Origin of the sequence: Streptomyces sp. L-9-10 (assembly GCF_004151105.1) — a bacterium.
Lineage (GTDB): Bacteria > Actinomycetota > Actinomycetes > Streptomycetales > Streptomycetaceae > Streptomyces.
Window position 1 is genome coordinate 204,026 of record NZ_PHRF01000005.1, and the last position, 115,343, is coordinate 319,368.

Annotated in this window: 96 protein-coding genes (1 of these 96 cut by a window edge); 52 read left to right on the forward strand and 44 right to left on the reverse strand. The window is 71.6% G+C overall.

Features of this window, described 5'->3' with window-relative positions; translation table 11 throughout:
• Positions 1 to 75: 75 nt before the first annotated feature.
• From CU044_RS00950 to CU044_RS00985, 8 genes are all read right to left on the reverse strand, one after another.
• Entirely contained in the window at positions 76 to 1,296 is a 1,221-nt protein-coding gene (locus tag CU044_RS00950) for an exo-alpha-sialidase (RefSeq protein WP_129766418.1), read from the reverse strand.
• Positions 1,293 to 2,090, reverse strand: coding sequence for an aldolase/citrate lyase family protein (locus tag CU044_RS00955; RefSeq protein WP_129766419.1), 798 nt, complete (start codon positions 2,088 to 2,090; stop codon positions 1,293 to 1,295). The genes CU044_RS00950 and CU044_RS00955 overlap by 4 nt, the downstream gene beginning before the upstream one ends.
• 89 nt (positions 2,091 to 2,179) lie before the next feature.
• The gene (locus CU044_RS00960) at positions 2,180 to 3,160 is read right to left on the reverse strand and encodes an aldo/keto reductase (RefSeq protein ID WP_205124040.1); all 981 of its coding nucleotides are present in this window, start codon (positions 3,158 to 3,160) and stop codon (positions 2,180 to 2,182) included.
• Entirely contained in the window at positions 3,157 to 4,035 is an 879-nt protein-coding gene (locus tag CU044_RS00965; RefSeq protein ID WP_129766420.1) for an ABC transporter ATP-binding protein, read from the reverse strand. Before CU044_RS00965 ends, CU044_RS00960 begins: the two co-directional genes overlap by 4 nt.
• Positions 4,032 to 4,931: an ABC transporter ATP-binding protein gene (locus CU044_RS00970; protein ID WP_129766421.1), complete on the reverse strand. Its 900-nt coding sequence runs from the start codon at positions 4,929 to 4,931 to the stop codon at positions 4,032 to 4,034. The genes CU044_RS00965 and CU044_RS00970 overlap by 4 nt, the downstream gene beginning before the upstream one ends.
• 3 nt (positions 4,932 to 4,934) lie before the next feature.
• A complete protein-coding gene (locus CU044_RS00975) occupies positions 4,935 to 5,930 on the reverse strand; it encodes an ABC transporter permease (RefSeq protein ID WP_129766422.1) in 996 nt (331 codons plus the stop codon).
• A gap of 3 nt (positions 5,931 to 5,933) precedes the next feature.
• On the reverse strand, positions 5,934 to 6,863 hold the full coding sequence (locus tag CU044_RS00980; protein WP_129766423.1) for an ABC transporter permease: 930 nt from the start codon (positions 6,861 to 6,863) through the stop codon (positions 5,934 to 5,936).
• A gap of 3 nt (positions 6,864 to 6,866) precedes the next feature.
• The gene (locus CU044_RS00985) at positions 6,867 to 8,489 is read right to left on the reverse strand and encodes an ABC transporter substrate-binding protein (RefSeq protein WP_129766424.1); all 1,623 of its coding nucleotides are present in this window, start codon (positions 8,487 to 8,489) and stop codon (positions 6,867 to 6,869) included.
• A gap of 230 nt (positions 8,490 to 8,719) precedes the next feature.
• Between CU044_RS00985 and CU044_RS00990 the strand changes: the two genes are divergently transcribed.
• From CU044_RS00990 to CU044_RS01050, 13 genes are all read left to right on the forward strand, one after another.
• Positions 8,720 to 10,060 carry a four-carbon acid sugar kinase family protein gene (locus tag CU044_RS00990; RefSeq protein ID WP_240045252.1) on the forward strand — a complete coding sequence of 447 codons (1,341 nt, stop codon included), beginning with the start codon at positions 8,720 to 8,722 and terminating at the stop codon, positions 10,058 to 10,060.
• Positions 10,057 to 11,115, forward strand: coding sequence for a 4-hydroxythreonine-4-phosphate dehydrogenase PdxA (gene pdxA / locus CU044_RS00995; protein WP_240045253.1), 1,059 nt, complete (start codon positions 10,057 to 10,059; stop codon positions 11,113 to 11,115). The genes CU044_RS00990 and pdxA overlap by 4 nt, the downstream gene beginning before the upstream one ends.
• A gap of 35 nt (positions 11,116 to 11,150) precedes the next feature.
• Positions 11,151 to 11,945: a DeoR/GlpR family DNA-binding transcription regulator gene (locus tag CU044_RS01000; protein ID WP_129766425.1), complete on the forward strand. Its 795-nt coding sequence runs from the start codon at positions 11,151 to 11,153 to the stop codon at positions 11,943 to 11,945.
• A 520-nt stretch (positions 11,946 to 12,465) separates the two neighbouring features.
• Positions 12,466 to 14,307, forward strand: a complete 1,842-nt coding sequence (locus tag CU044_RS01005; RefSeq protein ID WP_129766426.1) for an AfsR/SARP family transcriptional regulator — start codon at positions 12,466 to 12,468, stop codon at positions 14,305 to 14,307.
• Positions 14,308 to 14,372: 65 nt separating this feature from the next.
• Positions 14,373 to 16,697, forward strand: coding sequence for a TOMM precursor leader peptide-binding protein (locus CU044_RS01010; protein WP_129766427.1), 2,325 nt, complete (start codon positions 14,373 to 14,375; stop codon positions 16,695 to 16,697).
• On the forward strand, positions 16,687 to 18,666 hold the full coding sequence (locus CU044_RS01015; RefSeq protein ID WP_129766428.1) for a TOMM precursor leader peptide-binding protein: 1,980 nt from the start codon (positions 16,687 to 16,689) through the stop codon (positions 18,664 to 18,666). The genes CU044_RS01010 and CU044_RS01015 overlap by 11 nt, the downstream gene beginning before the upstream one ends.
• Before the next feature lie 120 nt (positions 18,667 to 18,786).
• Positions 18,787 to 20,403, forward strand: coding sequence for a nitroreductase family protein (locus tag CU044_RS01020; RefSeq protein WP_129766429.1), 1,617 nt, complete (start codon positions 18,787 to 18,789; stop codon positions 20,401 to 20,403).
• 146 nt (positions 20,404 to 20,549) lie between these two features.
• Positions 20,550 to 23,327, forward strand: coding sequence for a lantibiotic dehydratase (locus CU044_RS01025; protein WP_129766656.1), 2,778 nt, complete (start codon positions 20,550 to 20,552; stop codon positions 23,325 to 23,327).
• Entirely contained in the window at positions 23,324 to 24,442 is a 1,119-nt protein-coding gene (locus CU044_RS01030; RefSeq protein ID WP_240045273.1) for a lantibiotic dehydratase C-terminal domain-containing protein, read from the forward strand. Before CU044_RS01025 ends, CU044_RS01030 begins: the two co-directional genes overlap by 4 nt.
• Positions 24,439 to 25,551: a peptidase M50 gene (locus tag CU044_RS01035; protein WP_129766431.1), complete on the forward strand. Its 1,113-nt coding sequence runs from the start codon at positions 24,439 to 24,441 to the stop codon at positions 25,549 to 25,551. Before CU044_RS01030 ends, CU044_RS01035 begins: the two co-directional genes overlap by 4 nt.
• A gap of 29 nt (positions 25,552 to 25,580) precedes the next feature.
• Positions 25,581 to 26,573, forward strand: a complete 993-nt coding sequence (locus tag CU044_RS01040) for an ABC transporter ATP-binding protein (protein WP_129766432.1) — start codon at positions 25,581 to 25,583, stop codon at positions 26,571 to 26,573.
• Positions 26,570 to 27,325 carry an ABC transporter permease gene (locus CU044_RS01045; protein ID WP_129766433.1) on the forward strand — a complete coding sequence of 252 codons (756 nt, stop codon included), beginning with the start codon at positions 26,570 to 26,572 and terminating at the stop codon, positions 27,323 to 27,325. The genes CU044_RS01040 and CU044_RS01045 overlap by 4 nt, the downstream gene beginning before the upstream one ends.
• Positions 27,322 to 29,313: a TOMM precursor leader peptide-binding protein gene (locus CU044_RS01050; RefSeq protein ID WP_193563839.1), complete on the forward strand. Its 1,992-nt coding sequence runs from the start codon at positions 27,322 to 27,324 to the stop codon at positions 29,311 to 29,313. The genes CU044_RS01045 and CU044_RS01050 overlap by 4 nt, the downstream gene beginning before the upstream one ends.
• A gap of 101 nt (positions 29,314 to 29,414) precedes the next feature.
• On the opposite strand, the gene CU044_RS01055 is transcribed toward CU044_RS01050, so the two are convergent.
• Positions 29,415 to 29,591 (reverse strand): thiazolylpeptide-type bacteriocin, encoded by a 177-nt coding sequence (locus CU044_RS01055; protein WP_129766434.1) that lies wholly within the window; start codon positions 29,589 to 29,591, stop codon positions 29,415 to 29,417.
• Between the two features lie 211 nt (positions 29,592 to 29,802).
• Between CU044_RS01055 and CU044_RS01060 the strand changes: the two genes are divergently transcribed.
• The gene (locus CU044_RS01060; RefSeq protein WP_240045274.1) at positions 29,803 to 31,050 is read left to right on the forward strand and encodes an amidohydrolase; all 1,248 of its coding nucleotides are present in this window, start codon (positions 29,803 to 29,805) and stop codon (positions 31,048 to 31,050) included.
• A gap of 70 nt (positions 31,051 to 31,120) precedes the next feature.
• On the opposite strand, the gene CU044_RS01065 is transcribed toward CU044_RS01060, so the two are convergent.
• A complete protein-coding gene (locus CU044_RS01065) occupies positions 31,121 to 31,891 on the reverse strand; it encodes a FadR/GntR family transcriptional regulator (RefSeq protein WP_129766436.1) in 771 nt (256 codons plus the stop codon).
• A gap of 267 nt (positions 31,892 to 32,158) precedes the next feature.
• On the opposite strand from CU044_RS01065, the gene CU044_RS01070 reads away from it, so the two are divergent.
• Genes CU044_RS01070 through CU044_RS01095 form a run of 6 tightly spaced genes read left to right on the forward strand, consistent with a single transcriptional unit; the run spans position 32,159 to position 38,241 of the window.
• Positions 32,159 to 33,532 carry an MFS transporter gene (locus tag CU044_RS01070; protein ID WP_129766437.1) on the forward strand — a complete coding sequence of 458 codons (1,374 nt, stop codon included), beginning with the start codon at positions 32,159 to 32,161 and terminating at the stop codon, positions 33,530 to 33,532.
• Position 33,533: 1 nt separating this feature from the next.
• A complete protein-coding gene (locus tag CU044_RS01075; RefSeq protein ID WP_129766438.1) occupies positions 33,534 to 35,270 on the forward strand; it encodes a dihydroxyacetone kinase family protein in 1,737 nt (578 codons plus the stop codon).
• Positions 35,271 to 35,298: 28 nt separating this feature from the next.
• Positions 35,299 to 35,799, forward strand: a complete 501-nt coding sequence (locus CU044_RS01080; protein WP_129766439.1) for a ribose-5-phosphate isomerase — start codon at positions 35,299 to 35,301, stop codon at positions 35,797 to 35,799.
• Complete coding sequence (locus CU044_RS01085) at positions 35,799 to 36,584, forward strand: triose-phosphate isomerase family protein (RefSeq protein WP_129766440.1); 786 nt, start codon at positions 35,799 to 35,801, stop codon at positions 36,582 to 36,584. Before CU044_RS01080 ends, CU044_RS01085 begins: the two co-directional genes overlap by 1 nt.
• A complete protein-coding gene (locus tag CU044_RS01090) occupies positions 36,584 to 37,384 on the forward strand; it encodes a TIM barrel protein (RefSeq protein WP_129766441.1) in 801 nt (266 codons plus the stop codon). Before CU044_RS01085 ends, CU044_RS01090 begins: the two co-directional genes overlap by 1 nt.
• Positions 37,384 to 38,241, forward strand: coding sequence for a phosphogluconate dehydrogenase C-terminal domain-containing protein (locus CU044_RS01095; RefSeq protein ID WP_129766442.1), 858 nt, complete (start codon positions 37,384 to 37,386; stop codon positions 38,239 to 38,241). The genes CU044_RS01090 and CU044_RS01095 overlap by 1 nt, the downstream gene beginning before the upstream one ends.
• An 82-nt stretch (positions 38,242 to 38,323) precedes the next feature.
• On the opposite strand, the gene CU044_RS01100 is transcribed toward CU044_RS01095, so the two are convergent.
• On the reverse strand, positions 38,324 to 41,296 hold the full coding sequence (locus CU044_RS01100) for an FAD-binding and (Fe-S)-binding domain-containing protein (RefSeq protein ID WP_129766443.1): 2,973 nt from the start codon (positions 41,294 to 41,296) through the stop codon (positions 38,324 to 38,326).
• 28 nt (positions 41,297 to 41,324) lie between these two features.
• Positions 41,325 to 42,491, reverse strand: coding sequence for an aminotransferase class V-fold PLP-dependent enzyme (locus tag CU044_RS01105; RefSeq protein WP_129766444.1), 1,167 nt, complete (start codon positions 42,489 to 42,491; stop codon positions 41,325 to 41,327).
• Positions 42,492 to 42,589: 98 nt separating this feature from the next.
• On the opposite strand from CU044_RS01105, the gene CU044_RS01110 reads away from it, so the two are divergent.
• Both CU044_RS01110 and CU044_RS01115 read left to right on the forward strand, forming a co-directional pair.
• Positions 42,590 to 43,375 carry an IclR family transcriptional regulator gene (locus CU044_RS01110; RefSeq protein WP_129766445.1) on the forward strand — a complete coding sequence of 262 codons (786 nt, stop codon included), beginning with the start codon at positions 42,590 to 42,592 and terminating at the stop codon, positions 43,373 to 43,375.
• A gap of 92 nt (positions 43,376 to 43,467) precedes the next feature.
• Complete coding sequence (locus CU044_RS01115; protein WP_129766446.1) at positions 43,468 to 45,027, forward strand: SLC13 family permease; 1,560 nt, start codon at positions 43,468 to 43,470, stop codon at positions 45,025 to 45,027.
• A 51-nt stretch (positions 45,028 to 45,078) separates the two neighbouring features.
• Here the strand turns inward: CU044_RS01115 and CU044_RS01120 are convergent, their stop codons facing one another.
• Complete coding sequence (locus CU044_RS01120; RefSeq protein WP_129766447.1) at positions 45,079 to 45,732, reverse strand: class I SAM-dependent methyltransferase; 654 nt, start codon at positions 45,730 to 45,732, stop codon at positions 45,079 to 45,081.
• A gap of 195 nt (positions 45,733 to 45,927) precedes the next feature.
• Here CU044_RS01120 and CU044_RS01125 point away from each other — a divergent pair, with 195 nt between their 5' ends.
• Positions 45,928 to 46,167, forward strand: coding sequence for a hypothetical protein (locus tag CU044_RS01125; RefSeq protein WP_193563840.1), 240 nt, complete (start codon positions 45,928 to 45,930; stop codon positions 46,165 to 46,167).
• Positions 46,167 to 46,544: a toxin Doc gene (locus tag CU044_RS01130; protein ID WP_129766448.1), complete on the forward strand. Its 378-nt coding sequence runs from the start codon at positions 46,167 to 46,169 to the stop codon at positions 46,542 to 46,544. The genes CU044_RS01125 and CU044_RS01130 overlap by 1 nt, the downstream gene beginning before the upstream one ends.
• Before the next feature lie 31 nt (positions 46,545 to 46,575).
• On the opposite strand, the gene CU044_RS01135 is transcribed toward CU044_RS01130, so the two are convergent.
• Positions 46,576 to 47,235: a TetR family transcriptional regulator gene (locus tag CU044_RS01135; protein ID WP_129766449.1), complete on the reverse strand. Its 660-nt coding sequence runs from the start codon at positions 47,233 to 47,235 to the stop codon at positions 46,576 to 46,578.
• 195 nt (positions 47,236 to 47,430) lie between these two features.
• Between CU044_RS01135 and CU044_RS01140 the strand changes: the two genes are divergently transcribed.
• Both CU044_RS01140 and CU044_RS01145 read left to right on the forward strand, forming a co-directional pair.
• Complete coding sequence (locus tag CU044_RS01140; RefSeq protein WP_129766450.1) at positions 47,431 to 48,630, forward strand: cytochrome P450; 1,200 nt, start codon at positions 47,431 to 47,433, stop codon at positions 48,628 to 48,630.
• 39 nt (positions 48,631 to 48,669) lie between these two features.
• The gene (locus tag CU044_RS01145; RefSeq protein WP_240045254.1) at positions 48,670 to 48,849 is read left to right on the forward strand and encodes a ferredoxin; all 180 of its coding nucleotides are present in this window, start codon (positions 48,670 to 48,672) and stop codon (positions 48,847 to 48,849) included.
• Positions 48,850 to 49,087: 238 nt separating this feature from the next.
• Here the strand turns inward: CU044_RS01145 and CU044_RS01150 are convergent, their stop codons facing one another.
• Positions 49,088 to 50,623 carry a helix-turn-helix domain-containing protein gene (locus tag CU044_RS01150; protein ID WP_129766452.1) on the reverse strand — a complete coding sequence of 512 codons (1,536 nt, stop codon included), beginning with the start codon at positions 50,621 to 50,623 and terminating at the stop codon, positions 49,088 to 49,090.
• A 42-nt stretch (positions 50,624 to 50,665) separates the two neighbouring features.
• Positions 50,666 to 51,340, reverse strand: a complete 675-nt coding sequence (locus CU044_RS01155) for a TetR/AcrR family transcriptional regulator (protein ID WP_240045255.1) — start codon at positions 51,338 to 51,340, stop codon at positions 50,666 to 50,668.
• A gap of 144 nt (positions 51,341 to 51,484) precedes the next feature.
• On the opposite strand from CU044_RS01155, the gene CU044_RS01160 reads away from it, so the two are divergent.
• A complete protein-coding gene (locus tag CU044_RS01160) occupies positions 51,485 to 52,213 on the forward strand; it encodes a glucose 1-dehydrogenase (RefSeq protein ID WP_129766453.1) in 729 nt (242 codons plus the stop codon).
• A 111-nt stretch (positions 52,214 to 52,324) separates the two neighbouring features.
• Here the strand turns inward: CU044_RS01160 and CU044_RS01165 are convergent, their stop codons facing one another.
• Entirely contained in the window at positions 52,325 to 55,567 is a 3,243-nt protein-coding gene (locus tag CU044_RS01165) for an alpha-L-rhamnosidase (RefSeq protein ID WP_129766454.1), read from the reverse strand.
• A 261-nt stretch (positions 55,568 to 55,828) separates the two neighbouring features.
• Here CU044_RS01165 and CU044_RS01170 point away from each other — a divergent pair, with 261 nt between their 5' ends.
• Positions 55,829 to 56,644: an SAM-dependent methyltransferase gene (locus tag CU044_RS01170; protein WP_129766455.1), complete on the forward strand. Its 816-nt coding sequence runs from the start codon at positions 55,829 to 55,831 to the stop codon at positions 56,642 to 56,644.
• Positions 56,645 to 56,743: 99 nt separating this feature from the next.
• Here CU044_RS01170 and CU044_RS01175 read toward each other — a convergent pair whose 3' ends face one another.
• Positions 56,744 to 57,445: a Tat pathway signal sequence domain protein gene (locus CU044_RS01175; protein WP_129766456.1), complete on the reverse strand. Its 702-nt coding sequence runs from the start codon at positions 57,443 to 57,445 to the stop codon at positions 56,744 to 56,746.
• A 652-nt stretch (positions 57,446 to 58,097) separates the two neighbouring features.
• Between CU044_RS01175 and CU044_RS01180 the strand changes: the two genes are divergently transcribed.
• On the forward strand, positions 58,098 to 58,739 hold the full coding sequence (locus CU044_RS01180) for a DUF6230 family protein (protein ID WP_129766457.1): 642 nt from the start codon (positions 58,098 to 58,100) through the stop codon (positions 58,737 to 58,739).
• 65 nt (positions 58,740 to 58,804) lie between these two features.
• The gene (locus CU044_RS01185; protein ID WP_129766660.1) at positions 58,805 to 59,185 is read left to right on the forward strand and encodes a DUF6114 domain-containing protein; all 381 of its coding nucleotides are present in this window, start codon (positions 58,805 to 58,807) and stop codon (positions 59,183 to 59,185) included.
• 25 nt (positions 59,186 to 59,210) lie between these two features.
• On the opposite strand, the gene CU044_RS01190 is transcribed toward CU044_RS01185, so the two are convergent.
• The 3 genes from CU044_RS01190 to CU044_RS01200 all read right to left on the reverse strand — a co-directional run bounded on the left by CU044_RS01190 (position 59,211) and on the right by CU044_RS01200 (position 62,103).
• Positions 59,211 to 60,056, reverse strand: a complete 846-nt coding sequence (locus tag CU044_RS01190; RefSeq protein WP_129766458.1) for a M23 family metallopeptidase — start codon at positions 60,054 to 60,056, stop codon at positions 59,211 to 59,213.
• 60 nt (positions 60,057 to 60,116) lie between these two features.
• Positions 60,117 to 61,367, reverse strand: a complete 1,251-nt coding sequence (locus CU044_RS01195) for a hypothetical protein (RefSeq protein WP_129766459.1) — start codon at positions 61,365 to 61,367, stop codon at positions 60,117 to 60,119.
• A gap of 181 nt (positions 61,368 to 61,548) precedes the next feature.
• Complete coding sequence (locus tag CU044_RS01200) at positions 61,549 to 62,103, reverse strand: MarR family transcriptional regulator (RefSeq protein WP_129766460.1); 555 nt, start codon at positions 62,101 to 62,103, stop codon at positions 61,549 to 61,551.
• Between the two features lie 212 nt (positions 62,104 to 62,315).
• Here CU044_RS01200 and CU044_RS01205 point away from each other — a divergent pair, with 212 nt between their 5' ends.
• The 4 genes from CU044_RS01205 (at position 62,316) to CU044_RS01220 (ending at position 66,166) form a co-directional block, all read left to right on the forward strand.
• The gene (locus tag CU044_RS01205) at positions 62,316 to 63,515 is read left to right on the forward strand and encodes a cytochrome P450 (protein WP_129766461.1); all 1,200 of its coding nucleotides are present in this window, start codon (positions 62,316 to 62,318) and stop codon (positions 63,513 to 63,515) included.
• Between the two features lie 23 nt (positions 63,516 to 63,538).
• Positions 63,539 to 63,733 carry a ferredoxin gene (locus CU044_RS01210; protein ID WP_129766462.1) on the forward strand — a complete coding sequence of 65 codons (195 nt, stop codon included), beginning with the start codon at positions 63,539 to 63,541 and terminating at the stop codon, positions 63,731 to 63,733.
• 14 nt (positions 63,734 to 63,747) lie between these two features.
• Positions 63,748 to 64,965: an FAD-dependent oxidoreductase gene (locus CU044_RS01215; RefSeq protein WP_275670163.1), complete on the forward strand. Its 1,218-nt coding sequence runs from the start codon at positions 63,748 to 63,750 to the stop codon at positions 64,963 to 64,965.
• Positions 64,966 to 65,140: 175 nt separating this feature from the next.
• Positions 65,141 to 66,166, forward strand: coding sequence for a LacI family DNA-binding transcriptional regulator (locus tag CU044_RS01220; protein WP_129766463.1), 1,026 nt, complete (start codon positions 65,141 to 65,143; stop codon positions 66,164 to 66,166).
• A 16-nt stretch (positions 66,167 to 66,182) separates the two neighbouring features.
• On the opposite strand, the gene CU044_RS01225 is transcribed toward CU044_RS01220, so the two are convergent.
• The 6 genes from CU044_RS01225 to CU044_RS01250 form a co-directional block, all read right to left on the reverse strand.
• Positions 66,183 to 66,890, reverse strand: a complete 708-nt coding sequence (locus CU044_RS01225) for a hypothetical protein (protein WP_129766464.1) — start codon at positions 66,888 to 66,890, stop codon at positions 66,183 to 66,185.
• Positions 66,891 to 66,966: 76 nt separating this feature from the next.
• Positions 66,967 to 68,955 carry a beta-galactosidase gene (locus CU044_RS01230; RefSeq protein ID WP_129766465.1) on the reverse strand — a complete coding sequence of 663 codons (1,989 nt, stop codon included), beginning with the start codon at positions 68,953 to 68,955 and terminating at the stop codon, positions 66,967 to 66,969.
• On the reverse strand, positions 68,955 to 71,165 hold the full coding sequence (locus tag CU044_RS01235) for a sialidase family protein (RefSeq protein WP_129766466.1): 2,211 nt from the start codon (positions 71,163 to 71,165) through the stop codon (positions 68,955 to 68,957). The genes CU044_RS01230 and CU044_RS01235 overlap by 1 nt, the downstream gene beginning before the upstream one ends.
• Before the next feature lie 79 nt (positions 71,166 to 71,244).
• On the reverse strand, positions 71,245 to 72,216 hold the full coding sequence (locus CU044_RS01240; protein WP_129766467.1) for a carbohydrate ABC transporter permease: 972 nt from the start codon (positions 72,214 to 72,216) through the stop codon (positions 71,245 to 71,247).
• Positions 72,213 to 73,247, reverse strand: coding sequence for an ABC transporter permease subunit (locus CU044_RS01245; RefSeq protein ID WP_129766468.1), 1,035 nt, complete (start codon positions 73,245 to 73,247; stop codon positions 72,213 to 72,215). Before CU044_RS01245 ends, CU044_RS01240 begins: the two co-directional genes overlap by 4 nt.
• Positions 73,248 to 73,276: 29 nt before the next feature.
• On the reverse strand, positions 73,277 to 74,950 hold the full coding sequence (locus tag CU044_RS01250) for an extracellular solute-binding protein (protein ID WP_129766469.1): 1,674 nt from the start codon (positions 74,948 to 74,950) through the stop codon (positions 73,277 to 73,279).
• A 338-nt stretch (positions 74,951 to 75,288) separates the two neighbouring features.
• On the opposite strand from CU044_RS01250, the gene CU044_RS01255 reads away from it, so the two are divergent.
• Positions 75,289 to 78,156: a glycoside hydrolase family 3 C-terminal domain-containing protein gene (locus CU044_RS01255; RefSeq protein WP_129766470.1), complete on the forward strand. Its 2,868-nt coding sequence runs from the start codon at positions 75,289 to 75,291 to the stop codon at positions 78,154 to 78,156.
• Between the two features lie 61 nt (positions 78,157 to 78,217).
• Here CU044_RS01255 and CU044_RS01260 read toward each other — a convergent pair whose 3' ends face one another.
• Complete coding sequence (locus tag CU044_RS01260) at positions 78,218 to 79,909, reverse strand: lysyl oxidase family protein (protein ID WP_129766471.1); 1,692 nt, start codon at positions 79,907 to 79,909, stop codon at positions 78,218 to 78,220.
• A gap of 364 nt (positions 79,910 to 80,273) precedes the next feature.
• On the opposite strand from CU044_RS01260, the gene CU044_RS01265 reads away from it, so the two are divergent.
• From CU044_RS01265 to CU044_RS01275, 3 genes are all read left to right on the forward strand, one after another.
• Positions 80,274 to 80,882 (forward strand): SigE family RNA polymerase sigma factor, encoded by a 609-nt coding sequence (locus CU044_RS01265; protein WP_129766472.1) that lies wholly within the window; start codon positions 80,274 to 80,276, stop codon positions 80,880 to 80,882.
• Positions 80,882 to 81,574 carry a hypothetical protein gene (locus tag CU044_RS01270; protein ID WP_129766473.1) on the forward strand — a complete coding sequence of 231 codons (693 nt, stop codon included), beginning with the start codon at positions 80,882 to 80,884 and terminating at the stop codon, positions 81,572 to 81,574. The genes CU044_RS01265 and CU044_RS01270 overlap by 1 nt, the downstream gene beginning before the upstream one ends.
• Positions 81,575 to 81,756: 182 nt before the next feature.
• The gene (locus CU044_RS01275) at positions 81,757 to 83,103 is read left to right on the forward strand and encodes a 6-phospho-beta-glucosidase (protein WP_165371737.1); all 1,347 of its coding nucleotides are present in this window, start codon (positions 81,757 to 81,759) and stop codon (positions 83,101 to 83,103) included.
• A gap of 121 nt (positions 83,104 to 83,224) precedes the next feature.
• On the opposite strand, the gene CU044_RS01280 is transcribed toward CU044_RS01275, so the two are convergent.
• From CU044_RS01280 to CU044_RS01315, 8 genes are all read right to left on the reverse strand, one after another.
• A complete protein-coding gene (locus CU044_RS01280; protein WP_129766474.1) occupies positions 83,225 to 85,153 on the reverse strand; it encodes a DUF2264 domain-containing protein in 1,929 nt (642 codons plus the stop codon).
• Entirely contained in the window at positions 85,150 to 86,178 is a 1,029-nt protein-coding gene (locus tag CU044_RS01285) for a hydroxyacid dehydrogenase (RefSeq protein ID WP_129766475.1), read from the reverse strand. Before CU044_RS01285 ends, CU044_RS01280 begins: the two co-directional genes overlap by 4 nt.
• A 44-nt stretch (positions 86,179 to 86,222) precedes the next feature.
• A complete protein-coding gene (locus CU044_RS01290; protein WP_129766476.1) occupies positions 86,223 to 87,098 on the reverse strand; it encodes a carbohydrate ABC transporter permease in 876 nt (291 codons plus the stop codon).
• Complete coding sequence (locus tag CU044_RS01295; RefSeq protein WP_240045256.1) at positions 87,095 to 88,144, reverse strand: sugar ABC transporter permease; 1,050 nt, start codon at positions 88,142 to 88,144, stop codon at positions 87,095 to 87,097. Before CU044_RS01295 ends, CU044_RS01290 begins: the two co-directional genes overlap by 4 nt.
• Positions 88,145 to 88,187: 43 nt before the next feature.
• Entirely contained in the window at positions 88,188 to 89,552 is a 1,365-nt protein-coding gene (locus CU044_RS01300) for a sugar ABC transporter substrate-binding protein (RefSeq protein WP_129766477.1), read from the reverse strand.
• A 101-nt stretch (positions 89,553 to 89,653) separates the two neighbouring features.
• A complete protein-coding gene (locus CU044_RS01305; RefSeq protein WP_129766478.1) occupies positions 89,654 to 90,826 on the reverse strand; it encodes a substrate-binding domain-containing protein in 1,173 nt (390 codons plus the stop codon).
• Positions 90,827 to 90,964: 138 nt separating this feature from the next.
• The gene (locus CU044_RS01310; protein ID WP_129766479.1) at positions 90,965 to 91,486 is read right to left on the reverse strand and encodes a hypothetical protein; all 522 of its coding nucleotides are present in this window, start codon (positions 91,484 to 91,486) and stop codon (positions 90,965 to 90,967) included.
• Between the two features lie 110 nt (positions 91,487 to 91,596).
• Entirely contained in the window at positions 91,597 to 92,439 is an 843-nt protein-coding gene (locus tag CU044_RS01315; protein WP_129766663.1) for a sterol desaturase family protein, read from the reverse strand.
• 142 nt (positions 92,440 to 92,581) lie between these two features.
• Here CU044_RS01315 and CU044_RS01320 point away from each other — a divergent pair, with 142 nt between their 5' ends.
• The gene (locus tag CU044_RS01320) at positions 92,582 to 93,232 is read left to right on the forward strand and encodes a TetR/AcrR family transcriptional regulator (RefSeq protein ID WP_205124041.1); all 651 of its coding nucleotides are present in this window, start codon (positions 92,582 to 92,584) and stop codon (positions 93,230 to 93,232) included.
• 82 nt (positions 93,233 to 93,314) lie between these two features.
• Here the strand turns inward: CU044_RS01320 and CU044_RS01325 are convergent, their stop codons facing one another.
• Positions 93,315 to 94,196, reverse strand: coding sequence for a diacylglycerol kinase family protein (locus CU044_RS01325; RefSeq protein WP_129766480.1), 882 nt, complete (start codon positions 94,194 to 94,196; stop codon positions 93,315 to 93,317).
• A 2-nt stretch (positions 94,197 to 94,198) separates the two neighbouring features.
• Positions 94,199 to 95,818 (reverse strand): FAD-binding oxidoreductase, encoded by a 1,620-nt coding sequence (locus tag CU044_RS01330; RefSeq protein WP_129766481.1) that lies wholly within the window; start codon positions 95,816 to 95,818, stop codon positions 94,199 to 94,201.
• Positions 95,819 to 95,914: 96 nt separating this feature from the next.
• On the opposite strand from CU044_RS01330, the gene CU044_RS01335 reads away from it, so the two are divergent.
• Both CU044_RS01335 and CU044_RS01340 read left to right on the forward strand, forming a co-directional pair.
• Entirely contained in the window at positions 95,915 to 96,514 is a 600-nt protein-coding gene (locus tag CU044_RS01335) for a TetR/AcrR family transcriptional regulator (RefSeq protein ID WP_129766482.1), read from the forward strand.
• Complete coding sequence (locus tag CU044_RS01340; RefSeq protein ID WP_129766483.1) at positions 96,511 to 98,094, forward strand: glycerol-3-phosphate dehydrogenase/oxidase; 1,584 nt, start codon at positions 96,511 to 96,513, stop codon at positions 98,092 to 98,094. Before CU044_RS01335 ends, CU044_RS01340 begins: the two co-directional genes overlap by 4 nt.
• 55 nt (positions 98,095 to 98,149) lie before the next feature.
• Here CU044_RS01340 and CU044_RS01345 read toward each other — a convergent pair whose 3' ends face one another.
• Positions 98,150 to 98,806, reverse strand: coding sequence for a GntR family transcriptional regulator (locus CU044_RS01345; protein WP_193563841.1), 657 nt, complete (start codon positions 98,804 to 98,806; stop codon positions 98,150 to 98,152).
• Positions 98,807 to 98,951: 145 nt separating this feature from the next.
• Between CU044_RS01345 and CU044_RS01350 the strand changes: the two genes are divergently transcribed.
• From CU044_RS01350 to CU044_RS01365, 4 genes are all read left to right on the forward strand, one after another.
• On the forward strand, positions 98,952 to 100,421 hold the full coding sequence (locus tag CU044_RS01350) for an NCS1 family nucleobase:cation symporter-1 (protein WP_129766485.1): 1,470 nt from the start codon (positions 98,952 to 98,954) through the stop codon (positions 100,419 to 100,421).
• 5 nt (positions 100,422 to 100,426) lie between these two features.
• A complete protein-coding gene (locus CU044_RS01355) occupies positions 100,427 to 101,170 on the forward strand; it encodes an aspartate/glutamate racemase family protein (protein ID WP_129766486.1) in 744 nt (247 codons plus the stop codon).
• Positions 101,171 to 101,380: 210 nt separating this feature from the next.
• Entirely contained in the window at positions 101,381 to 102,256 is an 876-nt protein-coding gene (locus CU044_RS01360; RefSeq protein ID WP_129766487.1) for an LLM class F420-dependent oxidoreductase, read from the forward strand.
• A 305-nt stretch (positions 102,257 to 102,561) separates the two neighbouring features.
• The gene (locus CU044_RS01365; protein ID WP_129766488.1) at positions 102,562 to 103,905 is read left to right on the forward strand and encodes a DUF3089 domain-containing protein; all 1,344 of its coding nucleotides are present in this window, start codon (positions 102,562 to 102,564) and stop codon (positions 103,903 to 103,905) included.
• Between the two features lie 169 nt (positions 103,906 to 104,074).
• Here the strand turns inward: CU044_RS01365 and CU044_RS01370 are convergent, their stop codons facing one another.
• Positions 104,075 to 104,491, reverse strand: a complete 417-nt coding sequence (locus CU044_RS01370) for an organic hydroperoxide resistance protein (RefSeq protein WP_129766489.1) — start codon at positions 104,489 to 104,491, stop codon at positions 104,075 to 104,077.
• A gap of 123 nt (positions 104,492 to 104,614) precedes the next feature.
• Between CU044_RS01370 and CU044_RS01375 the strand changes: the two genes are divergently transcribed.
• The 3 genes from CU044_RS01375 (at position 104,615) to CU044_RS01385 (ending at position 106,985) form a co-directional block, all read left to right on the forward strand.
• Positions 104,615 to 105,136 carry a MarR family transcriptional regulator gene (locus CU044_RS01375; RefSeq protein ID WP_129766490.1) on the forward strand — a complete coding sequence of 174 codons (522 nt, stop codon included), beginning with the start codon at positions 104,615 to 104,617 and terminating at the stop codon, positions 105,134 to 105,136.
• Between the two features lie 142 nt (positions 105,137 to 105,278).
• Complete coding sequence (locus CU044_RS01380) at positions 105,279 to 106,184, forward strand: NADP-dependent oxidoreductase (protein ID WP_129766491.1); 906 nt, start codon at positions 105,279 to 105,281, stop codon at positions 106,182 to 106,184.
• Positions 106,185 to 106,241: 57 nt separating this feature from the next.
• A complete protein-coding gene (locus tag CU044_RS01385; protein ID WP_129766665.1) occupies positions 106,242 to 106,985 on the forward strand; it encodes a ribonuclease H in 744 nt (247 codons plus the stop codon).
• Positions 106,986 to 107,023: 38 nt separating this feature from the next.
• Here the strand turns inward: CU044_RS01385 and CU044_RS01390 are convergent, their stop codons facing one another.
• The 4 genes from CU044_RS01390 to CU044_RS01405 form a co-directional block, all read right to left on the reverse strand.
• Entirely contained in the window at positions 107,024 to 107,992 is a 969-nt protein-coding gene (locus tag CU044_RS01390; protein ID WP_129766492.1) for a PfkB family carbohydrate kinase, read from the reverse strand.
• Entirely contained in the window at positions 107,989 to 109,467 is a 1,479-nt protein-coding gene (locus CU044_RS01395; protein WP_129766493.1) for a cytosine permease, read from the reverse strand. The genes CU044_RS01390 and CU044_RS01395 overlap by 4 nt, the downstream gene beginning before the upstream one ends.
• A 127-nt stretch (positions 109,468 to 109,594) precedes the next feature.
• A complete protein-coding gene (locus tag CU044_RS01400) occupies positions 109,595 to 110,587 on the reverse strand; it encodes an ADP-ribosylglycohydrolase family protein (protein ID WP_129766494.1) in 993 nt (330 codons plus the stop codon).
• Complete coding sequence (locus CU044_RS01405; protein ID WP_129766495.1) at positions 110,584 to 111,303, reverse strand: GntR family transcriptional regulator; 720 nt, start codon at positions 111,301 to 111,303, stop codon at positions 110,584 to 110,586. The genes CU044_RS01400 and CU044_RS01405 overlap by 4 nt, the downstream gene beginning before the upstream one ends.
• Before the next feature lie 496 nt (positions 111,304 to 111,799).
• On the opposite strand from CU044_RS01405, the gene CU044_RS01410 reads away from it, so the two are divergent.
• The 4 genes in view from CU044_RS01410 to CU044_RS01425 are tightly spaced (each overlapping or abutting the next) and all read left to right on the forward strand, a layout consistent with a single transcriptional unit that may run on beyond the window.
• A complete protein-coding gene (locus CU044_RS01410; RefSeq protein WP_240045257.1) occupies positions 111,800 to 112,813 on the forward strand; it encodes a ketoacyl-ACP synthase III family protein in 1,014 nt (337 codons plus the stop codon).
• Positions 112,810 to 113,079: an acyl carrier protein gene (locus tag CU044_RS01415; RefSeq protein WP_129766497.1), complete on the forward strand. Its 270-nt coding sequence runs from the start codon at positions 112,810 to 112,812 to the stop codon at positions 113,077 to 113,079. Before CU044_RS01410 ends, CU044_RS01415 begins: the two co-directional genes overlap by 4 nt.
• The gene (locus CU044_RS01420) at positions 113,063 to 114,331 is read left to right on the forward strand and encodes an acyl-CoA dehydrogenase family protein (protein ID WP_240045258.1); all 1,269 of its coding nucleotides are present in this window, start codon (positions 113,063 to 113,065) and stop codon (positions 114,329 to 114,331) included. The genes CU044_RS01415 and CU044_RS01420 overlap by 17 nt, the downstream gene beginning before the upstream one ends.
• Positions 114,328 to 115,343 carry the 5' portion of an HAD-IIIC family phosphatase gene (locus CU044_RS01425; RefSeq protein WP_240045259.1) on the forward strand. The gene runs 64 nt beyond the window's last position, so only the first 1,016 of its 1,080 coding nucleotides appear in the window; it begins with the start codon at positions 114,328 to 114,330; its stop codon lies off the right edge, out of view. Before CU044_RS01420 ends, CU044_RS01425 begins: the two co-directional genes overlap by 4 nt.

Consider the following 115,343-nt stretch of genomic DNA (forward strand, 5'->3'; position numbering starts at 1 on the left):
ATCCCAGCCGCACACCCGGCCGCGGTATTCCCGCCCGCCCGCGACCGGTCACAACGGGCCCCGAATGGCCCAGCCTCAGCCGCTCGTGTCCTCCCCGGCTGTCCAGGCGGGACTCAGGCGCAGGTACCTGATGACGCGCCGGTGGTGGGTGAAGGCGACGTGCAGCGTCCCGTCGGAGGACCGGGCGATGGACGGGTAGGACAGTTCGCGGTTGAGGCCGTCCCGGGAGTTGTTGGTGAGGCAGTAGCCGTCGCCCGTCTCCAGATCGTGGCGCACCGGCCAGGAACGGCCGCCGTCCGACGAGAAGGAGAGCGTGAGCGGGGCACGCGGAGCGCCCCAGAAGGCGGCGCTGTCCGGAGGCGGCGGCGCGGTGTCGGTTCTTCCCGTGTCCCCCGGGGGCGCGGCCCCGCTCACACCGTCGTCGTCGATCTCGTCGTACAGCGACACCCGCCGCTCGGTGGCGTCGGCGGCGCTGCTGTGGTTGTGCGCCAGGGCGAGCCGGCCGTCGTCCAGCGGGACGTACTGGAGCGAGGAGTTGTTGTTGGGGACGGACAGCGGCTCCGGCGCCGTCCAGGACTCCCCGCCGTCCTCCGACCGGCAGCGGTACACATGGTCCGCCCGGCGGCTGCGGAACAGCGCGAGCGCCGAACCGTCCGCCAGGACATGGATGTTCATGTGCACCAGCCCGGTGGAGCCGGGCACCGGCCGCTCGTCCCAGGTCGCCCCCGCGTCGTCGCTGATCATGACCGAGCTGGTGTCCCGGCCGCCCGACCACCGCTCGCCCGGCGTGGTGACGCAGCGGAACACGGGCAGCAGCCAGCGCCCCGACGGCAGCACGGCGACCGGCTGGCGTACGAAGACCCCGCCCCCGGCCGTGGCCGGGAACAGGACGCGCGAGGGGCCCCAGGTCACGCCGTTGTCCCGGCTGATCCGTCGCCGCACCTCGGCCGTGTCCTGGTGGCCCGCGCGCTGCGCGGTGTGCAGCAGCCACAGCTCGCCGGAGGGCGCCGGGAACAGTACGGGGTTCTGCTCGGAACGGGTGGCGTCGTCGGAGAGCCGGACCGGTGCGGACCAGCCGGCGGCCTCCGGGGCGAGCCGGGAGAACCAGACGGAGATGTCCGCGACGCCTTCCTGCGTCCCGGCGAACCAGACGCAGCCCAGGTCCCCGCCGGGCAGCACGGTCAGGTTCGCGGCGTGGTTCTGCGCGGCGGGCGCGGCCAGCGAGGCTTCGGTACGGCCCGGTTCGCCGGGATGCGGGCGCAGGACACCGTCGGCGGCCGGGTTCGCCGGGGTCACCGGGCCTCTCCGGTGCCACGAGCGGCGGCGAGATGGCTGCCCGCGATCTGTGCCAGATGCGTCAGGTCACTGGAGACGGTGGCGAAGGTGAAGCCCTCCGCCAGCCGCCGGGCGGCACTGGCGCCGTCCGCGTTGTGGATCCCCGCGGCGATTCCGGCGGCGGCCGCCGTCTCGCGCACGGTGACGAGCGCGGCCTCGAACCGGTCGGCGACGGCGGGGTCGGTGGAGGTGGCGCCGCCGAGGGCGATCCGCAGATCGGACGGGCCGACATAGACGCCGTCGAGCCCCTCGGTCGCACAGATCTCCGCGACGTTGGCGAGGCCGTCCGCCGTCTCGATCATCGCGAGGACGACGGTCTGCTCATGCGCCTCGGCCGGGTCGGGCCCGATCCGCAGCCCGGAGCGCATCGGGCCGTAGGAGCGGCGGCCGAGCGGCGGGTAGCGTACGGCGGCCACCGCGTCGGCGGCGTCCTGGGCGGTGTCGATGAGCGGCACGATGACCCCGGCCGCCCCCGCGTCCAGCGCGCGGCCGATCGGCGCCGGGTCATTGGCCTCGGTGCGCACCAGCCCGACGGCGGTGCTCCCCTTGGTGTCGATGGCGGTGAGGGAGGCGAGCAGCCCCGCGTACTCGATCAGGCCGTGCTGGGCGTCCAGTGCCACATAGTCGTAGCCGAGGCGCGCGATGCGCTCCGTGGAGACGGGGGAGTCGAGGACGGACCAGTAGCCGATGAGCTGTTCGCGGGCGCGCAGGGCGGTGGCGAAGGCGGCGGGCGTACCGGACGGGGGGCGGGTCATGGAAGTCCCTTCGAGTGGGGCGGGATGGGCCGGCCCGGCGACGGGCCGGGTGGTCCGAGGGCCGGGGCGCCGGGGTGCGGCTCCCCGGGTCAGCGGTTGTACGCGGGCATCGGGCCGCGCAGCCCGGCGCCGACCTCGTCACAGGCCGCGGTCACCCCGGCGGGCAGCGGACCGGCCTGCGCGGCGGCGATGTTGGCCCGCAGATGCTCGGTGCGTGAGCCGCCGAGCAGCAGCGCGTCGGTGGAGGGCCGGTCGAGCAGCCAGCGCAGCGCCAGTTCGGTGAGCGGGATACCGGCCTCGTCCGCGATCCCGGTGAGGCGGCCGACCGCGGCGAACAGCCGCTCGTCCCAGTAGCGCTGCCGGTACATCGCGGCGAGCTTGGAGTCCCCGAACCGGCCCGATTCCGGGGTCCGTCCAAAGACGTGACGGCCCGTCAGGAGTCCGCCGCCGAGAGGGTTGTAGACCATGGTGCGCAGCCCCGTGACCGCCGCGTACTCGACGTACTCCTCCTCCAGCCGGCGCGCGAGCAGGTTGTGCAACTGCTGGGCGACCACGGGGCGCGGAGCCCCCGTCTCGCCCGCCGTACGGACGAGTTCGGCGATCTGCCAGGCCGCGTGGTTCGAGACCCCGAGCGCGAGGATCTTCCCCTCGGCGACGAACTCGGCGACGGCCGTGAGGGTTTCCGCGAGCGGTGTGGCGCGGTCGGGCTGGTGCAGATAGAAGAGATCGACATGGTCGGTGCCCAGCCGTCCGAGGCTGCCCTCCAGCGCGGCGCGCATTCCGGCGGCGGAGAGCGGCGCGTGCTCGCCCTGGTCCGGGTGGGGGATACCGGCCTTGGTGGCCAGGACGATCCGGTCGCGACGGCCCGGCAGCAGCCCGGCGAGGATACGTTCGCTCTCGCCGCCCGCGTACCCGTTGGCGGTGTCGACACCGGTGATGCCCGCGTCGAGCGCGGTGTCGAGCATGGCGGCGGCGCCCGCGCGGTCGACGGTGTCGCCGAAGGTCATGGTGCCCAGGACGAGCCGGGACAGCGGGACGGGGAACTGCGGCAGGTGGATGCCGTGGGTCACGAGCGGGTGCCTTCCGGTACGTGGGGGGCGGTGCGCGTCTCGGCCGCGATGCCGAGCAGGTGGCGGGGTTTCACGCCCCGGATCGCCGTGGGATCGAGGGCGGCGCGGCGCAGCGCCCGGGTGTAGGGCTCGGCCGGTGAGGCGAGCACGGCGCCGGTCGGGCCGCGCTCGACGATCCGGCCCGCGTTCATCACCAGTACCTCGTCGCTGATCTCCCGGACCACTCCGAGGTTGTGCGCGATGAAGAGATAGGCGATACCGGTCTCGGCCTGGAGTTCGCGCAGCAGACCGAGCACCTGGGCCTGGACGGAGACGTCGAGCGCGGAGGTCGCCTCGTCGCACACCAGCAGTTCCGGCCGGGAGGCGAGCGCGCGGGCGATCCCGATGCGCTGGCGCTGGCCCCCGGAGAACTCCGACGGCCTGCGGTGCAGGGCGGTGGCGGGCAGCCCCACCCGGTCGATCAGCCCGGCCGCGCGCCGCGCGCGCTCCGCCCTGTCCCCGACGCCCGAGAGGCGCAGTGGCTCGGCCACGATCTGCTGGGCGGTCAGATGCGGGTCGAGCGAACCGTACGGATCCTGGAAGACCATCTGCACGCGCCGCCGCAGCGGGCGCAGCCGCCGCTCGGCCAGCCCGGCGATATCCGTACCGTCGAGCACGATCCGGCCCGAGGTGGGCCTCAGCAGCCGTACGAGGGCGCGGGCGAGGGTGGACTTGCCGCACCCCGACTCGCCGACGACCGCGAGCGAGCCGCCGCGCTCCAGCTGGAAGCTCACCCGGTCGACCGCGCGGAACGGGCCCCGCGCGGTGGGGTATTCGACGACGAGGTCCTCGACGCTCAGGAACGGACCGGCGCCGGTGGTGTGCGTGCCGGTCATGGGCGTGCTTCCCCCGTCGTGGTCCGCGTGAGGGTGTCCTCGTCCCAGGCACCGAGCCGTGGTACGGCGGCCAGCAGGTCGCGGGTGTACGGTGCGGCCGGCCGGTCCACGATCTGTCCGGCGGATCCCGACTCCACGAATCTGCCCTCCCTCATGACATGGATACGGTCGGAGACGACCCGGGCCACCCCCAGATCGTGCGTGATCATCAGCATCCCGAGAGACTCCTGTTCCTGTAGTTCCATCAGCAGATCGAGCACGCTCGCCTGCACCGTGGCGTCCAGCGCCGAGGTGGGCTCGTCGGCGATCAGCAGCTCCGGTTCCCCGGCGAGCGCGACGGCGATCAGCATGCGTTGCAGCATGCCGCCGGAGAACTGGTGCGGATACGCCTTCCAGCGCGTCTCCGGTCTGGGGATACGGACCTGGGCCAGCAGGTCGGTCCCGCGTTCCCTGAGCGCGGCGCGGGACAGCCCCGGGTGCCGCAGCCGCAGTGCGTCGCCGAGCTGCCGGCCGATCGTATGGACCGGGCTGAGGGCCGTCATCGGGTCCTGCGGGATCAGCGACACGGTGCGTCCGCGTACCGCGCGGGCCGCGCCGGGGTCGGCGAGGACGTCCCGCCCGGCGATCCGTACGCTCCCCGACAGCACCGCGAGGCCCTCGGGCAGCAGCCGCAGCACGCCCATGGCGGTGGTGGACTTGCCGGATCCGGACTCGCCGATGAGTGTCACGGTCTCGCCCCTGCCGACGGTGAAACCCACTCCGTCCACGGCGCGGACCACCCCGTGCGCGGTGATGAGTTCGATCCGCAGGTCCTCGACGTCCAGCAAGGGAACATCCTTCGGTGGAGCGCCCTTCGTGCCCGGCGCCGGAGCGTCCTTCGTCGGAACATCCGTCATGGCTCAGGCTCCCTTCCCGACGCGTGCGGCGCGCGTGCCACGCGGCACCCGAGCCCCGCGCGGCGCCTTGGTCGTACCCGTACGGTCGCGCAGCCCGTCACCGAGCAGGTTGACGCCGACCACCAGCAGGGCGATGACCAGACCCGGCAGGGTGACCAGCCACCAGGAGGTGGTGATGTAGTCCTGGCCGTCGGAGATGATCCGGCCCCAGGTCGCGAACGGCCGCTGCGGTCCCGCGCCGAGGAAGCTCAGCGCGCTCTCCAGCAGTACGGCCTGGGCGAGCAGCAGCAGGACCACCAGGCTCGCCGGGCGGATCACATTGGGGATGACATGCCGGCCGAGGACCGACCAGCCGCGCAGCCCCAGGACCCGGGCGGCGGCGACATACGGTTTCTCCCGTTCCACGAGCACGAGCGAGCGGGTGAGCCGCGCCACCTCGGGCCACTGCGCGACCGCGATCACACAGGTGATGACGACGACCGAAGGACCGAACAGGGCGACCACGAGCAGCAGCATCATCAGCAGGGGCAGCGCGAGCTGGGCCTCCAGCAGCCGGGAGACGACCGCGTCGACCCAGCCGCCGAAGAATCCGGCCGCGGAGCCCGCCGCGACACCGATCAGTCCCGAGACGAGTACGGCGAGGATGCCGACCGTCAGTGAGACCTGGCCGCCGTGCAGCACACGGGAGAGCAGATCGCGGCCGAGCTGGTCGGTTCCGAACAGATGCCCCTCACTGAGCGGGGGCAGCCGGCGCCGCGACAGATCCTGCGCGTCGGCGCCCGGCAGCGGCAGCAGACCCGCGAGGGCGACCGGCAGCACGACGAGCGCGGTGCAGACGGCTCCCGCCCACAGTTTGAACCGGGCGCCACGCCGCTGCCGGGTGGCGGTGGCACGGGCGAGATCGCGGGCGGTGACGGCGCTCGGCCGGGCGCCGGAGGAGGCGGTCGCGCCGGCGGGCGGGATGCCCGGGGACGCGGCGGTACGCGGGGCGGTGGTCATGTCTCAGGCCGCCTTTCCGAGGCGCACCCGCGGATCGAGCAGCGGGTAGGCGAGGTCGACGAGGAGTTGGACGAGGATCGCGAGGGTCGCGGTGACCAGCACGGTGGCCTGGATCAGCGGGTAGTCCCGGGTCTCCAGCGCACGGACGACGAGCGAGCCGACGCCGGGCCAGCCGAAGACGACCTCGACCACGACCACGCCGTTGAGCAGCGCCGCGAACCGGGTACCGATGGCCGTGAGCAGCGGCACCCCCGAGTTGGGGAGGGCGTAGCGCCAGGTGAGGGTGCGTTCGGAGAAGCCGCGTGAGCGGGCGACGGTGAGGTACGGGGAGCCGAGCGCCGTGGTCATCTCGCGCCGTACCAGCCGTGAGATCAGGGCCAGTTGCAGGATGGCCACGGTGACCGTCGGCAGGACGAGACCGCTCCAGGAGGTGAATCCGGAGGCGGGCAGCACGGGAAGCAGCACGGCGAAGACGGTCAGCAGCATCACGCCGGTCCAGAAGTCCGGCATGGACTGCCCGGTGATGGTCAGCACATTCGCGCCCAGCTCGCGCTTCGAGTCGGCGCGGCGCGCCATCCACACACCGAGCGGTACGGCCACCACGGCGGTGACGGTGATCGCGGAGACGGCGAGCGTGATGGTGTACGGCATCCGGTCGAGCACCACGTCGAGGGCCGGGGCGTGGAAGGAGTAGCTGGTGCCCAGGTCTCCGGTGAGCAGATCGCGCAGGAAGATGCCGTACTGCGTGAACAGCGGCTGGTCCAGGCCGAACTGGGCACGGATACGGGCGAGATCGGCGGTGGTCGCGGTGGGGCCCGCGTAGGCTGCGGCAGGATCGCCGGGGGCGAGACGTACCAGCAGGAAGACGGTGGTCAGGGTGAGGAAGACGGTGAGCAGGCTCTGGCCGAGCCGTTTGGCGAGATACGTCGGCACGGCTCAGCCCTCCAGCCGTACGGCGGACAGGTCATAGGAGTTGATCGGGAGCAGCGACATGCCCCGGACGCGGGTTCTGCGGGCGAGCAGCGTCTTGGGCGCGAAGGCCCAGAGGCTGGGCCACGTCTCCCAGATGGCTTTCTGCACGGCGGCCAGCCGCTTGTTCCGCTCGGCGTCGTCCACCTCGGTGGAGGCGGCGGTGAGCTGCCGCTCCACGCGCGGGATCACGTACCCCATGAAGGCGTCGCGGGTACGCTCCTTCGCCGCTGTGCCCCCGTACATGCCCTGGAGTGTGGTGAGCGCCTGGCCGGTGGGGCTGCCGTAGCCGTTGCCGATGACATCCCAGTCGCCCGCCCGGCCCTGGCGCCAGGTGAGGATGTCGCCGCCGGGTTCGAACTGCTGGAGCGAGGCGCGTACGCCGACGGCCTTGAGCATGTCCAGGACGGCTTCCATGACGGAGGTGTCGGCGGCGAACTCCCCCGACTCCCAGATGATCCTGATCCGCAGATCCGTCGCGCCCAGCGACCTCAGCAGCGCGCGTGCCCTGCCGGGGTCGTATGTGTACGAGCCGGTGCGCACCGCGCCTTCGAGCGCGAGCGGCACCACCCCGCCGGCCTCTTCCGCCGAGCCGTTGAGCACGTCGTCGACCAGGGCGTCGCCGTCGATGGCGTACGTCAGCGCGCGCCGCACCCGCGGGTCGGCGAGCGGTGTGCCCCCGGGCTTGCGGAAGTTGTAGAACAGCTGGCACATCCGGACGCCGGAGGTCTCCTCGACCTCGACGCCTGGCAGGCCGGTGAGCTGCTCGGCCGAGTCCGGGGTGAGGGTGTCGACGACGTCGAGTTCGCCACTGCGCAGCGCGACGACCCTGCTGGACTCCTCCGGTACGAACCGGACCCGTACGGTCTCGATCCGCGGCCTGGCGCCCCAGTACCCCGGATTGCGGCCGAGGGTGTACTCGCCGGCGCCCGCGTTGGCCCTGAGGACGCGGTACGGCCCGGAGCCGAGTCCGGTCCGCAGTTCCTCGGGCCGGTTGGCTGCGGCGGGGGTGATGTGGATGTTGGCCATCAGCCGGTCCAGCACCGGCACGGGCTCGCGGGTGTGCAGCAGGAAGGTGCGGGGTCCGGTCTTCTCGACGGCGGGCAGCTCGGGGAAGAGACCGAGCAGGAAGGAACCGTTGACCTTCCCGTACATCCCGAGGGCCGTCGCGACGTCCTCGACGGTGACGGGGCTGCCGTCGGAGTAGCACACGCCGTCGCGCAGCCGTACGGTCCAGGCGGTGGGCCCGGCCATCTCGAACCGGTCGGCGAGGACCAGCTGCGGCTTCATCCCGGGACCGATACGGGTGAGCGCCTGCCGTACCGCGCGCTGCACGGTGACGGCGGCGTCGAACTGGTTGAGCTTGTTGTCCAGGCTCACCAGGGAGCGGTTCAGGCCGAGGGTGAGGGTGCCGGGGCCGGGGGCCCCGGTGGGGCCCGCGCAGGCGGCCAGCGGGCCGAGCGCCACGCCCGCGCCACCGGCGGCGCCCCAGCGCAGCAGGGTGCGGCGGCCGAAGCCCTCATGTGCGGGCTTCGGCGAGGGCTCACGCGAGGGAGCGTCGGGAGGAGCGCTCTGAGGAGTAGGGGTCATCGTCGACCTTCTCGGGTGCTGGGAAGCGACCGGCTCAAGCTGTCGCCGTCGGGCCCGGCGGACGCCGGGGCGTGATTCCCGGGGTCCGGTCTGTCCGGCGGCAACAGGTGTCGCGCCGCAAAAGGTGGCACGATTGCGTGTTCCGCGCAAGAGGTCTCGCGCACTTCGCGCAGCATGTGTCATCATCAGGCACCGAGGCAGCCCGCCGGGGCCGCCCGGAGGAGGTATCCGTGGTCATCAAGCCCCGCGGCGGGCGTGAACCGTGCCGCGTACTCGCGCTCGCGGACGATCTGTCCGGTGCGGCCGAGACGGCGGTGGCGCTGCGCCTCCCCGGCCGGATCGTGCTCGGCCCGGCGCCCGCGGCTCCCCCCGCCGAGGGGGAGGCGCTGGTCCTCGATCTCGACACCCGCCAGCTTCCCGCCGAGGAGGCCGCCCGTATCGTGCGCGAGGCCGTGCGCGGCGCCGCCGCCGGTACCGTACTCATCAAGAAGACGGACTCGCTGCTGCGCGGCAACCTCGCCGCCGAGGCCGCCGCGTACGCGGGGGGAGCGGCCGGACTGGTGATCGCCCCCGCCCTGCCGGTGGCCGGGCGCACCGTCCGCGACGGCGTCGTCCACCTGCGCGGCACCCCGCTGCACGCCACCGACGCCTGGCGGGCCGAGTCGCTGCCCGTACCGCCCTCGGTGGCCGCCGCCCTCGGCGACCTGCGGACGGCCGTCGTACCGCTCGCCGCCGTACGCTCCTCGCGAGCGGACCTCACGGGCCGGCTCCGCGACCTCATGGCGGCGGGACTGCGCCCCGTCTGCGACGCCGAGACGGACGCGGACCTGGACGCGGTGATCGCGGCCGCGCTCCCGCTGGGACCCGGCGTACGGCTCATGGGCACCGGCGGACTCGCCGCCGCGCTCGGCCGGGTGCTCGGCCCGGCCGGCGCTGACGTACCGTCACCGCGCGGGCCCCTTCCACCGGATCAGCCGTGTCCCCCCGGCCGGCCGCTGCTCGTCGTGGTCGGTACCGCGGAACCCGCCGCCGTTGCGCAGATCGCGCAACTCACCCGGGCCGGAGCCCGGCACACCGCTCTCCCGGCCGCTCTGCTCGCCGAGGCGGGTCCACCGCTCTCCTTCCCCGTCGACCCGCACGGCATCACCGTCGTCAGTGTCGACAACTCCCGTGGCATCCTCACCGGTTCGGCCCGTCGTGTGGTGGCGGGGCTCGCCCGTGCCGTCGCCGCCGTGCCCCACCCCGCCGATCTCGTCCTCACCGGGGGCGAGACCGCGCGGCGCGTCCTGGACACGCTCGGTGTCACCCGGCTCCATCCGGCGGGAGAGATCCACCACGGAGCCGTGCACTGCCGCACCGACGACGGCCGCTCCGTCGTCACCCGCCCCGGAAGCTACGGCGACACCGGGTCCCTGCTGCGGATCGCCCGCGCCCTGCGGCCGGTTCACCCCGCCGTACCGGGCGATGGCCCCGCCGTACGGGGTGATCGGCCCGCCGTACCGGGCGTGGGGTCCGTCGCGCCCGTCCCCCCACCGTCCGTGTCATCCGCACCGCAAGGAGAAGTCCTGTGAACGCAGCCCCGACGACCGCCCCCGTGGAGGCCCCCGTGCAGACAGAGACGGCCGCAGCGCCGCTCCCGATCATCGCGGTCACCATGGGCGACGGCGCCGGTATCGGCCCCGAGGTGATCGTCCCCGCGCTGCTCCACGCCGACACCGCGCGCCGCTGCCGCCCCGTCGTCATCGGGGACGCGGAACGCCTGCGCCAGGCGGCCCGGATCCTCGGCGTCTCCTGCGAGATCGTCTCCGTCGGGACCCCGGCCGACGCCGTGTTCCGCGCCGGCCGCGTCAATGTCGTCGACCTCGGACTGCTCCCCGCGGACCTGCCGTGGGGACAGCTGTCCGCGGTCGCGGGCGACGCCGCGTACCAGTACGTACGGGTCGCCGCCGAACTCGCCGTGCGCGGCGACGTACAGGGCATCTGCACCGCCCCGCTCAACAAGGAGGCCCTGCACGCGGGCGGCCATCTCTACCCCGGACACACCGAACTCCTCGCTCATCTCACCGGGGTCGAGGAGGTGTCGATGATGCTGTCCACCCCCAAGGTGAAGGTCATTCATGTCACCACCCACATCGGATTGATCGACGCCGTACGCCGGATCGAACCCGGACTCGTCGAGCGGACCGTGCGCCGCGGCCACGAGGCGATGGTGCGGGCCGGGGTCGCGAAGCCCGTCATCGGGGTGTGCGGCATCAACCCGCACGCGGGCGAGAACGGCCTGTTCGGCTACGGCGAGGAGGAGGAGAAGATCGTCCCGGCCATCGAGGTGCTGCGCGCCGACGGCATCGACGCGGTCGGGCCGCTCCCCGCCGACACCGCCTTCTTCCTCGCCGCGCGCGGCGACTACGACCTGATCGTCGCCATGTACCACGACCAGGGCCACGGCCCCGTCAAGGTCATGGGCATCGAAGCCGGCGTCAACCTCACCGTGGGACTGCCGGTGATCCGTACCTCCGTCGACCACGGCACCGCCTTCGACATCGCGGGTACGGGCCGTGCCGAGGCCGGTAGCATGGTCGAGGCCCTGCGCCAGGCCGCCGAGATGTCCACCACTCCGGCCCGTTGACCACCCGATCGTCCGTACCGGAGGACAGAGGACTGATGTCTGCGATCGGATCGAAGGCCCGGCGCGATCGAATCGTCCATCTCGCCACGACCACCGGACTGGCCAGTGTGGAGGAGCTGTCCCAGCTGTTCGGGGTCACGGCCTCCACCATCCGGCGCGATCTCGCGAAGCTGACCTCGGACGGACAGCTCGCCCGTACCTACGGCGGTGCCATGGCGCTGGCCGCCCATCCCGAGGCGTCGCTGCGGCAGCGCACGGGCGAGGCGTTCGAGGCCAAGCAGGCGATCGCGCGCTGGGCGGCGGCGGAGGTACGGCCGGGGGAGTCGCTGCTGCTGGACGCGGGATCGACCGTGGGGGCGCTCGCCCACGAACTGCGCACGGCGAAGGATGTCACCGTCGCGACCACGGGCCTGACGGCCCTTCAGGAGCTGGCGGACGTCGAGTCCGTCCATGTCGAATGCCTCGGCGGAACGCTGCGCCCGCTCAGCCAGGGCTTCGTGGGACCGCTCACCGAAGCGGCCCTGGAGCGCCTCACGTTCGACCGGCTCTTCCTGGGCACGGACGGCGTCTCGGCGGAGTACGGCATCTGCGAGGCCGACCTGCGCCAGACGCGCCTCAAGGAGCTCATGGCCCGGCGCGCCGAGCGCGTGTACGTCCTGGCCCACGCGGCGAAGCTGGGCCGCCGGCCGTTCCACACCTGGACGCCGCTCCGGCCCGACTGGACGCTGGTGACCGACGACGGGGCGGACCCCCGCGTCGTCGAGGGGCTCCGCGCGCGCGGAGTCACGGTCGTCCTGACGGAAGCGGAGCACGCGGACACGGCGGGCTGACCCGCGCGGGGATGGTGCCGGGGAGGTCCCGCGGAGCGCGCTCCGCGGGACCTCCCCCTTTGCGTGTGTGCCCCTTTGTGTGTGTTCGCGGCGGCGGGCCGTATTCACACTCAATAAGTGCTTCTTTCCGGTTGGTTCGCCGTCCGGGAATACCGGCGCGCCGGAGGGTCGACTTTCCATGGGCGAGTTACTAGGATGCCCAACAAGTTCTGGGCTTCGGCATTGTTTTGGAAGCCACCGCACGTGCACCGCCGAGCCTATTCATCTGTTGGTAAAGCAACGTTAATTTCCTTTGGAACAGCGGTACGTATCACTCCGCTGAGCTGGCCCTCGTCGATGGTGGCGGAGCAACTCAGCAGCGTGGCTACGGGGGAGTAGGAAATCAGTGGGGCCTGGCAGAGGTCTGTACCAACGAAAAACGCACACCCTTTCCGTCCATGGATGCCCTGATGTCGTGCGGTGCCCGGGATTCGGCACTTTCATGCGTCACGGACGCTACTGATTCGGGGGCAGAGGTCGCGTGCGTTTTCAGCTTTTGGGTCCTTTGAGTATTGCCGAGGGCCATGACGTTGTTGTTCTTAAACCGTCCAAACCGTCCAGCCTGCTGGCGGCTCTCCTCATTCACCCGGGATCCGTGGTGTCCACCGGCTATCTGCTGCGCGCCCTGTGGGACGAGGACCAGCCGGCCACGGCCAGGGCCGCGCTCCAGAGCTGTGTCCTCAGGCTGCGCCGGATCTTCGTCAAGTACGGAGTCACCCGCAATGTCATCGAGGCGGTACCCGGCGGCTACCGGATGAACACCGACGCCGAGACACTCGACCTGGTGCGGTTCCGTGCGCTGGTACGGGCGGCGGACGCCGCCGACGACGCCGAGGGGGAGCTGTACCGGCTCAAGGAGGCGCTCACGCTCTGGCAGGGGCCCCTGCTGGCGAACGTGCCCTCCCCGATGCTGCACCGCGACGAGGTGCCGGGACTGACCGAGGAGCGGCTGCGTACGCTCGAACGGGCCTGTGACATCGAGCTCGCGCTGGGCCGATGTCGTCAGGTACTGGTCGACCTCTGGGAGGCCGCTCGCCGGCACCCCGGGCGGGAACGGTTCTCCGAACAGCTCATCGAGGCCCTCTACCGCACCGGCCGGCAGTCGGAGGCGCTCTCCGAGTACCGCAGTGTGAAAGGCCGGCTGAAAGAAGAACTGGGCGTCGATCCCGGCCCGTCGCTCCAGCGGCTCGAACTGTCGATCCTCCGCGGAGACGACCTCGGTCCGCCCGCACTCGATCCGGCGCTCGACCGGACGCCGCTCCCCGGCGGCCGTACGGCGGTGGCTCTCGCCCCGCGCACCGAGCCCCTGGCGATCGCCGCCCCCGCTCAGATCCCCGCTCCGGCTCCCGCTCCCGCACCGTCCGCACCGCTCACACCCGCCGTACGGCCGGTGCCGCCGGTGCCGTCCTTCACCGGCCGTACCGCCGAGCGGGCGGCGATCACCGCCCGCCTCACCGCGGGATCCCCGGACACCACCGTCGTGGTCCTCTCCGGAGCCCCGGGCATCGGAAAGACGGCGCTGGCCCAGCAGGCCGCCCATGACACCCAGGACAGCTTCCCCGGCGGTGTGTTCATCCTCGCCATGACGCGTGAGGACGGCTCCCCCGTCACCCCGGCCGAGGCGCTGGCGCACCTGCCGCAGCCCGGAACCGCCGACGGCGCGACGCTGCTCGTCCTCGACGATGTGACCAGCCCCGACCAGGTCCGCCCGCTTCTCCCGGCCGGGCCGGGCAGCGCCGCACTCGTCACCAGCAGACGCGGTCTCGCCGGACTGATGGCCACCCACGGCGGCAGTGTGCACCGGCTGTCCACCCTCGACCCGGCGGAATCCCGGCAACTGCTGGCCGCCGTTCTCGGCCCGGAACGCGTGGCGGCGGAACCGGCCGCCGCGGGCGAACTCGCCCGTATCTGCGGCCACTTCCCGCTCAGCCTGCGGATCGCCGCCGCCCGGCTGCTCACCCGCCCCGGACTGCGCGTCGAGGACTGCGCGGCCTGGCTGGCGGAGGACCTGCCTGCCAGGCTCTCCCTCGCCGACGACCCGCGGCTGTCCGTACCGCAGGTCTTCGGCGGCGCGCTGCGCCGCCTGGAGCCGCGCTGGCGGGAAGCCTTCCACCGGCTCGGCGACCACGAGGGGCTGCTGCTCTCCTCCCACGCGCTCGGTGACTCGCCCGAGGCGGAAGAGGCACTGGAGCGGCTCGCCGACGCGGGTCTGCTCGAAGAAGGGCCTCCCGGCCCCTACCGCATCCATCGACTGCTGAAAATCTACGCGCGTCGGCAGGCGCGCGAGAGGCACAACAGCCAGGCGGCGACAGCACGCCACTGACGGGCGACGCCCGAACTCCACCACGATCAGGCCACCTTGACCAAGCATCCAGGGGTGTCATTCTCATGGGCTCAGCGATCTACGCGACCGTTGCCTCGACCCGCCCGCGCATCCGCCGCGACGTGCTCTTCACCGAAACACCGGAGGGGGTGCTCTTCCACAACGCCGACGGCGGCTTCCAGCTGACGGCCAAGTCCGCCTACCGGTTCGCCACACTGATCGTGCCGCATCTCACCGGCGAACACTCGGTCTCCGAGATCTGCCAGGGCCTCGGCGACCAGCAGCGCTCCATGGTCGGCGAGCTGGTGAACAGCCTGTACGAACGGGACTTCGCCCGGCCGGTCCCGGCGACCGCGAACGAGCCGCACGGCACACCGCCCGACGTGGCCCGGCGCTTCGCCCCGCAGATCGCCTACGTCGACCACTACTCCGATGATGCGGAGCGCCGCTTCGACCGCTTCCGTACGGCGCGGGTGGCCGTGCTCGGCGACGACCTCGTGGCCCGCTGGTGCGTCCTCAGCCTGATCCGCAACGGCTGCGCGACCATCGGCGTGCAGCAGGGACTCGGCGCCGACAGCATCGCGGCCATCGAGTCCGAGGCGCGGGAGGCGGCGTCCGACGGCTGCCCCGTGGACCTGCGGCGGATCGCGGCGGACGACCCCCGGCAGCCCCTGGGCTGGGCGGACCTCGCGTCGTACGACCTCGTGGTGGTCACCGGGGGCCCCGCGGCCCCGCGGCGGCTGTTCCCGCTGCTCCGGGCCGGCGTGCCCGAGGGCCGTACACTCCTGCCGGCCTGGTCCTACGGCCAGTTCGCCGTGGTGGGACCGCTGATGACGCCCGACACGGCCGGCTGCTGGTCCTGCGCGGTGCTGCGGATCGGTTCCCACGACGGGGCAGCGGCGGCGGCGGACATCTGGAGCGGTCTGGCGCTGCCCGGTTCCGTACCGTCCGGTGACCTCCCGAGCCGCCCCCTGGCGGCGATGATCGGCAATCTGCTCGGCTACGAGATCTTCCGTATCACCACCGGCGCACTGCCGGCGGAGACCGCGGGCCAACTCGTCATCCAGGACATGAAGTCCCTCGATGTCACGGCCGAACCCCTGCTGCCCCACCCGCGCTGCCCGTTCTGCGCCGGGACGGCGGAGGCCGGCGCCCCGGCAGGCTCCCTGGATCTGACCGTGGACGTCCCCCTGGATGGTGTGCCGGATCTCCCGGTGGACCTCACGGCGGCCGGCAGCGGCACCCCTCCGATGCCGACGGTCGACACGGCCCGGGAGGCCGACGCACTGGTGGAGGAGCTGAACCGCCGCTCGGTGCTGGTCCGGCCGCTGGCCGGAGTCTTCGGCCGGTTCGCGGACGAGCCGCTCACGCAGATACCGCTCAAGGCGACCCTCATCGAGTTCGGCACCGGCCACGGCGCCTCGCGTCGTATCGCGGCCTTCGACGTGCACCATGTCGCGGGGGCACGACTGCGGGCGCTGAACGCGGCGGCCGGGGTCTACGCGGAGCATGTCGTGCCCACCGCAGGTGTTCTGACGGAAAGTCAGGTCGAGAGTCGGGCCGGGACACTCGGCGCGGGCGTGCGTGCGCTGGAGCCCGCCGCGCTGACGCTCTTCGGCGGTGCGGGCACGGGTACGGGCGCGGCCGCCGGCGGTGAGCGGGTGACCGCCTGGACCCGGGCCGTCTCGCTGCTCACCAAGGAGCGGATCCTCGTACCGGCCGCGGCCGTACGCACCTTCGGCCCCCACAACGCGGACCGGCTGTTCGAGCCGACGCGCGCCGGGACCGGAGCCGGCGCCACGGCGGCGGACGCCGCCGCCGACGGTCTGCTCTCCGCCCTCGCCCATGACGCGCTGTGCCGCACCCTGCGGGGCGGTACGGCCGGCAGGGTGCCGCTGGAGCCGCTCGCGGAAGGCGAGGGGGCGGATGCCGAACTCACCTTCCTCATCCGGTCCGCGGCCGTCCTCGACATCGAGCTCGACCTGCTCGACCTGGGCGAGAGCGACCGCTCGGGGGCGCATGTGCTGCTCGCGCGGGGAGCCGGACACTGGGCCGCCGGCAGCGACCTCCACGCGCGGCGCGCCGCGGTCGCCGCGCTGCGCGATCTGATCGGACAGGTGCAGCTGGGCCGGGAGGAGACGGCCGCGCCGTTCGACCTCGGCGACCCGCTGCTCCGTGACCTCGACGCGACGACCCTGCACGCCACGGACACCGAGGCGACCGGGGCCGTCGCCTCCCGCGCGGTGACCGACTGGTCCGAGGTGCTCGACCGGCTCCGGGCGGCGGGACGCGACGCCCTGATGGTGGACACCGGCTCCGCGGATCTGGCCGGCGCGGGCATCAGAACCGCCCGCGTGCTCCTCACCGCGGAGGCATCCCGTGGCGCCTAGCACACTCGATGTCCGCCCGGCGGAGGACCTGCTGCGTCAGGCCCTCGGGCGGCTCGGCGGGCCCGAGGTGAACGTCGGTGCGCTCGGTACGCGCGACGCGTTCGCCCCCGACCAGGACACCACGGGCCGGGAGGCGGCCGACCGGACGACCGGGCGGGCCGCCGCCGGGCAGCACACCGACACGCCGGTCCCCGTCCGGCTGTACGGCGCGCACGCCGTCATCGGGCCCGTGCCCGGTGCCGACGGCGCGCCGGCCCCGGCCTGCTCCCACTGCCTGGCCCGCCGCTGGCAGGCCGTACGGTCCGTGGCGCTGCGCGACGCCCTCGAACTGGGCGGCGAGACCCGGGCGGCGGGGGAGTGGCCCTACGCCACACCGTTCGCGACGGACGCCGTGGCCGCGCTCGTCACCGCACTGCGCGAACTGCCGCCCGCCCCCGGGGGCCCGTTCCCCGAGATCCGGCTGGTGGACCTGCGGACCCTGACCGTCCGGCACTACCCGCTCGTGCCCGACCCCGAATGCCCGCGCTGCGCCACGCCCCGTACCGATACCGCCGAGGACGCCCGGATCACCCTCCGTCCCGCCCCCAAACACCGTCCCGGCTCCTTCCGGCTGCGGCCCATCGAGGCGTACGACATCGACGTCGCCGCGTTCGCCAACCCGGTGTGCGGCGCGCTCGGGCCGTCCGTGGTCCATGACGTCTCCTCCACCTCCACCTCCGCGACCATCGGCTGCTTCTCGATGCGCTCCGGCGAGTATCTGCGCGAGACGTTCTGGGGCGGCCACGCCGACTCCTTCGGCCACAGCAACCGGATCGGTGTGCTCGAAGGCATGGAGCGCTACGCCGGGATGCGCGCGCGCTCGCGGATCACCAGCGTCACCGGAACGCTCGACCGGTTCGGCGCCGAGGCCGTCGACCCCCGTGAAGTCGGCCTGTACGCACCGGACTTCTACCGGGCCAACCCACGGGTACGCCCGTTCGCGCCCGACCGGGAGATCCCCTGGGTATGGGGCTACTCCCTGCGGGACGAGCAGCCGCGGCTGGTCCCCGAGGTGCTGACGTACTATCACGCCCCCGGCCTGGAGAACCGGTTCGTACAGGAGAGCTCCAACGGCTGTGCCTCCGGCGGCTGTCTGGAAGAGGCGATCTACTTCGGGCTGATGGAGGTCATCGAGCGCGACGCCTTCCTTCTCGCCTGGTACGGGCGGCAGCCGCTGCCCGAGATCGACCCGGCCACCAGCACCCGCGCCTCCACCCGGCACATGGTCGACCGGCTGGCCATGTACGGCTACCGGGCACGGTTCTTCGACACCCGGATCACCTTCCCGGTCCCGGTGGTCACCGCCGTGGCCGAGCGTTTCGACGGCGGGACCGGCCGGATGTGCTTCGGCGCGGGCGCCGGGCTCGACCCCGAGTCCGCGCTCGACTCGGCGCTCTGCGAGATCGCGACCGACGCCGTGAACCTGCGGGACCGTACCGAGCGCGACGGGCCCCGGTTGCGCGCCATGGCCGGAGACTTCGACCGGGTGACGGCGCTGCACGACCATCCCCTGGTGTACGGCGTGCCGGAGATGGGCGAGCACGCCGGCTTCCTGCTGGACCCGGACAGTCCGCACCGGCGCGGAGTCGCCCCCGAACCCCCCTGTGCCGTCCATGAGTTGCGCTGGCCGGACCTCTCCGGCGCCATGGCCGCCGAGGATCTCCGCGAGGATCTGCGGCGCTGTGTCGACGCGGTGACCGGAGCCGGCTTCGACGTGGTGGTGGTCGACCAGACCATGCCCGAACAGCGCACGCTCGGGCTGCACACCGTCAGCGTGCTCGTTCCGGGGCTGCTGCCGATCGACTTCGGCTGGTCGCGGCAGCGCGCCCGCACCATGCCCCGGCTGCGCACCGCCCTGCGTACGGCGGGACTGCGCGACCACGATCTGGGACCGGACGACATCAACCCGGCCCCGCACCCCTTCCCGTGATCCACCGTCCGGCGCCTGAGCCCGTCGAGCACCGAACCGTCGAGCACCGAACCGTCGAGCACCGAACCGTCCAGTACCGAACCGTCCAGCACAGCACCGTCCAGCAGAGAGGAGGGTCCCGTGGGCTACGCCCATGACTATGCGGCCGCGATCATGCAGCGCGGCCGGATCCCGATGGAGCCCGCCGATTTCGTCCCCGACTGGGCGGATCGGCCGAGGAAGGCGAAGTTCTACCCCGGCGTCGAGTCCTTCCCGCTGCCGGACACGGACTTTCCCGAGGGGGCGACCGTGGCGGCCGGCTGTCTGCCTGCCGAAGCGGGCGACGCACAGCGGCCGTTCACCCTGGGCTCGCTCTCCGGGATGCTGCGCGACTCCTACGGTCTGACCGGACGCCGGCTCGGTGTCCAGACCAACACCGACCTCGCCGCGCTGCCGCACTACACCCAGGCCAACTGGTCCCGTGGCACGGCCTCCGGCGGCGGTCTCTACCCGGTCAGCGTCTACTGGGTCTCCGGCCCCAGCGGACCGCGCACCCCGGGCGTTCACTACTACTCGGCCCCGCACCACGCCATGCAGCGGCTGCTCGCGGGCGATGTGACCGGTGAGGTGCGGGCGGCGCTCGGCGAGGGGGCGCCGGGAGCGGACCGCGACCAGTTCCTGGTCCTGGGCATCAAGTACTGGCAGAACGCGTTCAAGTACAACAGTTTCTCCTTCCACGCGGTGAGCATGGATCTCGGGGCGATCGTCGGGACCTGGCGTATCTGGGCCCGCGCGCAGGGGCTGAGTGTCGAACCCGCGCTGTGGTTCGACGAGGAGAGGCTGAGCCACGTGCTGGGTGTGCCCCATGAGGAGGAAGGCATCTTCGCCGTCGTCCCGCTGGCCTGGGAGGGCGCCGAGCCCACCGCCGGGCTCTCCACCGCCGCTCTCCCCGACGTCCCCGCCGTCCGGCACACCGACGTCGAACGCTCCCGTACGGTCCTGCGCTTCGAGACGCTCCAGCGGATCCACGCGGCGACGGCGGAAGCCGCGACCGACCGCCCGGAGCCGGGTGCGCTCGGCCCGGCGGCCGCCATCCCGCCCAGCGGAACGGGCACACCCGTCGTGCTGCCGGAGCCCGAGCTGCCGACGGTGAGTGTGCGCGACGCCCTGCGGGAGCGGCGCAGCAGCTTCGGGCGCTTCGACGCGTCGCGTCCGGTCACGGCCGCGCAGCTGGCGGCCACCCTCGACGCGTGCGTCACGGCTTCGCTCGGCGGCGACACAGAACAGCCCGGCGAGCCGGGCGCCGCCGCGCCGGGCCTGGTCACGCTGTACGCGTTCGTCAACCACGTCGAGGGAGTGGCGCCCGGCGCGTACGCCTACGATCCCGTCGAACACGCCCTGCGCCCGGTGGTGACGGGCCCGCCGGGACCGTTCCTCCAGCGCAACTACTTCCTCTCCAACTACAACCTGGAGCAGGCCGGTGTGGTGATCGTCCCCACCATCCGCACCGCCGCCGTCCTGGACGCGGTGGGGGACCGTGGCTACCGGCTGGTGAACGGCACGATCGGGGCCGTCGCGCAGACCTTCTACACCGTGGCCTCCGCCCTCGGGCTCGGTGCGGGCGTCGCCCTCGGCTTCGACAACATCTCGTACATCGAGGAGCTGGGTCTCGAACGCACCGGCGAGAAGCCCCTGTTGATCATGCTGCTCGGCAATGAGCGGCCACGGCCCGCCGACTTCCGCTACGAGATCGGCTGACCGGGATGGGGGAACGACCGATGAGACCGGACACGCACACCGCACCCGGCACGCACGCCGCACCGGACAGGCACACCACACCGGGCACGCATGCCGCACCGGATCCGGACACGACGGATGCGGGCTGGGAACCGGGCCGCCGCTTCATGCTGCGCGTCGCGGGGCTGCCCGTCGAGTCCGTTCAGGCGCTGCGCTGCGACGACAGCCGCCGATGGGCGGACGACGTCCTCGCGGCCGAGGACCGGCTCCGGGCCCATGCGGCCGGGCTGAGCGATCTGCTGCACGATGTGGTGAGCACCACCGATATCGCGCCGGACGGGACGGGCGCGGCCCAGCGCCGTGAACTGCTTGGCCTGCGCCGCCAGATCTTCAACAACCGGCTGCCCGCGGATCCCGAAGCCGCCGTCCGGCTGGTCGCCGGACTCGCCCCCCGCGCGGCGGAGGCGACCGCCGAGTGGCTGCGGGACCGGCGGCATCTGGAGAAGCTGCTCGCCGAGGGCGCGCCGCTGCTCGCCGCCGACCTCGACAGGACCCGGGCCGCGCTGCGCGGGCTCCTCGCCGAGGACCGGCTGCGCTGCGGCCTCCTGCTGGCCTCCCCGACCCTGGAGGGACAGCTCGACGCCTATATCGGCAAGGCCGAGACGGGCGCCGCGGCGGGCGTGTCCCCCGACAAGCGGATGCGGAAGATCGAGCGGTCGGTGCTGTCGTATCTGTACCGGACTGCCTGCAAGACCAGCCCGTTCAGCACCTTCACCGGTGTCGCCACCGGCGTCTTCCACGACGCCGCGGACGCCACCATCCGTGTCGACGACGTGTGGTCGAGCCATGTGCGGCTCAATGTCGTCGTGCTGGGCCGGTTCGCCGAACTGATCCTCGCCGACCCCGCCCGGCGGGCCGATCTGCCCGTACGGCCGGCCTCCGGCTGGGAGCGGGACGACGACCGGATCCGGTACGTACGTCAGTGGATCAGCACCGGCGACGACTCGGCCGCGGTGACCTTCGACGCGGTGAAGGACCGGCTGTTCTACCTCCGCCGCAGTGGCACGCTGGACCGGCTGCTCGGTGTGTTCGAGGGACGGGACGAACTGCGCTACGGCGAGCTGGTGGAGTGGCTCCGTACCGAGCACGACGCCGAGCCCGCGCAGTGCGAGACGTATGTGGCCGCGCTCCTCCAGCTCGGGCTGGTGCGGGTGCCGTGCCTGGACACCGACGTCCACAGCCCCGATCCACTGCGCTCCTTCCAGAGCGCGCTGCGCACCCTCGGCCGCCCCTGGGCCGACCGGCTGGCCGACGCCTTCGACGGGCCCGTCCGCGCCGTCGGCCGTTTCCCCTCCGCCGGCCGCGCCGAGCGGACGGAACTGCTGCGCGAACTGCGCGCCGGACTGCGCGCGGGCCAGGCCCAGCTGGGCGCGACGGAGGCCGCACTGCCGCAGACCCTCCTCTACGAGGACGTCAGCGCCGGCCGTGAGGTGACCTGCGGGCTGGGCGCCTGGACCGGGACGGCCGGCGGGGCGCTGCGCTCCGTCGAACGGATACTCCCCGCCTTCGACCTGACGCTCCCTCAGCGGGTCACCTTCAAGGGCTTCTTCGTCGCGCGCTACGGCCGTGGCGGCCGGTGCGACGACCTACTGGGCCTCGTCCATGACTTCCACGAGGACTTCTTCGACCAGTACCTGTCGTTCGCGGGCAAACGCCGGCCGTTCGACGACCGGGGTGAGTACGTGCCGGAGGAGAACTGGCTCGGACTTCCGGGCATCCGCGCGATCGACGCGGCGCGGCGCACGTTCATCGACCGGATGCGGCAGCTCTGGCAGGACCACGCGGACGCGGCCGAGATCCGCCTCGGCGAACGGGACCTCGGCCTCGTCGCGGACGAACTCGCCCCGGTCGCGGCCGACTTCGCGCCGCAGTCCCACCATCTCCAGCTCACCGAGAGGGACGGCGCCCCGCTCGTCGTGCTCAACCGCTCCTATGGCGGACTCTCGTTCCCCTTCAGCCGTTTCACCCATGTCTACGACACGGACGACACGGAGGACGCGGACGTCACGGAGGACGCGACCGGCACCGACGTCACGGCCGGCCCGGTGGAGCGGCCGGAGGAGCGGTCCGGGGCCTTCTCGCGCGGGCTGCGCGACACCGCCGCCGCCGTCACCCCCGACGGAGCGGTGCTGGCCGAGATCACCGGAGGCGCGGTCACCAGCAATCTCAATCTGCACAGCCCGCTCACCGACTACGAGATCGTCTGCCCCGGAGAGTCCAGTACCGTCCCCGAGGACCGGCGCATCCACCTCGACGATCTCCATGTCGAGCACGACGCGGAGACGGACCGGCTGGTGCTGCGCTCCACCCGGCTCGGCCGCGAGGTCGTCCCCGTCTATCTCGGCTATCTGGTGCCGCTCGCGCTGCCCGAGATCCCCCGTACGCTCCTGCTGATGTCGCCGACTTCGATGGCGCCCCTGGACGTCTGGGGCGGCGTTCCGGCCGGTGAGGCGCACGGTGGGGTGACCAGGCGGCCCCGGGTGCTGCACGGCGAGGTCGTCCTGAGCCGCCGCAGCTGGACCACGACGGCCGGCACGCTGCCCGTCCGCCGGCCCGGCACGGGCGACGAGGAGTGGTTCCTCGGCTGGCAGCGCTGGCGGCGCGAACACGCCCTGCCCGACCAGGTGTTCGCCACCGTGTCCAGCGGCCCCAGAGGCGGCGCGGGTGCCAAGCCGCAGTACGTGGACTTCGACAGCGTCCTCTCCCTCACCGCCCTCGAAGCACTGCCGGCGCACCCGGACGACCGGGTCGTCCTGCGGGAGATGCTCCCCGGGCGCGATGGACTGCATGTCCGCTCCGCACGCGGCAGCCATGTGGCCGAGCTGGCCGTGGAGACCTTCACCTCGACCCGACGCAGAGAGGGCGCACCGACATGCCAGAGCTGACCCCCGCGCCGAGCCCCACACCGGCCCCCACCCCCGCACCCGCCGGCGTCCTCGCCACCGACCCCGCCCCCGGCGCGGCCGACTGGCAGGCCATCCACATCTTCTACGCGGCCAACCCGCAGCCCCTGCTGGTGAATTGTGTCCGCCCGCTGGTGGCCGGCCTGACCGCCGACGGCCTGCTGGCCGGCCACTTCTTCATCAACTACTGGCTGGAGGGGCCGCACGTCCGCCTCCGGCTCAAGCCCGTCGACGCGACCGCCACCGCCGAGGTACGGCGCCGCGCCGAGGAGGCCATCAGCGGCTTCCTCCGCGCCCGCCCCGCCCTCTACGAAGTGGACTCCGGGTTCCTCAACGAGTTCTACAACACCCTCTTCGAGATCGAGTTCCCGGAGGGCGACCGCGGCGCGTTCATGAGCGAGGACGGCCGGATGAACCTGCGGCCCAACAACTCCTTCTCCTACGAACCGTACGAGCCCGAGTACGGCAAGTACGGCGGCCCGGCCGGGATCGAGCTGGCCGAGTGGCACTTCGCGCACTCCAGTGATCTCGTCACGGACGCCTTCCGCACCATGAACCTGCATCTGCGCACCGTGCTGCTCGGCACGTCCGCCCAGCTGATGATGGTCATGGCCGGCTGCTTCCTGCCCGACCGGGAGGAGCTGGGGGCCTACCTGGACCGCTACTACGAGTTCTGGCACAACGCCTTCCCCGGCACCGGTTTCATCGGGTCGAAGGAGTACGACAAGAACTACGCCGCGATGGCTCCCGGCCTCGGCCGCCGCTTCGAGGGGATCCGGCGGGCCGTCCGCACCGGTGAACTCGGCACGCTGCCCGCCTTCCTGCGCGGCTGGGCCGAGCACTGCCTCGAACTGCGCACCCGCGCCGAGGAATTGACCGTGGGCGGCGAGCTGGTGTTCCGCTCCTGGGACGGTACGCGCGACGAGCGCGTCACCGATCCCGCCGTGGCGCTGCCGCTGCTGCTTTCCCCGTACATGCACATGACCAACAACCGGCTGCATGTGACGATCCGCGACGAGGCGTACCTCTCCCATGTACTCGGCCGGGTCCTGCGCGAGGACACCGTCACCCCGTCCGCCCCGGCGGCGATCCCGTGACCGCCACCCCGGGGGAACTCCTCTCGCACCGCCCGGCACTGCGCCCCGGCACCCTGCTGAGCCCCGCCCTGCTGCACGGACCCGCCACCGTGCATCTGATCAAGGAACCGGAGGGCGGTGCGTCCTTCGAGGTCGGGGCGAAGGAGTACTTCCTGATCTCCCGGCTCGACGGCACCCGCAGCCTGGCGGAGATCGGCGAGGAGTACGCCGACACCTTCGGCAGACGCCTCGCCGCCGCGCACTGGCAGCGACTGCTGCAACTGCTGGGCACCAGAAGCCTGCTGGCCGGCGCACCGCCCCGGCCGGCACCCGCCGCCCCGCCCGGCAGCCCGTTCAGCGGCACCCCGCTGCGGGGCACCCTGCGGCTGGTCGCCGACGCCGACGCCACCACCGCACGCCTGCACCGGCTGCTGCGCCCCGCCCTGCGGACCGCGGTCCTGCTGCCGCTGACCGGGATCCTGGTGGCGATGGAGGTCCTGCTCGCGACGGACCTGCCCGAACTGGCCCGTGACACCTGGTGGCTGTGCCGCCAACCCGTCGCGCTGATCGCGGTCTTCACCCTGCTGTGGCTGAGCACGGCGCTGCACGAACTGGCCCATGGGGTGAGCGCCCGGCACTACGGGGGCACGGTCAGCGAGATCGGGTTGCGCTGGCGGCTGCCCATGGCCGTGATGTACTGCACCGTCGACAACTACCGCTATCTGCACACCCGTTGGCATCAGCTCGCGGTCGCGGGTGCGGGCGCCTACGCCAATCTGCTCTTCCTGCTGCCGTTCCTGGCCTGGTGGGCCGCGCTCCCCGAGGGGGACCCGACCCGCAGGGTGCTGTCCGGACTGCTGCTGCTCGGCAGTCTCCAGGCACTCGTCAACCTGCTTCCCCTGCCTCCGCTCGACGGCTACACGATGCTCGGCCACACGCTGCGCGTCTCCGGTCTCGCGCCCGAGAGCGGGCGCTATCTGCGGCTGTGCCTCAGCGACCGGCCGGCCGCCGCCGCGTACCCGCGCCGGGCCCGCGTCGTCTACCTCTCCTACGGGGTGGGGTCGGCCCTGCTCGTCCTTTTCCTGGTGGCGGCTCTGGCAACAGGCCTCTACTTCCTACTAGTTCACTGACCCACAACCCCCGAGGGGCGCAGAAGCACATGAGCGAGGCCAGGACCAAGGAGTCCGTGCCGCACGAGACGGCCACCGGAGCGGCGATCGTCGTCGAGGAGGTACGCAAACGATACGGGGACCGGCAGGCCGTCGACGGGGTGTCACTCCAGGTCGGCCGCGGGGAGTTCTTCGGACTCCTCGGCCCCAACGGCGCCGGGAAGACCACCCTCGTCGAGATCATGGAGGGCCTGCGGCAGGCGGACTCCGGGACCGTCTCGGTTCTCGGCCAGTCCCCCTGGCCGCGGAATGTGGCGCTGCTGCCACGGCTGGGCGTCCAGACCCAGTCCTCCGCCTTCTTCGTACGCCAGACCGCGCGCGAGCATCTGTGTACCGTCGCCGCCCTGTACGGGGCGAGCCGGGCCGACGCGGACAGCACGCTCGGCACCGTCGGGCTGTCCGATCAGCGCGATGTCATGGTCGAGAACCTCTCCGGCGGCCAGCGCCAGCGCCTGGCCATCGCCTCGGCCCTGGTCCACGGCCCCGAGCTGATCTTCCTGGACGAGCCGACCGCCGCCCTGGACCCGCAGGCCCGCCGCGATCTGTGGAAGGTGCTGCGCGCGCTGAAGAGCGAGGGCCGCACCATCGTCTACACCACCCACCATCTGGACGAGGCCGAGGCACTCTGCGACCGGGTCGCCATCCTCGTGGCCGGTTCGGTCGTGGCGCTGGACTCCCCGCACCATCTGGTCACCGCCGCCGGCGCGCCGACCCGTCTGCTGATCCCGTCGGAACGGATGAGCCAGGAGGACGCGGCGGCCATTCCGGGGGTCGACCGGGTCACCGAGCAGGGCGGCTCCCTCGTACTGGAGACGGCCGAGTCCGGGAAGGTCCTCCAGGCGGTCGACGCGCTCGGTGGTCTGGACGGCGTCCAGACCCGCACCGCCACGCTCGAGGACGTCTACCTCGAACTGACCGGCACCCCCGACCCCACCGGCATCACGGACACCGCGGACACCAACGACACGGAGCAGCAGGGATGAGCGCGTACACAGCACTGACGGGGGCCGGCTACCGGGCGCAGGTCCGGGACAAGGCCACCCTCTTCTTCACCTTCGCCTTCCCGCTGCTCTTCCTGGTCGTCTTCGGACTGATCTTCCGGGGCCAGGAGGTGGAGGAGACCGGCCGTCCCTACATCTCCTACATCGCGCCGGGCGTCATGTCCTGGGGCGTCGCCAACGCCGCCGTCTTCGGTGTCGCCTTCACCCTGATGCAGTGGCGCCGCGACGATCTGCTGCGGCTGATCCGGATGACCCCCACCCGGCTGTCGTCGGTCCTCGGCTCGCGCTACGTGCTCGCTCTCGGAGTGGGGATCTTCCAGGCGGTGGTGTTCATCGCGGTGGCGATGCTGCCCCTGTTCGGACTGGAGCTGAACGCCCGGTGGCCGCTGGCGCTGCCCGTGCTGGTGCTCGGCATCACGGCGTTCCTCACCATCGGCGTGGTCATCGGCTCGTACGCCGACACGCCCGAGGCGGTCGCGGCCATCGCCAACTGCCTGATGGTGCCGATGGCCTTCCTCTCCGGCTCGTTCCTGCCGCTGGACATGATGCCGTCCTGGCTCCAGTCGATCTCGCGGGTGCTGCCGCTGCGCTATCTCAACGACGCCGTGTCCGCGTCCCTTTCTGGCCGCGGCGACCTCGGGGACATCGCCCTCGGATGCGGCGGCCTGGTCGTCTTCACCGTCGTCTTCGGGGCGCTGGCCCTGAAGACGTTCCGCTGGAGCAACTCCACATGACCACGACGACGACCACGACGGACGCGCACGGCGGTACCGGCGCGGTGGTGGCCGGCGCTCAGCCGGAGGGCGTGCCGCTGGAGGCCGCGCGCGAACTGCTGCGGCGGGAACTGGCCCTGCGGCTGGCCCCGGCCGCCGGGCCGGCCGTGGTCCCCCTCGGCGCCGATGACGTACTCGGTCACCGGGGCCAGGACCCCCACGCCGCCCTGCGCCCCGGGGCCACCGTCCATCTCACCTCGGGGGCCGTGCTGGTGGGCCCCTGGGGCGGTGACGACACGACCGCCGCCTGCGGCCAGTGTCTGGCCATGCGCTGGCAGCGGCTGCGCACCCGTACGGAGCGCGACGCCCTGGAGACCGGTTCGCGCACCCGCGCGGCCGGCCACTGGCCGCGGCTCACCGCGTACGCCCTGGACGCGGTGGAGGCGCTGCACCGCGCGGTGTTCCTTCCGGGCGCCGTGCTCCCGCCGGGTCCCGGCGCGGCCGACCGGTCCCTCCCGCAGGTCTCGCGCCTCGACCTCGCCACGCTCGAGGTGCGGACCTTTCCGCTGCTCGCCGATCCGCTCTGCCCGCACTGCGGACCACGCGGCACGGACGGTCCGGCCGACGAGGGCCTCGGTCCGGTGAGCCGGCCCAAGCCCGCCCCGGACACCTACCGGCTGCGCCCGGCGTCCGCGTACCCGATGCCGGCCGCGGCGCTCGCCAATCCCGTCTCCGGCGTCCTCGGCGCGGGCACCTGGATCAATGTCACCTCACCCACCACCGCGCCGGTCGCGGGCAGCGTCTTCATGCGCGGGTACGCGGGGCTGACCGATGTCACCTGGAGCGGCCAGGCCAACGGCTTCGACGCCAGCCGCGATCTGGCCTTCCTGGAGGGCCTGGAGAGGTACGCCGGTACGCACCGGCGCACCGGCACCACCCTGCTCACCGCTGCCTACAGCGATCTCGGGGAGGACGCCCTCGACCCCGCCGCGTGCGGCTTCTACGCGCCCGAGACGTACCGTGACGACCCGATGGTCAGCCCCTTCGACCCCGGCCGTCCCATCCCCTGGGTCTGGGGCCACTCCCTGCGCGACGAGCGCCCGGTCCTGGTCCCGGCCCGGCTCGTCCACTACAGCGCGGGTCTCGCCTCCGACAACTTCGTCTTCGAGTGCTCCAACGGCTGTGCGATCGGCGGCTGTCTGGAGGAGGCGATCCTGGGCGGGCTCCTCGAACTCATCGAGCGGGACGCGTTCCTGGTCGCCTGGTACGGCGCCACCCCGCTCACCGAGATCGATCTCGGCTCGCTCGACGACCGTACCGTCCGCACCATGATCGACCGGGCCGCGCTCCAGGGCTATGACGTCCACGCCTTCGACAACCGGATCGACCTCGGCGTACCGGTCGTCACGGGCCTGGCGGTCCGGCGCGACGGCGGCCCCGGTACCTTCTCGTTCGGCGCCGGCGCGAGCCTGGATCCGGCGGCGGCCCTGGAGGGTGCCCTCTCCGAGGTGCTCACGTACATCCCGCATCTGCCCCGGCAGGTGGCCGAGCGCCGGGCCGAACTGGAGGCCATGGCCGAGGACTTCGGCAAGGTGCTGCATCTCAAGGACCACGCGCAGCTCTACGGTCTGCCGAGGATGGCGGAGCATGTCCGCACCTATCTGGAGCCCTCCGCCGTGCGGCCGATGGCGGAGGTGTACCGCGACTGGGAGGAGCGGGAGCGGCCACGGACGGGCGACCTGCGGGACGATGTGGCCCACTGCCGCGACGCGTTGGTACGGGCGGGACACGATGTCATCGTCGTCGACCAGACCACCCCGGAGCAGCATCGCATCGGGCTGCGGACGGTGGCCACGATCGTCCCCGGCCTGCTGCCGATCGACTTCGGCTGGTCACGTCAGCGCGCGCCGCGTATGCCGCGACTGCGGAGCGCCGCGTTCCGGGCGGGGCTGCGCGACCGGGAGCTGACGGAAGCGGAGATCAGGCTCGTGCCGCATCCGTTCCCCTGACCGTTCCCCTGACCACGGCCGCCGGGCCGGACATGACAGAACGGGCGGTACCCGCGCGGAAGGTCGCGGGTACCGCCCGCCGTCGTGCGGAGCGCGGAGGATCAGGCGCTGCAGGAGGTGGTGCTGGTGGTCGAGGAGCAGGTCGACGTCGAGCTGCAGCTGGTGGAGCCCGCGAGCACGACCTCGCTGGCGTCCGAGTAGTCCGAGATCTCGAAGGTCTCCGACTCCAGCTCCATGATCTCGTCGGCGAGGGAGGCGAGGGGGCTCTTGTCAGCCATGGTGACTCCTAGGGGGAGGCCGGGCCACCGGGCTTGCCCCGGCGGTCCCTTGTCGTGCCATGGGTATTCCAGCCCACCCCACTTCCACATCGGCGGGTCTTCCACTGACCGATCGCGTCAGCGATCTGTAGGCCACCCGCCGTGCCCGTGCCGCACGATGGGCCGGGTGAACCACGTACCCGTCGCGTACCCCGGCGAGAACACCCCCGTCCTGGACGGGGTGCGGGGGATTCTCCGTCCGGCGGTCGCCTTCTATCTGGACCTGCACCGCCACCCCGAACTCTCCGGTGAGGAACGGCGCACGGCCGCCCGGCTGGGGGAGTGGCTGACGGAAGCGGGCTACGAGGTGACGGGAGAGGTCGGCGGCCACGGCGTCGTCGGCGTCCTGCGCAACGGGGACGGACCGCGCGTGCTGATCCGCGCGGAACTGGACGCGCTGCCGGTCGAGGAGCGGACCGGGCTGCCGTACGCGAGCGAGGGCCCGGCCATGCACGCCTGCGGCCACGATCTGCATCTGGCCGCGGCGGCGGGCGCGGCGTCGCTGCTGGCCCGCGCCAGGGACCGGTGGCGCGGGACAGTGGTGATCGTCGGCCAGCCCGCGGAGGAGACCCTCGCGGGGGCGCGGGCCATGCTGGCGGACGGGCTGTACGAGCGCTTCGGCCGGCCCGATGTGGCCCTCGCCCAGCACTCCGCCCCGCTGCCGGGCGGCATGGTTGCCCATGGGTACGGTCCGATGCTCGCCGGAAGCGTCGGTTTCGAGGCCGTCGTCCACGGCCGGGCCGGCCATGCCGGCACCCCGCAGCTGGCGGTGGATCCGGTGGTCACCGCGGCGGCGGCGGTCCTGCGGCTCCAGAGCGTGGTGTCGCGCGAGTCCGCGCCCACCGAACCCGCCGTGCTGAACGTCGGTTCCTTCCACTCCGGATCCGGCGGCAACCTCATCCCCGACCGGGCGACGCTCGGCATCACCGTCCGCGCCATGTCGGAGCGCGCGCTCGACCGGATGGCGGCCTCGGTGGAACGGATCGTACGGGCGGAGTGCGCCGCGTCCGGCTGCCCCCGCGACCCGGAGATCACCATCGTCTCCCGCTCCCCGGTGACCCATCCCGACCCCGGGGCCACGGAGCTCGTACGCGACGCCCATCTGCGGCTCTACGGCCGCGAGCGGGTGGCCCTCTGGCCGCCGGCCATGGCGAGCGAGGACTTCCCGCTGTACGGGGACGCGGGGGTGTCCGTGCACGGAATGCCGGGGATCCCGCTCGCCTACTGGATGTTCGGCACGGTGGGCCCGCGGACCTGGGCGCGGACACCCGGTTCTGCCGAGGAGAAGCTCGCGGCCCTCCCGCCCAATCACTCGCCGGAGTTCGCGCCGGACGTCCGTACCGCGCTGCCCGCCGGGATCACCGCGATGACGTCGGCGGCGCTGTGCTGGCTGACGGGCGGAGCGGGCCCGGGGGAGTGAGCCGCCGGGACGCTCCGGGAACCCGGCGGGACCGGGTGGCCGGTCACCGGCGGAGGACAGTCGGCGGCGGTCAGCCGGCCGGCTGCTCGTCCGCGCCGATGGACTCCCTCAGGCGCGCGTTGGCCATGCGCATGTGCTCCGCCATCGCCTCGTTCGCCGCGTCCGGGTCATGGGCGCGGATCGCGTCCAGCACGGCGTCGTGCTCGCAGAGCGTGCCGCTGACGGTCCCCTCCAGATCGCTGACCCGCTCCATCCACACCTGGAGCAGCGCCCGGATGCTGTGCAGGATGTCGCTGAGCACCGAGTTGCGCGCGATGTTCGCCGTCTCCAGATGGAAGGCGATGTCGGCGTCGATGAACGCCGCGACATCCGTCCCCGCGTCCCGCATCCGCTGAAGGTGCTCTTCGAGCCGCGCCACATCCTCCTCGGTGGCGCGCTCCGCCGCCAGCCGCGCCGACACGCCCTCCATGTGTGTGCGTACCTCGACCAGGTCCCGCGTACGCCGCTGCCCCAGCATCAGGCCCCAGTTGATGGCGCGCGGCAGGAACTCCGAGGTCCCCTCGCGTACATACGAGCCCGAGCCGGGGCGGATCTCGATGATGCCGAGCACATCGAGCGCGGAGAGCGCGCCGCGCACGCTGGAGCGCGCGACTCCCAGCGCCTCGGCGAGCTGGCGTTCCGCGGGCAGCCGGGTGCCGGGCTTGATGTCACCCGCGGACAGATGATCGAGAAGCCGCTTGGCCACCTCGCTGACTGAGGACTCGCGCACCACCGGGCGCAGCAGCTGGGCGAGATCCGGCGAACCGGACGGATGCTGATCGGGCTGACTGGTCACGGTCACCAGTACACCAGACGGGTATTCCCGCTGCTCACGGGTGTCCACCAGAACCCCCACGCTGCGTCGCGAACGGCTCTGTCAAGAGAGATGCAGATCACTCGAAGAGTGACTCTCGCCACATTGGTCAATTGGTGACCAATTTTCTTTCGAGGGTTACGTTGAAGACACATCAGTCGGTCGAGCGGGTGTCGCGCCCTGTTTCAGCCACGATCGCTGCCGACTGAGTCCCGAGTCCGGACAGAGCTGTCCGGCGCAGCCGAGGAGTCCGCCATGGGTACCACCGCGTTGCCGTCCGCGCCGTCCGCCGTCGAGAGATCAGCGATCAGGAAGATCTCGATCCGGCTTGTCCCGTTCGTGGCCCTGATGTTCTTCGTGAACTATCTGGACCGCACCGCCGTCTCGTTCGCCGAGCCGAACGGGATGGGAAAAGACCTGGCGCTCACCGCCGCGCAGTTCGGATTCGCCTCCGGCGTCTTCTTCATCGGGTACATCGTCCTCGAAGTCCCCAGCAACTTGGCGCTCCACCGCTTCGGTGCCCGCCGCTGGCTGGCCAGGATCATGGTGACGTGGGGCATCGTCTCCCTCCTCTTCACCTGGGTGCAGACCACTGACCAGCTGTACGTCCTGCGTTTTCTGCTCGGTGTCGCGGAGGCCGGGTTCTTCCCCGGGGCGATCCTCTTCCTGAGCCAGTGGGTGCCCACCCGGCACCGTACGAAGGTGCTCGCGCTCTTCTATCTCGCGCAGCCGCTCACCACCGTTATCGGAGCCCCGCTGGCCGGCTGGCTGATCGGCCACCACGGGCTGTTCGGTCTCGAGGGCTGGCGCGTGATGTTCCTGTTCGTGTCGATCCCCGCGATCCTGCTCGGCGTCATCGCCTGGTTCTGTCTGGCCGACCGCCCCGCCGACGCCCGGTGGCTGTCCACCGCGGAGAAGGAGTGGCTGACCGCCGAACTGGCCGCGGAGAACGCCGGCAAGACCGGGAACCCGGAGCGCGGCCATGGCCGCGAGGCACTGAAGGAAGCCTTCCGCAGCGGCCGGGTCTGGGTCCTCGCGATGGTCTACTTCGGCTTCATCTACGGCCTGTACGCGCTCGCCTTCTTCCTGCCGACGATCATCGAGGGGTTCCAGGAGAGCTTCGGCACGTCGTTCAGCGTGATGGACAAGGCGCTGATCACCGCCATCCCGTATCTCCCGGCCGCCGTCGTCCTCTTCTGCTGGTCCCGGCACGCCACGCGGCACGGAACCCGCACCTGGCATGTCGCGGGCCCGGCCGTCGTCGGCGGTGTCTCCATCCCGCTCGCGCTCTTCATGGAATCCCCGGCCGCGACCGTCGCCGTCATCACCGTGACGGCCTGCGCGATCTTCGCCGCGCTGCCCGTCTTCTGGTCGATCCCCTCCCGCTTCCTCACCGGCGCGGCAGCGGCGGCGGGCATCGCCCTCATCAACACGGCCGGCAATGTCGCGGGCTTCGCCGCCGGCTACATCACCGGCTGGCTCAAGGACTTCAGCGGCGGCTACACCCTCTCCATGTTCGTCGTGGGCGGCTTCATGCTGCTGTCCGCCGCCCTGATGGCCGCCCTTTCCCGACGCCCGCCCGCCGGCCCCTCCCGCCCCGCGGACCAGCCGCTTCTCGAGGTGCACTGACATGACCCGCCTGTTCAACGCTCCCGCCGCCTTCGCCGACGAGGCGCTCGAAGGCTTCGTCGCGGCCCACCGCCGCTGGGTGCGGCCCGTGTCCGGCGGGGTCGTGCGGAGCGCACCGGCCCCCCGGGGCCAGGTCGCCGTCGTGATCGGCGGCGGCTCGGGCCACTACCCGGCCTTCTCCGGTCTGGTGGGCCCCGGGCTGGCGCACGGCGCCGCGGTCGGCAATGTCTTCGCCTCGCCCTCCGCCCGGCAGATACGAACCGTCGCGGAACACGCCCACACCGGGGGCGGCGTGCTGCTGATGTTCGGCAACTACGCGGGCGACGTGCTGCACTTCGGGCAGGCCGCCGGACAGCTGAACGCGGCGGGCGTCGAGACCCGCTGTGTCTCCGTCACCGACGACATCTCCAGCGCGGACCGGGCCGACCAGGACAAGCGGCGTGGCATCGCCGGTGACCTCCCGGTGTTCAAGGCAGCCGCCGCGGCGGCCGAACAGGGCCGCGATCTGGACGGGGTGGCCGCCGCCGCCCGGCACGCCAACGCCCGTACCCGCTCCTTCGGGATCGCCTTCAGCGGCTGTACGCTCCCCGGCGCCGAGCACCCCCTGTTCACGGTCGACGAGGGCAGGATGGCGGTCGGCCTCGGAATCCACGGTGAGCCGGGCATCGGCGAGCGCGCGGTGCCCAGCGCCGACGGCGCCGCCGAACTGCTGGTCTCCGAGCTGCTCGCCGAACTGCCCGACGGCGTCGCGGAACCACGCGGCGAGCGCGCGGCCGTCATCCTCAACGGGCTCGGCAGCGTCAAATACGAGGAACTCTTCGTCGTCTACCGGCGGGTGGCCCAGCTCCTGGCCGAGGCCGGTGTCGAGGTGGTCGACCCCGAGGTCGGCGAGCTGGTGACCAGCTTCGACATGGCGGGCGTCTCCCTCACCCTGTGCTGGCTCGACGGGGAACTCGAACCGCTGTGGACGGCGGCCGCCGACACCCCGGCCTACCGCAAGGGCGAGGCCACCGCCCCCGCCGTCGGATCCGGTGAGGAGATACGGGAGACACGGACCGACGAGCCGGGCGGCACCGCGCCCGCCGCCACCGAGGCGTCCCGCACCGCCGCGGCCACAGCCGTCGCCGCGCTGCGGGCCATCAGGGACACGGTGGACACGCACGCCGGGGAACTGGGCCGGATCGACGCCGTCGCGGGCGACGGTGACCACGGCATCGGCATGCGCCGGGGCTCCGACGCCGCCCACGCCGCGGCCGTCCGCGCGGCCGAGGCGGGCGCGGGCGCGGGTACGGCGGTCGGCGCCGCCGCCGACGCCTGGGCGGACAGGGCCGGTGGCACCTCCGGCGCCCTGTGGGGCGTACTGCTCCACGCGGTCGGCGCCGCGCTGGGCGACACCGGAGCGCCCACAGCCGGGACCGTCGCCGGCGGTGTGTCCGAGGCATCCGCCGCGGTACGCCGGCTCGGCGGCGCCGAAGTCGGCGACAAGACGATGGTCGACGTCCTCGTACCGTTCGCCGACACCCTCGCCGCGGCCGTCGCCGACGGCGCCGCGCTCACCGCCGCCTGGGACCGGGCCGCGACCGCCGCCGAAGAGGCGGCGAAGGCCACGGCCGGCCTCGTCCCCCGTGTCGGACGGGCCAGGCCGCACGCCGAACGGTCCCTCGGGACGCCCGACGCCGGCGCCCACTCCCTCGCCCTGATCGTCCGCGCCGTGCACGGCGTGCTCGCCGCGCACTGACCACCACCCCAACGAGGAGCAACACCCCATGAGCGACAAGCTGCGGATCGTCGTCGGCTCGGACGACGCCGGCTTCGACTACAAGGAAACACTGAAGGAGGACCTCCGGCGGAGCGCTCTGGTCGCCACTGTCACCGATGTCGGTGTGGACGCCGACGGGCACACCGCGTACCCGACGATCGCCATCGCCGCCGCCGAGATGGTCGCGCGCGGCGAGGCCGACCGCGCGCTGCTCGTCTGCGGCACCGGCCTCGGGGTGGCGATCGCCGCCAACAAGGTCAGGGGCATCCGGGCCGTCACCGCCCACGACTCCTTCTCCGTCGAGCGCGCGGTCCTCTCCAACAACGCGCAGGTCCTCACCTTCGGCCAGCGCGTCGTCGGTCTGGAGCTGGCGCGCAGGCTGGCCGGTGAGTGGCTGGCGTACCGCTTCGACGAGTCCTCCGCCTCCGCCGCCAAGGTCCAGCTGATGAACGACTACGAGACCGATGACGGGACCGACGGCACGACCGACGAGGAAGCCGCCGCCTGATGTCCGCCCCCACCCTTCTCGGGGTGAGTCTGAAGATGTACTTCGGACATCACGAAACCCTCAACTGGGCCCGCCGTATCGGCGACCTCGCCGCCCGGCACCCGGCCGTCACCGGGGGCCGCACCGAGGTGTTCGTCCTGCCGGCCTTCCCGGCGATCGTCCCGCTCCGTTCCCTGCTCGCCGGTACGGGCGTCCGCGTCGGCGCGCAGGATCTCGCCACCCACGACCGGGGCCCCTTCACCGGCGAGGTCTCCGGCCCGTACCTCAAGGAGATCGGCTGCTCCTACGCGGAGGTCGGCCACGCCGAGCGCCGCCGGTTCTTCGGCGAGGACGACACCGTCGTCGCGGCCAAGACCGCCGCCGCCCTGCGCAACCGCCTCACCCCCGTACTCTGCGTCGGTGAACCGGACCCGGCCGGACCCGCCGAGGCGGCCGACCGTACCGTCGCCGAGCTGGCACGGATCCTGGCCACCGCCCAGCACGGCGGCGCTCACGGCGGCGGCATCGTCGTCGCCTACGAACCGCAGTGGGCGATCGGCGCACCGGAGCCCGCCTCGCCGGAACACATCACCACCGTCTGCGCCGCCCTGACCTCCTGGCTGGCGGCGCGCCCCGGCCGCTCCGGCAGCCGGGTGATCTACGGCGGAAGCGCAGGACCCGGACTCCTCGGCCGCCTCGGAGAAGGCGTCGACGGACTGTTCCTCGGGCGTTTCGCCCACGATCCGGACGCCGTCGAGCGGATCCTCGACGAGATGAACGACCGCACCGCGAAGGCGGGAATCTGATGGCGTACGGACTCAGCACCTACGCGTACTTCTGGCGCATCTCGTCCCGCGCGCCGAAGCCCCTCACCGTCGAGCGCATGCTCGTCAACACCCGTGAACTGGGCGGCGAGGTCTTCCAGATCTGCGACTACCCGCTGATCGAGACCTTCGACGACGCCCGCCTCGCGGACATCCGCGGCACCGCCGAGGACCTGGGCATCACCCTGGAACTCGGCACCCGCGGCATCGGACGGGACCATCTCGCGCGCTATCTGCGACTGGCGGACACGCTGGACGTCACGCTCGTCCGCTCGATGATGAACACCGCCGGTCACCGGCCCGGCACCGACGAGGCGACCGCGCTGCTGCGCGCGAGCGTCCCCGCCTACGCGGACCAGGGCGTCACACTCGGCCTGGAGACCTACGAGCAGGTCTCCACCGACGATCTCCTCACCGTCGTCCGCGCGGTCGACGACCCCCACCTCGGGGTGGTGCTCGATCCGGGCAACTGCGTGGCACGGCTGGAACGCCCCCGGGACGTCGTCGAGGCGACGGCTCCCCATGTCGTCAACATCCATGTCAAGGACTTCGCCTTCACCCGGCGGGACGGCTGGGTCGGCTTCACCTACGCGGGCTGCCCGCTGGGCGAGGGGCAGCTCGACTACGCCCATATGACCGCGACCGTACAGCCGGATCAGCGGGGGATCAACCAGATCGTGGAGCACTGGCTTCCGTGGCAGGACGACGGATTCGAGACCACTGCCGGGATCGAGGACCAGTGGACCCGGCACTGCATCAGCACACTTCGGAGGAGCGAGTAATGGCCATCGAGAACAAGACCGTCGCCGTCATCGGTGCCGCCGGAAAGATGGGCCGGCGCGTCTCCGACAACCTCGTCAAGAGCGACTTCCAGGTGCTCTTCGCCGAGAACTCGCCCCAGGGCCAGGAGCTGATCCGCGGCCTCGGCCGCGAACTGACCGGCTCCGCCGAGGCGGCGGCGCGGGCGGACGTGGTCATCCTGGCCGTGCCGGACGTCGTACTGGGCGTCGTCTCCGGGCAGCTGGTGCCGGAGATGAAGCCCGGCTCCGTGCTGCTCACGCTCGACCCGGCCGCGGCCTACGCGGGTCTGCTGACCCGCCGCGACGACGTGCACAACGCCGTCGCCCACCCCTGCCACCCCTCCGTCTTCCTGGAACGCACCACCAAGGAGGAGTACGCGGACACCTTCGGCGGCATCGCCGCGCCGCAGGAGGTCGTCGCTTCCTTCGAGGGCCCCGACCCGTCCGTCCAGGAGCTGGCCGAGTCCGTGATCCGCACCATGTACGCGCCGGTCGTGGACGTGCACTGGGTGACGGTCAAGCAGCTCGCCGTCCTGGAACCGACCCTGGTCGAGACCATCGCCTGCATGGTCGGCGCGCTGCTCACCGAGGCGCTGCACGAGACCGTCCACACCGTCGGTGTGCCCGAGAAGGCCGCCCGCGCGATGCTCCTCGGCCACACCCAGGTGGCGCTGGCCAACACCCTCAAGGGCGACAACCCGTTCTCCGACGCCTGTCTGATCGCCATGGACTACGGCCGTGAGTCGATCGTCAAGGACGACTGGAAGAAGGTCTTCGAGGACGACGAGCTGGACAAGGTCATCACGCGCATGCTGCGGATCAAGGAGATCAGGCGCTGACCGCGCCCGTCACCGGTCGCCCGGTCCCGCGGCCTCCCCGGTGCGCGCCGGGGAGGCCGTCGGTGCGTACCGTCCTCCGGGTTCAGCGCCCGGAGGACGAGGACGGACCGGGGAGTGCCACCGCCTCCCGCAGCAGCTGGACGGGGTGCCACGCGTCGCGGCGCGTGCCGTGGAAGATCTGCTGACGGCAGGAGACCCCGGTCGCCACCACCACGGTCTCCGGCGGCTCCGCCTCGACAGCGGGGAAGAGCCGGTCCTGACCGACGGTCATGGACACCTCGTAGTGCTCGGACTCGAAGCCGAAGGACCCCGCCATCCCACAGCAGCCGGCGTCCAGTTCGGACACCCGCACCCCCGGGATACGGTTCAGCAGATCCATCGTCGCGGCGGTGCCGACCTCCGCCTTCTGGTGGCAGTGCCCGTGGTAGAGCAGCCGGCGTCCGGCGAGCCAGGAGTCCTCGCGCAGCCGCAGCCGGCCGTCGTCGACCGCCTCGACCAGCAGCTCCTCCACCTGGCGCACCCGCCCCGAGACGTCCTTGACGGCCGAGTCGTTCGGCAGCAGCGCCTTGTGCTCGTCGCGCAGCGTCATCAGACAGGACGGCTCGCAGCCCACGATCGGTGAGCCGGGCTCCGTCGTCTCGGTGAGCAGATGGGCGAGTGCGAACGCCTTGTCCTTGGCGTCGTCGACCAGCCCCTTGGAGAGACTGGACCGGCCGCAGCAGCCCCGGCTCTCCAGCCGGACCTGCCAGCCCGCCAGTTCCAGCAGCTCGATCGCGGAGCGGCCGATGTCCGGCTCGGTGAAGGTGGTGAAGGAGTCGGCGAGGAACGTGAGTGTTCCCTGCGTGGCCGCGGGACGGCCCGACGCCGCGGCGCCGCGCGCGTGCTTACGGAACCAGCTCACCAGATTGCGCCGTACGAACACCGGCAACGGTCGCTCCGAGGCGATGCCCAGCCAGCGGTCGAGCAGCCGCCGCAGCGGACGCAGCCGTCCCGGCAGGTTGGACAGCGGCGCCGCCACGGAACCGAGCCGGTTCAGCAGCCGGATCGAGCCGAAGATCCGTGACCGCAGCGGCACCCCGTGCAGATCGTGATGGTGCGACAGCGACTCGGCCTTGAGGGTCGCCATGTCGACACCGAGCGGGCACTCGCTCTTGCACGCCTTGCACATGAGGCACAGATCAAGGATCTCGTGCAGCCGCTCGTCCCCGAGCGCCGTGCGGGGATCGGGTTCGGAGAGCGCTTTGACCAGGGCGTTGGCCCGGCCGCGGGTGGAGTCCTCCTCGTTGCGGGTGGCCATGTACGAGGGGCACATGGCGCCCGAACCGCTCTTGCGGCACAGCCCGATGTTCATGCACCGGTCCGCCGCGCCCCGCATCCCGCCCACCACCTCGAACGAGAGGCGGGTCCGCAGCGGCTCCGCGGGAGGCAGCGCCCGGTCACGGAGGTTGTCCGTCATCGAGGGCGCGTCCACGATCTTGCCCGGATTCATCCGGTTGTCCGGGTCGAAGACCTGCTTGACCTGGCGCATCGCCTCGTACAGGTGCTCGCCGAAGATCTCCCGGTTGAACTCGCTCCTGGCCAGACCGTCGCCGTGCTCACTGGAGTTGACGCCGCCGTACTCCGTGACCAGGTCCTTGATCTCCACCGCCACCGCGCGCATGGTGTCGACCTGTCCCGGGTCGGTCAGGTCCACGAACGGCCGGATGTGCAGACAGCCGACCGAGCAGTGGCCGTAGAAGCCGGCCTCCAGCCCGTGCCGGTCCAGCACCTCCTTGAAACGCTTCGTGTACTGGGGGAGATGGACCGGATCGACGGCCGTGTCCTCCACGAAGGCCAGCGGCCGGCGAGTGCCCTCGCCCGCCGCCATCAGCAGACCGAGACTGGACTTGCGGACCTTCAGCAGGGAGGACTGCTGGTCCGGGGTGATGGCCTGGAGGGTGTGATAGCCGTGGCCGTGCCGGGCCCAGAGCGTGGTCAGCCGCTCCATGCCGGCGAGCAGTTCCCGCTTGTCGTCCCCGGTGAAGCTGACGAAGAGCAGCGCGTCGGGGTCGCCTTCGAGGATGGTGCTCAACGAGGCGTACTCGATCTTCTGCCGGGACAGGTCCAGGATCGTACGGTCCATCAGTTCCACCGCGGCCGGGTCGCAGGCCAGGGCGTCCTCGGTGGCCTCGATGGCCGCGGCCGTGCTGGTGAAGTGGCCGACGGCGATCATGGTGTGGCGCGGTTTGGGCACGAGATCGACCAGCGCCTCCGTGGCGATGACGAGCGTGCCTTCCGAGCCGACGACGAACTTGGCCAGGTCGAACGGGGTGTCCGGGCGCGCCATCCGGTCCAGCCGGTAGCCGCACGCCCGGCGCCAGAACTCCGGGAATCCCTCGGCGATGGCCTCGGAGTTGGCGCGTACGATCTGCGGCAGCCTCTTGTAGAGGCTGCCCTCCAGGGTGGGCTGCGCGGCCCGGCGGGCGCGCTCCACCTCGTCGACCGGCGCCAGCAGCGCCCGGCTCGCGTCGGAGAGGACGACGTCGAGTTCCCGGACATGATCGATGGTCATGCCGTAGCGCAGCGAGCCGCTGCCCGCCGAGTTGTTGCCGATCATCCCCCCGACCGTGGCCCGGTTGCTGGTGGAGGTGTCGGGACCGAACATCAGACCCAGCGGCGCCGCCGCTCTGTTCAGCTGGTCCTGGACGACCCCGGTCTGGACGAGCGCCGTGCGGCGGCCGTCGTCGATCTCCAGGATGCGGTTCATGTACCGCGACAGATCCAGGACAAGACCCGGTCCCACGGTCTGGCCGGCCAGACTGGTGCCGGCTCCGCGTGGCACCAGCGGGATGCCGTACTCCGCGGCCGCCGCCACCGCCGCCCGTACATCGTCGGCGTGGCGCGGGAAGACCACACCCACCGGGGTGATCGCGTACATGCTCGCGTCCCGCGAGAACAGATGCCGGGTGTAGTCGTCGAACCCCACATCACCGTCGAGCTCCCGCCGGAGACGGTGTGCCAGATCCTCTGCCGCCGCACCGCCGATCGCGGGGGCGTCCGAGCTGATCGTTGTCATGTTCACTCGCTCCATAGGGTTCGGACCGTCACCGGGAACGCAGCACGTCGAGGGCGTCCCCCAGACCGCGCCGGTCGATGGGCACGCCGGCGAGTTCGAGGCCCATCTGCACCCCGGCGAGCGTCCCGGCCAGGGTGAGGTCGTTGAAGTGGCCCAGGTGCCCGATCCGGAAGACCCGGCCGCTGAGCTTGCCGAGGCCCGCGCCGAGGGACATGTCGAACCGGTCGAGGATGATCTCGCGCACCTTGTCGGCGTCCTGGCCGGCGGGCATCAGCACCGCCGTCAGCGAGCCCGAGTGCTCGCGTTCGTCGGCGCAGAGCACCTCGAGTCCCCAGCCCCGGACGGCGGCGCGGGTCGCCGCGGCGTGCCGGGCATGCCGGGCGTAGACCGCGTCCAGCCCCTCGTCGTCGAGCATGCGAAGGGCTTCCTCCAGGGCGTAGAGGAGGTTCGTCGCCGGGGTGTACGGGAAGAAGCCGCGCCGGTTGGCCTCGATGACGGGCTGCCAGTCCCAGAAGGATCTGGTCAGCCGGGCGGTGCGCGAGGCGGCGAGTGCCTTGTCGCTGACGGCGTTGAAGCTGAGGCCCGGGGGCAGCATGAGCCCCTTCTGCGATCCCGCCACCGTGACATCGACGCCCCATTCGTCGTGGCGGTAGTCGATCGAGCCGAGGGAGGAGATCGTGTCGACGAGCAGCAGCGCCGGATGCCCCGAGGCGTCGATCGCCCGCCGGATCTCGGCGATACGGCTGGTCACACCGGTGGAGGTCTCGTTGTGGACGACGCAGACGGCCTTGATCGAGTGCGCGTGGTCGGCCGCCAGCCGCTGGGCCACGACCTCGGGGTCGGTGCCGTGGCGCCAGTCCCCGGGCACGAAATCCACCTCAAGACCGAGGCTCAGGGCCATGTCCTGCCACAGCGTGGCGAAGTGGCCGGTCTCGGAACAGAGCACCCGGTCGCCCGGACTCAGGGTGTTGACCAGCGCGGCTTCCCAGGCGCCGGTGCCGGAGGCGGGATAGATCACCACCGGGCCCGCGGTGCCGAACACCGGCTTGATCGCGTCGAGCAGACGCAGGGTCAGGGCGGAGAACTCGGGACCGCGGTGATCGATCGTGGGCGCCGACATGGCGCGGAGCACCTGGTCGGGGACGTTCGTCGGGCCCGGGATCTGGAGGAAGTGGCGGCCGGTACGGGAGGTCATGCGAACGGCTCCCTTCAAGGGTTGTGCCGTATGGCGGCACGGCGTATCGTGTGATGGCACGGCGGAGCATAGGGTTCGGTTGTGGAGGGAGTCAATGGATGCAGAACGTCCTCAACGCGCTCAGGGCGCTGGAGGAGGTGGCCGCGCGTCAGCCGGTCGGGGTCGCGGACCTGGCGCGGGCCATGGAACTTCCGAAGAGTTCCGTCCAGCGCGCGCTGGTCACCCTGCACACCGCGGGGTGGATCCGCCCGGCGGGCGGCGCCCCCACCCGCTGGGTGGTCACCACCAAGGCGCTGCACGTCGGCCGGCATGCCACCGGCGAACTGGGGCTGCGTGATGTCGCCGTGCCGGTGATGGAGGACCTGCGCCGCCGTACCGACGAGACGGTCCATCTGGCGGTGCCCGAGGGCGGCAAGGTCGTGCTCATCGAGCGGCTGGAGACGGCCCAGCCGGTGCGCATCATCCTGCCGTTGGGCCAGAATCTGCCGCTGCACGCCTCGGCCAACGGCAAGGCCGTGCTGGCGGCGAGCCCCGCCGAGGTCATCGACCGGCAGCTCGCCGAAGGACTGTCCGGCTTCACCGCCACCACGATCACCGATCCCGGGCGGCTGCTCGCCGAGCTGGCCGGGATCCGGGAGCGCGGATACGCGACGAACGGCGGCGAATGGCGCACGGATGTCTCGGCGGTCGCGGCGGCCGTCCTCGGCGGCTCGGGGCAGCCGGTCGCGAGCATCAGTGTGAATGTCCCGACCAGCCGTCTGACCAGCGAAGACCAGGCCGCCTACGGCCTCTTGGTGCGGGAGGCCGCGGCGGCGGTCGGTGCCGCGCTGGGGGGCGTACGTACCCCGACGGGAGGTGACGGTGCGTCAGGACACAACTCTTGACGCCTTCTGACGCCACTCCCATACTTCCGACTGCGGAAATTAGATTCCGTATTGCGGAAATATTGGAGTCGGACTGAAGGCGAGGAAGCCTTGTGTCAGATCACGTCATCTCCATCATCGGTCTCGTACTGATATTCACGGTCGCCACCGTTTTCTCGGTGCACATGGGCGCACTGGCCATCGTGGTCGCGTTTGTGGTGGGAACGGTGTTCGTGCACGAATCCGCGGATGACATCTTCGCGGGGTTCCCCGGGGACCTGTTCGTGGTGCTGGTCGGTGTGACCTTCCTCTTCGCGATCGCGAAGAACAATGGAACGGTGAGCTGGCTCGTCCACGGGTCCATGAGAGTGGTGCGTGGCCGGATCGCGCTCATCCCGTGGATCATGTTCCTGGTCACCGCCGTACTGACGGCCGTCGGCGCGGTGGTGCCGGCGGCCGTCGCGCTCGTCGCTCCGATCGGCCTGGGCTTCGCGAAGCGCTACCGGATCAACCCGCTTCTGATGGGCCTGCTCATCATCAACGGCGCCAGCGCCGGAGGCTTCTCACCCATCAGTGTGTTCGGCAGCATCACCAACGGAGTCATGTCACGGAACAACCTGCCCGGAAATCCCGCGCTGTTGTTCCTCTGCTCCTTCCTCTTCAACGTCGTCCTCAGCCTCTTCGTGTTCTTCCTGTTCGGCGGTCGCGCACTGCTCGGGCGGCGGGAGACGGCGGCGGGCCCGGAGGCTCCGGCCGGGGAGCCACGGGCCGGCGACAGCCCGGGTGGCGGGGCCGGCGGGGGCGGTGGCCGGACGGTCACCGCGGCTCTGTCCTCCGCGTCCCCCGGGTCCTCCGGGTCCCCCGGGTCCTCCGCGTCCCCCGGGTCCTCCGGGTCCCCCGGGTCCTCCGGGTCCTCCGGGTCCTCCGGGTCCTCCGGGTCCCCCGGGTCCTTCGTGTCGACCACGACCACGACCACGGCGACGACGACGGCGACGACGACGGCGACGGTGCCGGCGGGCAGCGGCGGGGCGGCCGTCGCGGTCACCGGCGAACCCGCGGAGGAATCACCGCTCACCCTCGACCGCGCCCGTGTGCTCACCCTCCTCGGCCTGCTCAGCCTGGTTGTCGGATCCCTCTTCTTCGACCTCAATGTCGGGCTGATGGCCCTTACCGTGACGGTCGTTCTCTCCCTCGTGTCACCGGAGTCGGCGAAGGGGGCGGTGGACAAGTGCGCGTGGTCGACGGTCCTGCTCGTCTGCGGCATCGTCACGTTCGTCAGCCTGATGGAGCGGATCGGCACCATCGACTACCTCGGCGAGGGTGTCGCCTCGGTCCGTACCCCGCTGCTGGGAGCCCTGCTCATCTGTCTCATCGGCGCGGTCGTCTCCGCCTTCGCCTCCACCACGGGCATCCTGGGCGCGCTGATCCCGCTGGCGGTCCCCTTCCTGCTGGGCGGTGAGGTCGGCGCGGTCGGGCTGATCGTCGCGCTGGCCATCTCGGCGTCGGTGGTGGACTCCTCGCCGTTCTCGACCAGTGGCGCCCTGGTGGTCGCCAACTCGCCCGAGGCGCGGCGGGACACGGTCTTCCGCGGTCTCATGGTGTGGGGCCTCGCGATGGCCGTGGCGGTGCCCGCCGTGACCTGGGGAGTGTTCGTCGTCCCTGGCTGGTTCTGAACGCGGCGGGTGCCGACGGACACGGACGACACCCCGCCGCCTCCGGCTCCGTTACGCGCCGGTGCCGGTCAGCCGCCTGACCCGCAGCAGGTTGTCGGACACCGTTCCGGGCCGGCCGTCGGGGGCGGTCAGGGGCCGTTCCAGCGTCTCCTGGCGGTCGACCCGCCACTGCCCGGCCGGGAGAGCGAGCGCGTCGAGGACCTCCTCGTTCGTGGGGAAGCGGGCGTCGTGCGTGTCGTCGTCCGCCCAGGAGGGCAGCCCGGCGTGTCCGACCACGAGCAGGGTCCCGCCGGGAGCCACGGCGGAGGCGGCCGACCGCAGGATCCGGTCACGGGGGATCTCCAGCGGGGAGTGCAGGAACTGGGCGGAGACGAGGTCGAAGGTGCCGGTGGGGAGGGAGACCCCCAGATCGTGCCGCTGCCAGTCGACGCGGTCGGCGACCCCGGCCGCCGCCGCGTGGCCGGCCGCCCGGTCGAGGGCCGTCGGGGACACGTCGACGGCGGTGACCCGCCAGCCGCCCAGGGCGAGCCAGATCGCGTCGGCTCCTTCCCCGCAGCCGAGGTCCAGGGCTGTACCGGGCGCGAGCCCGGTGATCTCGCGGACCAGGACCGGGTTCGCGTTGCCGCTCCACACGGCGTCCTTCGCCCGGTAGAAGTCCTCCCAGAACTGGTCCACCGGTACGTCCTGGAGCTGTTCGTCGGTCATGGAAGCGCCTTCCGCTGTGCCCTCCGGCCCGTGGCCGGTGGCTGGTGATCGTCGAGGGGTATGGTCCGCCCACAGCGCGCGATGAGCAAGCAATGTTGCCGATCCGGCAAAACGCCGGGGCGGGCCCGGCCGTCACGCCGGAGCCCCATGAATACGCCGCTTCCCTGTTCGGTACCAGTTAGGTACCGTACGGGTATGCCGTCACTCAACATCAGCTTCACCGACGACGAGCTGGAGGCGGTCCGCGCGGCGGCAGCCGCCGAGGGCAAGTCGCTCAAGCAGTACGTCCACGACCTGCCCCTCCGCGAGCAGCAGCGTCTCCAGTTCGTCCGTTACGCCGTCGGCTGGGGCGAACAGCACCGGGGCGAGTTCGACGAGGCCTTCGCCAACGAGGTCCCACCGGCGCGGCACGACAGGCGGGCGGAAGCCGCCTGATGCCGGTGCTGTACATCGACGTGGCCTGGCTCCTGGACGTACAGGAACAGGCCGTCCCGGAAGATGTCTCGGTGGCCGACTACTCGGCGCTGGTCGCCGCCGTCGCCCGCCACAAGACCCGCATCCCGCGCCCGGCGACCAGCGAACCCGATGTGGCCTGGCGCGCGGCGGCGCTCATGCACACCCTGGTGTGCCTGGAGCCGCTGCCGTACCGGAACAGCCTGTACGCCTGCCAGGTCACCGCCGCGTACATGCACGCGTCCGGTGAGGGGATCGATCCGCCGTACGGCGCCCTCGTCGAACTCGTCCGGGCCATCCAGTCCGGCAAGGCCAGCGTGTACCAGGCGGCGGACCAGATCCGCGGCTGGCGCATCTGACGCACGCGACGCCGCGCGCGGAGGTCCCCGCTCAGGTTTCCTGCGGCAGCCGCCCGGACGCCGGAGCGGCGGCCTGCGTGGGGATCGGAGGCGCTGCGGGCGCCGTCCGGGGTGGTGCCGGGGCGCGGTCGACGCGTTCCAGCAGTGTGCTCACCGCGCCCAGTACCAGCGTGCTCACCTCCGTGGAGTCCGCCGTCGACAGCGGCTCCTTGGGCGCCACCACCCGCATCAGACCGATGCCCAGCAGCCAGGCCAGCACGAGATCCGCGCGCAGCGCCGCGTCCGGTCCCGAGGTCAGCGTACGCAGCACCCGCGCGTACTCCTCGCCCAGTTGCTCGCGCACCGCGGAGACCGCCCCGCCGCCGCCTCCCGACCGCAGGAACGCCTCCAGGGACCGGTCCCGGTCGGCGGCGGGCGCCAGGAGATCGCGCAGCACCGCGGAGAGCAGGTGTTCCGCGGGCGTGGTGGCCAGGCGCTCCCGCCCCACCCCCGCCATGACCTCCTCGAAGAGCGCCTCCTTCGAGCCGAAGTAGCGGAAGACCAGCGCCTGGTTCGCCTCGGCCAGGCCGGCGATGTCCCGCACCGTGGTGCTGTCGAAACCGCGCTCGGCGAAAAGCGTGGTGGCGGCGTCGAGCAGTGCCTGTCTCGTCTCCGCGGCGTTCCGCCGTCGCTCGGGCCCCTGGTGGGCCATGTCGCACCTCCCGTACTCCGTGCACCGGACACGGTAATGCCGCGACGGGCCGAATCCAGTGGCGCGAGGCGCCGTTGACGGAACCGGACGACCCTCTTACCGTTTGTAATCGAGCGCTTACATCCTGCGGCTCGCGTACGCGCCGACCCGTGCGCGGAACGAGCCGCGTCACTGACTCGCGATCGGGGCACCTCGATGACCGACGTACAGAACGCATCCGCCGGACCCGTCAGCTACCCCTTCAACCGGACCGACGGGATCGGGCTGTCCGAGGCGTACGCACACGCCCGTGACCTGCCCGGGCTGCTGAAGGTCCAGCTGCCGTACGGGGAACCGGCCTGGCTGGCCACCCGCTACGCCGACGCCCGGCTCGTCCTCGGCGACCGCCGCTTCAGCCGCGCGGAGGAGGAGCGGCACGACGGTCCCCGCCAGTGGGCGGAGCAGCGCGCCGGCGGCATCCTCCGTATGGACCCGCCGGACCACACCCGGCTGCGCACCCTGGTGGCCAAGGCGTTCACCGTCCACCGTGTCGAGAAGATGCGGCCCGACATCAGCAGGCTCGCCGACGAGCTCGTGGACGGTCTGATCGCCATGGGCCCGCCCGTGGATCTCGTCGAGGAGTTCGCGCTGCCGATCCCGGTCGCCGTGATCTGCCAGCTGCTCGGCGTACCGGTGGAGGACCGCCCGCGGTTCCGCGAATGGAGCGACGCCGCGCTGTCCACCAGCGGGCTGACCGCCGAGGAGTTCGCCGCCAAGGACAAGGAGCTGCGCGCGTACATGGCCGGACTGATCGCCCGGCACCGGGAGGAACCCGCCGACGATCTCATGTCCGCGCTGATCCAGGCGCGCGATGTCGGCGACCGGCTCTCCGAGCCGGAGCTCATCGACATGTGCGTCGGCATTCTGATCGCCGGACACGAGACGACGGCGACACAGATCCCGAACTTCGTCTACGCGCTCCTCGAACACCCGGAGCAGCTCAGGCGGTTGAGCGAGGAGCCCGCGCTGATCCCGGGCGCCGTCGAGGAGTTACTGCGCTTCGTGCCACTCGGCGCGGGCGCCGCGTTCCCCCGCTACGCCACCGAGGACATCGAGGTCGGCGGCACGCTCGTACACGCCGGGGAGCCGGTACTGGTCGCGGTGGGCGCGGCCAACCGGGATGCGCTCAGGTTCAGTTCACCGGGCGTGCTGGACATCGAGCGCGAGGGCGTTCAGCACCTGGGCTTCGGTCACGGTGTCCACCACTGCCTCGGCGCGCCGCTGGCCAGGGTGGAGCTTCAGGAGGCACTGCGCGCGCTGCTGACCCGGCTGCCCGGTCTGCGGCTGGCGGGCGACATCGTGTGGAAGCAGCAGATGATCGTCCGCGGCCCGCGCACCATGCCGGTCGGGTGGTGACCGATGGCCTGGCAGCTCCACGTCGACGGAGAACGCTGTATGGGATCGGGCATGTGCGCGGGGATGGCGCCCGATCACTTCACCCTGGACGGCGACCGGGCCCGGCCCCTCGCCGCCGGCGTCGACCCCCATGAGGCCGTGCTGGACGCGGCCGATTCGTGCCCGGCGATGGCGATCACCGTCGTGGACGGAGGACGCGAGATCGCCCCGCGCCCCTGACAGGGCCGAGCGGCTCCTCGCGCCCCGGCCGTCACTCCGTACCCGCCGCGTCGCGGCCGCCCTGTCCCCCGATGCGGGGCGGCCGCGAACTCGACACCGGAATTAGATCGCCTCACCCGGACGGATGACAGGCCCGGCCACTGGTCACGGCGCCCGAACTCCATGGTGGACATGTGCACGATGCACGGGGCGGCGCGCGAGTGGTGCGTCGTGTGAGGTCAGCAGGACGCTGTTCTGTTCACGGCGCATGGTCGGGGGCGAGCGGGATCTCGCCCAGCAGACCGAGGGCGTACACGAGATCGTGGACGCCGGAACCGGTCGTCAGCAGATCCCGGTTGAGCAGACGCTCCGCGGTACGCAGATGGGCCGCGACCGTGGTGCGGCTGTTGCCGAGGCGCCGCGCGGTCCGCTGCGCGTCGGTGTTCGTCTCGATCCAGGTGCGCAGGGTGGTCCGCACCCGGTGATGGCCGGCGCCGTCCAGGGGTTCGAGGAAGCCCTCGGCCCACGCGGCGACGGCCTGGGTGCGGAACAGCGCCTCCACCTCGGGGACGGCCGGACCACCGGCGACGGGTTCGGCGTCCTGATGCAGGGTGGTGATGGCGAGGGCCAGCGCGACGGTGGCGCGGGAACGCACCTCCCGGAGGTCGACACCGAGTGCGTCCTCGGCGCGTTTGAGATGGGCGGTGACGGTGTTGCGGCTGATGCCCAGAAGACCGGCCACACCGGATCGCGGGAAGTGCATCGCCAGCCGGGTCGTCTCGAGGGTGACCCCGGGCAGCGAGCGGAGCGGCCGGAGAAAGGAACGGGCCCAGCCGACGGCCGCGTCGCGCGGCAGCAGCCGCTCCAGCGGCTCCAGGCCCCGGTAACCGGCCACTCTGCCGGGGGCGTTGCCCGCCACGGCCAGGGCGTGCCTGGCCTGTTCGTACGCCTCGGCGGTCGCACGGAGCGGATGCGCGCCGCTGATGCCCAGCGCGTAACGCGGACTCTCCCCGACCAGCTCGCGCAGCGCGGCGCCCAGACCGCCCGGCGCGCCGGGATCGTGTCCCTCGCCGTCCCGCGGTCCGCCGTCGTCGGCGATCAGGCAGATCAGATGCTCGTCATAGACCGGGCAGCGCACCATCAGTCCCCGGCCGTGGTAACCCGAGGAGTCCTGGTGGGCCCGTGCGAGCCGGTCCCGGTCCTCCGGCGGACAGCGCAGCAGATGGACCCGGATACGGTCGCAGTCCAGCAGCGCGGGTACGGCCCCGGTCGTCATCCGGCGCGCCAGCACCGGATCCCCGGCCATGAGCGCCATGAAGAGGGCCACGCGCAGCTGGTGTGCCTTTTCCTGGTACCCGTGGAGCGCCGTGTCGGCGGCGCGGGCGCGGTGCAGGATGCTGATGACGCTTCCGGTGTGCGAGGCGAGGGACGCCGCCCTGCGGCTCAGCCCGGCCGGCCCGGCGAGCACCAGCACCTGCCGGGGCGACTCGGTCCCGACCGCCTCCAGCCGCAGGTGTACGGCACCGATCTCCGTGACGGCCGAGGCCATCCGGCCGGTGGCCAGCCGGGTGAGCATCGGCCCCAGCGGGCCGAGGACCTCCTCGGGGAAGCGCGGGGTGGACAGCTCCACCGCGCCCGCGCTGTCGATGAGTGCGATGTCCGTGTCCAGCTGGCGGTGGAGCCAGTCGACCACGCCCTGCATGCCCGCGTCCGGCCGCCATGCCAACTGCCCGACCACATGAAGGAATTCATCGAGCCGGCCATCGGGTGCCCGTCTCTCCGAGTCCCTCTCCATCAGGTCCTTCCTCCGAACCGCGCCGGAAGATGGTTCACGGCGCTACGCGGCACGGACGCGGCTCTGCAGGTCGGTGCGCGCGCCGGCGAGGATCTCGTCGGCCAGGGCGGGGTCGGCATCGGCGACGGCGCGTGACAGAAGCAGGGCCCCGGCCATCTCGCTGAACAGCGCGATGGCTCGCGCTCGTCGCTCGCCCTCGTCGAGGCCGGGCGCCTGGACGATCTCCGTGAAGCGGTCGAGATTGGCCGCCAGGCCCTTCGTATAGCGTGCGCGGGAGGCCGGATCCAGCCGGCGGGCGTCGCCGACGAACCCCGTGTTCGGGCAGCCGTGTTCGATGTCGGCGCGGTGTCCGGGCGAGAGATACCAGTCGATCCGTTCCGTGAGCGGGTCGCTGCCGCGATCCTCGGAGGCCGTGACGGCTTCGTCGAGGTCGCTGAAACCGTCCGCCATGGCCTTGGCGACGACCGCGTCGACGAGCGCGTCCTTCGAGGCGAAGTGGTTGTAGAAGCCGCCGCGCGTCAACCCGGCCGCGCCCATCAGCTCGACGAGGCCGACGGCATCGACGCCGCGCTCACGGAACAAGCCATCCGCTGCGGCGATGATCGCTTCTCGGTTCTCCGCTGCCTTCTGCTTCGAAACGCCCACTGTCTTCCCCCAAGCCCAGCTCCTGGAAGGACTGTAGCGGGCTGGACCGGAGATCTCAATGTCGATCGTCATTGAGATGGTCGGCCGGTATCTCTTCGCCACGGGGCGTGGGTGAACCGGCTCGGCCCGATCTTTCCGAATAATGATGGCGTTGTCCGGGATGAACCCGGACCGTCCGGCCGAAGCCGCGTCCACCGTGAAACGGGAGCAGTGACTATGGGCAAGCTGCAGGGAAAAGTGGCGGTCATCACCGGTGGCACCACGGGAATCGGGCTGGCCGCGGCGAAGCTCTTCGTCGAAGAGGGCGCCTATGTCTTCATCACCGGCCGTCGCCGGAAAGAACTCGATGAGGCCGTGCGGGCGATCGGTGGCAATGTGTCCGGCGTTCAGGGCGATGTCGCCGAACTGGCCGACCTGGACCGCCTTTACCAGACCGTCAAGGCGAAAGGGCGGATCGATATCGTTCTCGCCAACGCCGGGATCAGTGAGTTCGCTTCGCTGGAGGACATCACGGAAGAGCATTTCGACAAGATTTTCGACATCAACGTGAAAGGGGCGCTCTTCACGGTCCAGAAGGCCCTGCCACTCTTGAACGACGGTGCCTCCGTCATCCTCACGGGCTCCGTCGCGAGCGTCAAAGGGACCCCGGAGTTCTCGGTCTACGGCGCGAGCAAGGCCGCCATCCGGAATTTCGTTCGCGGATGGACCGTGGAACTGAAGGATCGCCGTATCCGGTCCAACGTCCTCAGTCCTGGCCCCGTCGAAACGCCGCTGGTGGCGAGGCAGCCTCACGAAGCGATCGAGAGGATCGCGTCCACCATTCCGATGGGCCGCATGGGCGAGCCCGAGGAAGTCGCCAGAGCGGCGCTGTTCCTGGCCTCGGACGACTCCAGCTTCATCACGGGAATCGAGCTGTTCGTCGACGGCGGCAGAGCGCAGATCTGACGGCTCGGCCGCCCGGCCCGGAGAGCCCACGTCCGGAGGGACCGACGCCGTCGACCTCGTGCGCGGTCCCTCCTCGTGCGCGGGCGCGCACGGCGCCCTCCGCCGGATCGCTCAGCCGGTGAAGTGGTGCCTTCCCGAACCGGCGGCGAACACGGCGCAGCCGTCCTCCCGTCGAAGGAACGTGGCGGTCGGATGCCGTACGTCCCCCCGGCCCTCACCACCCGCACCGGCCGCCGTGCCGCTCTCCGGGATCCACACCTCGGCGGTGGTGTTGGCCGGGAGCGAGACGGTGAGCCGGAAGCCGTCGGAGTCCGTCTTCCACTGTGTGGTGACCGGGCCGTAGAGCGAGTCGTAGCGTCCCTCGGCCTCCGTCACCCCGCCACCGGGCCGCGGCCGGACGACGATCTCCCGGAACCCCGGGCCACCGGGGGCGATGCCGATGATGTTCGCGTACATCCATTCGCCCACCGAGCCGTACGCGTAGTGGTTGAAGGAGTTCATCCCGGCGTCCTGGAAGCTGCCGTCCGGCCTGATCGAGTCCCACCGCTCCCACATCGTCGTGGCGCCCTGGTCGATCTGGTAGCCCCAACTGGGGAACGTCCGCCGCAGCAGCAACCGGTAGGCCACATCGTTGTGACCGGTGGCGGTGAGGACCGGCAGCAGTCGCGGAGTGCCGAGGAAGCCCGTCGACAGATGCCAGTCCTTGGCCCTGATGAGGTCGACGAGCCGGTCGGCGGCGGGTGCGCGGTCGGCGTCGGCCAGCAGGTCCATGGACAGGGCCAGGACATACGCGGTCTGTGTATCGCCCTTCACCCGTCCGCCCGCGGAGACATACGCCGTGCGGAAGGCGTCGCGTACGGCGCGGAACAGCGCGGCGTACGGCGCCGGGTCCTTGCCCAGGACCTCGGCGATCCGGGCGACGAGGTCGGCGCTGTGCGCGAAGTAGGCCGTGCCGATGACGTCCTTGGGCGTCTCGTCCTGGATGTTGAGCCAGTCGCCGAACCCGTCGGCGGGGCGCAGATAGCCGCTGCTGTGCGCCTCCAGATAGTCGAGCCACTTCAGCACGGAGGCCCACGACTGCTCCAGGACGCGGACATCGCCGTACGCCTGGTACAGCGCCCAGGGCACGGTGACCCCCGCGTCGCCCCAGCCGGCCGCGCCACTGCCCACCCCGGCGAGATCCGGGGCGACATGCGTGAGCGCGCCGTCGTCCTCCTGCGCGTCACGCAGATCCCACAGCCACTTGGTCAGGAAGCGCGCCGATTCCATGGTGTACGTGGCGGTGGGCGCGAAGACATTGATGTCGCCCGTCCAGCCGAGCCGTTCGTCGCGGGCGGGCGTGTCGGTGGGTATGGAGAGGAAGTTGCCGCGCTGGCCCCAGGTGATGTTGCTGTGCAGCTGATTGAGCATCGGGACATTCGTCTTGAAGTCCATCGTGAACGGCGCCGAGGTGTGGATGACCCGCCCCACGACCGCGCCGGGCGACGGCTTCCCCGGATAGCCCGTCACCTCGACATAGCGGAAGCCGTGGAAGGTGAAGCGCGGCTCGTAGGTCTCCTGGCCGCCGCCCTTGAGGGTGTAGGTGTCGGTGGCGCGGGCGGTGCGCAGATTGTCGGTGTAGAGCGTGCCGTCGGGGTTGAGCACCTCGGCGTGGCGCAGCCGTACGGTGGTGCCGGCGGCGCCGGAGACGGTCAGCCGCACCGCGCCCACCATGTTCTGGCCGAGATCGAAGACGAAGACACCGGGCCGGGGCTCCGTCACCTTCTTCGCGGGCAGCTCACCCGCCACCCGTGAGGGGCCGTCCACCTCCGCCACGAGCGCGGCGGTGACCTTGTCCACGGCTTCGACGGCCGTCCAGCCGGTCGCGTCGAATCCGGCGCGGGTCCAGCCGTCGGTCTCCAGCCGGGCGTCGTACTCCTCGCCCGCCATCAGATCGGCGCCGGTGACGGGTCCGGTCGCGGCGCGCCAGTCGGTGCCCGACAGCACCCGCTCGGTCGTGCCGTCGGTGTACGTGACCTCCAACTGGGCCAGCAGGGCCGGGCGTTCGCCGTACTGGTGCGGACCGAACCAGGCGATGTTCCCCGCGTACCAGCCGGCCGCGACCGTCGCCCCGAGTGCGTTGACACCGGGTCCGAGCAGCCGGGTCACGTCGTACGTCTGGTACTGGACGCGCTGGTGGTAGTCGGTCCAGCCGGGCGCGAGCCGGTCCTCGCCGATCCGCTCGCCGTTGAGATACGCCTCGTACAGCCCGAGGGCCGTGGAGTAGAGCCGGGCGCGCGCGACCTTCGCCCCGCGCCGCAGCCGGAATTCGTGGCGCAGCTGCGCTGCGGGGAAGTAGGAGACCCGCGCCGCGCCCCAGGGGCCCGAGCCCCAGGCGGCGAGCGTCCTGGCGGCGGGCCACGCGGCGTCGTCGTACGCGGCGCTGAGCCAGTCGCCGGTGGGCTCCCGGTCGGTGGTCCGCCAGCTGCCGTCGGTGCCGAAGACGGTGGTGCCGTCCGCTGTCGTCAGCTCCAGCAGGCCGAGCAGACCCGCGGGACCGACGGTCGCGTTGGTGGCGGAGACGGCGATCACCTGGGCGCCCGGCCGCAGCCGGCCGGTCACATCGACGACGACGGGGCGTTTCCAGTTCTCGGCGGGGCCGTGCGCCTCGGCGTGCGCGACGCGGACGCCGTTCACATAGGCGGTGTAGCCGTCGTCGGCGGTCACGACCAGCCGGGCGCGGGTGACACCGGCCGGGATGTCGGCCCGGCCCCGGAACCAGCGGGTCGCCGCCGGGGCGCTGCTCGCCGGATCCCCCTCGGGGAACCAGATCCAGGAGGCGCCGTCCATCGCGGGAGCGCCGACGAGCGCGGCGGGAGCGGCGATCCAGCGCGCCGACCAGTCCGAGGCGTCGGTGAGTCCGGTCTCCCACCAGGACGGCGCGCTCCATCCCGACACGCTGCCGTCGGTGTTCCACACCCGCACCGACCAGTGGTAGCGGGTACGTGATGTCAGCGCCGGACCCGCGTACGGGACCAGGACCGACTGCGCCGAGGTGATCCGCCCGCTGTCCCAGACGTCGGGCCTGGCGAGGCGTTCCGGAGTGGTGGCGACCCGTATCTGATACGCGCTCTGCCGTTGTTCCGGCCGGTCGGACACGACGGGCCAACTCAGCCTGGGACGTGGCGTGTCGAGGCCGAGCGGATGGCGCACGTACTCGACCGTCGGTTCGGTGACGCGCGCGCCCGCGCCGGCCCCCGGCCCCGCGGCCGGAGCCAGGGACGGATCGGCACCGGCGGCCGGAACGGTCCCGGCGACAAGGGCTGTCCCCAGGGCGGTGGCGGACGTACCGAGCAGTCGTCTTCTGCTGATCACAATGCGACTCCGTTACGACTCGACGATGAATCGTTTCACTTTTGTGAAAGTAGGGAGACGTGTGAGACCTGTCAAGGGTTGTGTGACGACCGGTCGATGGCCCGGAGAAGGGCGAGTTCCGCCTATTGACGGGGTGGTTGGCGTTGCTCTAGCTTCCCTGGAGGGCTGGTTGAAACCTTTCATGTACGTCATCCACGCGATCTTGTGGTGTCTCATTGCCTAGACTCCTGGCCAAGGCTTCGATCGGGACCTGGAGTGAAGATGACGCAGCAGGAGAAACCGGTACGGCGGATCAACACGGGTGAGGCGCATTCTGCCCGCGTCTACGACTACATCCTGGGCGGAAAGGACAACTACCCGGTCGACAAGGAAGCCGGGGACGCGATGTGCCGCGAGTGGCGGGCGCTGCCGGTGCACATGCGCGCCAACCGGGAGTTCATGCACCGCGCGGCCCGGTACCTCGCGCGGGAGGAGGGCATCAGGCAGTTCCTCGACATCGGCACCGGCCTGCCCACCTCGCCCAATGTGCACGAGGTCGTCCAGGAGGTCCGTCCCGACGCCAGCATCGTCTACGTCGACAACGACCCGATCGTGCTCGCCCACGCGCGGGCGCTCCTGACCAGTTCCCCCGAGGGCCACACCGCCTATGTCGACGCCGACATGCGCGACCCCGACGCGATCCTCGGCTCGCCCCAGTTCCAGGAACTCCTCGATCTGCGCGAACCGGTCGGGCTGCTGGTCATCGGCATCCTGCACTTCATACTCGACACCGACGACGACCACGGCCTCGTCCAGCGCCTGCTGGATCCGCTGCCCGCGGGCAGCTTCCTGGCCATGACCATCGGCACCGCCGACTTCGCCCCGCAGGAGGTGGGCCGCGTCGCCGCCGAATACGCACGCCGCGGTATGCCCATGCAGCTGCGCACGCACGCCGAGGCGGAGGCGTTCTTCGACGGTCTGGAACTGGTCGCGCCGGGGGTCACCCAGGTCCACCACTGGCGGCCGGACGCCGGGCAGGAGGACATCGACGACCGCGACATCGCCATGTACGGAGGCGTCGCCCGGAAGAACGCCTGAGCCGCGGACACCCGGGCACCGGCCGATGCCCGTGCGACAGCACTCGCACGGGCATCGGCGCGGCTATCCGTCGGCGTGCCGGCACACCACTCCGGTATGTCAGTTGACGAAGACGGACGGGCTGCCGGACTGGCTCGTGTCCTTGACCGGGCCGTACTTGGCGGAGAAGTAGCTGGAGCCCGGGCAGGTGACCGGTCCGGACGACTTGCTGAACAACTGGTTGGTGAAGGTGATGGAGTTGTCGGTGTTGGATGTGGCGCCGCTCAGCCCCGTGGAGGTGTAGACGCAGGTCGTCAGGCCGAGCAGGGTGTTGAGCTTGACGGTCGTCTGGACCGCGCCGGCCGCCCCGGCGCCCACGGTGAGCGGCCCCCCGGACGTGACCGTCGTGCTGTAGGGGAGCCGGTCGACCGTGATGCTCTGAACCCCGGTCGTCCCCAGGATGTTCGAGGTGCACCCGCCGAAGGTGTGCGCTGTCAGCGACTCCGTGGCGGTGCCCGGCGCGGCCGGATTGCCGGTGACGGTCGCGGTGAACTGCGAAGCCGTGCAGGTGATTCCGGTGGATCCGCCTGCGGTGGTACGGATCGTGACGCTCGCGCCGCTGCTCAGCGACGAGGTGAAGACGTCCCCCACCCCGACGGCGGAGCCGCCCGCGCTGCCGTGGGTGAGGACATTGCCGGCGGCGGTCCCGGCGGCGGACGGCGAACCGGTGGCGGACGCCGTGCCGGTGGTGAGGAGAGCGACGGCGGCGGTGACGCCGGCGGCGGCGAGAACAGTGCGTCGTGAGCCCGTGCGAGTACCCATGCGAAGTCCCTTTCGCGAGTGCGGTGCGGGGTGCGGTGAGGTGGTACGTACGCGCTGTGGCGGCTCGGCCGAGCGCGTCGTCGCGGCCGGCGAGGGATGCGGCCGGCTGTGCGAGAGGGCGGTGCCCGTGGGGCAGCGCCAGGAGCGGGTGAGGGTGAACGGTTGCGGTACGGGACCGGCGCCACGGACCCGCACCGCGCCGCGAACGAGCGCGGCACAGAAGGAAACCCAAGAGGGTTGTAAGCCTGTCCGATGCGCGGAGTCAAGGGTCCGCGGGGGAAGTCGCCGATGATTGTTACCCGCGGTACGCAGACGTCAGCGGCGTGCCGGGGGTGCGCACCCGCCGTGAGTCCGAGCGGCCGGTCCGGCGTATCGCCGCGGACCCGCGGCGCCCGGCACCGCTCGACCCGTCCGGGGGCCGGAGTGGCGGTGGATGGCCCGCGCCGGGCCGGGCTCAGACCTCACACGCGATCAACACCCAATTCTCACAAGGTGGTTGACCGCGTGGATACCTGGGAGTAACTTTCCGGTCGACTCCCATGGCCGCGCCGTCGCCTTGTCCCGGGGGAAACCCCGCCGGCGCCGGGAGCCGTCCGCGCCAGGACATCGCCGCGCAAGCTCGTTCCGGTCATCACACCTTCAGGAGCAGCTCATGGCCACGTCCGACATCACCGGCGGTGAAACGCCAGAGAGAGCCGAACGGCGGGGGAGAGTGCGGTTCCGCCGCGCCGCGCTCATGGGCGTACCGGCGGTCGCCGCGGCCGCCACCCTCGTGATCCTCACGGCGCAGGGCGCCATCGCCGCTCAGTTCGCCATCTCCGGGATGCCCTTCACGGTCACCGCCGACCGCCTGGAGGGCCAGGGTTTCGAGCAGTTCGGCGGCATGGACAACATGGCGGAGGGCAGCCCCAACGCCGGCGACACCGGCGGCCAGGTCCTGGTGGTGGTCTCGGCCATCAAGAAGGCCAAACTCACCAAGCTCTGCCAGAGCGTCGAAATCGGCGGCACCTATCTGCACATCACCGCGGGCGACAAGGGCACACCCGTGTCCGCGACCGATCTGACCACCGACTCCACGGTGCTGACGGGCAATCAGGCGGATTTCGAGAACATCGAGATCGGCGGCGACGCGAGCACCTTCACCAAGGCGGGCGTCAAGGGTCCCCTCGGCGTCTTCGGGCAGCAGGCCGACACCGTCACCATCACCAACCTGCGCCAGACCAACTGGGCGACCACCGCCGCCAAGTTCCGGCTGCCCAACCTCCATCTCAACTTCAGTTCGAAGGGCTGCTGAGCGTGGCTCCCCTCGAAACGAATCCCCCGGCCGGGACCGCCGTCCCGGCCGGGGGCCGCCGTCCACTGCGCGCCTTCACCGCCTGGCGAAGACGCCGGCCCTTCTGGGGCGGCGCGCTCCTGCTGCTCGGCGGAGCGGAGATCCTGCTCACCGAGCAGGCCTCGATCTCGGTCGTCCTGCAAGCGGGAGCGGGAGGCATCGCCGCCTATCTGCTTCCGCTGGTCATGGCCGTATGCGGACTGCTGGTGCTGCTGAACCCGGGGCAGCGGCTGTTCTACTCGGTCATCGGCGTGCTGGTCACGCTCGGCACCTGGGTCACGTCCAACCTGGGCGGGTTCTTCGTCGGCCTGCTGCTCGGCGTCATCGGCAGCTCGCTGGCCTTCGGCTGGCTGCCCGACCAGGAGCCGCGCCGCTGGCGGCGGCGGGCCCCACGCGGGACGGCGTGACGGTGTCGCCCGAGGCGTCGCGGGGTCAGCAGACCGGAACGCCCGGCAACTGCGCCGCGGGATGGTCGATATAGATGCTGGAGATGAAGCCGCCCTGGTCACGGAGCTTGCTCCACCAGTTGTTGGTGTAGCCATCGGCGGTCACGGTGCTGCCCTGCTTCTGGCACACCACCGTGACATCGGTCGGTCCGGCGAGGACGTTGACCACCGCCGAGTCCAGATAGGCGTCCGCGCGCACCCGGATGTCCGAACCCCACGTACGGAAGGCGCTTCCGCCGCCACCGCAGCCGTTGTCACTGGTCAGATACGACTGGTTGTACTGCGAGGGGTAGGGCAGACCGGCACCGTTGACGACGATGTTCTGGCCCACACCGTTGAGCAACTGCTCGTAGTGGATATGTGCGCCGGAGGAGTTGCCGGAGGACCCGGTCACCCCGATCTGCTGTCCCTGGCCGACCGAGGCGCCGCTGGGCACGGAGTACGAGGCCAGATGGAAGTAGTACGTCTTCCAGCCCGCGCCGTGGTCGATCACGATGTAGTTGCCCGCGCCGCTGGGCTGTGACATCCGGGTGGCTGTACCGGCGGCGGAGGCCAGGACCGGTGTGCCGGCCGTCGAACCGCCGTCGGCCCGCACGAAGTCCAGCGCCCGGCGCACCTCGGCGGAGTGGTGGCCGAGCGTCCACCGCTGACCGCAGGGATAGGGGGCCTTGAAGTTCGGGGCGGCGAGCGGGGTGTCCTGGTGGGACCGCGGGGAACGGTCCGGCGCCTGCGGGGAGGCGGCGGCCGGGCCGGTCGTCGCGAGGAGGGCGGCGACGAGAAGGGAAAGCGAGGACAGTGCGGACCGCGCGGACAACGGATGTCTGCGACGCATACGGGCTCCTCTGCCGAAGTGGGGCCGATGGTGCTGAACGGGGTTGCGCGGTAAGGGAGTTCAGCACGTGGGGACGCCGGGCAGCCATGCCTCGGCGACATCGATGAAGATGTTGGAGACATAGCCGCCGTAGTCCGGCAGGTAGGACCACCCGTCGTTGGTGATGCCGTCGACGGTGATCCGCTGGCCGTGGACCTGGCACCTGACATTGACCCGGGTGGGCCCGGCCAGCCGCGCCACCTCGACCGATGTCGTCGTCGCCTGCTGCCGGATCCGTACATCGGTGCCCCAGGTCGGGAACGACGTGCCCGGCTGTCCGCCGGTCCACAGATAGGTGACGGTCACCCAGCCGTTGTCCGTCAGTCCGATATTGGCGAAGGTGCCGTCTGCCAGATCGATTCCCGCCGGATTGAGGACCCGTCGGCCCGAGCCGTCGAGTCCGCCGTTGTAGCCGTTCTCGTATGCCGCCTGCGCCTCCGGTTTCCCCTGCGGCAGATCCTGGAAGCTCTCCCGTACCGAGGAGGGGTTCCAGTGGTCGTCGCGGGTGTTCCAGGGACCGACGTCCCAGACCGGGGCGGTCTCACACCGGGCAGGACCGCAGACCTGGACGGAGTACTGACCACTGCCGTTCGGCGACAGGCCCCGCCTGGAGGGCAGTGCGACGAAGTGGTCGTTCGGCTGGATGACATGGCCGTTGGCGGTCGTTCCGCCGACGAGCCCCTCGCGGGTCGCGAAGACGCGCGCGCTGAAGGCGGCGGCGCCGACGCCGGTCCGCGGCTCGGGGCCCCGGTCGGCCGTCAGCCGCAGTCCCCCGACCCGTGCCAGGCCGGACGCGTCGGTGAGGGTGAGGCGCGCCTGTACGGTGCTGACGGTACGGGGCAGTGCCATCGCAGTCGCCGCCACCTCGCGCCACTCGGTCCAGGAGCCGTCGGCGGAGCGCCCCCTGACCTCGACGGTCACCCGCGCGCCGGCGGGCAGGCGGGCCGTGAGCTCGGCCCGTACGCGGTTGACGGGACGGTCGAGCGTCCGCGGCGCCAGCACCTGCGCGCCGTATCCCCGGTCGCTGTCCGCCGACGCGGTGCGGAACTCCCGGTCCAGGACGCGCAGTCCACCGGGGGAGTGGCGCACGTTCACATCGTCGGAGCCGACCCGGGAGAGATCCTCCGTCCAGGAGATCCCGTCCGGCGCTACGCGCGTGGACACACGCGCGTCGGCCGCCGTCGCGGGCGATGTGGCCACCGCGGGTCCCAGACACGCGAGTGCCGAGACGAGTCCGACCGGCCAGCGGTGCCGCTGCCACCTGTCACGCATCCTGAGTCGCCTTCGTTCCGGGCCGGGTGACGTCCCGTCACCAGTGCGAGGGGACGGCCGGCGCGTCGGGGTGTGCTGAGCGGATCGGGTCCGGGCGACGCGATCCGGGCCACCGTAGCGATTCCGCCATGTCCACGACAAGAGTCGGTTTCTCCCCGGCGCCCGCGGGACATGGCGCGGATCAGCCGGTCTCCTGGGCGCCGGACGGACGCGGGCCGGGGACGCCGCCGGGCGCGCCCGGGGCAGGGGCCTCGCACTCCGGAAGCGCTTGCGCCCGTACCCGGCGTACATAGCCGTCGACGAGCCGCTGGAGTACGTCGACGGTGGTGGCGATGTCGCGTTCCTCCACGTCGTGCAGGGCCTGTTGGAGGCTGGCGCGGTTGGCCTGGTGGAGGCGGGCCAGCAAAGCGGTGCCCTCCGCCGTGATCGCCACCCGGCGCGCACGGCCGTCGAGCGGATCGGGTGTGCGCTCGACGAGCCGCTGGGCCTGCAACCGGGCGATCTGGCGGGTGACATGGGAGGGCTCGACCATGAGCCGGGTGGCGAGATCGCCGACCCGGCTGCCGTCGTTCTTGTCGAGGGCCAGCAGCAGATACACGTCCGAGCGGCGGGCGGTGACGCCTGCCTGCGAGATCTGCTGGTCGTGCGCCTGGGAGCGGGTGAGCAGATACGACAGCAGAGCCAGCATCTTCTCCAGGGCCGCTGTGGGTTCCGGGGCGGTGTCGGCGTCCGGCATGGAGGAACTGTAACGGCAACACCGCGCAAGGGGGCGCAGGTGGCGGCGGTCGGCATTCGGCCAAAGTGGAACGACGGCCTTTCTCCCCTTCCTTCCGCACGCGCAGGCGCGTTAGCGTGACCGAGAGTTAATTGCTTTTGTTAGGTAATTCGCTCGCCTGCTCGGCTCTCTCCCGGAAGCTCACCCGCGTCCCGCGTGAAGGAGAACCCCCCATGACCGTCACCGACCACACGCCGCTCCTCACCGCCCCAGCCGCCCGGGGCGGTTGCCCCTTCGCCCCGCCTCCCGAGTACGAACAGGCACGCGAGGAGGCCCCCGTGACCCGGGTGACGCTCTGGGACGGCTCCCAGTGCTGGCTGATCACCCGTTATGAAGACGTCCGCGCGGTCCTCGGCGACCCGAGGTTCAGCGCCGACGCCACCCGCCCCGGCTACCCCTTCCTCACCCTCGCGCGCAAGAAGGTGACCGCGGGCGAGTCGAGCTTCATCCGGATGGACGACCCGGACCACGCCCGGCTGCGCCGGATGCTCACCGCCGACTTCATGGTCAAGAAGATCGAGGCGATGCGCCCCGAGATCCAGCGCCTCACCGATGAGCTGCTGGACCGGATGACCGCCTCCCGGTCGTCGGCCGACCTGGTCACGGAGTTCGCGCTGCCGCTGCCGTCCCTGGTGATCTGCCGGCTGCTCGGGGTCCCCTACGAGGACCACGACTACTTCCAGGAACGCAGCCGCGTCCTGCTGCACAACGATTCGACGGAGGCCGAGGTCCTGACCGCCAGGGACGAACTGGTCGGCTATCTGACCACACTGGCGAAGACCAAGGAGCACGCGCCGGACGACGGCATCATCAGCCGGCTGATGGCCAGGGGCGAACTCACCGTGCCCCAGACGGCGGCCATGGGGCTGCTGCTGCTGATCGCAGGCCATGAGACGACCGCGAACATGACCGCGCTGTCGGTGCTCGCCCTGCTGCGCGAACCGGACCAGTGGACCCGGCTCCAGGAGGACCCCTCCCTGGTGAAGGGGGCGGTCGAGGAACTGCTGCGCTATCTGACCATCGTGCACAACGGGGTCACCAGGGCGGCCACCGAGGACGTCACCGTCGGCGGCGTGACGATCCGCGCGGGCGAGGGCGTCATCTGCACGCTCAACACCGCCAACCGTGACGGGGACGTCTTCCCGTCCGGCGGGGACCTCGATGTCACCCGGGACGCCCGCCGCCATGTCGCCTTCGGCTTCGGCGTGCACCAGTGCCTGGGCCAGCCGCTGGCCCGGGTGGAACTCCAGATAGCGCTGGAGACCATCATCCGACGGTTGCCCGGCCTGCGGCTCGACGTCCCGTTCGAGGACATCCGTTTCCGGGCCGACATGGGCGTGTACGGCGTGTACGGGCTGCCGGTGGCCTGGTGAGCGCCGGAGTGGAGAGGAAGATCATGGAAGTCAGGCTCGACCAGGACAAGTGCTGCGGAGCGGGACAGTGCGTCGTCGCCGCCCCCGAGGTGTTCGACCAGCGTGACGAGGACGGCATAGCATTCGTACTCGACGCGCGGCCGCCGGCCGCGCTGCACGAGCAGGTACGCGAGGCCGCGCTCATCTGTCCGGCCGCCGCGATCCGACTGGAGCCATAGTGAGCGGAGCGGGAGTGGGCGAAGTCCGGCATGTGACCGTCGTCGGTGCCTCGGCGGCGGGCATGGCCACCGCCGAGGGGCTGCGCCGGGCCGGCTTCGAGGGGCGGATCACCCTCATCGGCGAGGAGGTCCATCTCCCCTACGACAGGCCGCCGTTGTCGAAGCAGCTGCTGTCGGGCGCCTGGGAGCCCGAGCGGCTGCGGCTGCGCGGCGAGGACGTGCTGACGGACCTGCGGCTCGATCTGCGGCTCGGTGTCCGGGCGGAGTCCCTGGACACGGCGGCACGCCAGGTCGTCCTGGCCGACGGCGAACGGATCGGCTACGACGCCCTGGTGGTGGCGACGGGCGCCGCCGCCCGCCGGCTGCCCGGTACCGAAGGCGTCGCCGGGGTGCATGTGCTGCGCACCCTGGAGGACGCCCTCGGCCTGCGGGACGCCCTGTGCGGCCGGCCGAGGCTGGTCATCGTCGGCGCGGGCTTCGTCGGCTGCGAGGCCGCCGCGGTCGCCCGTGAACTGGGCGCCGAGGTCACCCTCGTCAGTGATGTCCCGATGCCGCTGTCCGACGTACTCGGTCCTGAACTGGGCACGATGCTCGCCGAGGTGCACCGCGACCACGGAGTACGGCTGGAGACGGGCGTGCTCGTCGACGGAGTCGACTCCGAGGACGGCCGTGTCACCGGGGTGCGGCTGGCCGACGGCCGTACGCTCCCCGCGGACGTGGTACTGGTCGGTATCGGTGCCCGTCCGTGCACCGGCTGGCTGGAAGGGAGCGGTCTTCCGGTCGGCGACGGCGTGGAGTGCGACCCCACGCTGTACGCCGGGTCGGGGGTCTGGGCGGCCGGCGATGTCGCCTGCTGGCTGCACCCGCGCACCGGCGCCCCGACCAGGATCGAGCATCGCACGAACGCCGCAGAACAGGGACTGGCCGTCGCCAGGAACATCCTGGCCGGGCCCGGTGCCGCCGTTCCCTTCGCTCCCGTTCCGTTCGTCTGGTCCGACCAGTACGAGCTGAAGGTGCAGATCTTCGGCCGTACGCGGGAGGCCGACCGTATCCACGTCGTCGAGGGCGCCGTCGCGGACCGCAAGCTCATCGCGCTCTACGGGCGGGACGGCCGCGTCTGCGGTGCGGTCTCCGTCAATATGGCGCGGGCGGCCCGTCCTTACCGCGCGCTGGTGGCCGAGGGTACCGACTGGGAGACCGCGGTCGGCGCCCGTACGGAGCTGGTGACCTAGAAGGAGCCGGTCTCCTGTGAGCGGGTCCGGCCAAGTCGGCCGGACCCGCTCTTCGTCGTAGGGGGTGTCGAAGCGCTTCGATCCGACTATGGACAGGTCATGGACGTGCCATCTAGTCTCGAAGACGCGTCCGTCGAAGCGCTTCACTCCTCAACCGGCCTGCCTGGAGAGCTGAATGGTCACCCTCGCCGATGTCGCTCAGCATGCCGGAGTGTCCGCCAGCACGGTGAGTTATGTCCTCAGCGGCAAGCGCTCCATCTCGGCCTCCACCCGGGAACGGGTCGAGCACAGCATCGAACAGCTCGGCTACCACCCCAACGCCGGTGCCCGCGCGCTGGCCAGCAGCCGGTCGAACATCATCGCGCTCATGGTGCCGCTGCGGACGGACATGTATGTGCCGGTGATGATGGAGATCGCCATCGCGGTCGCCACCACGGCCCGTACCTTCGGCTACGACGTACTGCTGCTGACCGGCGAGGAGGGGCCGGCGGGGGTGCGGCGGATCGAGGGCAGCGCCCTCGCCGACGCGATGATCCTGATGGATGTGGAGCTGCACGACGACCGGCTGCCGCTGCTGCGGGAGGCGCGGCGCCCCTCGGTGCTCATCGGGCTGCCCGCCGACACCACCGGACTCAGCTGTGTGGACCTCGACTTCGCCGCCGCCGGCGCCGTGTGCGCGGACCATCTGGCCGGTCTCGGCCACCGTGAGATCGCGGTCATCGGTGAGGCCCCCGGGGTGTACGAACGCCTCACCGGCTTCGCCGAACGTACATTGAGCGGTCTGCGCGAGCGGAGCGCGGAGCTGGGGCTCCGGCTGCTGCACCGCCCCTGCGAGGGCAGTTACGCGGCCGTCTCCGCCACCGTCGGACGGATCTTCGACGAACGCCCCGGCACCACCGCGTTCATCGTCCAGAACGAGGCCGCCACCGATCCGCTGCTGGCCCTGCTCCGCCAGCAGCGGCGCGCCGTACCGGAGGACATCTCGGTGGTCGCCATCTGCCCCGATCAGGTCGCCGTCCATGCCTCCGTACCCCTCACCTCGGTCGCCGTCCCGGCGCAGGAGATGGGACGGCACGCGGTCGAGCAGGTGGTCGCGAAGCTCTCGGGCCGGGGATCGGACGAAGTCGTGCTGCTGCGGCCCGAGTTGACCGTACGGGAGAGCACGGGTCCCCGGGCGGCGTCCGGGGACCCGTCGCGATGAGCGGGCCGGCGTACCGTCAGCCGCCCGACACCGAGAAGCTGTTCGTGACGAAGTCGAGCCCGCCGGACGACGAGGTGATCTCGTAGCCGAACTGGACGTCCCCGATGGTCTCGTTGCCCCACCAGCCCTTGGTGTTCTTGATCCACTTGAGGATGGGCAGGATGTCGACCGTGCCGGAGGCGGAGTCCGAGGTGCGCAGGAACGAGAACACCTCGTTGCCGCCGTTGTTCCCCTTGTACACGTTCCAGGTGTGGCCGCCGAGTGTGGCGGAGCCCTGCGAGGTGCCGAGCGGGCCGACCGCGCCGTTGTGGTTCACCCAGAGCATGACCTCGTAGCCGTAGTCGGTGTCCCAGATGTCGTACGACGTGTTGTACGCGCCCGAGGACGGCACGGACACGTTGTAGCCGCTCCGGAGCGAGGACAGCGAGTCCAGGGGTTTGTTGATCACCTTCTTCGCGTTGGGGTACGACTTGATGCCGCCGGTGTTGGGGTGGGAGGCCCAAACCCCCCAGTTCGAGGAGGAGTTTGCCCAGACGGTCTGGGAGCCCGCGCCCGAACCCCAGATGTTGTTGTAGAGCGTGTAGCCGTCGGAAGTGGTGTACGAGCCCCACTGGTCCGACGAGGACCAGATGGCCGCGTGGGCGGGTGCGGCGGCGGAACCGATGAGGGCGGCGAACGCGGCCGCCGGGGCGAGCAGCAGCCTGCCCGGTGTACGGAGGTTCATGGCGTTCCTTCCCTGAGGGGGCGGTGGGTCAGCGGCTCAGTGGACCGGTGGGCCGGTGGTTCGGTGGATGAGTGGTTCACCGACTCGGTGGGCTCATGGCGTCCGCGCGGAGGACCGCCACACCGTGACGGCCCAGCCCGACCGAGCCGTCCACCGCGCGGCCGGTGAGCAGTTCCCGGTGCGGGCCGCCGACCGCGACGGTGACGTCCTTCGCGCCGTGGTTCAGCAGAAACAGCAGCGCGCCGCGGCGTACCGCCTCCACGCCGTCCGGCAGCCCCTCCAGCACGGGCCGGACACCCGCGCTCTCGGCCGCCCCGGCGAGGAGCGCGCGCAGCGCCTCCGGCTCGGGGAGCGTCGAGACGTACCAGGCACGGCCGTTGCGCAGGACGGCCGGAAGTCCGGCCAGTTCCCCGCTCGTGTACGAGGCGACGGTCTCGCCCGTCGACACCTCCAGCTCCTCGGACCACAGCGTGGCCCGGAAGCCGTCGCACTCCACGGTCTCGTCCGCGTCCAGCGGCCACCACTCGTGGACCGTGCCGATGCCGAACAGCTCCCGCAGCCGGACGTCCATCCCGCCCGCCCGTACCCGGTCGTCCTCGTCGGCGACGCCCGTCAGGAAGCCGCACACGAGGGTGCCGCCGTCGCGTACGTACCGGACCAGGTTGTCGATCGCGGCATCGGTCAGCAGATACAAGTGCGGTACGACCACGAGCCGGTACGCGCTCAGGTCGTGGTCGGGACGGGCGAAGCCGGTGCGGAGGTTGGACTCCCACAGGGCGCGGTGCCAGGCGCGCAGCACCTCCGGGTAGTCGAGACGCGCCGAGAGCCGGCCGTCCTGCTGGTCCGCCCACCAGGAGTCCCAGTCGTGCAGCAGGGCGATCTCGTCGGACGTATGTGTGCCCGTCACCTCCGGTCCCAGCCGCTCCAGTTCCGCGCCGATCCGCTTGATCTCCTGGAAGATACGGCCCTGTTCGCCCGCGTGGCCGAGCATCCCGGAGTGGAACTTCTCCGCGCCCTGCCGGGACTGGCGCCACTGGAAGTAGCAGACGGCGTCGGCGCCGCGTGCCACGGACTGCCACGACAGCAGCCGGTTGAGACCGGCCGGCTTGGGATGGTTGACGCCCCTCCAGTTGACCGCTCCCGCCGCCTGTTCCATCAGTACCCAGGGTCCTCGCGCCTCGGAGCGCGTCAGATCGCCCAGCATCGCGTTGTACTGACCGCCGTACGGATCCCTCGGATCGGGATAGATGTCGACGGACACCACATCCTCGCGCTCCGCCCATCCCCAGCCGTCCTGGCCGCTCCACAACGGCATGAAGTTGCTGGTCACCGGTGTGCCCGGGGTGTGCCGTACGACGATGTCGCGTTCCGCCGTGCAACACTCCAGCAGCGCGTCCGAGGTGAAGCGCCGGAAGTCGAGGGTGTGCCCGGGGTTGCGCAGGTACTGGGCGCGCCGGGGCGGGATGATCTCGTCCCAGCTGTCGTAGCGCTGGCTCCAGAAGGCCGTTCCCCAGGCCTCGTTGAGCGCGTCGAGACCGCCGTGCCGGGTGCGCAGCCAGCCGCGGAAGTGGCGTGCCGTCTCGTCGCACCAGCAGTGGGTGCAGTATTCGTTGTTGATGTGCCACATGCGCAGCGCCGGATGGCCGCCGTACCGCGCCGCGAGATCCTCGGTGAGCGCGGCGGCGTACGCGCGGTAGACGGGCGAGCTGGGGCAGAACTGCTGCCGCGAACCCCACCACACGGTCCGGCCGTCCTCATCGCGTGGCAGGGTCTCCGGATGACGCGACCCCATCCACGGCGGCGGAGAGGCGGTCGGGGTGGCCAGGACGACCCCGATGCCGTTCTCCGCCATGAGATCCATCAGCCGGTCGAGCCAGCCGAAGTCCCGTGCACCCGGGCGCGGTTCCAGCCGCGCCCAGGAGAAGACGCCCAGGGTGACGGAGTTGACCCGGGCCTCCTTCATCAGCCGTACGTCCCGCGGCCAGGTCTCCTCGGGCCACTGCTCGGGGTTGTAGTCGCCGCCGAAGAGCACACGGCCCCGTGTGGCGTCGTCCAGGGCGGGCATCAGACCGGGTCCCCGTACTGGACGCCGCGGCCGTTGGTGCCCAGATAGACGCGGCCGTGAACGCGTGGATCACCGGTGATCACCTCACCGGTCCAGCCCCACTGACGGGCGTCGTCGTTGATCCGTATCCAGCCGGCCCCCGCGTCGTCCGAGCGGTACACCCCGACGAAGTCCTCCGTCGCGCCGGTCTGGAAGACGGCGGGATAGACCGCGCCCGGGGCCGCCCTGCCGAAACCGAGGGCGTACGAGGCCCAGCAGCTGGTGATTCTGGTGAAGGAGCCCCCGCCGTCCGTGGAGCGGTACAGCCCGTTCCATTTGGCCGACAGCCAGAGATCACCGGTCCGCCCCGGCGCCGCCGCGATCCGGAACTGGACGTCCCCGGACGGCAGCCCGCCCGCGCCGCGCACGAAGGTCGCGCCCGCGTCCGTGGAGCGGTACACGGCGCCGGCGTCCGTGTCGTACACGGAGAAGCGCCGCGGGTCGACCGGGTCGGCGACCGGCACCGCGCCCCTGGGGAAGGTGGCCACCTCGCTCCAGGTGGTGCCTCCGTCGGTGGAGCGGAAGCCGGGATGCCGCGTACCGTCCCAGTGGACGAAGGACCACAGCAGCGTGGCGCCGTCGGCGCTCACCGCGATGGGCCCGGGAGCCGTCGACGCGATCGCGGGCTGTCCGGCGAAGGGACGCCAGCTCTGGCCGCCGTCCGTCGAGTACGCGCCGTTCCCGTGGTCGCCCCACCCCGTGCGCACCACATACGAGGGTTTCAGCGCGGCCAGCGCCAGACCGGTCGCCGAGCCGAAGACCGGGTTCGTGGCCATGCCCCGGGACGGGGAGACGGTCAGCGACTCGTGGTACATCACCCCGATGTCGCCGAGGCCGCTGAGCAGAGAGGCGGCCCCGGCGGCCGGTGAGAGCAACTGCCGTACCGCGGACTCCTCCAGACCCCGGATCCAGGGCGCCCAGCGCACCAGATCGCGGGTCGCGAACAGGGTGGCGCCCGTGCCGTACACCAGGTGCTTCGAGTCGTACGGATCGATCGCGACGGTCTGGATCCACCAGCCGAACTTGGGCGTGGCGCCCCAGGCGAGATACGGCGTCTCCCGGATGTCGAGCGTGGCGGTGTCCTTGAGCGAGACCCAGCTCCCGCCGCCGTCGGTGGACCGGTAGAGGGTGTCCACCGGGCCCCAGCGGTTGTTGGTGGAGACGACGACCGTACCGGCGACCCGCGCGTCGACGGCCACGCCCCCGTAGCCGAAGGCGTCACTCCCCGAGGGCTTGACGGGCGTCACGTCGCTCCAGACGCCGGTGGCGGTGTCGAGCCGGTGGACGGACCCGTCGGTCTGGTTGTTGGGGCCTGGCGCGTTGGAGTAAGTGACGTACAGGGAGCGGGAGTTCGCGTCGAAGGCGGCGCGGATCGGTACCGCAGCCGAGGCGCCCGTCGGCCGGCCGGGGACGGCCTCCCACGCCACGCCGTCGCCCGTACGGTAGAGCGCGCCGCCGCCGTCGCCCCACCCGGCGTACACCACACGCCCGGCGGCCACCAGAAAGGTGATGCCCTGGCCGGAGGCGCTCGCCGTGGCGGGGAACGGGGCGGCGGCCCAGGTCGCGCCCCGGTCGGCCGACGTGAGCAGCCCGTCGTGACGGGTGCCGAGATAGAGGGTGTCGCCGTCGCGCGGGTCGACGAGCAGCCGTTCGCCCGCGCCCCGGCCGTCCTCGTTGCCGCCGAGCTTCACGGGCAGAGCGGCACGGCTCCAGGTGGCGCCCCGGTCGGTGGAGCGCAGCACGGCGCCGTTGCCGGCCCAGGACTGGGTATAGGCACCGAGAGCGAGATACAGCCGGTCGGGCCGGTTCGGATCGACGGCCATGGCCTCGACGCCGAGCAGATGGTAGTCGTCCCAGCCGAGATGGTCGGTGAGCGGTGTCCAGCGCTGGGCCGCGTCGTCCCAGCGGTAGGCGCCGCCGATGTCGGTACGGGCGTAGGCCAGCCCCTTCACCGCGGGATGGAAGAGCACACCGGTGAGGAAACCGGTGCCACCGATGGCGGCCGTACGCCAGCGGTACGGCTGCTCCGCCGCCGCCCGGCCGGTGGCGGCGACGGGGGCGTGCCGGGGCGTGGCCAGCGCCGGGGCACCGGTCAGCGCGAACGCCGCCGCGGTCCCCGAGGCCGTGGTGAGCACCGTGCGTCTGCGGGGTCCATGCGTCGGATCGGACATGACGTCACCTTCCGTCGTGGGGGAGTGCGCGCCGGGGCGGCACCTGGTGAGGTCGTGCGCGAGCAGGCCCGGGGGCGCTTCAGCCCTTGACAGCGCCGGTGAGCATGCCCTTCCTGAAATGCTTCTGGACAAAGGGCGAGGCGACGGCGACGGGCAGCAGCGCCAGCACCATGACCGCCATCTGCACCGAGAGCGGGGAGAGCCGACCGGTCTTGATCAGCTGGCCGAGTCCCGTCGGCGGCTCCTGCTTCTGCACCAGCTGGATCATGACGTTCTGCAGCGGCATCATGTTCTGGTCCGTCAGATAGATCGACGCGTTGAACCAGGCGCTCCAGTAGCCGACCGCGTAGAAGAGCGCGATCACCGCGATCACGGCGCGGGAGAGCGGTATGACGATCCGCCAGAGGATCCGGAGATCGCCCGCGCCGTCGATCCGCGCGCTGTCGAGCAGCTCCGGGGAGATGTTCATGAAGAACGAGCGCAGGACCAGGACATTGAAGACGCTCACCGCACCCGGCAGGATCAGCGCCAGATAGGTGTCGGTCAGCCCCAGCGCCTGGACCAGCAGATAGGTCGGGATCAGACCGGCCCCGAAGAACATGGTGGCAAGCAGCGTCATCAGGATCCAGCGGTGGCCGGGCGAGTTCGTCCGGGAGAGTCCGTACGCGCACAGGACGGACACCACCATGCTGAACGTGGTGCCCACGACCGTCACCCCCAGGCTGACCAGCGCGGCGCGCTGCACCTGACCGCCGCTCAGCAGTTCCTCGTACGCGATGAGCGTGAGGTCCCCGGGGACGACCACCAGACCGCCGGCCGCGTCGATGGTGCTCCGCGACGACAGGCTGGTGACGATCACGATCCAGAGCGGGAAGAGGATCGCGAGACAGGCGGCCGTGAGCGCGATGCCCTTGCCCGCGAGGCCGGCCCTGGTGGGCTTCTCCTCCCAGACCGGACGCGACGGGGTGGCCCGGCGGCCGCGTCGGTGCCCACGCGCGGGGCCGGTGGTGGTGTCGGAGCCGACGGGGGCGGCGGTGCCGGAGGCGCTCATTTCCTGTACACCCCCTGCTCGCCCATGAGATGGGCGACCTTGTTGGCCGTGAGGACCAGCCCCAGACCGATGACGCCCTTGACCAGACCGGCGGCGGCCGCGTAGCTGAAGTCCTGGTTCCGGATGCCCGTCCACCACACGAACGTGTCCAGCACCTCCGCCGCGTCGCGTCCCACCGCGTCGCGCTGGAGCAGGATCTGTTCGAAGCCGACGGTCAGCGCGTCGCCCACGCGCAGCACCAGCAGCAGGGCGATCACCGGACGCAGCGCGGGCAGGGTGACATGCCACATCCGGCGCCACCGGTTCGCCCCGTCCATCGCGGCGGCCTCGTACAGCTCGTGGTTGACGGAGGCGAGCGCGGCGAGGAAGACGATGATGCCCCACCCGGCGTCCTTCCAGACGCCCTCGGCCGTCAGCAGGAACTTGAAGAGTCCGGGGTCGGTCATCAGGTCGAAACCCTCGACGCCGTGCCGCCGCAGCGTCTGGGCGATGATGCCCGCGCCGCCGAAGATCTGCTGGAAGACGGTGACGACCAGTACCCAGGAGAAGAAGTGCGGCAGATACATCACGGCCTGGGCGACCGCTCGCACCCTGGGCCGTACGACGCTGCTGATCAGCAGCGCGAACAGGATCGGGACGGGGAAGAAGAGCACCAGCTGGAGGAGGAACAGCACGAGGGTGTTCTGTACGGCTGCCCAGAACGCGGAGTCGCCGAAGATCCGCGCGAACTGTTCGAAGCCGACCCAGGGACTCTCCAGCATCGCGACGAAGCCGTTGTCGCTGAGATACGGGTCGTAGTCCTGGAAGGCCACCACATTGCCGAGGATCGGCAGATAGCTGAAGACCAGCACCAGCACCACCGCGGGCAGTGTCATCAGGATCAGCGCCCGGTCCCGGCGCAGCCGGACCCGGAGAGACGGCCCGGGAGCACGCTCACGCGGCGGCGGCTTCCCGTCCTTCCCCGGCCGCGGGCGGGCCGCGCTCCGCGCCCGCCGGCGTACGTCCGCGTCCGGAACCGTGCTCTGCGACACCTGGACTCCCTGCCGTCGTCTGCCGTGGGTCAGTTCGCGGCCGGTCCGGACTCGTCGAGCAGCTTCCTGTACCAGTCACGCAGCTGGTCGCCGCCCCCGCTCCGCCAGTCGGAGACGGCCCGCTGCATGTCGCCGATCTTCTTCCGGCCGCGGACGATGTCGTCCTCCAACTGCTCGAAGCCGTCGGCGAGATTGGTCCAGCGGGTCGGCTCGGTGATGGTCAGCCCGTAGAAGGAGGTCTTCTTGGTGAAGGCCCCCATCCGCTGCTGCCACTCCACCTGCGCCCTGGCGATATCGGGACGGTCGGGGTGGGCGACGTACGCGGCCGGGTCACCGGTGTAGTCGAAGGTGCCCGCGACCTCGATCGTGCCCTTGTCGTTCTTGACGGGCAGCCCCTTCTCCACCGTGTAGTGCGTGCCCTCGACGCCGTAGTCGGTGAGCATGCGCTCCTTCGTGCCGTACGGCGCGGCGGTGAAGTTCGCCAGGGCCAGTACATCCCTGACCAGCTTCTCGGTGGAGCCCTTCCTGACGAACGCCCAGATGCCCGCGGGCTGTACGGCGTAGAGCGTCGGGTCGCCGCCCGCGTGGCCGAAGAGATCCAGGGCGCCCATCGCGAACCCGGGGGTGGCCGCCTGCTCGACGGTCTTCGCGTACCAGTGGGAGAGATCCTGGTTGTAGATCAGGACCTGACCGGCCGTGAACCGGTTGCCGGCGTCGCCCTGCGCGGCCTTCGCGTCCGGGTGGACGACCCCGGCGGCATAGAGCGTGCGCGTCCACTCCAGGGCCTCCAGATACGCCGGGGTCTCGACACGGTGGACCAGCTTGCCGTCGACCAGGTCCCACCCCAGTGCCTTGTCGTTGCCGGAGAGCGCCCCGAACACATTGAAGGCGGTCCACTTCATGTCGTCGCAGGCCCAGACCTTGGACCTGGCGCTGGTGATCTCTTTGGCGAGCGCCAGGAACTCATCGGCCGTGCGGGGAAGTTCGTATCCCCGCTCCTCGAAGAGATCCTTGCGGTAGAAGGGCGCGATGTTCACGACGTACGAGGCGGGCATCGGGATGCCGCGGAGCGCGCCGCCGAAGATCGAGCGCTGCCACGCGTCGGTCGGGACGGCCGCGAGGTTCGGGAAGTCCTTGACCTTGTCGCCGGAGAGATACGGTCCGAGATCCTCGAACTTGGCGTTGACCGCGCCGGGGATCTTGCCGGTCAGATTCCAGCCGGGCACGACCACCACATCGGGGATCCCGCTGGAGGCGAGCACGGCGCCGAGCTTCTCGTCGTACGTGTTGCCGTCCTGGTTCTGCCAGACGGTCCGCACCCCGATCGCGTCGTTCATGGCCGCGTAGTACGGGTTGTCGCCGGCGGGCGGCGTGCCCCAGTACGGCGACATGATCGTGATGCGGCTGCCCGCGCCGAGCTTCTCCCGTACCGAGTCCTTCAGGTCCGCTGCGGCGATCGCCCGGGTGAATCCGGCGGAGGACCCGTTCTCGGGCGGGATGTCCGGCGCTACGACGCTCTGTGCCACGAAGGCCGGAAGGATCTTCCGCGCTTCCTTCCCGGAGGTGGTGCCCTCCTTCTTGGCGCTCCGCGTACCGCCACAGGCGGCGAGCAGCGGTGCGCCGCCGGCCACGGCGGTGGCGGCGACCGCGGTCGAGGCGAGGAAGCTTCTCCTGCTCGGTGCGGAGGAGGAATTCGGCGTCATTGCGTCAAACCCTTCGTGGTGCGCAGGCACATACGGCGAAAGCCCGCCGGACAGCTGCGGAGTCGAAGATTTGTCGAAGCGCTTCGATATTGCTGCGAGGTTAAATGAACCCTTCGGGAGGCACAAGAGTCACCTCCAAGATTCCTTGCTGTCTGGTTATTGCCACCCAACATGCTTGTGAAGAAGTGGAGTTGGCTGGATATTTCGCAGGGGTCCGGCGCATGGGGGTGTCTTGACAGTCGACCGGCTGACTCGGAGCATCGAAGCGCTTCGAAAGTTGATCGGCAGCCTCTTCCGGCGCTTTCGGCCCCACCGACCTTCTCCAGGGAGAACCGCCCGTGACCGAGGAACAGCCGCCCTTCCGTGACCCCCGGGCGACCCGTGCCGCGCGTGTCGAGGATCTGCTCGCGCGGCTGACACTCGAAGAGAAGACCGCCCTGCTGCATCAGTTCGCCCCGGCCGTCGAGCGCCTGGGCGTCGCGGCGTTCCGCACCGGACAGGAAGCGCTGCACGGCGTCGCCTGGATGGGGCCCGCGACCGTGTTCCCGCAGGCCGTCGGGCTCGGCGCGACCTGGAACGAGGAACTGGTGCGCCGGGTCGGCGAGGCCGTCTCCCGCGAGATACGGGCCATGCGCGCGCGGGACGGCCGGGTCGGGCTCAACGTCTGGGCCCCGACGGTGAATCTGCTCCGCAACCCGCTCTGGGGACGCAACGAGGAGGGGTACGCGGAGGACCCCCGGCTGACCTCCGTCCTCGCCACCGCCTACACCCGCGGCCTGCGCGGCGACCACCCCGACTACTGGCGCACGGCGCCCGTGCTCAAGCACTGGCTCGCGCACAACAACGAGACGGACCGGGCGACCACGTCCTCCTCCATCCGCCCCCGCGTGCTGCACGAATACGATCTGCGCGCCTTCAGAGGGGCCGTCGAGGCGGGCGCGGTGGCCGGGGTCATGCCCGCGTACAACCTGGTCAACGGGCGTCCCAACCATCTCTCGCCCGCGCTGCGCGAGCACCTGCGCGGCTGGACCGACCAGGAACTGCTGGTCTGCTCCGACGCGGGCGCGCCCAGCAACCTGGTCGACGCCGAGGCGTACTTCGACACCCACGAGGAGGCCACCGCCGCCGCGCTGCGCGCCGGGGTGGACAGCTTCACCGACCACGGCACCGACGCGTCCGTGCTCACCGGCCGGATCCGCCGTGCGCTGGAACGGGGCCTGATCGACGCTTCCGATGTCGACACGGCGGTACGACGGCAGCTGACGGTGCGGTTCGGGCTCGGGGAGTTCGATCCGGAACGCGATCCGTACCGGGAGACCTCGGCCTTCGACACCCCTGGACACCGCGCGCTCGCCCAGGAGGCGGCCGAGCAGGCCGTCGTTCTGCTGAAGAACGACGGCCTGCTGCCGATCGCGCCGGGCCGCCGTATCGCGCTGGTCGGTCCGCTCGCCGACGAGTGCAAGCTCGACTGGTACAGCGGCACCCTGATCCGCCGGTCCACCCCGCTCGACGGGCTCGCTGAACGCTTCGGCACCGACCGCGTCACCTTCGCCGACGGCGCGGACCGGATCAGGCTCAGGGCCGTGACGGGCGGCTGGGTCCGGGTGCCCGGGGCCGGGACGGCGAAGGCGGCGGCAGAGGAGGCGGCGGGGGAGGCGCGCGGCGCCGGGGGCGCGCTCGACCCGGCGCTGCTGGCGGGGCGCACCGACCTGCCGCCGCTGACCTGCGACGCCGCCCGGTCCGGCGAGGCCACCGAACTGGCCCTGACCGACTGGGGGAACGGGCTGATCACCCTGCGCGCGCCGGACGGCCGCTATCTGTCCGTCGCGGAGGACGGGTATGTACGGGCCTCCGCCGATCAGCCCGGCGGCTGGGTGGTCCAGGAGACCTTCCGGCTCGAAGAGCACGAGGGCGGGCACCTCCTTGTACACGCGGGGACCGGCGGGCACGTATCGGTCGCCGCCGACGGCCTGAAGGTTGCCGGCCCCGGCACACCTTTCGAGATCACCGTCGTCGAGCGCGGCGAGGACACGGTGGCCCGCGCCGCGGCCGACGCCGACGTGGTCGTCGTCGTGGCGGGCAACGACCCGCACATCAACGGCCGCGAGACCGAGGACCGCCGCACCCTCGCCCTGCCACCGCACCAGGACCGGCTGTGGCGGGCCGCCCACGCCGCCAACCCGCGCACCGCGCTCGTACTGGCCTCGGGCTATCCGTACGCGGTGGCCGACGCGCAGGCCCGGCTCCCCGCGCTGCTGTGGACCGCCCACGGCGGCCAGGCGGCGGGCATCGCGCTCGCGCGGGTACTGGCCGGTGATGTCTCACCGGCGGGACGGCTGCCCCAGACCTGGTACGCGGACGACGCGGATCCGGGCGGACTGCTCGACTACGACATCATCGGCTCGCGCCAGACCTATCTCTACTTCGACGGCACCCCGCTCTACGCCTTCGGCCACGGGCTGTCGTACACCTCCTTCCGCTACGACCGGCTGGAGGTCGGCCCGAGCCTGCGGGCACGCGTCACGGTCACCAACACGGGCACCCGCGCCGCCGACGAGGTGGTGCAGCTGTACGCGAGGGAGGCCGCCCCGCGCGTCCCCCGTCCGCACCGCCAACTGGTCGCGCACGCCCGCGTATCGCTGGCGCCGGGAGGCACGCGCACCATCGAACTGGCCGTCAGCGGAGACGAACTGGGCCACTACGACGTGGCGCGCGGCGCGTGGACCGTACCGGGCGGAACGTATGTCTTCGAAGCCGCCGCGTCCAGCGCGGACATCCGCCGCTCCGTCCGGCTCACCGTCCCGGGCGACGCCCCGCGCGCCAGGGACCTGCGGCGCGACGGACTGGCCGCGGCCGACTACGACGAGCAGACCGGCACCGAGATCGTCGACCGGACCAGGGTGTCGGGCGACGCGGTGACCCCGCTCGGCACGGACGGCGAGCGGAAGGCGGGCGAACTGCTCTTCCGGGACTGTGACTTCGGCGACGGCGCCGGCGGCGTGACCCTCGACGCGGCGGGCGAGGGTGAGGTCACACTGACCACGGCCGACGGCGGGGCACTCGCGGTGATCGAGGTCAGGGCGGGCGGCGGACCGTACGACTACCGCACCACCCCGCGCGCCGGACTCCCGCTCTCGGGCGTGCACGACCTCAGGGTCACCCTGCGCGGCCCGCTGCGCCTCGCGCGGATCGATGTCACCGGATGAGCACGCGGACGGGGGTCCGGGCGGCACCGCCCGGACCCCCTGACCCTCAAAGGGCCATGAATCAGGGAGCGTTGATCAGGTCATGCGCGGGCACGGACACCTTGCGGGCACCGGTCGTGCCGCTCAGTACGACCTTGCGCAGCGCGGTGTTGTTGGTCAGGCTGGTCTCGTGGAGCCGGCGCTCGGGGTTGGCGAGCACCTCGATGTAGTACGTACCGTTCGGCAGGTCGGTGATGTCGAACGACTGGCCGGGGCGGTACTGCGTGTAGGTGTCGCCGGAGCCGACGTCCAGCACCTCACGCACGGAGACGGAGCTCTGGACACCGCAGGCGGTGGACAGATCGGTGTTGTTCGGGTGCCAGTTGGCGTTCTTCACCGTGTAGTCGATGGCGTCGGTGTTGGCCAGGCAGAAGGCTTCCTTGCCGCTGCGCACGGCCTCCTTCTTGTCGGCACGCAGCAGGCGGTAGCTGGCGAAGTCGGTGAAGTGCCAGTGCTCGTGGCCCTGCCGCGCGTCCCACTCCATGGTGCCGGCGGGCTGGTAGCCGACCTGCTTGCCCTTGGCGTCGTAGAAGTACTGGTACGCGTCCATCAGGTCCTTGCCGGGACTGCGGAAGCCGTCCACGACCAGCGGCGCGGGACCGGCGTTCCACACATTCGCGCTGAACGCCAGATAGTCCTTGCCGGGGATGTCCCCGTCCTCGCCGTCGGTGACGGAGATGTCCCACGCCGGCAGCGCGCGCAGATCGGGCTTGGGCACGTCGGGCACGCTCGCACGGCCGGCCGGACGCTTCGCGTTGGGCTTGAGCGCGGGCGCGATCCGCGAACCGTCGGTGTGTCCGGGGCCGTCGCCCAGATGGCCCGTCCCCTTGCCGGACGTGAGAGCGTTCGGCAGCGCGGGCGGCGCCGGGGCGTCGGCCCCGCGGCCGTTGCTGCTCGTGTGCGCCGAGGCGCCGGGGTGCCCGGCCGGCGCGCCATGACCGCCGTGGCCACCGCCGTGACCGGCGGCCCTGGCTCCCGAGGGTGCCGCTCCGACCCCGCCTCCGTCTTCCCACTTGCGGTCGCGCACCGTCACCTTGACCGACTTCGATGTGTTGGGCATGCCGAACAGGTCGCGGTACTTCTTGGTGACGGAGACCTTGGCGGTGTACTCCCCGGCCGGCAGATCGACCGGCTCGGAGTAGTAGCCCAGGTTGGTGTTGGTCGCCCAGCCGTTCTGGACGCCCCACACCGAACCGAGCGTGAAGGGGTTCGTGGAGCAGCTCTCGGGATACTTCGAGGTGGACGGCGCGTCCGGACGGATCCGCCCCGAGGCGTTGTTCGGGCAGAACGTCTCGGTCGTCTTCACGACCGCCGCGCCCGCCGCGTTGCTGACGGTCACCTGGAGGAAGCCCGGCAGACCGGAGAAGTCCTTCACGAGACCCTTCGGCAGGGTCTTGGACCGGGTCTTCTTCCCCTCGTGGATGATCTGCTTGGCGACCACGGGGTCCTTGTAGGACTTGCGTGTCACCTGGAACTCCAGGGGCCCGCCATCGGCGGTGACATACGTGCCGAGGTCCAGATAGACGCCCGGTTCGCCCTCGTAGCGGTCGATTATCACGGAGTCGGAGGCGGCGATCAGGGAGAGCTTGGGGCCCGCCGGGGCCGCCGCTCCGGCGACGGGCGCGGCTCCGGCCACGCCCGCGATCACCGCGAGCGCCGCTCCGCCGGCGATCGCCGATCGCTTCGTACGGCTGGGGTGGTGAGGTCTGGTCATCGGTTCCTCGTCTGCGAGTGCCACAACAACAGTGGTACGCACGGATGGCGCGGGAGCCATCGACCGGGAATATCCCGATGTTTCGTGACAGGCCCTATGCGTCATCTATGTGTCACCTGTGAGATCAGGAGAGCGCCACTCCGGGTTGCCCGCGGACCCATAAGTCGCCGATGGTTGGCCGGAATCGTGCGACGAATCGCGGATCAGGCCATCAGGCGTGATTTCTTCCCCATGAACCCCTGGGTTGTGCTAGAGCGGTCACAGGGACAGCCGGGGGAGGAGTCACGCGAATGCTGGGCTCGCGCAGTCCCGCCGCGGCGGGAACGGCCGGTGCGGGAGCGGACAGCGGACAAGGAGCGGTTCCGTGGGCACAGTGGTCGATGACGCCACCGCTGCCGAGTTCCACGCGTTCTTCGAGCGGCACTACGCCGAACTGTCCCGGCTGGCCTATCTGCTGACGGGCGACGCGGACACGGCCGACGATCTGGCCTCGGACGCCCTGCTCGCGATGTGGCGCCGCTGGGACCGGGTACGGGCAGCCGATCACCCTGTCGCGTACGCTCGCGGGGTGGTCGCGAATCTGGCCCGCTCCCGGATCAGGAGCGCCGTACGGGAGCGTCGCCGCGTCTCGCTCTTCTGGTCGCAGCGGGGCGAGCGCTTCGACGATCCGGACGTACCGGCCGTGCTCGACGTCCAGGCGGCGTTACGGCGCCTCCCGTTCCGCAAACGTGCCTGTGTGGTGCTGCGATACGCCCTGGACCTCTCCGAACGCGACACGGCGCTCGCCCTGGGCATCTCGGTGGGCACGGTCAAGAGCCAGTCGTCACGGGGGATGGCCGAGCTGGGGCGGCTGCTCGGGCCGGGCGCCACGGCGGAAGAGGTGCAGGCCACGGTGGCTTCCCAGCGAGCCGCGGCGCCCACCCCGGCCCGCCGTTCCGCGCGCGCCTCGACACGTGCTGAAGGCAGGGGCTGATGGACGAGCTGCACAGGCGGCTGAAGGAGGCGGCGCGGGCCCACCGCCCGGACCGGGAGCGGATGCTCGCGCGCGTCGAGCGGGGCATGGCCGCACCGGCGACACGCCCCGCCGGGGCGCCGGCCCACCGCCCGGCGTCCTGGCTCCGGGTCGCCACGGCGGCGGCAGCGGCCGGTGTCCTCGCCGCCGGCACGTTCGTCCTCGTGGCCGCCATGGACGACGGCACCGATCCGGCGGGGACGGTCGCGACCACTCCCGGCCCGGCGAGCGGCGCCCCCGACAACCCTCCGACGGACGCCCGGGACGGCTATCTCCGGTCGGACGGCGTCGTCGACCCGAACAGCAACGCCTACTGGGCGCAGAGCAACATCACGCTGAAAACGGACCGGCCGCTGATCTCGCTCACCCTCGAACTGCGAGTCGCGCAGACCGGAGGGGTACGGGACACCGGCTCCTGGCGGTCGCTGCCCGAGGAGGACTTCACGGTGTCCGTACGCCCGGAGACCGGCGCGCTGGTCTACCGGTGGACGCTCAGGGACGGGGTGACGGTCCCGGCCGGCGAGCATGTCTTCGCGGCGCAGTACGACCACGCCGAGGGCGCGCGGGACGCCGGGGACGACCGGTACACGGCGGTCGCGACCGGCTCGGGCGGGACCGCCGAAGTCCGGGGGGACTTCACCGGGGCGCGGTAGCGGACCGCCCGCTCCCGCGACAGTGACAAGATTGGCGGGTACGGTCCGCGGCGTGCCGGCCGGGCGACGGCATCGGCCGGTCCCGCCCGAACGCGCCCCGGCGACCCGCGCCGCGCTGGGGGCGGCCGGTGTGAAGGTGGTTCAGGTATGAAGTCGGTTCAGGCACCGGAGGCGGTTCAGGCGTGAGGCTCACCATTCTCGGCGGCGGCGGATTCCGGGTGCCGCTGGTGTACGGGGCACTGCTCGGCGACCACGCGGGGGGCCGCGTCACCGACGTCACCCTCCACGATCTGGACGCCGCGCGGCTCACGGCCGTCGCCCGCGTGCTGGCCGAGCAGGCGGCGTCCGTCCCCGACGCACCGGCCGTCACGGTCACCACCGACCTCGACGAGGCGCTGCGCGGCGCCGACTTCGTCTTCTCGGCCATCCGCGTCGGAGGACTCGAAGGCCGCGCGGCCGACGAGCGCGTCGCCCTGGACCAGGGCGTGCTGGGCCAGGAGACGGTCGGCGCCGGCGGCATCGCGTACGGACTGCGCACCGTCCCCGTCGCCGTGGACATCGCACGACGCGTCGCCCGGCTCGCCCCCGACGCCTGGGTCATCAACTTCACCAACCCCGCCGGCCTGGTCACCGAAGCCATGTCGAGGCATCTCGGCGACCGTGTGATCGGCATCTGCGACTCGCCCGTGGGCCTCGGCCGGCGCGTCGCGCGCGCCCTCGGCGCCGACCCGGACAAGGCGTCGATCGACTACGTCGGCCTCAACCACCTGGGCTGGCTGCGCGGATTGCGCGTCGCCGGACGCGACGAACTGCCGCGCCTGCTCGCCGACACCGAAGCCCTCGGCTCCTTCGAGGAGGGCAGGCTCTTCGGCACCGAATGGCTCCGGTCCCTCGGCGCGATCCCCAACGAATACCTCCACTACTACTACTTCAACCGGGAAGCGGTACGCGCCTACCAGGAGGCCGAGCAGACCCGCGGCGCCTTCCTCCGCGACCAGCAGGCGCGCTTCTACGACGAGATGGAGCGGCCCGGCGCCCCCGCGCTCGCGACCTGGGACCGTACCCGCGCCGAACGCGAGGCCACCTATATGGCGGCGAACCGCGAGGCGGCGGGCGTCGGCGAACGGGACGCCTGCGACCTGGAGTCCGGCGGCTACGAGAAGGTCGCCCTCGCCCTGATGCGCGCCATCGCCCGCGACGAACGCGCCACGCTCATCCTCAACGTCCGCAACCGCACCACCCTGCGCGTGCTGGACGAGGACGCCGTCATCGAAGTGCCCTGCCTCGTGGACGCGAACGGCGCCCACCCACTGGCCGTCTCCCCCCTGCCGCACCACGCGACCGGCCTGGTGTGCGGGGTCAAGGCCGTCGAGCGCGAGGTCCTGGCCGCCGCCGAGAGCGGCTCGCGCGCCACCGCGGCCAAGGCATTCGCCCTCCACCCGCTGGTGGACTCCGTCAGCGTCGCCCGCCGTCTCGTGGACGGCTATACGCGTGCGCACCCCGGACTCGCCTATCTGAACCGGCGGTAGACCCCGGCGGCCGGCCGGGCGACCGGGCCGAGGCACGGCCCGCGTGGCCCGGCCGGGGCGACGCGGACCCGTCCCGCCTGGGGCGACGCGACAAGCGGGCCCCGGCCACGTATCCGGATTCCTATCCGTGCCGGACCGTCAGCGGGTCGAAGGCGATCCGCGTCCATGACCCGTCGTCCGCCCACCTCACCTCGGCCGTTCCCGTGTCCGCGGCCACGGTCACCTCGCTCACCGCCTCGGACAACGGCGCCGCGCCGGGCTCGGCGGTGAGCGAGGCCAGAGCCACGAAGAGCGCCGTGCCCTCCGCTTCCCCGGTCAGCCGGGGGACGATCGCCCAGCGGGTGTACGCCGTGCCCTGCGGGGCGCGGACCTCGTCGCGCGTCTCCCAGCCGTGCAGACCGTGCAGGGTGGAGCGTACGGTCTCCTCGGGGCCGGTCGCCCAGCCCGTCTGCCGCACACGCGCCCCGGGCGGCGCGCCGAGCACACGGTGCGCGCGCAGTTCGTACCGGCCACGGACCACGGTCACGCTCTCCACCCGCAGTCCCGGCACCATGGGCGCGCCCGAGCCGAAGACGGGCAGATGAGCGGAGGCGGCCCAGCCCCAGCCGTCGCCGTCCCCCGCGCCGAGCGGCTGGATCCGGCGGCGCCCGCTGACGGCCCCCGCGATCTCCACCATCACCTGGTTGTCCGCGACATTCGCCGCCGCCGTCGGGCCGGTGCGGGTGGAGTAGGACTGCCGGCTGTAGAGCGGATCGTCCGCCACGCCCGACTCGCCCTCGTGCGGCCGGATGTGGTCGCTGCCGTGATTGTGCAGCCGTACGATCCCGTCCGCCCGGGTGGAATGCGCCAGCAGCCCCGGCGCGGGGAGGGCGAGCACCCGGTCGGGTCCCTCACTGGGCGCGGGTTCCTCCGTGGCCGTCCACAGCGGATGGTCCCGGGGGGCGAGCAGGGCGACGAAGGCCTTGGACGCCCAGTACGGCGAGGCGGGACCCGAGTAGGACTGGAGCGTCGCGTCGTGCGGACCGTGCCAGCCGAGGCTGAGCAGACCGTCCGTACCGGTCGCGCCGCGATCGAGGAAATAGCGCAGCGAACCGTTCACCAGCCGACGCGACACGCCGGGCGCGAGCGGGGTGTGTCCGGTGACGGCGCCCAGGGCGACCGCCGCGCCCGCCGCGAACCGGTAGGTCAGCGAGCGGCCGAAGTGGACCGGCGCCCCGTCGCCGCCGAACAGCAGCGAGAAGCCCTCCAGATGCTCGCGCAGCCGGTCGCCGTACGGCGGGGCCGAAGACGCCCGCACGTCACCGGCCAGCAGCGCGTCCAGCACCGGATACAGGTGCAGGGCCCAGCCGTTGTAGTGGTCGAAGGCCCGGCCGTCCCCGTCGGCGTACCAGCCCTGCCCGCGGTACCACCCCTCCATCAGGTCGCGCGCCCGCTCCCGCGCGCGTGCCGTCTCCGCGTCGCCGCGGCCCACCGACTCCAGGAACCCGGCGACCGTGTAGGGGAACAGATACCAGTTGTTGGGCGCCGGGGTGTGCCGGAGCGCGCCGCGCAGCCACTCCTCGGCACGGTCCCGCACCCCGGAGTCCAGCCGGTCCCAGAGCCAGGCCCTGGTCAGCCGGAGCCCGAGGGCCACGGACGCGGACTCGACCATGGGCTGGCCCTGGACGTGGTGGTCGAGGATCAGCGGCCAGGACTCGGAGTCGTCCCGTCCCGGGGTACGGGTACCGGCCGCGAGCCCGTCCGCGTACCGGTCGAGCCAGCCGTGCGGATCCTCGCCCCGCGCGCCCGCCACCCGGAAGGCGGCGGCGAGGAACGTACGGGCGTAGCCCTCCAGCCCGTCCGAGCGCACGCCCGAACGGGAGGGCCTTCCCGGCAGATCGAGCAGTGCGCGGCCCGGGGTGGCCCATCGCCAGGCGGCCCGCAGCAGACCGTCCGCCGCCGCCTCCCAGTGCGCGCGGGTGTACCCGGTGTACGGGCTGAGCGTCCGGTCCTCGGCGGGGAGTTCGAACACGGGGCCCGGGAACGCGGACGGTACGAGGGGTGAGGTCATGCGAGGAACGCCAGCCTTTCGCGTCGTACGGGATGGGCGAAACCGTCACCCGCGGCCCAGCGTTCGACCTCGCCGACCGCCAGATCGGCGAGACGCCGGGTCTCATTGCCCTGGGAACCCGCGAGATGAGGAGTGATCAGCGCGTTCTCGCAGGTCCACAGCGGATGGTCCGGCGGCAGCGTCTCCGGCTCCGTGACGTCGAGGACGGCCCGGATCCGCTGCTCCCTGAGGACATCGGTGAGGGCGTCCTGGTCGACGACGGCGCCGCGCGAGGTGTTGATGAGCACACCGTCCGGGCGCATGGAGGTGAGCAGTTCGCGGCTGACGAGCCCGCGCGTGGCGGGCAGCAGGGGGGTGTGGACGCTCACCGTGTCACTGTGCGCGAACAGTTCGCCGAGTCCGACCGGCCGGACAGCGAGCGCCACCGCCTCCTCGTCGGAGACATAGGGATCGTGCAGCAGCACCCGGAAGTCGTACGGCCGCAGCAGCTCGATGACGCGCCGGCCGATCAGCGAGGCGGACAGGATGCCCACGGTACGGCCGTAGTTGCCCACGGCGCCGTCCATGCTCAGCCAGTCGTCGCGGTCGCGCGCGCCGCGGTAGTCACGGGCCCGTTCCAGCGCGCGCTTGCCGGAGAGCAGGATCATCGCGACGGTGTACTCCGCCACCGGCAGGGCGTTGGCGGCGGCGGCCGAGGACACCTCGATGCCGCGTTCCCAGCAGGCCTCCGTGATATGGCCGCGGATGGTGCCCGCGGTATGTGCGACGGCGCGCAGCCGGGGCGCCAGGTCCAGTACGGCCTGGTCGAGGGGCGGGCAGCCCCAGCCGGTGACGAGGATCTCCACGTCCGCGAGCGTGGCGCGGGCACGGTCGGTGGTGAAGTCGTCGAGGACGGGCGGTGGTGTCAGCTCGCAGACCGCGCCGAGTGCGGCCAGGGTCTCGGGTCCGAGGACCGCGGCGGCGGCATCCGGTTTCATGGCGAGGGCGGCGCGCGGACGGGCACGTACGGTCGGTGCGGTGGGCATCTCTCTCCTGGTACGGGGGGACGGCGGCCGGTGGGCCCGGCCGGCTACTTGACTGCGCCGGCGGTGAGGCCCGACCGCCAGAAGCGCTGGAGCAGGGCGAAGGCGAGGATCAGCGGCAGGACCGCGAGCAGCGATCCCATGATCACCACGGGGTAGTACTCCGGGGAGACGGAGGCGGAGCTGTTCCATGTGTAGAGACCGAGGCTCACCGGATAGAGGTCCTGGTCGGAGAGCATCACCATCGGCAGGAAGAAATTGTTCCAGATCGCGGTGAGCTGGAAGAGGAAGACCGTGACGAGGCCGGGGCCGAGCATCCGCAGGGCGACCCGTACATAGGTGGTCAGTTCACCGGCGCCGTCCACCCGTGCCGCTTCGAGGACCTCGTTGGGCACATATCCCTGACTGAAGATCCGGCCCAGATACACGCCGAAGGGGTTGAAGAGCACCGGGATGAAGACCGACCAGAAGGTGTTCACCAGGCCCGTGCCCGACGCCATCAGATAGAGCGGCAGCGCGAGCACGGTCTGCGGCACCATCACGGCCGCGAGGACCAGACCGAACAGCTTCTCCTTGTGGCGGAACCGGTACTTGTCGAACGCGTAACCGCAGGCGATGGAGACCAGCGCGCCGAGCGCGGCGCCGACGACCGCGTACAGCAGGCTGTTGCCGTACCACCGGCTGTAGAGCCCGCCGTCCATCGCGAACAGGTCCTTGAGGTTGCGCAGGAAGGCGAAGTCGCTCAGCGACAGCAGATCGCTGCTGAACAGCGCGTCGCGGCTCTTGGAGGCGGCCAGAACCAGCCAGAGCACCGGCAGCAGCGTGTAGAGCACCGAGACGCCCACGACCAGGTTGACGACCGAGCGGCCGAGCAGCCGCGGGCGCAGCGAGGCGGCGGTGCGGGTGGTGCCGGTCGCGCTCATCGGGCGGCCTCCTCTTGGGCGTTGACACGGTTGGTCCAGCGGGTCACGCCGTAGGAGAGGGCGATCGTGCAGAGCAGCAGGACGACGGAGGCGGCGGCGGCCAGACCGTAGTTGTTACGGGTGAAGGCCGCGTCGTAGATGTACATGCTGGGCGAGAAGCGCGAGCTGATCATCGGGGTGGACTGGCTGAGCAGCATCGGCTCGGTGAAGAGCTGGAGAGCGAAGATCAGGGTGAACATCGCGACCATCACGATCGACGAGCGCACCAGCGGCGTCTTGACCTGGAGGGCGGTACGCACCGGCCCCGCTCCGTCGACGACCGACGCCTCGATGACCTCGCGCGGTACGGCCTGGAGCGCGGCGTAGAAGACGACCATGTTGTAGCCGAGGTTGCTCCACAGGGCGATGTTCACGATGGACGGCAGCACGGTGTGCACACCGAGGAAGTCGACGGTGATATCGGCCCTGCCGAGCAGTTCGATCACCGGACTGATACCGGGCGTGTACAGGTAGAGCCAGATGAGGGCGGCGATGATGCCGGGCACGGCGTGCGGCAGGAACAGTCCGAGCTGGGCCCAGGACCGCAGGCGCACCACCCCGGAGTCGAGCAGCAGCGCCAGCACCAGCGCGCCGATCACCAGCAGGGGGATGTAGACCACGCAGTACAGGACGACGGTGCCGAGTCCGCCGAGGAAGGTCGGATCGGTGAGGACCGCGGTGTAGCTGCGCAGTCCGGCGAAGACCGTGCGCTCCGGGCCGAATCCCAGTCCAGGCTGGTCGTCGCTGAAGAAGCTCAGCCAGACGGCTGTCGCGACGGGGATCAGGAAGACTGTCACCAGAAGGACGAAGAAGGGGGTCATCAGGACGCCGGCGGCGCCGAGTTCGCGGCGCCGGGCGGACTTCCGGCCGCCGCGTGCGGGCGCCGCGGTGGTACGGCCCGGTCCGCCGGTCGCGGCGAGGGCCGGTGCTGTCGCGGTGGTCGGTCCGCCGGCCGTCGCACGGGTGGTGAGGGAGCCGGCCAGGCGCTTGCTGACGGGGTTGCTCATGGGGCGTCACCTGCCTTTCTGCTGCTGGAACGGGGGACGCGCGTCAGCTGCTGCGCTCGGTGGTGGCCAGACCCAGTGCCTTCAGATCGGGCATGGTGCCCTCCTGGGCCGCGCGCACCGCGTCGATCAGCGAGCCCTGGCCGCCACTCGCCCGTGCGAAACCGTCCTGCATGACCTTCATGGTGGCCGTCATCCGGGGGCCCCAGATCCAGCCGTCGCGGATCTTGCGCGCCTCTTCCTCGAAGAGGCGGTAGATGTCCTGGCCGCTGTAGTAGGAGCGGTCGAACGCCTCGCGGCCGACGGCGACGAGGCCCGGCGCCGCCGGATACTGGCTGCTGGCGCCGCTGGCGAGCCGGGCGCGCAGCGCGTCGGGGTGCGAGATCTGCCACTCGATGAACTCCATGGCCGCCTCGGGGTGCCGGCTGTCCCTGGTGACCGCGAAGGTGGAGCCGCCATGGGTGCCGACGCCGGGCCTGGCCGGGTCCCACTGAGGGAGCGGCGCGATGGCCCAGTCGCCCTTCTGCCCTGGCCGGGCCTTCATCTGCGCCCCGGCGTCCCAGGCGCCGCTGAGCCGGGCCAGGACCGTGCCGTTGCCGATCTGGGCGTCGCTCTGCCGGCTCTCCACCGGGTTCACGAAGACCAGGTCCTGGTCGATCAGCCGCTGCCAGTACGCCGCGACGCGGCGGGTCGGCGCGTCGGTGAGGGAGACGTTCCACGCGCCGCCCGCTGTGGTGAACCACTGGGCGCCCGCCTGCCAGGCGAACGAGGCGAGCTGCGGGGCGCCGTCGGTGGCGAAGAGCGCGAGACGCCGGTCGCGCGCCTTGCTCCGTACCGTCCGTGCCACGTCCTCGAACTCGTCCCAGGTGCGGGGTACTTCGAGTCCGTACTCACGGAAGAGGTCGGTGCGGTAGTGCATCACCATCGGCTCGATGTCGAGCGGCAGACTGAAGACGCGCTTGTCGAAGGTCGTCAGGCCGAGCGCCTGCGGCAGCAGTCTGGCGCGCAGGCCCGCACTGATCAGGTCTGTGACGTCACGGGCGACCCCGTCGATGGCGAAGCCGGGCACCTGGGGATATTCGATGGTGGCGATGTCCGGCGCGTTGCCCGCGCGGGCGGCGTTGCTGAGCTTCGCGTAACCGCCCTGGCCCCCGGAGGGCACCTGCTGGAAGTCGACCTGGATCCGGTCCTGACCGCGGTTGAACGCGTCCACCACTTCCTGGCTGCCGCGCAGGGCGGACCAGAAGGTGACGCGTGTGGCCCGCTTACTGCTCGTGGAGATGGTGTTCGTACTGCTCGTGCTGCGCGATCCCGAGTCCGCGCCGCCCCCGGTGCAGGCGCTGAGCGCACCTGACAGGGGCAGCGCGGCGATCGTGGCAAGCACGGATCGACGGCTCTGTCGACCAGGCATGGGCGCCTCCCGCGGCTTCGGTATGAGACACGGGGAATCCTGATCGGCTGATCGGAAAGGGTCAATAGATCGCTCAGAAGAAAATGAAAGCGGTCAAACGCTCAGTTTTCTGCGGGGGTTGGAACGGAGGCGGGAAGGGACGCCGCCGGCTGTGTCGATCCGCGCACCTTCAGCGTGGGCAACAGCTCGATCCTGCGTACCGGACCGGCGGCGCCGAGCGGCTGGGCCAGCCGGTACAGCAGCAGTTCGGCGGCGGCCCGCCCCACCTCCGCCTTGGGCGGGGACACCGCCGTCAGGGGGGTGCCGCCCAGCGCGGCCACCACATCGTCGTACGCCACGACCGAGCAGTCGCGCGGCACCCGGATCCCCTGGTCCGCGAGCCGCTGCACCAGCATCAGCGCGTCCACGTCGCCGTGCAGCACGGCGGCCGTGGCCCGGCGCCCGGCCAGCAGCGCGGCGAGGTCCAGGGGGGTGCGGTCACGCGGAGCGTCACCGAGCCGGGTTCCGTCGTCATCCGCCGGACCCGGCACCGCGTCCGGCGAGCTGAGGACCACCGACCAGTCCTCCACCTCGGGCCGGGCGGCGGCGATCTCGGCGAAGGCGCGGCGTACGCTGCGCGCCGTCGGACTGTCGTCGCGGGCGGCCAGCACGATCCGGCGGTGGCCCAGCGCGACCAGATGATCGACCGCGAGATACGTCCCGTACCAGTGATCGGAACACACCGAGTCCAGGGCGTGCAGCGCACTGCCCGGCCGGGGCCGCCGCTCCATCAGCACGACCGGCACCGCCACCTCGGACAGCCAGCCGTAATCCGCCGCCTCCGAGGCGGCGCCGCGCCACCTCGGGGCGATCAGCAGCCCCCGCGCGCCGGCCGCCAGCGCCGCTTCGACCAGGGGACGTTCCGCGCCGGGCGCCTGTGGCGCGATGTGCAGGGCGATACGCAGCCCGGCCTCCTCCAGCACCGGCCGGGCGCCGTACGCCGCCTCGTACAGATACGAATGCCGCTCCGGCACCACCAGCGCGACCGGACCGCCGTCCCGCCCCGGCTCCTCGGCCCGCGCCGCCGGGACCGTGACCTCCTCGACCGTCCCCACCGGGCGGGCCACGCCGTGCCCGCGCCGCAGCCGCCCGGCGCGGGCCAGCTCCTCGACGTCCCGCCGGACCGTGACCACCGAGACATCCAGTTCAGCGGCGAGCACACTCACCTTGACGGCGCCCCGCGACCGCACCACCGCCAGGATCCGCTGACGCCTGAGCTCGACCGGCTCCCGCATACTGTTGGCCCCCTTGCCGCTGCCACCGCGCTCTGTTCGTTTGAATGTTTCGTATGAGCGCTTGGAGCGGCAGCATAGCGACCGCCGCGCCGTGCGTGCGGCGGTCCGCTGGGCAGGGGGGCGCCCCGAAGGGGCAGGTCAGTCCTGGCCCTCCAGCTGGTCGGCGAAGGCGCGCAAGGCGTCGGCCAGCCCCTTCTTCGTGGGCAGTTGGTCGACTTTGCTGTCGAGTTCGTCGATGCGCCTGGTCAGTTCCTCCAGGCTCGCGGGGGCGCTGGCGGAGGGGCTGGGGGCGCCCGTCGGGTCATCTGTCGGATCGGTGCCTCCCGTGCCTCCCGTGCCGCCGCTGACGCCGCCGTCATCCGTGGGAGCCGAGGAAGGCTCGGGGGTGGCCTCGTCCGGGGGTACGGCCGTCGGTTCGGTGCCCCCGGAGCCGCTGACGCCGCCGCTGTCCACGCCGCCGCTGTCCACGCCGCCGCTGTCCGTCCCGCCACCGTCCGTCCCGCCGGTCACGTCCTGCGAGGGCCTCGTGTCCCGGCTGACGGCGCCACTGTCCGGGGCCGCGGCGGCGATCGCTCCGCCAACGCCGAGGATCACCGCGGCCGCGGCCCCCGCGACCGCGAGCGCCATTCTTTTTGTACGCGTATTCGATTTATCTGCCATGTGCCGGACATTAGCCACGGTTTCCACCGGACGGGGGCCTTCCGGGGGACTCCCCACAAGCGAAGTCGGCGACTCCGTGAACAGGTGGAAAGAACCCCGGGGGCGGGTCGTCAGAGTCCCGGGCCGCTGCCCGCTCCCTCGTCGGCGTTCCCGAGCGGCGACGCGGCGGGACTCGGGGCCGGAGGAGGCGTTCCTGGCTGCCAGCCCGGCCGTTTCACCAAGTGCCCGAGCCGGTCCCGCCAGTTGTCCGCCCGTGCGAGATCGCGTCCGAGGGCCGCGTACTCGTGAGTGGCGACCTTGAGGGGGTTGTAGGTGTCGATGTTCTTGGTGAGCCCGTAGACGGGACGCTCCGCCTCCTCGGCGTAGGTGCCGAACATCCGGTCCCAGATCATCAGAATCCCGCCGAAGTTGCGGTCCAGGTAGTCGCCTTGGGAGGCGTGGTGCACCCGGTGGTTGGCGGGCGTGTTGAACACCTTCTCGACCGGCCTCGGAAGTCTGCCGATCCGGTCGGTGTGCAGCCAGAACTGCGAGATCATGTTGATTCCGCTGCAGAGGAGGACCGCCCACGGAGGTACTCCGGCCAGAACGAGCGGGATGAAGAAGAGCTGTGAGGTCAGCCCGGTCCACGGCTGGCGCACGGCCGTGGAGAAGTTGTACTTGAGGCTCGAATGGTGGACCACGTGAGCGGCCCACAGGAGCCGGACGAGATGGTGCTCGCGGTGCATCCAGTAGTAACAGAAGTCCTGTGCGAGCAGGATGAGCGGGAAGGTCACCCAGGTGACCTCGACGCGCAGCGGTGTGAGTTCGTGGAGCAGGACGAATCCCGCCAGCGCGATCGCCTTGTACAGCACGTCGACCATCGCGGCGCCTGATCCGACGGTGAGGCTGGCCGCCGTGTCCCGGACGCTGTAGCCGCTGGCGCTCTCGTCCGGATGCAGGCGGTAGTAGATCATTTCGATGATGATCAGCAGGACGAAGGCCGGAGCCGACCAGATCAGCACATGCTCGTAGTTCAACGCATCCTCCTATCGGAGCGATTCCCTCCGACTTGGAGTATCGGAGCGGATCGCTCCGACAGGCAATAGGCTGGACGCCGTGAATACGCCACCGCCCCTCGGGCGCCGTGCCGGAGGCCGTCATGGCAGGCAGTCCGAGGCCCAGCGCAACGATCTCCTGGTGCTGTCGGCCGCCCGCGCGGTCTTCGCGGAACAGGGGCCCGACGCTCCCGTCTCGGCCGTGGCCGAGCGCGCCGGGGTCGGGGTTGGCACCCTCTACCGCCGTTACGGCAGCAAGGTTCAGCTCGTCCAGCGCCTGTGCGCCGTCGCGATCGCGCTGACCATCGACGCGCTCCGGGAAGCGACGGCGGACGAGAGCGGTGGCTGGGACAGCCTGGCCCGCTACGTCGGCCGCGCGGTCGACGAACGCGCGGGTGCCTTCGCCTCGTTGGCCGGCACCTTTCCCGTGACCCCGGAGGTGGCGAGCCACAACGAGGAGGCCAGGGAACTGCTGGAACGGCTCATGAGGAAGGGATACGACGACGGATCGGTGCGCGAGGACGTCACGGCGCTCGACATCACGCACACCATCGAGCTGTTCAGCCGCTACCCCCGGCGCACCGACGAGGACCGCCTCGCCCAGCGACGGATGCTGGCCATCGCCCTGGACGGGCTGCGGCCCGGGAGCCCCGAACTCCCCGGGCCGCGGCCGGAATGGGACGACTATCACCGAACGTGGGACCACGGCTGACGGACGACCGGTCCCGGCAGAAGCGGCCGGGGAGAGGCCGGACCGGGACGGGCCGGAACGGGTCGGGACAGGCCGGCCCGGGTCAGGACAGCAGGTTCAGGGCTCCGGGCAGCACGCGCGCCGTGACCGGCAGTCCGGCCTCGACCTCGCCGTCCGCGCCGTAGGGGAGGTCCCGGTCGCACTCGATCCGCACCTCGCGCCCGCGCAGGGTCTCGACCTGCCGCCGGTGCACGTGTGCGCCGCTTCCGAGTTCGTTCATCACGGCGAAGAACAGCAGGCGGGACGCCTGGTGGATGATGACGACATCGAGCACGCCGTCGTTCACGGCCGCCGCGGGGGCGATGCGTCGGCCGAAGCCGTAGTAACCGGAGTTGGCCACGACGACGGTGAATCCCCTGCGGTGATGGACGGTGCCGTCGACGGTGACGCGGTAACCGGCCGGGCGCCAGCCCATCACGGCGCGCAGCCCTCCCGCGTAGTAGGAGGCGGCGCCGCGCAGCAGCCGGCTCCGGTTGGCATGGCGGTTGGCCAGCGCGTCGACGCCCGCGTAGACGCTGCCGAGTACGGGCAGGCGGTCGTGAACGGCCGACTCGACCTCGATGACGTCCGTCGCCTTCGGTTCGCCGCGCAGGAGCAGTTCCGCGAGCCGGGCCGGTTCGGTGGGCAGTCCGACCGCGCGGGCGAAGTCGTTGCCCCGGCCGGCGGGCACGATGCCGCCGACCGCGCCGGTCCCCGCGAGAGCGCCGACGACGCGGCCCGTCAGCCCGTCACCGCCGACGCCCAGCACGATCCGGCCCTGTCCGGCGGCCCCCAGGGCCAGTTCGCGCGCGTGACCGAGACTGCGGCTGTACTCGACTTCCAGCTCGGCGCCGGCCGCACGCAGCAGTCCGGCGAGGGGGATGAGAGCCGCCGCCGATCTCGCACCTCCCGCGCTCGGGTTGACGACGGCCGTGAACTGTCGCATGGCTACGCTCCGGTGGGTGGGGACGGCACGGGCGGCAGAAGGATGCCGGGATTGAGGATGCCGGACGGATCGAGCCGGTCCTTGACCGCGTGAAGGACCTCGACGCCCAGAGGACCGATCTCCTGGGCGTACCAGTCGCGGTGGTCCGTCCCGACGCCGTGGTGATGGCTGATGGTGCCGCCCGACGCGAGGATCGCTTCGCCCGCCGCCCGTTTGGCGAGCGCCCAGAGGCCCACCGGATCGTCGCCCTGTGCGCAGAGCACGGTGAAGTACAGCGACGCGCCCGTCGGGTAGACGTGCGAGACATGGCACATGATCACGGGGGGAGCGCCCGCGCCCGCCAGGGTGGTGGAGAGCGCGGTCCGCACGTTCTCGTGGAGCGCGGGAATGCCGGACCAGAACGCGGCGGTCTCCAGTGTCTCGGCGAACGCCCCGATGTCCAGCAGGGCATCGCGCAGATACGGTGCGGAGAAGCGGCCCTCGGTCCACTTCGTACCGGGTGCCTCGCCGAGGAACACCCCACCGCGCTCACGCAGTTCGGCGTGGGTGCGCGTCCTGCGTTCCGGCACCTCCGCCCCGGTGCCCTCGTAGCCGACGACCGCCAGGCAGCCCGTGCCGGGGTCGGGAGCGGTGCCGATGGCGCCGGGGTCGGCCAGGCCGATGGCGGTTTCCGTCTCGTCGGACAGCCGCAGCACGGTGGGCGGCCGCCCCTTCTGGGCGAGCGCCCGCAGCGCGTCCCGGCCCGCCGCGAACGAGCCGAAACTCCAGCCCTCGTAGGCGCGGGTCTCGGGAGCGGGGTGCACGCGTACCGTCACCGACGTGATCACGCCGAACGCGCCCTCGGAGCCCAGCACCAGCTGCCGCAGGTCCGGCCCGGCGGCCGAACGCGGAGCGCGCCCGATGTCCAGGGTCCCTCGGGGGGTGGCCACCCGCAGGGCCGTCACCATGTCGTCGAAGCGGCCGTAGCCCGCCGACGCCTGGCCGCTCGAACGCGCGGCGGCGAATCCGCCGATCGTCGCCCACTCGAAGGACTGGGGGAAGTGGCCGAGGGTGAAGCCCCGTTCGGCGAGGAGCGCCTCGGCCTCGGGCCCCCGCAGCCCGGGTTGCAGGACCGCGGTACCGGAGACGGCGTCCAGGGCGATCAGCCGGTTCATTCTGCGCAGGTCGAGAGCGATGAAACAGCCAGGGGTGGCGGGTGCGAGACCACCGACCACGCTGGTGCCGCCCCCGAAGGGGACGACCGCGACCCGATGCCGGGAGCAGGCCCGCAGAACGGCCACCACCTCGTCGTGGTCGGCCGGCAGGACCACCGCGTCGGGCGCGTCGGCGACCGCGCCGGCACGGATGCGCAGCAGGTCGGTGGTGGACTTGCCGCGCGTGTGGCGGATCCGGCTCTCGGCGTCGGTGAGGACATGTTCCGCTCCCACGATCCGCCTGACCGCTTCCTCGGCGTCGGGAGCCGTCCGGCGGGCGCGCGGCTCCACGGCCGTCAGCTCCACCGGCCGGCCGTCCGCGGGCCGCACGCCGAGCAGTTCGCCCAGTACGTCGGTGATCTGGCGGGGCAGGGGCGCCGCCCTGCCCGGGTCTCCCCATCCGCTCCACAGCATCTGCGCCGGCTCCATCTGTCTCCTCGCTCGTCCTCTGTCCTCGCGGCCGTCGGGCCCGGCTACGGGCGCGCTTCGCTTGCCGTCCCCGTCCCCGTCGTTACACTGTGACATGTGACGCCTAAACGAAACACCCCGCGGGATGACAATCTTGTCCTCGACGCTGCGCGGGACTGCGTCCTCGCGGTCGGTGTGCGACGAACGACCCTGACCGATGTCGCCCGCAGGGCAGGGGTGTCGCGCATGACGCTCTACCGGCGCTGGCCCGACGTCCGCGCACTCGTCGGCGACGTCATGACACGTGAATGGGTGGCGGTCACCCTGGGGGCCGTCCCGCCGGACGACGGCACGCGGCGGACACGGCCCCACCTGGTCGACACTCTCGTGGCCGGACTCCAGGCGCTGCGCGACCACCCCTTGCTGCGCAAGATCCTCGACGTCGACCCCGAACTGCTGCTCCCCTACCTTTTCGACCGGCGCGGCGCGAGCCAGGACAGGGTGCTGGAGTTCATCGAGGACGCCCTGGGGCGTGGGCACGCGGACGGCTCCATCCGCGCGGACCATCCGGTGCGGCAGGCGCGTTGCCTGCTGCTGGTACTCCAGTCGTTCGTGTTCTCGGCGCGGACCATGATCGACGACGCCGACCCCGAGCTCACCGAGGCCGCCTTCCACGGCGAACTCCGGCACCTTCTCGAAAGGACCCTGGCCCCATGAGCCCCGCCGCCCGCCCGGACTTCTCGCTCAACGCGGTACGCCGCTACCGTGAGCTGGCCGAACTGGCGGAGGGGGGAGCGGTCGACGTCCTCGTGGTGGGCCTCGGTGTCACCGGCGCGGGTACGGCGCTGGACGCCGCCTCCCGCGGTCTGTCGGTCGCCGCGATCGACGCGCACGACCTGGCGTTCGGCACCTCTCGCTGGAGTTCCAAGCTCGTCCACGGCGGACTGCGCTATCTGGCGTCGGGCCAGGTGGGCATCGCCCACGAGAGCGCGGTGGAACGCGGGGTGCTGATGGAGCGCACCGCTCCCCATCTCGTGCGCGCCCAGCCCTTCGTCATGCCGCTGACCGCGCTCACCTCACGCCGGAACGCCGCCCTCGCCGAGGCCGGACTGTGGGCGGGCGACCTCCTGCGCGCGGTGGCCGGCACCGCTCGCGGCACGCTGCCGGGCCCGCGTCGCCTGTCCGCCGTCGAGACACTGCGGGCGGCGCCCGGCCTGCGCGGGCACGGTCTGCGCGGCGGACTGTGCTCCTGGGACGGCCGGCTGATCGACGACGCACGGCTCGTCACCGCGATAGCGCGTACCGCCGCCGGTCATGGCGCCCGCGTGCTGACCCGTACGCGCGCGCTGTCCGTCACCGGCACCGGAGCCCTCGTGCGCGACGAACTGACCGGGCAGGAAACCCGGATCCGGGCCCGGATGGTCATCAACGCCACCGGCGTCTGGGCCGGCCGGCTCATCGAGGACATCCGGCTCCGCCCGTCCCGCGGCACCCATCTGGTGCTCCGGGCCGAGAGCCTGGCCGGACTGCACACCGGCCTGCACATCCCCATCCCGGGAGAGACGAGCCGTTTCGTGCTGGTCGTCCCGCAGGACGACGGCAGGGTGTACGTGGGCTTGACCGACGAACCGGTCGACGGCCCCATGCCGGACGTGCCCGAGGTGCCGGAGTCCGACATCGGCTTCCTGCTCGACATCCTGGGGACCGTGCTGGACACGCCGCTTCGCCGCCATGACGTGGTGGGCGCGTTCGCGGGGCTGCGGCCTCTTCTGGACACGTCCCACGGGGTGGAGCCGGCCGGCTCACGGACCTCCGATCTCTCACGCCGGCATGCCGTGGTGACCTCCCGGGAAGGGGTGGTGACCGTCGTCGGCGGCAAGCTCACCACCTACCGCAGGATGGCCCAGGACGCCGTCGACGCCGCACTGGCCGCCTGTCGCCTGAACGCCCCGCCGGGCCGCGGAACCGCCCGCCTTCCCCTGGCCGGCGCCGCTTCACGGGCCACCCTGGCGGCTCTTTCCGCCCCCCGCCGGCTGGTCGAACGCTACGGAACGGAGGCGACCGCGATCCACGCGCTGGGGGAGCGGGAACCACACCTGCGGGCCCCGGTGGCGGACGGCCTGGACGTCACACGGGCCGAACTCGTGTGGGCGGTGCGGCACGAGGGCGCTCTCGACGCCTCCGATCTCCTGGACCGCCGCACGCGCATCGGCCTCGTACCGGCCGACCGCGCCGCCGCGCTGGACGCCGCACACGAGGCTCTGGCAGCGGCTGCGCCTTCCGCCACGGGCAACTGAGCGGGCACCTGCTCCCCCTTGTGGAGCGCGAACCGCTCGCACGCCCGCGGCGACGTCAGCGGTCCTCGGCGTCGCCGAAGAGCAGATCGAGGATGGTGCGGTGATTGGCCCGTACGTGGGCCAGGGCGCGAGCGCGGGCCCGGTCGGGGTCCCCGGAGGCGATGGCCTCGTACAACGCGCGGTGTTCGTCGAGCAGTTCGGGCCACTTCTCGTTCTGCCGGGTGAGCAGGCGCAGCCGTCCGGCGACCGGCTCCATCACGGAGATGAGCAGACTGTTGCCGGCCATGGCCAGTACCCGGTCGTGGAAACGGGTGTTGATGTCGGTGATCCGCTCGGCGTCCCGCACGCGGGTGGCGACGGCGGCCCGGTCGAGCAGTTCCTCCAGCTCCGCGAGGCTGTCGCGGCTCGCGCGTTCCGCCGCGAGGCCGGCGGCATAGACCTCCAGGGCCTCGCGGAGCTCGAAGAGTTCATCGACGTCGGCCGGGGTGAGCCGGCGCACCACCGTACGGCGCGGGGTCTCGAACAGGACGAAACCCTCCGCCACCAGCGCGCGGATGGCCTCCCGCACCGGGACGCGGGAGACCTCGAAGCGCTCGGCGAGTTCGCGTTCGACAAGCCGGTCGCCGGGGCGGAGCCGCCCGGCGATGATGTCCTGCCGCAGCGCGGTCAGTACGCGTTCGCGTACGGCCCCCAGTGGTTCGACGGTGGTCATGGCCCCCATGATCCCCGACTCCACGGGTGTTTTACCGGGCCGTAACGGCCGGGACACGGCCGACGGTGTTCATGGCCGGACCATAACGAGGTGTTTGGTATACCAAAACTCGCCGTTTGTCCCGCTGTCGCCTCAGGGAGGCCCCGTGTCCCTCACCGACCGTGCCGAAACCGCCGGCACCCCCGCGTTCGTCCCTGACCCCCGGCTCACCAACGAGGATCTGGCCCCGGCCGGCGAACGGAAATGGAAGGTCTTCGACCTCTTCGCCCTGTGGATGTCGGATGTCCACAACCTCGGCAACTACACCTTCGCCGCCGGGCTCCTGGTGCTCGGTCTGAACGTCTGGCAGATCTTCACCTCGCTGCTCGTCGGCTTCGTCCTCATCTACCTCGGGATGAATCTGATGGGTCGCATAGGCCAGCGGCACGGCGTGCCGTTCCCGGTGGTCAGCCGCATCAGCTTCGGCATATGGGGAGCCAATGTCCCCGCCCTGATCCGCGCCGTGATCGCCATCATGTGGTACGGCATCCAGACCTATCTGGCCTCCGTCGCGGTCAATGTGATGCTGCTCGCGGCGGTACCGGATCTCGTCTCGTGGACCGAGCACTCCTTCCTCGGGCTCAACGCGCTGGGCTGGGTCTCGTTTCTCGCCCTCTGGGTCGTCCAGGCGCTGATCATCAGCCGCGGCATGGAGTCGGTGCGCAAGTTCCAGGACTTCTGCGGCCCGGCGATCTGGCTGGTGATGATCGTGCTCGCCGTCTGGATCCTCGCCGAGGCCGGCTGGACGATCCCGCTCACCTCCACGCCGAACCCCGTCTCCACCGGGGAGCAGTTCGGCCAGTGGTTCGGCGCGATCGGGCTGATCCTCGCGACCTACGGGACGCTCATGCTCAACTTCTGCGACTTCTCGCGCTTCGCCCCCGACTACCGCACCGTCAAGCGCGGCAACTTCTGGGGGCTGCCCATCAACTCGACGGCGTTCGTCATCGTCTCCGTCATCGTCACGGCCGGATCCATCGAGGTCTTCGGCGAGGCGATCACCGACCCCGCGCTGCTGGTCGCGAAGGTCGGCAACACCTGGGTCCTGGTGCTGGGCGCGCTCACCTTCGCCATCGCCACCATGGGCGTCAATATCGTCGCGAACTTCGTCTCACCCGCGTACGACCTGGCCAATGTCTGGCCACAGAAGATCACCTTCCGTATCGGCGGAATGATCAGCACCGTCGCCGCGCTGCTGGTCACGCCGTGGAACCTCTACTCCAACCCCCATGTCGTGAACTACTTCCTCGGCGGACTCGGCGCCTTTCTCGGGCCGCTGTTCGGTGTGATCATGATCGACTACTACTGGGTCAAGCGCGGCCGCATCGATGTCGGCCAGCTCTTCGACGCGCGGCCGGAGTCCCGCTACTACTACCGCGGGGGCTTCAACCCGAAGGCGCTCTGGGCCTTCCTGCCCTCGGCCGCCGTCGCCGCCGTCCTCGCGCTCGTGCCGTACTTCGGCGACATCGCGCCGTACTCCTGGTTCATCGGCACGGCCGCGGGCGCCGCCCTCTACGCCCTGCTCTGCCGGGCCGAACGCGCCCGGTCCCTCGCCGCAGGGCCGACGGAGGGCTGACCGGCGTGCGGATCCTCGTCACCAACTGCAACACGACCCGGGCGATGACCGAGGAGATCGTGCGCGGAGCCCGCTCCGCCGCCGGACCCGGCACCGCGATCACCGGCCTCACCCCCGCCTGGGGACCGGAGTCCGCCGAGGGCTGGCTCGACAGCTATCTGTCGGCGGCGGCCGTCCTCGACGCGCTGCGCGGGTACGCGGAGGAGCCGTACGACGCCGTCGTCATGGCCGGGTTCGGCGAGCACGGCCGCGAGGGTGCCCGCGAACTCCTCGACGTGCCCGTCGTCGACATCACGGAAGCCGCCGCCCATCTGGCCTGTCTGCTCGGGCGCCGGTACGGCGTCATCACCACACTCGACCGGTCCCGCGGCCAGATCGAGGACAGCCTCCACACGGCCGGAGTCGCCGCGCACTGCGCCGCCGTCGTCGGCACCGGCCTCGGTGTCCTCGATCTCGGCGACGACCGGCGCACCACCGAGGCGTTCCTCGCCGCCGCCGAGCGCGCCGGGGACGCGGGCGCCGAGGTGCTGGTGCTCGGTTGCGCGGGGATGACCGGGCTCCAGCGCACGCTGGGGGACCGGCTGGGGATGCCCGTCGTCGACGGCGTCGGCGCGGCCGTCAGACTCGCCGAGTCGCTGGTGGCACTGGGCCTGCGGACAAGCCGTACGGGAGGGTACGCCCGGCCCCGGCCGAAGCGCCGCACCTGGTCCGCGCCGGGTCCCGGGGGCGGGGGCACGTCGGACCGTTGAGCTGTTGAGCTGTTGAGCTGTTGAGCTGTTGAGCTGTTCGGCGGTGTGGGCGGGGCGGGTGCCGTCCCGGCCGGTGATGATGACGGGGGCGCCACCCCGAAGAGCCGTCCCGTGTGCTCCAGGAGCCACGGGAAGCCTCAGGAATAGGCCGCGCGGGACCCGGGTTGGCACGGTCATCACTGGATCCGAGTCCATGCGGGAGACAACACGATGGTGAATCTGCGGGAATCCGTGGGCCGTTACGGGATCTGGAGCACGGAACTCCGCTCCGAGGACGCCGCCGTGCGCGCGGAAATTCCCGAGGCCGCCGCCGAACTGGAGGAACTCGGCTTCGGCGCCGTCTGGCTGGGCGGCAGCAGCGGTGTCGAGCACGCGGTGCCCCTCATCGAGGCCACCTCCCGGCTCACCGTCGCCACCGGCATCCTCAGCATCTGGCAGTACGAGGCCGACGACGCGGCCGCCCGCTTCCACACGCTGGAATCCGGGCACCCGGGGCGGTTCCTGCTCGGGCTCGGCGCCAGCCACGCCAAGCTCTCCGCGCAGTACCGGCGCCCCTACTCGGCGATGGTCGGCTACCTCGACGCGCTGGACGCGGCAGGAGTGCCGGCCGGGCGGATCGTACTGGCCGCCCTCGGGCCGAAGATGCTCGAACTCTCCCGTGACCGCACGGGCGGCGCGCACCCGTACCTCGTCACCCCCGAACACACCGCCCAGGCCCGTGAACTCCTCGGCCCCGACCCGCTGCTCGCCCCCGAGCTGAAGGTCGTCCTGGACACCGATCCGGACACCGCCCGCGCCGCGGCCCGCGGCTATCTCGCGATGTATCTCGGCCTGCCCAACTACACCAACAGCTTCCTGCGGCTGGGGTTCACCGAGGACGATTTCACCGGCGGCGGCAGCGACCGGCTGATCGACGCCGTCTACGCCTGGGGCGACGCGGCCCGGATCCGGGACCGTATCGACGCCTTCCACACTGCCGGCGCCGACCATGTCGCCCTCCAGATCGTCACGGGTGACAGCGCTCCCGGCGCGCCGGGAGCCCTGCCGCGCGCCGAGTGGCGCCGGCTCGCCGAGGTCCTGTCCTGACACGCGGCATCCGACGCGGCCGGACCGCCGGGGCTCAACCCTCAGGTGGAGGGTGAGACCGGTACCGTCCGGCCGCCGGCGGTTCAGGGCGGGCACGACCGCACCGTAGGCCGACGCGCGCACGCGGCCCGTCGTGGGGAGAGGGGCACCGCCCCTCCGGCGGCGGGGGCCGGTCTCGTTGGCCGGTTGTCGCCATCCTCGGCGCCCGGGGTGTGAAGTCTGTCCCTTTGGATCAAGGTGAGGGAGACGGGCCGAACCCGGCCCGCGTGGACGGTGACCGCGCCTGCCGATCGGAGGGAACTCCCGTGCCTCGTACGGACGCTGTGCGAAGACTCCTGATTCCGGTGGCCGCGGTTCTCGCGCTGGTGCCGCTGCCCACGAGCGCGGGAGCGAGCCCGGCGCCCGCCCCGGCCGCCGTCCAGGACACGCGGCCGCTGGACCGCACCGTCTGGCTGTGCCGACCGGGTCTCGTGAACAACCCCTGCGGGCAGGACGCCGAGGGCATGCCCCGGTCAGCCGGCCCCGAGCTGGTCACCCGCTACCCGAGCGGTGGGACCCGGCTCCTGGACGCCACCCGGTTCACGGCCGGCGCGAGCGGGAGGCGCGAGCCGTTCACCGTCACCGAGAAGCCGCCTGTGGACTGCTTCTCCGTGTATCCGACGGTGGACCTGCTGCCCAATCCACCGCTCCAGACCGGCAGCCTGCCGCCGGCGCCGCGGGATGTCCATCACGCCGTGACGCTCATGCAGAGCGCACGCTTCGCCGGACTGTGCCGGATGTTCGTCCCGGTCTACCGCCAGGTACCGCTGCCCGCTCTGCTCGCCGGGATCGTCGTGGGTTCGGGTGCCGACCTGACCACGGCCACCATGGACATCCGGGACGCCTGGGACGACTACTGGACCCATGACAACCGTGACCCGGAGACCGGCGAGCGGCGCGGGGTCGTCATCCTCGGCCACTCCCAGGGCACCGCCGTCGCCGCCGCGCTGATACGGGAGCGGGTCGACGAACAGCCGGGGGTACGGCGACAACTCGTCGCCGCCGCCCTGCTCGGCGGGAACATCGAGGTGCCCGAGGGCCGGGACGCGGGCGGTGGTGCCGACCCCGCGTCGACGTTCCAGCACATCCCCGCCTGCCGGAGACCCGGCGGCGCCCCGATGCCCACCGGCTGCGTGGTCTCGTACGCCGCCTACTCCCTGCCCCGGGGCTCCCTGCCGGCCGTGATCGGCAGAACGACGAGCCCCGGTCACCGCGTGGTCTGCGTCAACCCGGCGGCGCTGCTGCGCGGCGAGGCCGCCGGCGCCCGCGTACCGCTCGATCTGTATCTGCCCACCCGGCGGCTGATCGGCGGCAACGCACTGCTGCCGAACGGACCTCTGGCGGTGCCCCTGAACGGCTACCAACTCCCGGACCTGGCCACGGGCTTCGCCCGCCACCCCGACGCGCTCACGGGGGAGTGCGCCCATGCCACCGACGGAACGGTCAGCGCCGACTGGCTCCAGGTCCGCGGGGACCTCTCGCACTTCCCCGCCTCCGCGCCCGCCGGACTGACCGGTCTGCACGCCATGGACTTCAACGTGGCCCAGGGGGACCTCGTCGCCCTGGCGACGGCGCAGACCCGCGCGTGGCTGGAGCGTCGGCGCCCATGACCGTCCGGACCTCATAACGGTCCGGAACCCATCACCGTACGGACTCCATGACCGGGCGGACCTCACGACCGTACGGACCCGAGGCCGGACGGCCGCGCCGCGGCGTCATGGAGCGGCGGCGCGACCGAGCCGGTGAAGGAGCGGACAGGGAGGGGATCCGGCCGGACCGCTATTCGATGACCAGCTCGACCGGGATGTTGCCCCGAGTGGCGTTGGAGTACGGGCAGACCTGGTGGGCCTGGTCGACGAGTTCCTGGCCCAGCGGGCCTTCGAGGTGCTCGGGCAGCTCGACCCGCAGGACGACGGAGAGCCCGAAGCCCGAGGCCACATCGCCGCCGATGCCGACCTCGGCCGTCACGGACGCGTCCTTGGTGTCATGACCGCCCGCACGGCCGACCGCGCCCAGAGCGCTGGCGAAACAGGCGGCGTAGCCGGCGGCGAAGAGCTGCTCGGGGTTGGTGCCCTTGCCGCTGCCGCCCATTTCGCGCGGCGGCGCCAGCTGGACGTCCAGCAGACCGTCGGAGCTGACGGCCCGGCCGTCGCGGCCGTTCGCGGTGGCGATGGCGGTGTAGTGCGTCGTGGTCATCGGATCTCCTCAGGAGTGATGCGGCATGGCTGGGGACCGGTCGGCGACGGGGGCGCCGGCCGATCCCCGCAGAAACAGTGTAGCGCAATTCAATTGCACACAACTAAAGAGTACGATGGCCTTATGGATCGCTCAGCGGACACAGCCCTGGAAGGCGGGGCGGCACAACCCCTCCCGTCGGTACACGGGGCGGCGGGCTCGGAGGAGCTGCTGCGCCTGGACCGTCAGGTGTGCTTCGCGCTGCACGCGGCCTCCCGCGCGTTCGACGCGCTCTACCGGCCGCTTCTGGGGGAGTTGGGCCTCACCTATCCGCAGTACCTGGCGATGCTCGCCCTCTGGGAGCACGACGTGCTGACCGTCAAGGAACTGGGCCTCGCCCTCCGCCTCGACTCCGGAACCCTCTCGCCCCTGCTCAAGCGGCTGGAAGCGGCCGGGCTCGTGGTGCGCGAGCGCAGCCGCAGCGACGAACGCTCGGTCAGCGTCCGTCTGACGACCTCGGGGGCCGCGCTCAAGCGGCGCGCCCGCGTACTGCCCGAGACGATTCTCAGCTCGACCGGCTTCGACGAGGGTGAACTCACCGCGCTGCACCGGACGCTCGGCAGACTCACCGCCGCTCTGGACGGTGCCGCCGCGCGTCGTTCCTGACTCTCGTCCCCACGGGATGTCCGCACGGGATGTGCGTACGGCGCCGGCGCCGAACGGCCGCTCCGCGAGATGTGCCGCACAGAGGTGTGCCACAGAGTGGGGGGTGGGGGAGGGCGGGACCGAACCGAGAGGACGCGCGGACATGCTGGCAGTGGAGTACGCGGAGTACGGCGACCCGTCGGTTCTCGGGGTGGCCACCATGCCGGAACCGCACGCCGGTCCGGGACAGGTCCGCATCGCGGTGTACGCCGCCGGGGTGAACCCTGTCGACTGGCGGACGCGGGCAGGACAGCTCAAGGAACTGATGCCGCAGAAACTGCCCGCGATTCCCGGCAAGGAGGCGGCCGGTGTCGTCGACGAGGTCGGCGAGGGCGTCGACGCGGTCGCCGTGGGGGACGAGGTGTTCGGGCTCGGCGCCGCGACCTCCGCGCAGTTCGCCGTCCTGGACCACTTCGCCCCGAAGCCCGCCTCGCTGGACTGGTCGCAGGCGGGCGGGCTCGCGTTCGGCGCGGAGACCGCGGCGCGCGCCCTGGAGCTTCTCGGCCCGTCCCCCGGACAGACGCTGCTGATCGACGGCGCCGCGGGCGGGGTGGGCAGTGCCGCCGCGCAGTTCGCGCTCGCGGACGGAGTCGCCGTCATCGGCACGGCCGGTGAGTCCAACCACGCGTATCTGCGCTCCCTCGGCGCCGAGCCCACCACCTACGGGCCGGGCCTGCCCGAGCGCGTGGCCGCCCTGGCCCCGAACGGGGTCGACGCCGCGCTCGACACCGTCGGCAAGGGAGGCCTGCCGGATCTGGTCGCGATCACCGGTTCCCCCGACAAGGTGGTGACCATCGCCGATCTCTCCGCCGCCGAGCAGGGCGTACGGGTCACCACCACGGCGTCGGCGTTCGGCGCCCTGGCCAGGGCCGCACGCCTCGCCGACGAGGGGAAGTTCGGCATCCGTATCGCCGCGGAGTTCACGCTCGCCGACGTGGCGAAGGCCCACGAGATCAGCCAGGGCGGGCACGCCATGGGCAAGGTCGTCCTGCGACTGACCGGAGTCTGAGACAAGGGAGACGAGGGAGACGCGGGTGCGGTGCTCGGCCGGCTGCCGGGCACTGGCATGATCGGTGGCATGGCTGAACGCGTTATCGCCGCGTGTGACGGGGCGTCGAAAGGAAATCCCGGGCCCGCCGGCTGGGCCTGGGTCATCGCCGAGGGCGACGGGAACTCCGTACGGTGGGAGGCGGGCCCGTTGGGCACGGCGACCAACAACGTCGCGGAACTCACCGCACTGGAGCGCTTGCTGACGGCCGCCGACCCCGGCGTCCCGCTGGAGATCCGGATGGACTCCCAGTACGCCATGAAGGCGGTCACGACCTGGCTGCCCGGCTGGAAGCGCAAGGGCTGGAAGACGTCCGCGGGCAAGCCCGTGGCCAACCAGGAACTGGTCGTCCGCATCGACGCGCTGCTCACGGGGCGCTCGGTGGAGTTCCGGTATGTGCCCGCGCACCAGGTGAACGGCGACCGGTTCAACGACTTCGCCGACCGGGCCGCCAGCCAGGCGGCGATCGCCCAGGCAGCCGCGGGCAGCGCGTACGACTCCCCGGAGCCGCCGGCCGCGCCCGACACCGTACGCTCCGGCGGCGCCCGGGGCCGCGCCTCAGGCGCCGGCGCGGGCGGTGCGGCGAAGGCGGCCCCGTCGCGGCAGCGCACCGCAGGGAGCTCGAAGAGGACACTCAACGCCAAGTTCCCCGGCCGCTGCCGTTGTGGGCGCTCCTACGCCGCCGGTGAACCCATCGCCAAGAACCCGGACGGCTGGGGCCACCCGGCCTGCGCCACGGCGACGACGCCCGCCCAGGCGTAGGCCCTGTCCGCACGCCGTCCCGGAGAACCGGCCGGACGTCAGCGGTCCGCCGCGCCGAACAGCCGCCGCGCCAGGGGGTCCCCGTCCAGGAACGCGGCCAGTTGCTCGCGGTCCGGCGCGGTGGCGGGGCCGCGGTGTCCCACCGCGTACGCCGCCGCCGCGTTGGCGCCGCGCGCGGCCGTCAGCGGGTCGTGGCCCTGGCCGAGCAGGGCCAGGAACGAGCCGACGTGCGCGTCCCCCGCCCCGTTGCTGTCGACGGCGTCGACCGGGAACCCCGGCACATGCCGCGGCGCCTCACCGGGCGCCGCCAGCCAGCAGCCGTCCCTGTCGGCCCGTACGAGCACCCCCGCGCCCGGCGCCAGCCGTTCCCGCAGCGCCGCGGCCGCCGTGCGCGGATCCTCGTGGCCGGTCATCAGCCGGGCCTCGCGGGCATTGCCGCTGAGCCAGTCCGTACGGGCCAGGACCGGGGCGAGGACCGCCTCGGGGATGTCGGCCACCAGCGGCGCCGGGTCGAAACAGACCATGATGTCCGCCGGCAGCCCCACCGCGAAGCGGGACAGCAGCGGGCCGTTGACCGGCATCACCAGCCCATAGCCGGAGAGCTGCACCACATCGCCGGGGAGCAGCCGCGCGGCGACCGCCTCGACATCCGCCCGTGTCAGTTCCGCGTCGACCCCGAAGCTGGTGACGAAGGTACGTTCGCCGCCGCCGTCGACCAGGGCCACGGTGAAGCCGGTGTCGCCGTCGGTACGGGTGGGCAGCAGCGTTCCGATGTGTTCGGCGGCGAGCGCCTCGCGCACGAGATCGCCGTACGGCCCCGTGCCGTGCAGTCCGGCGAAGACCGCTTCCGTACCGAGACGGCGGGCCGCGACCAGGGTGTTGAAACCGCCGCCCGCGGTCAGTTCCGTACGTGTGCCGATGACGTCGCCGCCGCGTTCGGGCAGCGCGGGGATCTCGATCACCAGATCGGCGATGACATTCCCGGCGAGGACGAGACGGCCGCTCATCGTCCGGCCTCCTGGAGTCCGGGGGAGACGGGCTCGTTCCCGGTGCCGGCCGCGGCGCCGGTACGGCGGCCGGACAGCGCGTACACCGCCGCGCCGACGGCCATCGAGATCGCCCAGCCCAGCCCGTTCACACCGAACCAGGTGTCGGAGAGCGGGCCCGCGAACCAGACGTCGGTCTCGCTCGTCGACGCCTCGGTGAAGAGCAGACCGGCCACGATGGCGACGGCCCAGCCGAGGACGGCGGGAAGGTGGAAGCCGCCCGCGTACCAGTACCGGCTGGTGCGGGTGGTGTCCATCAGCGCCTCGGAGTCGTACGTGCGCCCGCGCAGCGAGTCCACCGCGATCACCCCGATCCAGGCCGAGATGGGTACGGCCAGCAGGGTCAGGAAGGTGGAGAAGGGGCCGTAGAAGTCGTCGGCGATCAGCATGAAGTAGATACCGCCGGCGAACATCAGCACCACATCGAGGGCGACGGCCACCGGGCGCGGCACTCGCAGCCCCAGGGTGATCATCGTCAGTCCGGCGGAGTAGGTGGAGAGGTGGTTCGACATCAGCAGTCCGCCGAAGGCCGCGATCAGATAGGGGATCGCCATCCAGGAGGGCAGCATCGCGTTGATGGCGGCGACCGGGTCGAAGGCCGTGGCGAGCGTCGGATCGCCCGCGGCGAGCAGTGAGCCGAGCGAGATCAGCAGCACGAGCGGGATGCCCGCGCCGAACGCAGAGGCCACGATCAGCCGCCTGCCCGGAATCTCACGGGGCAGATAACGGGCGTAGTCCGCGCCCGCGTTGGCCCAGCCGATCCCGGTGCCCGCCGCGATGAAGCCGATGCCCGCGATCACACCGCTGGTCGGACCGGTCGGGGCGTCGAGGACCTCGGTCCAGTCGACGGTGGCGACCAGGAAGCCCATCACGATCAGATTGAGGACGCCGAAGACGACCGTGGCCCACTTGTTGATCCACATGATGGTGGCGTGGCCGAGACCGCTGATCAGCAGCGTGCAGGCGATGAAGACCAGCAGACAGACGAGTGTGAGCACGGTGTTCCGGCCGACTCCGAACGCGATGCCGAGCAGCGCGAGCAGCGCGTACGCCGCGGTGGTCGTCGTGATCGTCTCCCAGCCGACCCGGCTCAGCCAGGTGATCAGGGTCGGACCCGCGTTGCCCCGCTGTCCGAAGACCGCGCGGGAGAGGGTGAGCGCCGGGGCGCCGCCCTTCTTGCCCGCCAGGCTCAGGGCCCCCACCAGCGCGAAGGAGCCGAAGGCGCCGACGACGGCGACGAGCACCGCCTGCCAGATGTTCAGGCCGCGGAAGGCGACGAGGGTCGCGCCGAGCGGGAGCCCGAGGATGCTGATGTTGGCGGCGAACCAGGTCCAGAACATCTGGCCGGCCTGGCCGTGGCGCTCGTTGTCGGGGACCGGTTCGATCCCTCGGGTCTCGATGGCACCGACGCGATCGTTCGTCTTCGAAGCGGCCATGACGGAACCTCCTAGCAAGGTGCGAAGGGGTGGATGGGGAAAGGGGTGGACGGGGAAAGCGGAGGAGCGGGTTCCTGGGGAGCCGGGGCCCGGAGGCCGGCGCGGCGCCCCGAGTTCTCGGGGCGGCTCAGCGGAGGGTGAGCAGCCGGGTGGTCAGGGGTTCCAGAGCGAGGGAGTTGACGGTACGGAGCGTCCGGACGGCCTCGGCCGGCAGCGCCGAGAGCCCGGCGACCGACCCGGCGACCGCGCCCGCGATGGCGCCGATGGTGTCGCTGTCGCCCCCGAGGTTGGCGGCGAGCAGGGCGGCGTGCCACGGATCGCCGTCGGCCACGGCGAGTACCGCGAAGGCGGCGGGCACCGACTCCTGGCTCGCCACGCTGGTACCGATGAGCGCGCAGATCCGGTCCAGGGCCTCGGCCTCCGGGAGGCCCCGTACCAGCTCCCACGCCCACTCGATCCGGGAGGCGATATCGGCCCCGGCGATCCAGTGCCCGCGCCGCGCGCCCGCACGGGCGGCGGCCACCGCGGCGGCGACGGCCTCCCCCAGTGTGCCCCCGCCGACACCCGTGCTGACAGCGGCGGCGACGGCTGACGCGCCCGCGATCCCGACAGTCGTGTCATGCGTGACCTGGCAGGACTCCACGACATGGTCGAGGAACGATTCCAGCGGTTCGACGGCGAAGGCGATCCCGACCGGGGTGACGCGCATGGCGGCGCCATTGGTCGTGCCGTACCTCCCCGCCTCCCGCGCCGGTACGCCACGGGCCACCGCGTCCAGCGCGGTCTTGGTGGACGGGCCGAGGAGATCGAAGGAGCCCTTGGCCTTCATCTCCTTCTCCCAGTCGAGCAGTTCCTGGGCGAGGCGCAGCGGGTCGATCCGGCCGCGGCCCTCGTCGATCAGCCGGCCGACGATGACGGCCTGGTCGGTGTCGTCGGTGACGGAGCCGGCCGGCATGCCCGCGCTGACCGGGTTGTCGGGGCGGGCGGCCTCGAAGCCGGTGAGGGTGCCGTAGACCCGTACGACGTCCTCCCGGGACATCACCTGCGTGGGCATGCCGAGAGCGTCGCCGAGGGCGAGTCCGTAGTACGCGCCGAGGGCGCGGTCGAGTCGGTCGGTCACAGTCGGTCTCCTCGGCCGGAGCGGACGTGCAGTTCGAATCTGGCGGGGTCCAGCAGGCTGGTGACCTGCTCGACGACCGAGCCGTCGGCGGCCCGGTAGACCTGGGCGAGCCGCAGGAAGGACTCGCCCGGCGAGCGGTGCAGTACGGCGGCCTCCGCCGCGTCGAGCCCCCGGACCGACACCAGGCCCTCGCCGGAGTCGGTGATACGGCCCGCGGCGATCAGCGCCCGGTTGAGCGAGCCGCCGTCGAGTCCGCGCTCCGGCAGGCCGGAGAGGTCGCCGGTGGCGGGGACCCTGCTGTGTTCGAGCGACACGCCCTGTCCGCCGGCGAGCCGTCTGACCCGGTCCAGGGCGATGAACGCGCTCGACGCGAGCCCCAGTTCCGCGGCCAGCTCCCGGTCGGTCACCTCCTCGAAGCGGAGGGTCTCGGTCGTCAGCTCGGTGCCCTGCTCGGCGAGCGCCCGGGTCCAGCCGAGGCGGTTGTCCAGTGGCGTCCCGTCGAAGGTGACGAACGAGCCGATCCCCGCGTGGGTGGAGATCAGCCCCTCTTCACCGAGGACCTGGAGCGCTTGGCGCAGGGTGGTGCGGCTGACGCCGAACCGCTGGGTGAGCGCGTGCTCCCCGGGCAGTCTGCTGCCGTCGGTGTGGACGCCGGCGCGGATCTCCGCGGCGAGAACGCGGGCGATGCGATGGTGCTTGTGGACCTGTCCAGGCATGTCTAGAAGGTAAGCGGACAGATCCCCTCCGGTCTATGGCTCACGGAGATTTTCTTTCGCCCCGCGCGGCGTCGGCCCGGACGCGGCGCACGAAGGAAGGGTGAGCATTCGGCCACAGCCAAATCGCCCAGAAGTGATTTGGGTCACAGTCCTGCCCCGGGACAGTGTGTCGGCCGGAAAGCGCCGTCCCTCGCGGGCGTGTGCGCGAAAGGGGGCTGTCCTGGCTCCCGGTGACGGATGTCACGGCCGGGCGTGATGTATGTCAGGAAATGGACGCTCTCGTTCCTCATTTCGATGTGACCTGCGTCATATGACCCGGGGTTGGGTCGGTGCTTACATCCGACCGCACGGTGTGGTGATCGGTCCAGCGAACACAGCCCGTGGGCTGTTCCCGCCGCTCTCCCCAACTCCTTTGCCCGGCAGCGCCGATGCTCAGTACAGCGCCGATGCCCAGAAGCCCAGGATTCCCGCCACTCAGGACCGAGAGGGAGCGCGCGTGACCGATCCAGCCGAGCGCGGTGACACGGCACCGCTCGCCGTACGCGAGGCCGCCTGGTATCTGCCGGAGCCGGTCGTGCCGGTCGACGGACTGGCGGCATGGGACGAGACCGAACTCCGCACCCGCGGCAGCCTGGGGATCGACACCGTACGGGCGGACGACCGGGTGAGCGCGGTGGACCTCTGCGAGCACGCCGCGCGCCGTGTGCTCGACCGCTCCGGAGTGGACGCCCGGGAGCTGGGGGCCCTGATCATGGTCGAGTCACGGGCACCGGAAACCCTGCTCAGCTCCGAGGTGACCCGGCTGCAGCAGCTGCTCGGCGCCGGTGCGGCGACGACCCTCACGGTGGGCGGGCTCGGCTGTGTCTCGATCAGCGCCGCCCTGATCACCGCCCGCGGACTGCTCGCCGGGGACGCCGCCTTGGACAACGTCCTGGTCGTACACGGCAGCAAACCGGCCGCGGCGGTGCGTTACCGCCATCCCGTGACGGTCAACGGCGACGGCGGGCAGGCACTGCTGCTCTCCCGCCGCGGGCCCGTCCGGATCCTCGACATCGCGCAGCGGACCAACGGCCAGTACTGGGACCTCTTCCAGGTGAAGTACCGGGACCGGCCCACCGCGCAGTGGCGCGAGGAGTGCGGCGACCCGGCCACCTACTCCTTCCGGCTCGCCATGGAGACACGCGGCGCGCTCGCGGCGATGCTGCGCGAGGTCCTGGAACGCAACGGTCTGCGCCCGGCGGACATCCGCGGATATCTCAGCCACAACCTGTCCACGGGCAGCTTCACCTTCACCGAGGAATCCCTCGGCATCGGCATCCTGCCCGTCTGCCGGGAGAACCTCCGGCGCTACGGACACCTCGGCTCGAACGATGTCTTCCTGAACCTCTACACGGCCCTGGAGCGCAAGGAACTCGCCACGGGGGACCGCGTCGTACTGATCAATGCCAGTCCGGTAGCCGCCTGGAGTCTGCTGCTGGTCGAGATAGGACCACAGGAGGGTGTGGCGTGAACGGCATCACCGAAGAGGTCACGGAGTTCCTGACCGCGGCGCTCCGCCGGCCGATCGGCCCGGACGACGACTACTTCGCCCTGGGCCTCGCGGACTCGCTCTTCGCGCTGGAACTGGTGACCTTCGTCGAGGAGCGCTTCTCGTTCACGGTGGAGGTGGAGGACCTCGACCTGGACAGCTTCCGCACAGCCACCCGCATCACGGAATTCGTGCTCCGCAAGACCGGGTCCGGCCGGCTGACGGAAACCCATGACCAGGGTGCCTGACGCCGCGCCGCCCGGAGCCGGGCCGCCGGCCGACACCCTGATGCACGACGCGCCGGCGGCCGGCGGCCGGCCGGGAGACGGACAACCCGCCGCCGACGAGTCCTTGGTACGAGCGGCGGCCGAACTCGCCGCCGGGGCACGGGGTCCGGCCGCCGACTGGGACCGGACCGGCGGACTGCCCGGCTCCGTACGCGGGGACATGGCCGCGGCGGGACTGCTCGGCGCCGACCTGCCCCGGAGGTACGGGGGAGCGGGCCTCGGCCCTGCGGCGCTCGGCGAAGTGGCCGCACACCTGGGCGGGGTGTGCAGCGCCCTGCGCGGGCTGCTGACCGTCCAGGGCATGGTCGCGGCGGCGCTGGCGCGCTGGGGCACCCGGGAACAGCGCGCCCACTGGCTCCCGAGGCTGGCGAGCGGTGAGCTGACCGCGGGCTTCGCGGCCACGGAACAGGCGGCCGGCAGCGCGCTCGGGGCCGTGGAGACCCGTATCGAGGACTCCGGCGACGGCGCGGACATCAAGGTGAGCGGCCGCAAGAAATGGATCACCTTCGGTGAGGTGGCCGATGTCTTCCTGGTGCTGGGGAAGAGCCGCGGCAAGTCCGCCACCGTGCTCGTCGAGGCCGACCGTACGGGCGTGAGCCGGGAGCCGGTGACCGGCCAGCTCGGTATGCGCGCCGCGCGGATCGCGCATGTGACCTTCGACGCGGTACGGGTCCCCCGGAGCCATCTCGTCGCCCCGCCGGGGCTCGGGCTGTCCCATGTCGCGGCCACCGCGCTCGACCACGGCCGCTTCACGGTCGCCTGGGGATGCGTGGGCATGGCCGAGGCGTGTGTCGCCGACGCCGCCACACATGCCGCCACCCGCTCCCAGGGCGGCGTGCCGCTCGCCGACCACCAACTCGTCCGGTCGCTGCTGGCCCGCTGCGCGGTGGAGACCGCGGGCGCGCGTGAACTGGCCCGCCGGGCGGCGGAGTTCCGCGCGCCGGGTGCGGGCAGGGGCGTCACGGAGACCATCGTCGCCAAGTACGCGGCCGCCGCCGCTGCCGCCTCGGTCAGCCGCGACACCGTACAGATCCTCGGCTCGGCCGGCTGCGAGCCCGACAGCAGACCGGGACGCCACTTCCGGGACGCCAAGGTCATGGAGATCATCGAAGGAGCGCAGCACGTGTCCGAACTCCACATAGCCGATCGCCTTCTGCGTCAGTTCGGCGCTCCGCCCGCCTCCGCCACGCGGCTCCCCGGGGAGCCGGTGTGACGGCGGACCAGGGCGCCCCGGCGCGCGCCCCGCTGACCGCTCCCGCTCCCGTCGTCAAGTGCCTGGTGTGGGACCTGGACGACACGCTGTGGGACGGTGTCGTTCTGGAGAACGACGATCCGGAGCCGTTCCCCGAGGCGCTGGAGACCCTGAGCGCACTGGACAAGCGGGGCATCCTGCACGCCGCCGCCAGCCGCAGCGAACACACCGCCGTCACCCGCCATCTGACGGAACGCGGCCTGGACGACTGGTTCTGCGCGGTGCAGGTCGGCTGGGGTGCCAAGTCCGGCGCGCTGCGCCGTATCGCCGAGACCCTCAACATCGGCCTGGACACCCTCGCGTTCGTCGACAACGACCCGGCGGAACGTGCCGAGGTCGAGGCGGCGCTGCCCATGGTCCGCTGCTACCGGGCCGACGAGGTCGGCCGGCTCCCGGACCGCGCCGAATTCCAGCCGGCACAGGTCACCGAGGAGGGGTCCCGGCGACGCGCGCTCTACCGCACCGAGTGGCGGCGCCGGGAGGCCGAAGAGGAGTTCGGTGAGGACCGGCAGGCCTTCCTCGCCTCGCTCGACCTGGTCATGCGGCTGCGACCGGCCACCGAGGACGACCTGTCCCGGGCCAGTGAACTGACCGTCAGGACCCATCAGCTCAACAGCACCGGCCTGACCTACGACGCGGACGAACTGCGCGAGCTCAGCGCGTCGCCCGGCCATCAGGTGCGGGTGGCACGGCTCAGCGACCGGTTCGGCGACTACGGGATCATCGGCCTGGCCGTCACCGAACTCACGCCCGGGGACTCGATCCTGCGGCTGATGCTGATGTCCTGCCGGGTCGCCTCACGGGGAGTGGGCGGTGTCCTCCTCAACCATCTGGTCAAGGAGGCGCTGGCGGAGGGCCGCCGGCCCGTCGCGCACTTCGTGCCCACCGACGTCAACCGGAACATGCTGGTCACGCTCCGGTTCGCGGGCTATCGGCCGGTCGCCACCGAGGAGGGCCACATGGTGCTCGCGGT

Excerpts from the sequence above, each read along its gene's own strand:
- CU044_RS00955 (WP_129766419.1), bottom strand. The coding sequence starts at position 2,090 with ATGACCCGCCCCCCGTCCGGTACGCCCGCCGCCTTCGCCACCGCCCTG.
- CU044_RS00965 (WP_129766420.1), bottom strand. The coding sequence starts at position 4,035 with ATGACCGGCACGCACACCACCGGCGCCGGTCCGTTCCTGAGCGTCGAG.
- CU044_RS00970 (WP_129766421.1), bottom strand. The coding sequence starts at position 4,931 with ATGACGGATGTTCCGACGAAGGACGCTCCGGCGCCGGGCACGAAGGGC.
- CU044_RS00975 (WP_129766422.1), bottom strand. The coding sequence starts at position 5,930 with ATGACCACCGCCCCGCGTACCGCCGCGTCCCCGGGCATCCCGCCCGCC.
- CU044_RS00985 (WP_129766424.1), bottom strand. The coding sequence starts at position 8,489 with ATGACCCCTACTCCTCAGAGCGCTCCTCCCGACGCTCCCTCGCGTGAG.
- CU044_RS01000 (WP_129766425.1), top strand. The coding sequence starts at position 11,151 with ATGTCTGCGATCGGATCGAAGGCCCGGCGCGATCGAATCGTCCATCTC.
- CU044_RS01010 (WP_129766427.1), top strand. The coding sequence starts at position 14,373 with ATGGGCTCAGCGATCTACGCGACCGTTGCCTCGACCCGCCCGCGCATC.
- CU044_RS01025 (WP_129766656.1), top strand. The coding sequence starts at position 20,550 with ATGCTGCGCGTCGCGGGGCTGCCCGTCGAGTCCGTTCAGGCGCTGCGC.
- CU044_RS01040 (WP_129766432.1), top strand. The coding sequence starts at position 25,581 with ATGAGCGAGGCCAGGACCAAGGAGTCCGTGCCGCACGAGACGGCCACC.
- CU044_RS01045 (WP_129766433.1), top strand. The coding sequence starts at position 26,570 with ATGAGCGCGTACACAGCACTGACGGGGGCCGGCTACCGGGCGCAGGTC.
- CU044_RS01050 (WP_193563839.1), top strand. The coding sequence starts at position 27,322 with ATGACCACGACGACGACCACGACGGACGCGCACGGCGGTACCGGCGCG.
- CU044_RS01055 (WP_129766434.1), bottom strand. The coding sequence starts at position 29,591 with ATGGCTGACAAGAGCCCCCTCGCCTCCCTCGCCGACGAGATCATGGAG.
- CU044_RS01070 (WP_129766437.1), top strand. The coding sequence starts at position 32,159 with ATGGGTACCACCGCGTTGCCGTCCGCGCCGTCCGCCGTCGAGAGATCA.
- CU044_RS01075 (WP_129766438.1), top strand. The coding sequence starts at position 33,534 with ATGACCCGCCTGTTCAACGCTCCCGCCGCCTTCGCCGACGAGGCGCTC.
- CU044_RS01080 (WP_129766439.1), top strand. The coding sequence starts at position 35,299 with ATGAGCGACAAGCTGCGGATCGTCGTCGGCTCGGACGACGCCGGCTTC.
- CU044_RS01085 (WP_129766440.1), top strand. The coding sequence starts at position 35,799 with ATGTCCGCCCCCACCCTTCTCGGGGTGAGTCTGAAGATGTACTTCGGA.
- CU044_RS01090 (WP_129766441.1), top strand. The coding sequence starts at position 36,584 with ATGGCGTACGGACTCAGCACCTACGCGTACTTCTGGCGCATCTCGTCC.
- CU044_RS01095 (WP_129766442.1), top strand. The coding sequence starts at position 37,384 with ATGGCCATCGAGAACAAGACCGTCGCCGTCATCGGTGCCGCCGGAAAG.
- CU044_RS01100 (WP_129766443.1), bottom strand. The coding sequence starts at position 41,296 with ATGACAACGATCAGCTCGGACGCCCCCGCGATCGGCGGTGCGGCGGCA.
- CU044_RS01105 (WP_129766444.1), bottom strand. The coding sequence starts at position 42,491 with ATGACCTCCCGTACCGGCCGCCACTTCCTCCAGATCCCGGGCCCGACG.
- CU044_RS01110 (WP_129766445.1), top strand. The coding sequence starts at position 42,590 with ATGCAGAACGTCCTCAACGCGCTCAGGGCGCTGGAGGAGGTGGCCGCG.
- CU044_RS01120 (WP_129766447.1), bottom strand. The coding sequence starts at position 45,732 with ATGACCGACGAACAGCTCCAGGACGTACCGGTGGACCAGTTCTGGGAG.
- CU044_RS01125 (WP_193563840.1), top strand. The coding sequence starts at position 45,928 with ATGCCGTCACTCAACATCAGCTTCACCGACGACGAGCTGGAGGCGGTC.
- CU044_RS01130 (WP_129766448.1), top strand. The coding sequence starts at position 46,167 with ATGCCGGTGCTGTACATCGACGTGGCCTGGCTCCTGGACGTACAGGAA.
- CU044_RS01135 (WP_129766449.1), bottom strand. The coding sequence starts at position 47,235 with ATGGCCCACCAGGGGCCCGAGCGACGGCGGAACGCCGCGGAGACGAGA.
- CU044_RS01140 (WP_129766450.1), top strand. The coding sequence starts at position 47,431 with ATGACCGACGTACAGAACGCATCCGCCGGACCCGTCAGCTACCCCTTC.
- CU044_RS01145 (WP_240045254.1), top strand. The coding sequence starts at position 48,670 with ATGGGATCGGGCATGTGCGCGGGGATGGCGCCCGATCACTTCACCCTG.
- CU044_RS01150 (WP_129766452.1), bottom strand. The coding sequence starts at position 50,623 with ATGGAGAGGGACTCGGAGAGACGGGCACCCGATGGCCGGCTCGATGAA.
- CU044_RS01155 (WP_240045255.1), bottom strand. The coding sequence starts at position 51,340 with ATGACGATCGACATTGAGATCTCCGGTCCAGCCCGCTACAGTCCTTCC.
- CU044_RS01160 (WP_129766453.1), top strand. The coding sequence starts at position 51,485 with ATGGGCAAGCTGCAGGGAAAAGTGGCGGTCATCACCGGTGGCACCACG.
- CU044_RS01170 (WP_129766455.1), top strand. The coding sequence starts at position 55,829 with ATGACGCAGCAGGAGAAACCGGTACGGCGGATCAACACGGGTGAGGCG.
- CU044_RS01175 (WP_129766456.1), bottom strand. The coding sequence starts at position 57,445 with ATGGGTACTCGCACGGGCTCACGACGCACTGTTCTCGCCGCCGCCGGC.
- CU044_RS01180 (WP_129766457.1), top strand. The coding sequence starts at position 58,098 with ATGGCCACGTCCGACATCACCGGCGGTGAAACGCCAGAGAGAGCCGAA.
- CU044_RS01190 (WP_129766458.1), bottom strand. The coding sequence starts at position 60,056 with ATGCGTCGCAGACATCCGTTGTCCGCGCGGTCCGCACTGTCCTCGCTT.
- CU044_RS01195 (WP_129766459.1), bottom strand. The coding sequence starts at position 61,367 with ATGCGTGACAGGTGGCAGCGGCACCGCTGGCCGGTCGGACTCGTCTCG.
- CU044_RS01200 (WP_129766460.1), bottom strand. The coding sequence starts at position 62,103 with ATGCCGGACGCCGACACCGCCCCGGAACCCACAGCGGCCCTGGAGAAG.
- CU044_RS01205 (WP_129766461.1), top strand. The coding sequence starts at position 62,316 with ATGACCGTCACCGACCACACGCCGCTCCTCACCGCCCCAGCCGCCCGG.
- CU044_RS01210 (WP_129766462.1), top strand. The coding sequence starts at position 63,539 with ATGGAAGTCAGGCTCGACCAGGACAAGTGCTGCGGAGCGGGACAGTGC.
- CU044_RS01220 (WP_129766463.1), top strand. The coding sequence starts at position 65,141 with ATGGTCACCCTCGCCGATGTCGCTCAGCATGCCGGAGTGTCCGCCAGC.
- CU044_RS01225 (WP_129766464.1), bottom strand. The coding sequence starts at position 66,890 with ATGAACCTCCGTACACCGGGCAGGCTGCTGCTCGCCCCGGCGGCCGCG.
- CU044_RS01230 (WP_129766465.1), bottom strand. The coding sequence starts at position 68,955 with ATGCCCGCCCTGGACGACGCCACACGGGGCCGTGTGCTCTTCGGCGGC.
- CU044_RS01235 (WP_129766466.1), bottom strand. The coding sequence starts at position 71,165 with ATGTCCGATCCGACGCATGGACCCCGCAGACGCACGGTGCTCACCACG.
- CU044_RS01240 (WP_129766467.1), bottom strand. The coding sequence starts at position 72,216 with ATGAGCGCCTCCGGCACCGCCGCCCCCGTCGGCTCCGACACCACCACC.
- CU044_RS01250 (WP_129766469.1), bottom strand. The coding sequence starts at position 74,950 with ATGACGCCGAATTCCTCCTCCGCACCGAGCAGGAGAAGCTTCCTCGCC.
- CU044_RS01260 (WP_129766471.1), bottom strand. The coding sequence starts at position 79,909 with ATGACCAGACCTCACCACCCCAGCCGTACGAAGCGATCGGCGATCGCC.
- CU044_RS01270 (WP_129766473.1), top strand. The coding sequence starts at position 80,882 with ATGGACGAGCTGCACAGGCGGCTGAAGGAGGCGGCGCGGGCCCACCGC.
- CU044_RS01280 (WP_129766474.1), bottom strand. The coding sequence starts at position 85,153 with ATGACCTCACCCCTCGTACCGTCCGCGTTCCCGGGCCCCGTGTTCGAA.
- CU044_RS01285 (WP_129766475.1), bottom strand. The coding sequence starts at position 86,178 with ATGCCCACCGCACCGACCGTACGTGCCCGTCCGCGCGCCGCCCTCGCC.
- CU044_RS01290 (WP_129766476.1), bottom strand. The coding sequence starts at position 87,098 with ATGAGCGCGACCGGCACCACCCGCACCGCCGCCTCGCTGCGCCCGCGG.
- CU044_RS01295 (WP_240045256.1), bottom strand. The coding sequence starts at position 88,144 with ATGAGCAACCCCGTCAGCAAGCGCCTGGCCGGCTCCCTCACCACCCGT.
- CU044_RS01300 (WP_129766477.1), bottom strand. The coding sequence starts at position 89,552 with ATGCCTGGTCGACAGAGCCGTCGATCCGTGCTTGCCACGATCGCCGCG.
- CU044_RS01305 (WP_129766478.1), bottom strand. The coding sequence starts at position 90,826 with ATGCGGGAGCCGGTCGAGCTCAGGCGTCAGCGGATCCTGGCGGTGGTG.
- CU044_RS01310 (WP_129766479.1), bottom strand. The coding sequence starts at position 91,486 with ATGGCAGATAAATCGAATACGCGTACAAAAAGAATGGCGCTCGCGGTC.
- CU044_RS01315 (WP_129766663.1), bottom strand. The coding sequence starts at position 92,439 with ATGATCTACTACCGCCTGCATCCGGACGAGAGCGCCAGCGGCTACAGC.
- CU044_RS01325 (WP_129766480.1), bottom strand. The coding sequence starts at position 94,196 with ATGCGACAGTTCACGGCCGTCGTCAACCCGAGCGCGGGAGGTGCGAGA.
- CU044_RS01330 (WP_129766481.1), bottom strand. The coding sequence starts at position 95,818 with ATGGAGCCGGCGCAGATGCTGTGGAGCGGATGGGGAGACCCGGGCAGG.
- CU044_RS01340 (WP_129766483.1), top strand. The coding sequence starts at position 96,511 with ATGAGCCCCGCCGCCCGCCCGGACTTCTCGCTCAACGCGGTACGCCGC.
- CU044_RS01345 (WP_193563841.1), bottom strand. The coding sequence starts at position 98,806 with ATGACCACCGTCGAACCACTGGGGGCCGTACGCGAACGCGTACTGACC.
- CU044_RS01360 (WP_129766487.1), top strand. The coding sequence starts at position 101,381 with ATGGTGAATCTGCGGGAATCCGTGGGCCGTTACGGGATCTGGAGCACG.
- CU044_RS01370 (WP_129766489.1), bottom strand. The coding sequence starts at position 104,491 with ATGACCACGACGCACTACACCGCCATCGCCACCGCGAACGGCCGCGAC.
- CU044_RS01375 (WP_129766490.1), top strand. The coding sequence starts at position 104,615 with ATGGATCGCTCAGCGGACACAGCCCTGGAAGGCGGGGCGGCACAACCC.
- CU044_RS01380 (WP_129766491.1), top strand. The coding sequence starts at position 105,279 with ATGCTGGCAGTGGAGTACGCGGAGTACGGCGACCCGTCGGTTCTCGGG.
- CU044_RS01385 (WP_129766665.1), top strand. The coding sequence starts at position 106,242 with ATGATCGGTGGCATGGCTGAACGCGTTATCGCCGCGTGTGACGGGGCG.
- CU044_RS01390 (WP_129766492.1), bottom strand. The coding sequence starts at position 107,992 with ATGAGCGGCCGTCTCGTCCTCGCCGGGAATGTCATCGCCGATCTGGTG.
- CU044_RS01395 (WP_129766493.1), bottom strand. The coding sequence starts at position 109,467 with ATGGCCGCTTCGAAGACGAACGATCGCGTCGGTGCCATCGAGACCCGA.
- CU044_RS01405 (WP_129766495.1), bottom strand. The coding sequence starts at position 111,303 with ATGCCTGGACAGGTCCACAAGCACCATCGCATCGCCCGCGTTCTCGCC.
- CU044_RS01420 (WP_240045258.1), top strand. The coding sequence starts at position 113,063 with ATGACCAGGGTGCCTGACGCCGCGCCGCCCGGAGCCGGGCCGCCGGCC.